General features: G+C 61.7%; 108 protein-coding genes, 1 tRNA gene and 1 riboswitch (1 of these 110 cut by a window edge). Of the genes, 58 read left to right on the top strand and 51 right to left on the bottom strand.

Going from position 1 to position 111,529, the window contains the following annotated elements:
- Both rpsE and rpmD read left to right on the top strand, forming a co-directional pair.
- Positions 1–104: the 3' end of a 30S ribosomal protein S5 gene (gene rpsE / locus ACTZWY_RS07665; protein WP_439561260.1), read on the top strand. 451 nt of this gene lie to the left of the window's left edge; the window shows 104 of its 555 coding nt (coding positions 452–555); the start codon falls outside the window, past its left edge; its stop codon occupies positions 102–104.
- 14 nt (positions 105–118) lie between these two features.
- Positions 119–307, top strand: a complete 189-nt coding sequence (rpmD, locus tag ACTZWY_RS07660; RefSeq protein WP_444790107.1) for a 50S ribosomal protein L30 — start codon at positions 119–121, stop codon at positions 305–307.
- An 88-nt stretch (positions 308–395) separates the two neighbouring features.
- On the opposite strand, the gene ACTZWY_RS07655 is transcribed toward rpmD, so the two are convergent.
- The 3 genes from ACTZWY_RS07655 to ACTZWY_RS07645 form a co-directional block, all read right to left on the bottom strand.
- Positions 396–929 (bottom strand): acyl-CoA thioesterase, encoded by a 534-nt coding sequence (locus tag ACTZWY_RS07655; RefSeq protein WP_444790106.1) that lies wholly within the window; start codon positions 927–929, stop codon positions 396–398.
- Positions 930–995: 66 nt separating this feature from the next.
- The gene (gene recQ, locus ACTZWY_RS07650; RefSeq protein ID WP_444790105.1) at positions 996–3,056 is read right to left on the bottom strand and encodes a DNA helicase RecQ; all 2,061 of its coding nucleotides are present in this window, start codon (positions 3,054–3,056) and stop codon (positions 996–998) included.
- Positions 3,057–3,061: 5 nt separating this feature from the next.
- A complete protein-coding gene (locus ACTZWY_RS07645) occupies positions 3,062–3,349 on the bottom strand; it encodes a YggT family protein (protein WP_444790104.1) in 288 nt (95 codons plus the stop codon).
- A gap of 135 nt (positions 3,350–3,484) precedes the next feature.
- Here ACTZWY_RS07645 and yaaA point away from each other — a divergent pair, with 135 nt between their 5' ends.
- A complete protein-coding gene (yaaA, locus tag ACTZWY_RS07640) occupies positions 3,485–4,258 on the top strand; it encodes a peroxide stress protein YaaA (RefSeq protein WP_444790103.1) in 774 nt (257 codons plus the stop codon).
- On the opposite strand, the gene ACTZWY_RS07635 is transcribed toward yaaA, so the two are convergent.
- A complete protein-coding gene (locus ACTZWY_RS07635) occupies positions 4,198–6,462 on the bottom strand; it encodes a response regulator (RefSeq protein WP_444790102.1) in 2,265 nt (754 codons plus the stop codon). The genes yaaA and ACTZWY_RS07635 overlap by 61 nt on opposite strands.
- A 166-nt stretch (positions 6,463–6,628) precedes the next feature.
- On the opposite strand from ACTZWY_RS07635, the gene ACTZWY_RS07630 reads away from it, so the two are divergent.
- The gene (locus ACTZWY_RS07630; RefSeq protein ID WP_444790101.1) at positions 6,629–7,759 is read left to right on the top strand and encodes an amidohydrolase; all 1,131 of its coding nucleotides are present in this window, start codon (positions 6,629–6,631) and stop codon (positions 7,757–7,759) included.
- 19 nt (positions 7,760–7,778) lie between these two features.
- Here ACTZWY_RS07630 and ACTZWY_RS07625 read toward each other — a convergent pair whose 3' ends face one another.
- Positions 7,779–8,738: an L-threonylcarbamoyladenylate synthase gene (locus tag ACTZWY_RS07625; protein WP_444790100.1), complete on the bottom strand. Its 960-nt coding sequence runs from the start codon at positions 8,736–8,738 to the stop codon at positions 7,779–7,781.
- Positions 8,739–8,867: 129 nt separating this feature from the next.
- Between ACTZWY_RS07625 and ACTZWY_RS07620 the strand changes: the two genes are divergently transcribed.
- The 4 genes from ACTZWY_RS07620 (at position 8,868) to ACTZWY_RS07605 (ending at position 12,524) form a co-directional block, all read left to right on the top strand.
- Positions 8,868–10,574 carry an acyl-CoA dehydrogenase gene (locus ACTZWY_RS07620; protein WP_444790099.1) on the top strand — a complete coding sequence of 569 codons (1,707 nt, stop codon included), beginning with the start codon at positions 8,868–8,870 and terminating at the stop codon, positions 10,572–10,574.
- Entirely contained in the window at positions 10,574–11,617 is a 1,044-nt protein-coding gene (locus ACTZWY_RS07615; RefSeq protein ID WP_444790098.1) for an MBL fold metallo-hydrolase, read from the top strand. The genes ACTZWY_RS07620 and ACTZWY_RS07615 overlap by 1 nt, the downstream gene beginning before the upstream one ends.
- A 91-nt stretch (positions 11,618–11,708) precedes the next feature.
- Positions 11,709–11,843, top strand: coding sequence for an aa3-type cytochrome c oxidase subunit IV (locus ACTZWY_RS07610; RefSeq protein WP_444790097.1), 135 nt, complete (start codon positions 11,709–11,711; stop codon positions 11,841–11,843).
- Positions 11,844–11,885: 42 nt separating this feature from the next.
- Positions 11,886–12,524, top strand: a complete 639-nt coding sequence (locus tag ACTZWY_RS07605) for a hypothetical protein (protein ID WP_444790096.1) — start codon at positions 11,886–11,888, stop codon at positions 12,522–12,524.
- On the opposite strand, the gene ACTZWY_RS07600 is transcribed toward ACTZWY_RS07605, so the two are convergent.
- Both ACTZWY_RS07600 and ribA read right to left on the bottom strand, forming a co-directional pair.
- Positions 12,519–13,037: a L,D-transpeptidase family protein gene (locus tag ACTZWY_RS07600; protein ID WP_444790095.1), complete on the bottom strand. Its 519-nt coding sequence runs from the start codon at positions 13,035–13,037 to the stop codon at positions 12,519–12,521. The two genes, ACTZWY_RS07605 and ACTZWY_RS07600, sit on opposite strands and share 6 nt — an antisense overlap.
- Positions 13,034–14,122 carry a GTP cyclohydrolase II gene (ribA, locus tag ACTZWY_RS07595; protein ID WP_444790094.1) on the bottom strand — a complete coding sequence of 363 codons (1,089 nt, stop codon included), beginning with the start codon at positions 14,120–14,122 and terminating at the stop codon, positions 13,034–13,036. Before ribA ends, ACTZWY_RS07600 begins: the two co-directional genes overlap by 4 nt.
- A 162-nt stretch (positions 14,123–14,284) precedes the next feature.
- On the opposite strand from ribA, the gene ACTZWY_RS07590 reads away from it, so the two are divergent.
- The 3 genes from ACTZWY_RS07590 (at position 14,285) to ACTZWY_RS07580 (ending at position 16,623) form a co-directional block, all read left to right on the top strand.
- Entirely contained in the window at positions 14,285–14,971 is a 687-nt protein-coding gene (locus tag ACTZWY_RS07590) for a response regulator transcription factor (RefSeq protein WP_444790093.1), read from the top strand.
- Between the two features lie 188 nt (positions 14,972–15,159).
- Positions 15,160–15,948: an exodeoxyribonuclease III gene (locus ACTZWY_RS07585; RefSeq protein WP_444790092.1), complete on the top strand. Its 789-nt coding sequence runs from the start codon at positions 15,160–15,162 to the stop codon at positions 15,946–15,948.
- A gap of 24 nt (positions 15,949–15,972) precedes the next feature.
- Entirely contained in the window at positions 15,973–16,623 is a 651-nt protein-coding gene (locus tag ACTZWY_RS07580) for an RluA family pseudouridine synthase (protein WP_444790091.1), read from the top strand.
- Between the two features lie 136 nt (positions 16,624–16,759).
- Here the strand turns inward: ACTZWY_RS07580 and ACTZWY_RS07575 are convergent, their stop codons facing one another.
- Entirely contained in the window at positions 16,760–18,097 is a 1,338-nt protein-coding gene (locus tag ACTZWY_RS07575) for a DEAD/DEAH box helicase (RefSeq protein WP_444790090.1), read from the bottom strand.
- 228 nt (positions 18,098–18,325) lie between these two features.
- Positions 18,326–18,682 carry a hypothetical protein gene (locus ACTZWY_RS07570; RefSeq protein WP_444790121.1) on the bottom strand — a complete coding sequence of 119 codons (357 nt, stop codon included), beginning with the start codon at positions 18,680–18,682 and terminating at the stop codon, positions 18,326–18,328.
- Positions 18,683–18,893: 211 nt separating this feature from the next.
- Between ACTZWY_RS07570 and ACTZWY_RS07565 the strand changes: the two genes are divergently transcribed.
- Entirely contained in the window at positions 18,894–19,100 is a 207-nt protein-coding gene (locus ACTZWY_RS07565; protein WP_439561241.1) for a cold-shock protein, read from the top strand.
- A gap of 44 nt (positions 19,101–19,144) precedes the next feature.
- On the opposite strand, the gene ACTZWY_RS07560 is transcribed toward ACTZWY_RS07565, so the two are convergent.
- The 3 genes from ACTZWY_RS07560 to ACTZWY_RS07550 all read right to left on the bottom strand — a co-directional run bounded on the left by ACTZWY_RS07560 (position 19,145) and on the right by ACTZWY_RS07550 (position 20,758).
- The gene (locus tag ACTZWY_RS07560) at positions 19,145–19,468 is read right to left on the bottom strand and encodes an arsenate reductase family protein (RefSeq protein ID WP_444790089.1); all 324 of its coding nucleotides are present in this window, start codon (positions 19,466–19,468) and stop codon (positions 19,145–19,147) included.
- Between the two features lie 61 nt (positions 19,469–19,529).
- Positions 19,530–20,465: an alpha/beta fold hydrolase gene (locus tag ACTZWY_RS07555; RefSeq protein WP_444790088.1), complete on the bottom strand. Its 936-nt coding sequence runs from the start codon at positions 20,463–20,465 to the stop codon at positions 19,530–19,532.
- A 5-nt stretch (positions 20,466–20,470) separates the two neighbouring features.
- Positions 20,471–20,758 (bottom strand): SCP2 sterol-binding domain-containing protein, encoded by a 288-nt coding sequence (locus ACTZWY_RS07550; protein WP_444790087.1) that lies wholly within the window; start codon positions 20,756–20,758, stop codon positions 20,471–20,473.
- A gap of 65 nt (positions 20,759–20,823) precedes the next feature.
- On the opposite strand from ACTZWY_RS07550, the gene ACTZWY_RS07545 reads away from it, so the two are divergent.
- From ACTZWY_RS07545 to ACTZWY_RS07520, 6 genes are all read left to right on the top strand, one after another.
- A complete protein-coding gene (locus tag ACTZWY_RS07545) occupies positions 20,824–21,381 on the top strand; it encodes a tetratricopeptide repeat protein (RefSeq protein ID WP_444790086.1) in 558 nt (185 codons plus the stop codon).
- A gap of 42 nt (positions 21,382–21,423) precedes the next feature.
- Positions 21,424–24,234: a helicase-related protein gene (locus ACTZWY_RS07540; RefSeq protein WP_444790085.1), complete on the top strand. Its 2,811-nt coding sequence runs from the start codon at positions 21,424–21,426 to the stop codon at positions 24,232–24,234.
- A gap of 6 nt (positions 24,235–24,240) precedes the next feature.
- Positions 24,241–24,624: an RNA-binding S4 domain-containing protein gene (locus tag ACTZWY_RS07535; protein WP_444790084.1), complete on the top strand. Its 384-nt coding sequence runs from the start codon at positions 24,241–24,243 to the stop codon at positions 24,622–24,624.
- A gap of 84 nt (positions 24,625–24,708) precedes the next feature.
- Complete coding sequence (fdxA, locus tag ACTZWY_RS07530) at positions 24,709–25,047, top strand: ferredoxin FdxA (RefSeq protein WP_444790083.1); 339 nt, start codon at positions 24,709–24,711, stop codon at positions 25,045–25,047.
- 228 nt (positions 25,048–25,275) lie between these two features.
- Complete coding sequence (locus ACTZWY_RS07525) at positions 25,276–25,785, top strand: CarD family transcriptional regulator (protein ID WP_444790082.1); 510 nt, start codon at positions 25,276–25,278, stop codon at positions 25,783–25,785.
- Positions 25,786–25,929: 144 nt separating this feature from the next.
- A complete protein-coding gene (locus tag ACTZWY_RS07520) occupies positions 25,930–26,670 on the top strand; it encodes a YebC/PmpR family DNA-binding transcriptional regulator (RefSeq protein ID WP_444790081.1) in 741 nt (246 codons plus the stop codon).
- Positions 26,671–26,672: 2 nt separating this feature from the next.
- On the opposite strand, the gene ACTZWY_RS07515 is transcribed toward ACTZWY_RS07520, so the two are convergent.
- The gene (locus tag ACTZWY_RS07515) at positions 26,673–27,587 is read right to left on the bottom strand and encodes a DMT family transporter (protein ID WP_444790080.1); all 915 of its coding nucleotides are present in this window, start codon (positions 27,585–27,587) and stop codon (positions 26,673–26,675) included.
- Positions 27,588–27,642: 55 nt separating this feature from the next.
- Complete coding sequence (locus ACTZWY_RS07510) at positions 27,643–29,310, bottom strand: cation:proton antiporter (RefSeq protein WP_444790079.1); 1,668 nt, start codon at positions 29,308–29,310, stop codon at positions 27,643–27,645.
- 229 nt (positions 29,311–29,539) lie between these two features.
- Here ACTZWY_RS07510 and ACTZWY_RS07505 point away from each other — a divergent pair, with 229 nt between their 5' ends.
- The 12 genes from ACTZWY_RS07505 (at position 29,540) to ACTZWY_RS07450 (ending at position 42,413) form a co-directional block, all read left to right on the top strand.
- Positions 29,540–30,367 carry an alpha/beta hydrolase gene (locus tag ACTZWY_RS07505; protein WP_444790078.1) on the top strand — a complete coding sequence of 276 codons (828 nt, stop codon included), beginning with the start codon at positions 29,540–29,542 and terminating at the stop codon, positions 30,365–30,367.
- Between the two features lie 122 nt (positions 30,368–30,489).
- Positions 30,490–31,632: an ABC transporter substrate-binding protein gene (locus tag ACTZWY_RS07500; RefSeq protein ID WP_444790077.1), complete on the top strand. Its 1,143-nt coding sequence runs from the start codon at positions 30,490–30,492 to the stop codon at positions 31,630–31,632.
- Between the two features lie 60 nt (positions 31,633–31,692).
- Positions 31,693–32,610 carry a branched-chain amino acid ABC transporter permease gene (locus tag ACTZWY_RS07495; protein WP_444790076.1) on the top strand — a complete coding sequence of 306 codons (918 nt, stop codon included), beginning with the start codon at positions 31,693–31,695 and terminating at the stop codon, positions 32,608–32,610.
- Positions 32,603–33,580: a branched-chain amino acid ABC transporter permease gene (locus ACTZWY_RS07490; RefSeq protein ID WP_444790075.1), complete on the top strand. Its 978-nt coding sequence runs from the start codon at positions 32,603–32,605 to the stop codon at positions 33,578–33,580. The genes ACTZWY_RS07495 and ACTZWY_RS07490 overlap by 8 nt, the downstream gene beginning before the upstream one ends.
- Positions 33,573–34,328, top strand: coding sequence for an ABC transporter ATP-binding protein (locus tag ACTZWY_RS07485; protein ID WP_444790074.1), 756 nt, complete (start codon positions 33,573–33,575; stop codon positions 34,326–34,328). The genes ACTZWY_RS07490 and ACTZWY_RS07485 overlap by 8 nt, the downstream gene beginning before the upstream one ends.
- Positions 34,325–35,014 (top strand): ABC transporter ATP-binding protein, encoded by a 690-nt coding sequence (locus ACTZWY_RS07480; protein ID WP_444790073.1) that lies wholly within the window; start codon positions 34,325–34,327, stop codon positions 35,012–35,014. Before ACTZWY_RS07485 ends, ACTZWY_RS07480 begins: the two co-directional genes overlap by 4 nt.
- 157 nt (positions 35,015–35,171) lie before the next feature.
- Entirely contained in the window at positions 35,172–36,698 is a 1,527-nt protein-coding gene (locus tag ACTZWY_RS07475) for an ABC transporter ATP-binding protein (RefSeq protein WP_444790072.1), read from the top strand.
- Positions 36,695–37,780, top strand: coding sequence for an ABC transporter permease (locus tag ACTZWY_RS07470; RefSeq protein ID WP_444790071.1), 1,086 nt, complete (start codon positions 36,695–36,697; stop codon positions 37,778–37,780). Before ACTZWY_RS07475 ends, ACTZWY_RS07470 begins: the two co-directional genes overlap by 4 nt.
- Positions 37,777–38,709 carry an ABC transporter permease gene (locus tag ACTZWY_RS07465; RefSeq protein WP_444790070.1) on the top strand — a complete coding sequence of 311 codons (933 nt, stop codon included), beginning with the start codon at positions 37,777–37,779 and terminating at the stop codon, positions 38,707–38,709. The genes ACTZWY_RS07470 and ACTZWY_RS07465 overlap by 4 nt, the downstream gene beginning before the upstream one ends.
- Before the next feature lie 36 nt (positions 38,710–38,745).
- Positions 38,746–39,810: a BMP family ABC transporter substrate-binding protein gene (locus ACTZWY_RS07460; RefSeq protein ID WP_444790069.1), complete on the top strand. Its 1,065-nt coding sequence runs from the start codon at positions 38,746–38,748 to the stop codon at positions 39,808–39,810.
- A gap of 222 nt (positions 39,811–40,032) precedes the next feature.
- Positions 40,033–40,800, top strand: a complete 768-nt coding sequence (locus ACTZWY_RS07455) for an SDR family NAD(P)-dependent oxidoreductase (RefSeq protein ID WP_444790068.1) — start codon at positions 40,033–40,035, stop codon at positions 40,798–40,800.
- 11 nt (positions 40,801–40,811) lie between these two features.
- A complete protein-coding gene (locus tag ACTZWY_RS07450) occupies positions 40,812–42,413 on the top strand; it encodes an acyl-CoA dehydrogenase family protein (RefSeq protein WP_444790067.1) in 1,602 nt (533 codons plus the stop codon).
- A gap of 7 nt (positions 42,414–42,420) precedes the next feature.
- Here ACTZWY_RS07450 and pcaQ read toward each other — a convergent pair whose 3' ends face one another.
- From pcaQ to sseA, 6 genes are all read right to left on the bottom strand, one after another.
- A complete protein-coding gene (gene pcaQ / locus ACTZWY_RS07445; protein ID WP_444790066.1) occupies positions 42,421–43,341 on the bottom strand; it encodes a pca operon transcription factor PcaQ in 921 nt (306 codons plus the stop codon).
- An 82-nt stretch (positions 43,342–43,423) separates the two neighbouring features.
- Positions 43,424–44,005 carry a ferric reductase-like transmembrane domain-containing protein gene (locus tag ACTZWY_RS07440; protein WP_444790065.1) on the bottom strand — a complete coding sequence of 194 codons (582 nt, stop codon included), beginning with the start codon at positions 44,003–44,005 and terminating at the stop codon, positions 43,424–43,426.
- A gap of 14 nt (positions 44,006–44,019) precedes the next feature.
- Positions 44,020–44,955, bottom strand: a complete 936-nt coding sequence (gene msrP, locus ACTZWY_RS07435; protein WP_444790064.1) for a protein-methionine-sulfoxide reductase catalytic subunit MsrP — start codon at positions 44,953–44,955, stop codon at positions 44,020–44,022.
- A gap of 179 nt (positions 44,956–45,134) precedes the next feature.
- A complete protein-coding gene (locus ACTZWY_RS07430; protein ID WP_444790063.1) occupies positions 45,135–46,316 on the bottom strand; it encodes an amino acid aminotransferase in 1,182 nt (393 codons plus the stop codon).
- A gap of 10 nt (positions 46,317–46,326) precedes the next feature.
- Complete coding sequence (locus ACTZWY_RS07425; RefSeq protein WP_444790062.1) at positions 46,327–46,887, bottom strand: GNAT family N-acetyltransferase; 561 nt, start codon at positions 46,885–46,887, stop codon at positions 46,327–46,329.
- A complete protein-coding gene (gene sseA, locus ACTZWY_RS07420) occupies positions 46,884–47,732 on the bottom strand; it encodes a 3-mercaptopyruvate sulfurtransferase (protein WP_444790061.1) in 849 nt (282 codons plus the stop codon). Before sseA ends, ACTZWY_RS07425 begins: the two co-directional genes overlap by 4 nt.
- Before the next feature lie 113 nt (positions 47,733–47,845).
- Here sseA and zapE point away from each other — a divergent pair, with 113 nt between their 5' ends.
- Positions 47,846–48,928, top strand: coding sequence for a cell division protein ZapE (gene zapE / locus ACTZWY_RS07415; RefSeq protein WP_444790060.1), 1,083 nt, complete (start codon positions 47,846–47,848; stop codon positions 48,926–48,928).
- A 57-nt stretch (positions 48,929–48,985) separates the two neighbouring features.
- Here the strand turns inward: zapE and queG are convergent, their stop codons facing one another.
- The 6 genes from queG to ACTZWY_RS07385 form a co-directional block, all read right to left on the bottom strand.
- Entirely contained in the window at positions 48,986–50,044 is a 1,059-nt protein-coding gene (gene queG / locus ACTZWY_RS07410; protein ID WP_444790059.1) for a tRNA epoxyqueuosine(34) reductase QueG, read from the bottom strand.
- A 24-nt stretch (positions 50,045–50,068) separates the two neighbouring features.
- Positions 50,069–50,734: an FtsZ-binding protein FzlA gene (gene fzlA / locus ACTZWY_RS07405; protein WP_444790058.1), complete on the bottom strand. Its 666-nt coding sequence runs from the start codon at positions 50,732–50,734 to the stop codon at positions 50,069–50,071.
- Positions 50,735–50,794: 60 nt separating this feature from the next.
- A complete protein-coding gene (gene mtgA, locus ACTZWY_RS07400) occupies positions 50,795–51,547 on the bottom strand; it encodes a monofunctional biosynthetic peptidoglycan transglycosylase (RefSeq protein WP_444790057.1) in 753 nt (250 codons plus the stop codon).
- A gap of 47 nt (positions 51,548–51,594) precedes the next feature.
- Positions 51,595–52,677 (bottom strand): phenylalanine--tRNA ligase subunit alpha, encoded by a 1,083-nt coding sequence (gene pheS, locus ACTZWY_RS07395; RefSeq protein ID WP_444790056.1) that lies wholly within the window; start codon positions 52,675–52,677, stop codon positions 51,595–51,597.
- 92 nt (positions 52,678–52,769) lie between these two features.
- On the bottom strand, positions 52,770–54,173 hold the full coding sequence (gene mgtE / locus ACTZWY_RS07390) for a magnesium transporter (protein ID WP_444790055.1): 1,404 nt from the start codon (positions 54,171–54,173) through the stop codon (positions 52,770–52,772).
- Between the two features lie 267 nt (positions 54,174–54,440).
- A complete protein-coding gene (locus ACTZWY_RS07385) occupies positions 54,441–55,919 on the bottom strand; it encodes an NAD-dependent succinate-semialdehyde dehydrogenase (RefSeq protein WP_444790054.1) in 1,479 nt (492 codons plus the stop codon).
- A gap of 159 nt (positions 55,920–56,078) precedes the next feature.
- On the opposite strand from ACTZWY_RS07385, the gene ACTZWY_RS07380 reads away from it, so the two are divergent.
- On the top strand, positions 56,079–57,527 hold the full coding sequence (locus ACTZWY_RS07380; RefSeq protein WP_444790053.1) for a sensor domain-containing diguanylate cyclase: 1,449 nt from the start codon (positions 56,079–56,081) through the stop codon (positions 57,525–57,527).
- 105 nt (positions 57,528–57,632) lie between these two features.
- Here ACTZWY_RS07380 and ACTZWY_RS07375 read toward each other — a convergent pair whose 3' ends face one another.
- The 4 genes from ACTZWY_RS07375 to ACTZWY_RS07360 form a co-directional block, all read right to left on the bottom strand.
- On the bottom strand, positions 57,633–58,280 hold the full coding sequence (locus tag ACTZWY_RS07375) for a YggS family pyridoxal phosphate-dependent enzyme (RefSeq protein ID WP_444790052.1): 648 nt from the start codon (positions 58,278–58,280) through the stop codon (positions 57,633–57,635).
- A 14-nt stretch (positions 58,281–58,294) separates the two neighbouring features.
- Positions 58,295–58,600: a porin gene (locus tag ACTZWY_RS07370; protein WP_444790051.1), complete on the bottom strand. Its 306-nt coding sequence runs from the start codon at positions 58,598–58,600 to the stop codon at positions 58,295–58,297.
- The gene (locus tag ACTZWY_RS07365) at positions 58,601–58,771 is read right to left on the bottom strand and encodes a hypothetical protein (RefSeq protein ID WP_444790050.1); all 171 of its coding nucleotides are present in this window, start codon (positions 58,769–58,771) and stop codon (positions 58,601–58,603) included.
- 134 nt (positions 58,772–58,905) lie between these two features.
- On the bottom strand, positions 58,906–59,979 hold the full coding sequence (locus ACTZWY_RS07360) for a porin (protein WP_444790049.1): 1,074 nt from the start codon (positions 59,977–59,979) through the stop codon (positions 58,906–58,908).
- 459 nt (positions 59,980–60,438) lie between these two features.
- Between ACTZWY_RS07360 and ccmI the strand changes: the two genes are divergently transcribed.
- The 3 genes from ccmI (at position 60,439) to ACTZWY_RS07345 (ending at position 62,493) form a co-directional block, all read left to right on the top strand.
- Complete coding sequence (gene ccmI / locus ACTZWY_RS07355) at positions 60,439–61,698, top strand: c-type cytochrome biogenesis protein CcmI (protein ID WP_444790048.1); 1,260 nt, start codon at positions 60,439–60,441, stop codon at positions 61,696–61,698.
- A complete protein-coding gene (ruvX, locus tag ACTZWY_RS07350; RefSeq protein ID WP_444790047.1) occupies positions 61,698–62,177 on the top strand; it encodes a Holliday junction resolvase RuvX in 480 nt (159 codons plus the stop codon). The genes ccmI and ruvX overlap by 1 nt, the downstream gene beginning before the upstream one ends.
- Positions 62,178–62,259: 82 nt before the next feature.
- Positions 62,260–62,493: a DUF1289 domain-containing protein gene (locus ACTZWY_RS07345; RefSeq protein ID WP_444790046.1), complete on the top strand. Its 234-nt coding sequence runs from the start codon at positions 62,260–62,262 to the stop codon at positions 62,491–62,493.
- 110 nt (positions 62,494–62,603) lie between these two features.
- On the opposite strand, the gene ACTZWY_RS07340 is transcribed toward ACTZWY_RS07345, so the two are convergent.
- Entirely contained in the window at positions 62,604–62,894 is a 291-nt protein-coding gene (locus tag ACTZWY_RS07340; protein WP_444790045.1) for an HU family DNA-binding protein, read from the bottom strand.
- 147 nt (positions 62,895–63,041) lie between these two features.
- Positions 63,042–64,517 (bottom strand): AMP nucleosidase, encoded by a 1,476-nt coding sequence (locus ACTZWY_RS07335; protein ID WP_444790044.1) that lies wholly within the window; start codon positions 64,515–64,517, stop codon positions 63,042–63,044.
- A 138-nt stretch (positions 64,518–64,655) separates the two neighbouring features.
- On the opposite strand from ACTZWY_RS07335, the gene ACTZWY_RS07330 reads away from it, so the two are divergent.
- The 6 genes from ACTZWY_RS07330 (at position 64,656) to ACTZWY_RS07305 (ending at position 69,799) form a co-directional block, all read left to right on the top strand.
- Positions 64,656–65,591, top strand: coding sequence for a histone deacetylase family protein (locus ACTZWY_RS07330; protein ID WP_444790043.1), 936 nt, complete (start codon positions 64,656–64,658; stop codon positions 65,589–65,591).
- Positions 65,588–65,827 (top strand): exodeoxyribonuclease VII small subunit, encoded by a 240-nt coding sequence (locus tag ACTZWY_RS07325; protein WP_444790042.1) that lies wholly within the window; start codon positions 65,588–65,590, stop codon positions 65,825–65,827. The genes ACTZWY_RS07330 and ACTZWY_RS07325 overlap by 4 nt, the downstream gene beginning before the upstream one ends.
- Positions 65,824–66,699, top strand: a complete 876-nt coding sequence (locus ACTZWY_RS07320; protein ID WP_444790041.1) for a polyprenyl synthetase family protein — start codon at positions 65,824–65,826, stop codon at positions 66,697–66,699. The genes ACTZWY_RS07325 and ACTZWY_RS07320 overlap by 4 nt, the downstream gene beginning before the upstream one ends.
- Before the next feature lie 18 nt (positions 66,700–66,717).
- Entirely contained in the window at positions 66,718–68,661 is a 1,944-nt protein-coding gene (dxs, locus tag ACTZWY_RS07315; protein ID WP_444790040.1) for a 1-deoxy-D-xylulose-5-phosphate synthase, read from the top strand.
- A 90-nt stretch (positions 68,662–68,751) separates the two neighbouring features.
- Positions 68,752–69,183: a hypothetical protein gene (locus tag ACTZWY_RS07310; RefSeq protein ID WP_444790039.1), complete on the top strand. Its 432-nt coding sequence runs from the start codon at positions 68,752–68,754 to the stop codon at positions 69,181–69,183.
- A gap of 145 nt (positions 69,184–69,328) precedes the next feature.
- Positions 69,329–69,799 carry a Dps family protein gene (locus ACTZWY_RS07305; protein ID WP_444790038.1) on the top strand — a complete coding sequence of 157 codons (471 nt, stop codon included), beginning with the start codon at positions 69,329–69,331 and terminating at the stop codon, positions 69,797–69,799.
- A 6-nt stretch (positions 69,800–69,805) separates the two neighbouring features.
- Here ACTZWY_RS07305 and ACTZWY_RS07300 read toward each other — a convergent pair whose 3' ends face one another.
- The 7 genes from ACTZWY_RS07300 to ACTZWY_RS07270 form a co-directional block, all read right to left on the bottom strand.
- On the bottom strand, positions 69,806–70,045 hold the full coding sequence (locus ACTZWY_RS07300; RefSeq protein ID WP_444790037.1) for a DUF1289 domain-containing protein: 240 nt from the start codon (positions 70,043–70,045) through the stop codon (positions 69,806–69,808).
- Between the two features lie 46 nt (positions 70,046–70,091).
- Positions 70,092–70,289, bottom strand: a complete 198-nt coding sequence (gene hemP, locus ACTZWY_RS07295) for a hemin uptake protein HemP (RefSeq protein ID WP_444790036.1) — start codon at positions 70,287–70,289, stop codon at positions 70,092–70,094.
- On the bottom strand, positions 70,286–70,480 hold the full coding sequence (locus ACTZWY_RS07290; RefSeq protein ID WP_444790035.1) for a hypothetical protein: 195 nt from the start codon (positions 70,478–70,480) through the stop codon (positions 70,286–70,288). The genes hemP and ACTZWY_RS07290 overlap by 4 nt, the downstream gene beginning before the upstream one ends.
- 106 nt (positions 70,481–70,586) lie before the next feature.
- Positions 70,587–71,735, bottom strand: a complete 1,149-nt coding sequence (locus ACTZWY_RS07285; protein ID WP_444790034.1) for a metal ABC transporter permease — start codon at positions 71,733–71,735, stop codon at positions 70,587–70,589.
- Complete coding sequence (locus ACTZWY_RS07280; RefSeq protein WP_444790033.1) at positions 71,728–72,873, bottom strand: metal ABC transporter permease; 1,146 nt, start codon at positions 72,871–72,873, stop codon at positions 71,728–71,730. Before ACTZWY_RS07280 ends, ACTZWY_RS07285 begins: the two co-directional genes overlap by 8 nt.
- Positions 72,870–73,637: a metal ABC transporter ATP-binding protein gene (locus ACTZWY_RS07275; protein WP_444790032.1), complete on the bottom strand. Its 768-nt coding sequence runs from the start codon at positions 73,635–73,637 to the stop codon at positions 72,870–72,872. Before ACTZWY_RS07275 ends, ACTZWY_RS07280 begins: the two co-directional genes overlap by 4 nt.
- Positions 73,638–73,710: 73 nt before the next feature.
- On the bottom strand, positions 73,711–74,691 hold the full coding sequence (locus tag ACTZWY_RS07270; protein ID WP_444790031.1) for a metal ABC transporter solute-binding protein, Zn/Mn family: 981 nt from the start codon (positions 74,689–74,691) through the stop codon (positions 73,711–73,713).
- A 182-nt stretch (positions 74,692–74,873) separates the two neighbouring features.
- Here ACTZWY_RS07270 and pcaD point away from each other — a divergent pair, with 182 nt between their 5' ends.
- The 6 genes from pcaD to ACTZWY_RS07240 all read left to right on the top strand — a co-directional run bounded on the left by pcaD (position 74,874) and on the right by ACTZWY_RS07240 (position 79,602).
- Positions 74,874–75,659 carry a 3-oxoadipate enol-lactonase gene (gene pcaD / locus ACTZWY_RS07265; protein WP_444790030.1) on the top strand — a complete coding sequence of 262 codons (786 nt, stop codon included), beginning with the start codon at positions 74,874–74,876 and terminating at the stop codon, positions 75,657–75,659.
- Positions 75,656–76,042, top strand: a complete 387-nt coding sequence (pcaC, locus tag ACTZWY_RS07260; RefSeq protein ID WP_444790029.1) for a 4-carboxymuconolactone decarboxylase — start codon at positions 75,656–75,658, stop codon at positions 76,040–76,042. Before pcaD ends, pcaC begins: the two co-directional genes overlap by 4 nt.
- A complete protein-coding gene (pcaH, locus tag ACTZWY_RS07255) occupies positions 76,035–76,760 on the top strand; it encodes a protocatechuate 3,4-dioxygenase subunit beta (RefSeq protein ID WP_444790028.1) in 726 nt (241 codons plus the stop codon). Before pcaC ends, pcaH begins: the two co-directional genes overlap by 8 nt.
- A gap of 2 nt (positions 76,761–76,762) precedes the next feature.
- On the top strand, positions 76,763–77,362 hold the full coding sequence (gene pcaG, locus ACTZWY_RS07250; RefSeq protein WP_444790027.1) for a protocatechuate 3,4-dioxygenase subunit alpha: 600 nt from the start codon (positions 76,763–76,765) through the stop codon (positions 77,360–77,362).
- An 81-nt stretch (positions 77,363–77,443) separates the two neighbouring features.
- Complete coding sequence (locus ACTZWY_RS07245) at positions 77,444–78,277, top strand: 3-keto-5-aminohexanoate cleavage protein (RefSeq protein ID WP_444790026.1); 834 nt, start codon at positions 77,444–77,446, stop codon at positions 78,275–78,277.
- Entirely contained in the window at positions 78,232–79,602 is a 1,371-nt protein-coding gene (locus ACTZWY_RS07240; RefSeq protein WP_444790025.1) for a lyase family protein, read from the top strand. Before ACTZWY_RS07245 ends, ACTZWY_RS07240 begins: the two co-directional genes overlap by 46 nt.
- A 40-nt stretch (positions 79,603–79,642) precedes the next feature.
- Here ACTZWY_RS07240 and thiQ read toward each other — a convergent pair whose 3' ends face one another.
- The 3 genes from thiQ to ACTZWY_RS07225 are packed head-to-tail and all read right to left on the bottom strand — an operon-like array spanning position 79,643 to position 82,867.
- Positions 79,643–80,335, bottom strand: coding sequence for a thiamine ABC transporter ATP-binding protein (gene thiQ / locus ACTZWY_RS07235; RefSeq protein WP_444790024.1), 693 nt, complete (start codon positions 80,333–80,335; stop codon positions 79,643–79,645).
- A complete protein-coding gene (locus tag ACTZWY_RS07230) occupies positions 80,322–81,893 on the bottom strand; it encodes a thiamine/thiamine pyrophosphate ABC transporter permease ThiP (protein ID WP_444790023.1) in 1,572 nt (523 codons plus the stop codon). Before ACTZWY_RS07230 ends, thiQ begins: the two co-directional genes overlap by 14 nt.
- On the bottom strand, positions 81,890–82,867 hold the full coding sequence (locus tag ACTZWY_RS07225; RefSeq protein ID WP_444790022.1) for a thiamine ABC transporter substrate-binding protein: 978 nt from the start codon (positions 82,865–82,867) through the stop codon (positions 81,890–81,892). The genes ACTZWY_RS07230 and ACTZWY_RS07225 overlap by 4 nt, the downstream gene beginning before the upstream one ends.
- A gap of 43 nt (positions 82,868–82,910) precedes the next feature.
- Positions 82,911–83,014, bottom strand: a riboswitch (TPP riboswitch).
- A gap of 90 nt (positions 83,015–83,104) precedes the next feature.
- Here ACTZWY_RS07225 and aroC point away from each other — a divergent pair.
- Positions 83,105–84,223 (top strand): chorismate synthase, encoded by a 1,119-nt coding sequence (gene aroC / locus ACTZWY_RS07220; protein WP_444790021.1) that lies wholly within the window; start codon positions 83,105–83,107, stop codon positions 84,221–84,223.
- 464 nt (positions 84,224–84,687) lie between these two features.
- On the opposite strand, the gene ACTZWY_RS07215 is transcribed toward aroC, so the two are convergent.
- The 4 genes from ACTZWY_RS07215 to ACTZWY_RS07200 all read right to left on the bottom strand — a co-directional run bounded on the left by ACTZWY_RS07215 (position 84,688) and on the right by ACTZWY_RS07200 (position 89,213).
- Positions 84,688–85,542: a hypothetical protein gene (locus ACTZWY_RS07215; RefSeq protein ID WP_444790020.1), complete on the bottom strand. Its 855-nt coding sequence runs from the start codon at positions 85,540–85,542 to the stop codon at positions 84,688–84,690.
- A gap of 68 nt (positions 85,543–85,610) precedes the next feature.
- Entirely contained in the window at positions 85,611–87,071 is a 1,461-nt protein-coding gene (gene der, locus ACTZWY_RS07210; RefSeq protein WP_444790019.1) for a ribosome biogenesis GTPase Der, read from the bottom strand.
- A gap of 105 nt (positions 87,072–87,176) precedes the next feature.
- Entirely contained in the window at positions 87,177–88,493 is a 1,317-nt protein-coding gene (locus ACTZWY_RS07205) for an outer membrane protein assembly factor BamB family protein (RefSeq protein WP_444790018.1), read from the bottom strand.
- A gap of 69 nt (positions 88,494–88,562) precedes the next feature.
- A complete protein-coding gene (locus ACTZWY_RS07200; protein WP_444790017.1) occupies positions 88,563–89,213 on the bottom strand; it encodes a hypothetical protein in 651 nt (216 codons plus the stop codon).
- 219 nt (positions 89,214–89,432) lie between these two features.
- On the opposite strand from ACTZWY_RS07200, the gene ACTZWY_RS07195 reads away from it, so the two are divergent.
- Both ACTZWY_RS07195 and ACTZWY_RS07190 read left to right on the top strand, forming a co-directional pair.
- Positions 89,433–90,530, top strand: coding sequence for an efflux RND transporter periplasmic adaptor subunit (locus ACTZWY_RS07195; RefSeq protein ID WP_444790016.1), 1,098 nt, complete (start codon positions 89,433–89,435; stop codon positions 90,528–90,530).
- Positions 90,527–94,234 (top strand): efflux RND transporter permease subunit, encoded by a 3,708-nt coding sequence (locus tag ACTZWY_RS07190; protein ID WP_444790015.1) that lies wholly within the window; start codon positions 90,527–90,529, stop codon positions 94,232–94,234. The genes ACTZWY_RS07195 and ACTZWY_RS07190 overlap by 4 nt, the downstream gene beginning before the upstream one ends.
- Before the next feature lie 75 nt (positions 94,235–94,309).
- Here ACTZWY_RS07190 and ACTZWY_RS07185 read toward each other — a convergent pair whose 3' ends face one another.
- Entirely contained in the window at positions 94,310–94,990 is a 681-nt protein-coding gene (locus tag ACTZWY_RS07185; protein WP_444790014.1) for a D-lyxose/D-mannose family sugar isomerase, read from the bottom strand.
- Positions 94,991–95,139: 149 nt separating this feature from the next.
- Between ACTZWY_RS07185 and ACTZWY_RS07180 the strand changes: the two genes are divergently transcribed.
- From ACTZWY_RS07180 to pbpC, 5 genes are all read left to right on the top strand, one after another.
- Complete coding sequence (locus tag ACTZWY_RS07180) at positions 95,140–96,333, top strand: MFS transporter (protein WP_444790013.1); 1,194 nt, start codon at positions 95,140–95,142, stop codon at positions 96,331–96,333.
- 45 nt (positions 96,334–96,378) lie between these two features.
- A tRNA-Gly gene (locus ACTZWY_RS07175) sits at positions 96,379–96,452 on the top strand.
- A 63-nt stretch (positions 96,453–96,515) separates the two neighbouring features.
- The gene (ppk2, locus tag ACTZWY_RS07170) at positions 96,516–97,415 is read left to right on the top strand and encodes a polyphosphate kinase 2 (RefSeq protein WP_444790012.1); all 900 of its coding nucleotides are present in this window, start codon (positions 96,516–96,518) and stop codon (positions 97,413–97,415) included.
- Positions 97,416–97,525: 110 nt separating this feature from the next.
- On the top strand, positions 97,526–102,970 hold the full coding sequence (locus ACTZWY_RS07165; RefSeq protein ID WP_444790011.1) for an alpha-2-macroglobulin family protein: 5,445 nt from the start codon (positions 97,526–97,528) through the stop codon (positions 102,968–102,970).
- Positions 102,967–104,988, top strand: coding sequence for a penicillin-binding protein 1C (gene pbpC / locus ACTZWY_RS07160; protein WP_444790010.1), 2,022 nt, complete (start codon positions 102,967–102,969; stop codon positions 104,986–104,988). Before ACTZWY_RS07165 ends, pbpC begins: the two co-directional genes overlap by 4 nt.
- Positions 104,989–105,181: 193 nt before the next feature.
- Here pbpC and ACTZWY_RS07155 read toward each other — a convergent pair whose 3' ends face one another.
- Positions 105,182–105,988 (bottom strand): ferredoxin--NADP reductase, encoded by an 807-nt coding sequence (locus ACTZWY_RS07155; RefSeq protein WP_444790120.1) that lies wholly within the window; start codon positions 105,986–105,988, stop codon positions 105,182–105,184.
- 211 nt (positions 105,989–106,199) lie between these two features.
- Between ACTZWY_RS07155 and ACTZWY_RS07150 the strand changes: the two genes are divergently transcribed.
- Positions 106,200–106,676, top strand: coding sequence for an Lrp/AsnC family transcriptional regulator (locus ACTZWY_RS07150; protein ID WP_444790009.1), 477 nt, complete (start codon positions 106,200–106,202; stop codon positions 106,674–106,676).
- Positions 106,677–106,712: 36 nt separating this feature from the next.
- Positions 106,713–107,330, top strand: coding sequence for a COG3650 family protein (locus ACTZWY_RS07145; RefSeq protein ID WP_444790008.1), 618 nt, complete (start codon positions 106,713–106,715; stop codon positions 107,328–107,330).
- Here the strand turns inward: ACTZWY_RS07145 and ACTZWY_RS07140 are convergent.
- Complete coding sequence (locus tag ACTZWY_RS07140; protein ID WP_444790007.1) at positions 107,320–107,784, bottom strand: DUF1499 domain-containing protein; 465 nt, start codon at positions 107,782–107,784, stop codon at positions 107,320–107,322. The two genes, ACTZWY_RS07145 and ACTZWY_RS07140, sit on opposite strands and share 11 nt — an antisense overlap.
- Positions 107,785–107,942: 158 nt before the next feature.
- Between ACTZWY_RS07140 and ACTZWY_RS07135 the strand changes: the two genes are divergently transcribed.
- On the top strand, positions 107,943–109,265 hold the full coding sequence (locus ACTZWY_RS07135) for an NAD(P)/FAD-dependent oxidoreductase (protein ID WP_444790006.1): 1,323 nt from the start codon (positions 107,943–107,945) through the stop codon (positions 109,263–109,265).
- A 6-nt stretch (positions 109,266–109,271) separates the two neighbouring features.
- On the opposite strand, the gene ACTZWY_RS07130 is transcribed toward ACTZWY_RS07135, so the two are convergent.
- Together ACTZWY_RS07130 and ACTZWY_RS07125 are read right to left on the bottom strand one after the other, a co-directional pair.
- Positions 109,272–110,666 (bottom strand): aspartate aminotransferase family protein, encoded by a 1,395-nt coding sequence (locus tag ACTZWY_RS07130; protein ID WP_444790005.1) that lies wholly within the window; start codon positions 110,664–110,666, stop codon positions 109,272–109,274.
- 69 nt (positions 110,667–110,735) lie between these two features.
- The gene (locus tag ACTZWY_RS07125) at positions 110,736–111,434 is read right to left on the bottom strand and encodes a GntR family transcriptional regulator (RefSeq protein ID WP_444790004.1); all 699 of its coding nucleotides are present in this window, start codon (positions 111,432–111,434) and stop codon (positions 110,736–110,738) included.
- Positions 111,435–111,529 lie beyond the last annotated feature (95 nt).

Here is a 111,529-nt window from a genome sequence, read left to right as displayed (position 1 = left end):
ACGCGCTGCGCAATTCAGCAAGCCCGCGTCAGGTGGCACAGCGTCGCGGCAAGAAAGTTGCCGAGATCCTGCGCAAGCCTGAAGCTGAAACAGCTGACGCTTAAGGGGAACAGTGGACATGTCAAAAACCATCGTGGTCAAACAGATCGGCTCTCCGATCCGCCGCCCCGCCATTCAGCGCGCTACCCTTAAGGGGTTGGGCCTGAACAAGATGCACCGTGTGCGCGAACTTGAAGATACACCCTCCGTGCGCGGTATGGTTGCGAAGGTTCCGCATCTGGTCGAGATCATCGAAGAGCGTGGCTAAGGGCGGTTACGCCTGGACACCGACTAAAAGCCGTCCCGCAAGTAGTTGCGGGGCGGCTTTATTTTAGGTCAAGCGCGTTTCGGGCGGTTTAATCGCGGGCAGGGGGCCACGGGCGTTCACTATCTGCCGCAACCCATGCCTGCACCCAAGCGGGCAGGGCGGGGCTGACCGTTTCAGCGCCCAGGTCCTGCACGACTTGGACAGGCGGAATAATGCCTTTTGCGCTGGTAAATGCAGACCGGATCAGGATGTGGTTGGCGCAAGTATTCCCCTTCCACATGCTTTGTTCAACATAGATGAACTTGTCATCCCAGCCCACACAGCGGCTGCGCAGTTCAAAGCGTTCAAAGGCCCGAACACGCTGGCGGTAGCGCGTGCTGTTCCCCGCCACCGTAATGCCCCATCCGTTGCGCCGCAGGACATGGGTTAACCCCGTGCGCATGGCCATGGGTATGCGTCCCAGATCATATAATGTCAGGGTGCGCCCGTTGTTCAGCTCGATCCACGGGTCAAGGTCCCATGGCCAGCAACGGTGATGGGACACATGTGTTTCCAGAAGGCCCAGCTTGGGCGCGTTGCGGTATTTCAGGGTTTCTTTGATAAAACGCAGGAAGGGATACATGGCTTGCGCTCCTTTTCGGTTCGGACCTGTCGCGCCACGGGGGCGGGGTCAAGCTGCGCCGTGGCGTCACAGGGTGTTTATTTGTGTGACGATTGCTTCGCCAAAGCGGGCCATGCGCGCGTCGTCCATCCCCTTTATGCGCGCCAGCGCGGCCAGCGTTTGGGGTTTTGCTTCCGCGATACAGCGCAATGTCGACGGCGAAAGCGTCAGCAACTTCTGGGTGCCATCCGCTCCGCGTTCGATGCTGCGCGCCAGTGCTTCAAGTTCATCGTAAACCGCGCCTGCGTCCCGGCCTGCCAGCTTGCGGCGTGCGGGGTGCACAGGGGCGGGCCGGTCACCCGTTATGACCTGCAAAAACGCCGCGCCGTAGCGGTCCAACTTGGTGGCGCCGACACCTGTAATGCGCGCCATGGCATCCATCGTGTCGGGGCGATTTTCCGCCAGCTCAATCAACGTGCGATCTGTGAAAATAACATAGGCTGGCACGCGCGCGGCTTCTGCGAGGCTGCGGCGTTTGGCCTTCAGGGCCGACAACAGCGGCGCATCTTCATCCGAGACCAATGTGCGTAGCGCGGGTCCGTCGCGTGCTGTCTTGATGCTGTCCTCGCGCAGTTCGATCCCGGCTTCGCCGCGCAGAATGGGGCGCGCGGCCTCGGTCATGCGCAATGCACCGTGGCGTTCTGGGTCAGGGCGCACAAGGTCCCGCCCCATCATCTGGCGAAATACCGCCTGCCACTTCGCGCGGCTTAGGTCCCGACCCACAGCAAATGTGGGCAATTGGTCATGCCCACGGTCCCGCACTTTTGGGGTGGCGGTTCCTGTCAGAATATCAACCAGATGCCCCACGCCGAAATTTTCGCCCGTGCGCAAGATTGCGGACAGTGCCTTTCGCACAGGCGTCGTTGCATCGAACAGTTTGGCAGGCGTGGTGCACAGGTCGCAATTGCCACAGGGTGGGGACACTTCACCGAAATAGGATAGCAGCATCTGGCGGCGGCATTGCGCAGCCTCGGCCAGCCCAAGAAGCGCGTTCAGGCGGGCATGGTCAGCGGCTTTGCGTTCCACCGGGGCAGGGCTTTCGTCGATTTGCGCGCGGCGCAGCCGAATATCATCCTGCCCGAATAGCGTCATTGTGTCGGCCGGCGCCCCGTCGCGCCCCGCGCGCCCGATTTCCTGATAATAGGATTCAATGGATTTGGGCAAATCGGCATGCGCCACCCATCTGATATCAGGCTTGTCCACCCCCATACCGAAGGCGATTGTTGCAACAACAATCAGGTCATCGTCACGTTGGAACAGGTCTTCGACCATGCGGCGGGTATGGGCATCCATGCCCCCATGATAGGCGCGTGCGTTATGGCCTGCATCGATCAGCGCTTGCGCAATGGATTCGGTGCGCGCGCGCGTGGCGCAATACACAATGCCGGACTGGCCCTGTCGCGCCTGCGCATAGGACAGAATTTGGTCACGGGGGCGGTTCTTGACAACAAATCGCAAGTGAATATTCGGTCGGTCAAACCCGCGCAGGAATATGCGTGGCGGTGTCGCCCCAAACAGCCGCTTGATAATCTCGGACCGGGTTTCGGCATCTGCGGTGGCGGTGAATGCGGCCAGCGGCACATCAAGCGCCCGGCGCAATTCGCCAATGCGCAAATAGTCTGGCCGGAAGTCATGGCCCCATTGGCTGACGCAATGTGCCTCGTCCACCGCAATCAGGCTGCATCCGGCGCGACGCAACATGTCGATTGTGCCGCCGGACGCCAGACGTTCGGGCGCGATATACAAAAGCTTCAGTGCGCCGCTTGACAGGGCGGTATAAACAGCGTCATTTTCGGCGTCTGTGTTGCCCGAGGTTAACGCGCCAGCGGCGACACCCACTTCCTGCAAGCCGCGCACCTGATCGCGCATCAGGGCAATCAAGGGCGAAATCACCAGCGTCAACCCGTCCCGGCACAGTGCTGGCAATTGGTAACACAAGGATTTGCCGCCGCCCGTGGGCATGATGGCTAGCGTGTCCTGTCCCTGACGCACCGCGTCAACTATTTCCGCCTGACCGGGCCGAAAATCGGCAAAGCCGAAGACGCGCGCCAGCAGGGTTTCAGGGGTGTCGGTGATGTCTGCGTGCATTTGCGTCAGACAAACATGCCCGCGTTGTTAATCAAGATAATGCGCAAGCCGTAAATGATAAGCAACGCGACAAGCGGCGCCAGGTCAATGCCGCCCAGATCCGGCAGGAATTGGCGAATGCGGGTATAGGCGGGTTCCAAAAGCCGGTTCAACCCGTCCCAGATGGACCCGACAATAGGCGAATTCAGGCTAAGCACCTGAAAATTGATCAGCCAGCTCAGGATGATATGCGCAAGGATCATGAATTGCGCCACGTTCAGAACAAGCAGAATTATCTGGATCAGGGACAGCATTTTTCGCCTCTTGCTTGGGGTTGTGCTGAAACTAGGGGTTGGGCGCGTGAAGGGCAACCATATATGGCAATGTTGTCTGGACAAATCCGCGCCATTGGCTAGGTAATCACGCGCAGCCATAAGATAGGGGTTCTCATGTTAGTTGTGTTGTCGCCAGCCAAAAAACTGGATTGGTCCGTATCTGGCGAAAATCGTGTGCTTGGCACACCGCAATTCCACGATAACGCCACCGAACTGGCCGGGCTTGCGCGGGGTCTTGGCGCTGATGGGTTGAAAAAGCTGATGCATATCAGCGATAATCTGGCTGCGCTGAACCTTGAACGGTTCCAAGCCTTTACCCCGACCCCCGCGCCAGAGGAAACGCGCGCCGCGATCTACGGCTTCGCGGGTGACACCTATACCGGCCTTGATGCGCGGTCGCTGGACACTGACGCGCTGGATTGGGCACAGGGCCATCTGCGCATATTGTCGGGGCTGTATGGTGTTCTGCGCCCGTTTGATGCGTTGCAACCCTACCGGCTGGAAATGGGCAGCCGCCTTGGGGGGGCGCATGGGAAAAACCTGTATGCGTATTGGGGCCGCAAGATTTCCGATGCGCTGAATGCCAGCGCCGCTGAAACCGGCGCGAAAGTGCTGGTAAACTGCGCGTCGCAGGAATATTTCGGCGCGGTGGATATGGCCGCGCTGAACATGCGCGTGATCACCCCCGCTTTCATGGAGTCCCGCGACGGGGCCGCGCCAAAGATCGTCAGTTTCTATGCGAAAAAGGCACGCGGTGCGATGGCGCGCTACATTCTGGAAAACCGGCTGCGTGACCCCGCAGCCTTGCTGGATTTCAACACAGCCGGTTATGAATTCGACCCCGCACTTTCCGCGCAGGACAAACCCGTATTCGTGCGATCGGTTTGAACAGGGCGCAGTGCGGGCCTGTGGCGTGACAATGCGTCAATCAGTTCCGCTTTGCGCAATGGCTTTGCCAATGTGGCGTTCATACCGGCGGACAGCATTTTTGCAGTTTCTTCCTGCAGGGCATGCGCTGTCAGGGCAATGATGGGAACAGTTTTGCCATTGCCGAATGCGCGGATATGTTGCGTTGCTTCACGCCCGTCCATTTCGGGCATGGACACATCCATGAAAATGATGTCCGGCGCGATCTCGACAAATTTTTCGACTGCTTCGCGCCCGTTGACAGCAAAATGAAGTTCCAGATCAAGCCCTTGCACCATTTTCGAAAACACCAATCGATTTGTGGCGTTGTCCTCGGCATACAGGACCTTCAGCGGGGCATGGTCAGTATGAACGGGGCCATCGGGCTGTGCAGCTGCGGTGGGCGTGGGCATGGGCGTTTGCGTTTCGGCCAAGGCGGCGCAGATTGACAGCGCGACATCGCGCCATAGCAGCGGTTTGGGCAAGGCGTGCCGTATCACGCCGGTCGTGGCCAGGTTTGAATGTTCCGCCATCGCTGAACACATCATGATGGATGGGCAACCGGGGGCCTCTTTTTCGATCATGCGGGCAATTTGCGCGGCATCATCGGATGACAGGTCTTGGTCAATCAACACCAGATCGACTGTTTGCTGGCCCAAAAGACGCAATGCAGGTATGGCTTGCGTCGCTGTCAGTGTTCGCACGCGCGCTGACTGGAAATGCCGTTCCAGTATGCCCCGGCTGATCAGGTGGTCGCTGATCAGCAAAACCTGTTGCAGCCGCTGGGGCAAGGGGGGTGGGAAGCTGTGATTTGCGTCTGCAGTAGTGGCAATTTCCAGATTGAGGGAACACCCGAAACACGACCCGATGCCAGGCTCGGATTCCAGCCAAATGGAACCGCCCATAAGTTCGATGATCCGTTTGGAAATTGCAAGCCCAAGGCCGGTCCCTTCGAAACGGCGGTTGGTCGCGTCTTCTACTTGCTGAAATTCCGAGAAGACGTGCTCGCTATGTTCCGGGGCAATTCCAATGCCGGTATCTTCGACGGTGATATGCACAAGCTGACCTTCGTCAGATTTGTTCACACCCACAGCGCGCACCAGAACATAGCCAGTTTCAGTAAATTTGACGGCATTTCCTATCAGGTTTGTCAGCACCTGACGCACGCGACCGGGGTCTGCCTTGAAATGACGCGGCAGGAAAATGTCGTAATCCAGAATCAGTTCTATGGATTTGCCGCGCGCGGCAGGGGCCAGCAAGGTCAGAACTTCATGGATGGTTTTCTCCAGATCAAAATCTTCGGGATACAGGTCCATTTTGCCCGCATCCATCTTGGAGAAGTCCAGAATGTCATTGATGATGGTGACCAGCGCCTGCCCACTGTTGCGGATGGTTTCGGCGTAAATGCGTTGTTCGCTGTCCAGTTTGGTTTCCGCCAGCAGGTCCGCCATGCCGACAACCCCGTTCATGGGGGTGCGTATTTCATGGCTCATATTCGCCAGAAACGCAGATTTTGTTTGCGCGGCAGCTTCTGCCTGAGTTTGGGCTTCGATAAGTTGTGCCTGATATTTCAGGCTGCGCGTAATATTGCGCACAAGGCTGACGTAGTCGCCATTGGGCACGCGCCGGTCCATCAGCCGCACGCTGACACCGTTTAGGAAATGCATTGCAAGCGGTGTGATCTGGGGCTTGGACCAGCGGTCCAGCATGGCCTGCACCCAATCCCCCGGCGCGGTGCCTTGCAGGTCCACAAGCCCTTCATAGGCGCATATTTCAAGAATGCGGTTATACCCTATGCCTTGTGTAACCTCTGGGAACCCGTCAAATACGCTAAGATAAGCCTGATTGGCAAGCACCAGCTTCTGGTCGCTGTCAAAAACGGCGAATCCGTCTGTTATGGTCTCGACAGCTTCGCGCAACCGCAGATCTGCCAGATTCGCGACAGAATGCGCGATCTGCAATTCCTGTGATGTTTGCGTGTTCACGCCTTCAAGCTGTTCGGCAATGCTGCGCATGCCCTGCAGTTCAGCGCGTTGTTCAATAATCTGGTCGGACAAATTGAAGGCATGCGCTTTCAGCCGGTCATTGGCTGCGGTCAATTCCATGCGCGCGTGTTCCAGCAAACGCTCCGCGCGCAAGCGCGCGCGGCGTTCCCGCATGATCTGGTCTGGAAACCCTTTGGACATTTTACTGATGCGAACCAAGCTGAGTGATATTGTGCATTACTATCATGACCACCCGTGAACATGGGCTTAACATGGATTGTTTTCATGGCCGGGGCCTTTGGGTCCTGGCTGGACAGCGGGGTTCATTTGCGTGAAACAGGCGTGATCCCATTTGAAAGTGCGCCCCATGACCGACCCGCTTGTTGCCCTGCGCCATGATTTGCACCGTCACCCTGACCTGTCCGGGGACGAAGGGCCAACTGCAAGCCGAATTGCCGCTTTCCTGAAGCAGGGCGCGCCAGACCACATCATGGATGATCTGGGCGGGCATGGTGTCGCTGCCATCTATCACGGGGCGCAGGACGGGCCGACGGTCATGTTCCGCGCGGAGCTGGACGCCTTGCCGATACAGGAACGCAGCTTTGTCGCGCACCGGTCGGGCAGGGCGGGTGTGGCGCATCTTTGCGGGCATGACGGGCATATGGCCATTTTGGCGGGGCTGGGGCGCAGCCTGTCCGAAAGCCCCTTGTCCAAGGGCCGCGTGATCTTGTTGTTCCAACCCGCCGAGGAAACCGGCGAAGGCGCGCGCGCCGTGCTGGCCGACCCGCGTTTTACTGCGCTGCGCCCCGATTGGGCATTTGCGCTGCATAACATGCCGGGGGTGGCGCTTGGGCAAGTGGCGGTTGCGGCGGGGCCAGCGGCCTGCGCATCAGTTGGGGTGCGCGTGCGCCTGCAAGGCCGAGAGGCCCATGCCGCCCAACCCGAAACCGGCCTGTCACCTGCGCCGGTGGTTCAGCGGTTGCTGGCATGGGTGCAGCAGTTTCAGGACCTGCAGGCAGGGCCGGACTGGCGCCTTGCCACGGCGTGCCATGTGCATATGGGCCAGCCTGCCTTCGGGATTTCGCCTGCGCAGGCCGATATCTGGATCACGCTGCGCACCATCACCGACCCCGCGCTGGGGGCGTTTGAACAGGAGCTGCGCCAGCTGGTCGAAACGCAGGCCCTGCAATGCGGGCTTGATGCGCAGATCAGCCGCCACGACCATTTCAACGCCAGTATCAACGACCCCGCCGCTGCCGCAATTGTGGCGCGGGCCGCAGCCCGGCTGGACATGCCAAAAGGCGAATTCGCCTTGCCCATGCGCGCCTCTGAAGATTTTGGCGCGTTCGGTGGTGCATCGCGTATGGCGCTGTTTTTCCTTGGCGCAGGGGAAGGCGTGCCAAGCCTGCATAACCCCGACTATGATTTCCCTGATGCATTGATCGCGCCTGCGGTGCGCCTGTTTCGTGCCATCTTGCAAGAGTGTCTGCAGGTCTGAAGGGCAGCCCTGTCAGCCGTCAACGCGGCGCGGCGGCACGGCGCAAGCGGTCATTGATGGCCAGCCCCAGCCCGTATTCGGGCACAGGGGCCACTGCTATGGGGCGGCCTGTGGCATCCGCTTTGTGCAGAATTGCGAATAGCTGCGCTGCAGCTTCGGCCAGATCGCCGTTTTCGGACAGCGTGAAATCCGCGCCCGCGCAGTCCGGGCCGAACCCTATCCAGACTTCTTGCCCGTCGCGCGTGCGGGCATTCAGCCGCACAGATGCGCGCGGCGCGTAATGGGACGCCATCTGGCCCGGTGCGGTGATGGTGGCGCTTTTGGTGGGCACAGGCAGGTAGCCCAGAACTGCGGCCATCATTTCCGGGCTTATGCCGCCTGCGCGCAGCACGACGGCACGGCCCGTGTCATCGGTGCCAATGATGGTGGATTCCACGCCAACCGGACAGGCCCCGCCATCCAGCACCGCGGCAATGCGCCCCGACAGGCCCGCCATGACATGCGCTGCGGTTGTCGGGCTTATTTGGCCTGACGGATTGGCCGATGGCGCAGCAACCGGCCCGCCAAATTCCGCCAGAAGCGCGCGCGCGGCAGGATGCGCCGGCAGTCGCAGCGCAACAGTGTCCAGCCCCGCCGTGACCGCAGGGGCCAAGCCGTGCCCGTCGCGCAAGGGGGCCACCAGCGTCAACGCACCGGGCCAGAAATGCTGCGCCAATGTGCGGGCGGTGTCGTCCAGCCGGGCCAGTTCGGTTGCGGTGTCCAGATCAGCCACATGAACAATCAGCGGGTTATGCACGGGCCGCCCCTTGGCCGCGAAAATGGCCTTCACTGCGGCGGGGTTGCGTGCATCGCCCCCCAGCCCGTAGACTGTTTCCGTGGGTATGGCGACCAGCCCGCCACGGCGCAAAATGGTGCTGGCGCGCGAAATGCCCGCAGGTGTTTGGTCCAGTATCTGCGTCTGGTCGTGTTGGGCTGTCATGTTGTGACGTGGCGTCCTTGTTTGGGTTTCCGTCTAGGCGGGCTAGAACCCTGTTCATAGGGTGCGTGGCATGTCTTGCCAAGCGTCGCGCGCCCACGACAAACTATCTACACCTTTTCAGGAGGCCCCATGCCCTACCGCGCCCCGCTTCAGGATTTCGGCTTTTTGCTGGACCATATCGTTGCCTTTGATCAGGTGCGCCAGACGGAACGCTTTGCCGAAGCAACCCGCGAAACAACAACCGCGATTTTGGCAGAAGCCGCGCGCCTGTGTGAAGATGTGCTGGCGCCGCTGCAGCGGCAGGGGGATCTGCAGCCCGCGCGGCTGGAAAACGGGGTTGTGCGCACGTCACCGGGCTATGCGGGGGGCTTTCACGCTATTGCACAGGGGGGCTGGCTGGGCATTGCCGCAGACCCCGCATATGGCGGAATGGGGTTGCCGCAGACATTGGCGGTGGTGCTCAATGACATGATGTCGTCGGCCTGTTTGTCGCTGGAACTGTGCCCGCTGATGTCACAGGGCCAGATCGAAGCGCTGGAGCATCACGCCGATGACCAGATGAAAGCGCTATATCTGCCGAAACTGATTTCGGGCGAATGGACAGGCACCATGAACCTGACCGAACCGCAGGCGGGCAGTGACGTGGGCGCGTTGCGCACCAAGGCCGAACCGCAAGCTGATGGCAGTTTCCGTATTACAGGGCAGAAAATCTATATCAGTTGGGGGGATCACGATATGGCAGAAAATATCTGCCATCTGGTGCTGGCCCGCCTGCCCGACGCCCCGCAAGGCACCAAGGGGATAAGCCTGTTCATGGTCCCGAAATACCTGCCTGATGCCGATGGCGGTATTGGTGCGCAAAACAGCCTGCGTGTGGTGTCGCTGGAACACAAGATGGGGTTGCACGGATCGCCCACTGCGGTCATGGAATATGACAATGCCACAGGCTGGATGGTGGGTGCGCCCAACAAGGGCATGGCCGCAATGTTCACGATGATGAACAATGCCCGCGTGGGGGTGGGCGTGCAGGGGATCGGGGCCGCCGAAGGTGCGTTCCAGCACGCGCTGGCCTATGCCCGCGACCGCAAACAGGGGCGCACGCCCGTGAATGCCACCGGGACGATTATTGAACATGCGGACGTGCGGCGCATGCTGGCGATGATGAAGGCCGAGATATTCGCCGTTCGCGCCATTGCGCTGGCCAATAGTGTGGCAATCGACATGGCCCGCGCCACCGGGTCCGATGAATGGGCGGCGCGCGCGGCGCTTCTGACCCCCATCACCAAGGCGCAGGGCACCGATGCCGGGATCGAGGTTGCAAGCACCGGCATTCAGGTTCATGGTGGCATGGGTTTCATCGAGGAAACGGGCGCAGCGCAGTATTTGCGCGATGTGCGCGTTACCGCGATTTACGAAGGGACGAACGGAATTCAGGCCATGGACCTTGTCGGGCGCAAGATGATGGATGGCGGCGAAGCGGCATTCCGCCTGTTGCAGGAAGTCGAGGATTTTGCCGAATCGGCCCGCGGCCCGTTGCCGGACCTTGCGGAAGATGTCTGGCAGGCTGCCGAAACCCTGCGCGAAACAACTGAATGGCTGATCACGCAGGACATGACCGAGCGTGCCGCCGGTGCTGTGCCCTATCTGCGTGCTTTCGCAAGGGTGTTGGGGGCGCATTACCATTTGCAGGCCGCTATCAAGGGCACAAGTGCGCGTCAGGCCCTTGCGCGTATCTTCATCACGCGTCTGTTGCCGGAACATGCGGGGTTATTGGTGCAGGTGCGTGCGGGTGCGGCAGGGCTTTATGCCCTGTCCGATGATGAACTGGCGGTCTGATGGACGGGGGACCCACATCATCCGGTCTGCGCTACCCGTTTGCAGCGCCCCCTCAACCCGGCACGGCAATCGCCGTCGCAGATGGCGTGTTCTGGGTCCGGCTGGCGCTGCCCATGGCGCTGGACCATGTCAATGCTTTCGTGTTGGATGATGGGGACGGCTGGACAGTGTTCGACACCGGCTTTGACACGGCGACCACGCGCGATGCGTGGGGGCAACTGCTGGCCGGTCCGTTTCGGGGAAAACCTGTCAGGCGGGTTATCGCCAGCCACCACCACCCCGACCATATCGGCCTGGCTGGCTGGTTTCAGGCGCAGGGGGCGGAATTATGGACCACCAGAACCGCATGGCTGACGGCACGGATGTTGGTTCTGGATGAACAGGACCGCCCGCATGACGAAACGCTGGATTTCTGGCGCCGTGCCGGTATGGACCCCAGAATTCTGGCGCAACGCGCGCAGGAACGGCCCTTCAACTTCTGCGATTGTGTGGCCCCGCTGCCGCTGGGGTTTCATCGGCTGGTGGAAGGTTGCGTCTTGCAGGCGGCCGGACGCGATTGGGCGGTGCGGCTGGGTCAGGGCCATGCCCCTGACCAGATTACCCTGTGGTCGCAAAGCTGCAATCTGGTGCTGGGGGCTGATCAGTTGCTGCCGTCAATTTCCGCCAATCTGGGGGTTTACGCAACCGAACCGGATGCGGACCCGGTGGCGGAATGGCTGGCATCCTGCGAAAGGCTGAAAGAATTTGCGCAGGCCGATCATCTGGTGTTGCCGGGCCACAAGCTGCCCTACACAGGGTTGCCCCTGCGCTTGCATCAGATGATCGAGAACCATCATGGCGCGTTGAAGCGCCTTCAGGCGCATCTGGGCACCCCCCGCAAGGCGGCAGAGTGTTTTGCCCCGCTGTTCAAGCGCGAGATTACGGACGCGGTCTATGGTCTGGCGCTGGTCGAATCCATCGCCCATCTGAACCATTTGACGGCTGCGGGCGGCGCGCGTCGGTGTTTGAACGAAGATGGCGTTTATCTTTGGCAGGCAATCTGACCCGCGCTTTGCGAATTGGCGTTCAAGCAGGGGTGACACAGCGCGCGCGATATTATATCGAAAATCAAAATCCAACGAACAGGAGCGTCCGATGGCCAAACATGAGCACGGCAAAATGGATATCAGGGAACAGGAAAAAACCTTCGCGGGATTTATCCGGTATTCGGTCTGGGGTGCTGCGGTGTCTATCGCTGTGCTGATTTTCATGGCACTGGCGAATTCCTGACGCCGCCTTGTCCGTGCTGATGTGTCTGTAAAAAGGTTGGTTATGGCGGTAAATGCAATGCCCTTGCGCGGTATTCGGGGCATCGTTCCCGCTGGCCTGCTTCTGGCCGTGTTTTTGTTTCTTACGGCCTGTGCCGGGCAGCAGATATGGGCCAGTGACGACGCAATTGCCGCCGCGCGCCATGTGCATGGCGGGGCACCTGAACTGACGCTGGTAACCATCATGCACCACACATCAGGCAACGGGCATCATACGGCGCTGTTTATCAACGGTGCGGAACGTGTGTTGTTTGACCCCGCAGGAAGCTGGCATCTGGACACGATACCTGAACGCAATGATGTGCATTATGGTATGACATCCGCTGCGGGGGCGTCTTTCTATCTTAGCCATGTGCGGGAATCGCATTATGCGGTTGTCCAGCGTTTGCGGGTCACCCCTGATGTCGCCGCGCAGGCCATGGCGCTTGCGCAGCAGGGCGGGCCGGTCGGGCCTGCGCGCTGCGCGATTTCCACATCTGGTTTGCTGCAACAATTGCCCGGTCTGGGCGACATATCCCGCAACTGGCACCCGCACCGCCTGATGCAGGATTTTGCGCAGCTTCCCGGTGTTGTCACAGTTGAATTGCACCATGATGACCCTGATTTGCTGCGCAAGGCGTATCAAGCCCAGGAACCGCTATAGCGCTTCGTCGGCCAGGGTCTCGGGCACAATCAGGCGCGTTTCATATCGTATCAGGGGGGCAATCTGTTGCAAGCTGCTGCGCGACAGGCCGATGCACCCCGCCGTGGGAAACCCCGGCCTGCGCCATTGATGCAGGAAAATGGCTGATCCCCGTCCGCGTTCCGCGCGCGGCCAGTTCCACCCTGTCAGGATAACCAGATCATACAGCGGATCTGCCCGCCGCAATGTTTCATGACTGAACGGGTAGGGCGCGCGCACCATCAGGTTGTAATCTTCGTGTTTGGGGTCATCCGACCACAGGTCACGTGGCCCTATGGGCACAGCCCAATCCGCGGGCCGCGCCATCCTGTCGGGCCGGTACAACATACCGATCAGCTTGTGCGTGCCGGTGGGCGTGGCGCCGTCGCCTTCGCGCTTGTCGCGGCGCACGCCGCCGCGCCCGATGCTGCAGGGCCAGACCTGCCCCATGAAACGCAGGCCCTGCCGCGTCAAAACCATGTCGAAGCGCGTCATAGCAAATGCCCTGACTTCGCGGCCTTGGTTGCCAGATAGGCGCGGTTTTCCGTTGTCTGGCCCACCCGAAGGGGCACACGTTCCACAACAGTCAGACCATGCGCATTCAGCATGTCAACCTTGCGCGGGTTATTTGTCATCAGCCGCACCTGATGAAACCCCATCTTGCGCAGCAAGGCCGCGCCGATGCGGAAATCGCGTTCATCATCCTCGAACCCCAGCCGGTGGTTTGCCTCAACTGTGTCAAACCCCTGATCCTGCAGCGAATAGGCACGCATCTTGTTGGCAAGCCCGATCCCCCGCCCTTCCTGATTCAGGTATAGCAAAACGCCTGCCCCCTCGTGGCCCATCTGGGCAAGGGCTGCTTGCAGTTGTGGGCCACAATCGCATTTCAGACTGCCCAGCACATCACCGGTGAAGCACGCAGAATGCAGCCGCGCCAATACAGGGGCGCTGCGGTCCGGCTGGCCAATCTCGATTGCGTAATGCTCGACCCCACCATCAGGGGGGCGGAAAATATGCACGCGCCCGGCCTGTGCGGCGGCCATGGGCAAACGTGCACTGATCACCGGCGAGAGCACGGTTTCGCGCGCCAGTTCCCTGTTCAGGTCGGCGATGGGCAGGTGCGTCAGTCCGGCCTTTTCCAGCCCGGCGGCATTGTCCAGCACCAACACCAGGGCCGCAGGCAATAGCTGCGCCGATTTCGTCAAGGCCAGCGCCGCGCGGTGTATATCGGCGGTGCCGTCGCGTTGTGTGTGTAGCGGTCCCTTCATGGGATGACGCAGATCATCTGCAGGGTCGGCCAGCGCGCGCACCCAAGCGACCGGCGCCCCGGCCGGAACGATAACGCGCGCCAGATCGCCATCATAGGGCCGCGCCTTCAGGGTATCCGCGCGGTGCCGCGTCAGGGCCAGCACCAGCGACGGCCCCAATGCCTGCAATTCCGCCAGCCGTTCGGGCGTTGCCATTTCGGCGGCCAGAACCACGGCCGTTTCCGGCCCGTGTTGCATGATGACGGGAACGCCCAGCCGCAAATCGGCGCGGGCGCGGTTTATCAATTCTACTGGTGTCAGGCCAAGTATCATGCGCAAATCCCGCTTTGCTCTCGCCCTTGACATAGACCGATGGCACGGAAATTGAAACATATTGCCCACATCCGACACGACCGCGTGAGGCTTTTGTAGCAAATCTTGTTCTGTGCGCCTGCCTTTCACATTTATATGACATAAAGAACAGGAGTGTTTTCAATGCCCAAGCTGAACAAGGTTCTGTTGGTTGACGACGATGATGACCTGCGCGAAGCGCTGTCTGAACAACTGGTCATGACCGATGAATTCGACGTGTTCGAGGCCGCAAACGGGGCCGACGCCATGGAGAAGGTGCGCGCGGGCCAGTTTGATCTGGCCATTCTTGACGTGGGCCTGCCCGACACGGACGGGCGCGAATTGTGCAAGCGGATGCGCAAGGCGGGCTTCAAGTCGCCGGTTATCATGCTGACGGGCCACGATTCGGATGCAGACACCATTCTGGGGCTGGATTCAGGGGCGAATGATTACATCACCAAACCCTTCAAGCTGCCGGTGTTGCTGGCGCGTTTGCGCGCGCAGTTGCGCCAGCATGAACAATCTGAAAATGCGGTTTTCCAGCTTGGCCCCTATCTGTTCAAACCGGCGCAGAAAATGCTGATTGACGAAAATGACCGCAAGATCAGACTGACCGAGAAGGAAACCAATATTCTGAAATTTCTGTATCGTGCGCCCGAAGGCGTGGTGCCGCGCGACGTGCTGCTGCATGAAGTGTGGGGGTATAATGCTGGTGTCACCACCCATACGCTGGAAACCCATATCTACCGCCTGCGCCAGAAGATTGAACCGGACCCGTCAAATGCAAGCCTGCTGGTAACCGAATCGGGCGGCTACCGTCTGGCCGCGTGACTGCCGCGAACTGGCCCTATTGTTGCCTGTATTGGCGGCAATAGTTCCCAGAAGGTGTGATTGTTTTTCCCTCCCCCTTCCTCCGTTCAAACTGGCCCGGACATGATGTTCGGGCCTTTTCTTTGACGATCAGGGTTGTCGCGCGGTCGCGCACTGTGCATGTAGGGGCGACCCAGCCGGAGTTTGCCATGCCTTTTACCCTTGCCACCTGGAATATCAATTCTGTTCGCCTGCGCGCGGAACTGGTCCTGAGATTGCTGCGCGAAGAAGCCCCCGATATCTTGTGTTTGCAGGAATGCAAAAGTCCGGTGGACAGCATCCCGTTCGATCTGTTCGCCAATGCCGGTTACGGGTTCTGGGCGGCGCGCGGGCAGAAGGGGTATAACGGGGTCGCTATTCTGTCACGTCTGCCGCTTCAGGATGCAGGGCATATTGACTGGTGCGGGCGCGGCGATGCGCGCCATGTGGCCGCGCGCCTGGAAAACGGGGTTACGATTCACAATTGCTATATTCCCGCCGGGGGCGATGTGCCGGACCGCAGCGTGAATGAAAAATTCGGCCACAAACTGGATTATCTGACCGAATTGCGCGACCATTTCGGCGCGAACCGGCCCGAAAAATCCATTCTGGTGGGGGATCTGAACATTGCCCCGCGCGAAGATGATGTGTGGTCGCATAAACAACTGTTGAAGGTTGTCAGTCACACCCCCATCGAAGTGGAGCATCTGGCCAATGCCCAAGACGCGGGCGCATGGGTGGACGTGACCCGCGCCGATATTCCCGAAGGGCAGTTGTATTCATGGTGGTCTTACCGCGCCCGCGACTGGGACGCCGCCGACAAGGGGCGCAGGCTGGACCATATCTGGGCCAGCCGCGATATTGCCGCTTCGGGGCATGGCTCGCGTGTTTTGCGCGCGGCGCGGGGGTGGCAACAGCCATCAGACCACGCGCCTGTTTTCGCCAGTTTTGACCTGTAGCCTTGTGGCCGCGCGGTTGCTTGTATGATCGGTTTTACCTATTCCCCGCCCGATGCGGCGCCGGTCATCCTGTATGAAGACCATGATCTGGTGTTCGTGGACAAACCGTCGGGCTTGTTGTCAGTGCCCGGGCGCGGGCCGGAAAAAACAGATTGCATGATTGCCCGTCTGGCGCGGTTATATCCTGATATTTTGCTGGTGCACAGGCTTGATCTGGACACATCTGGCGTGATGGTTTTTGCGCGCACCCCTGCTGCGCAGCGCCATCTTGGCCAACAATTCGAAACCCGCAAAACACGCAAACACTACATCGCGCGGGTTGCGGGCCATGTCGACGGCACCGAGGGGCGCGTGGATCTACCCCTGATCGTGGACTGGCCCAACCGTCCGTTGCAAAAGGTTTGCCACGACACCGGGCGCCCTGCGCAGACAGACTGGAAACTGATCCGCCACGAAGACGGCGCATCGCGGCTGCGGCTGATGCCCGTGACAGGTCGCAGCCATCAGTTGCGCGTCCATATGCTGGCCATGGGGCATGTCATTCTGGGCGACCCGCTCTATGCCACAGGGGACGCGCTGGCCTATCCGCGCTTGATGCTGCACGCGCAATCGCTGCGGTTGAACCACCCTGAAACCGGGCATGGCATGACCATCAACGCGCCCGTTCCCTTCTGACCGAAGACAGACGCCGGATATGAAAAAAGGGGCGCAGGACGCACCCCTTTTTTTAATTTATGTTGCGGTTATAAGCATTCACGCGACCCACACTAGCGTTATGGTGTCGCATGAATGCGAATGAACGCGACACGCTCTAGGCTGACCGGCGGTGGCGATCCTTGCCGCCGGAATGCCCTGCAGGTTTGCCCGCGCCTGTCCGCTTGCCAAAGGTTTTCTGGCGCGGGTTGCGGTTTTGCCCTTCGTCCCCATCGCGGGATGGGCCAGACCGTTGCTGCGGACGACCGCCGCCGCGCTGCGGGCCGCGTTTGCGCGCGGCAGCCCGTGCCGGGCCTGCCAGATCATCGCCCCATGGCGCGCCACCGGCCACGGCCAGTTCAATGCGCATCAGTTTTTCAATCGCGCGCAGGTCGCCCATTTCGGCGGGTGCGCAAAATGCAATTGCACGGCCTGTCGCGCCTGCACGGGCTGTGCGGCCAATGCGGTGAACGTAGTTTTCAGGCACTTCGGGCAGGTCGTAGTTATAGACATGGCGCATGTCGGGAATGTCGATGCCGCGTGCGGCCACATCCGTTGCGACCAGCACCTTGACCTTGCCTTCGCGGAACCCCTGCAAGGTGCGTTCGCGCTGGCCCTGGCTTTTATTGCCATGAATGGACCCGGCCGGAATGCCCCAGTCGTTCAGCAGTTTCATAAGCTTTTCGGCCCCGTGCTTGGTGCGCGAAAACACCAGCGCCAGTTCTTCAGGATGGGCTTTCAGATACCCTTCCAGCACGCGCGCCTTGTCGCCTTGCGGGACAAAATGCACGGCTTGGTCGATCTTGTCAGCAGGGCGGCCCGGTGCAGACACTTGAATACGCTCTGGCCGGTCCAGATAGGCATCTGCGATTTCGTTCATCTGCTTGTTCATCGTCGCCGAGAACATCAGCGTCTGGCGTTCCTTCGGCAGCAGGGACGCAATTTTGCGCAGCGCATGGATGAAGCCCAGATCAAGCATCTGGTCGGCCTCGTCCAGAACCAGCATTTGCGTTGCATTCAAGGTCAGCGCGCGCCGGTCCAGCAGGTCCAGCAGACGCCCGGGTGTTGCCACCAGAATATCGCAGCCCTTGGCCAGTTTCTGGATTTGCGGGTTCAGCCCCGCGCCGCCAACAACGCGCTGCACTTTCAGCGGTGTCTTGCGGGCAAAGTTGTCAAGCGTTGTTGCGATCTGGGTGACCAGTTCGCGTGTGGGCGCAAGGATCAGCGCACTTGTGGTTTTCGGCGCGGGCCGCTCGCCACTCAGCAGGGCATGCATGACGGGCAGGCCAAAGGCCAGCGTCTTGCCGGTGCCGGTTTGCGCAAGTCCCAGAATATCGCGGCCTTGCATGATCATCGGGATCGCGCGGGCCTGAATCGGGGTGGGGGTGCCAAAGCCTTGGGTTTCAAGGCCGGTCATCAGCACCGGGCGCAGCCCGAACATGGTGAAATCAGTCAAAATAAGTCCTCTCACGGCCTGTCCGCACAGGCGTAGTGCCCCTGACAGGGCAGGGGCGGGTTTGGGGGCGCATGTCGGATGCGCCGCCCCCCACGCGTGATGTCGGGAAGCAATGGTCGGGCCGAATGCCCTGCCCACAACGGATCAAGTGCTCACGCGGCACGTTGTAGGTGACTTGCACATGGGGGGCATGGGCCTGAAAGTCAAGACATTATGCCAGGGTGGGGGTCAATGGGGGTCCGGTTGGCGCGCAGCAAGGGCGAGAGCGCCCGCCAACGCACACATGGAAATGGGAAACATGGTGAACACACCGAAGCCGAATGTGGCATACATGCCCAGCCCGGACGCCAGCAGCAACGCGCCGCCAACCACGTTCGCAGATCGCGCCATCGCGCCCCCCGCGATGGCCAGCACGGGGGCAACAAGGCTCATGACGCGGATCAGGCCCATATTGGCAACACCGCCGGTCACCTCCGCCAGTTCAGGATAGCGAATCAGCAAATCTGTATACCCGAAGCTGAAAAAGCCGATCAGCATGCCCCAAAGCCCACCGATAAGCCCCAACACCAAAGCCGCATTGCGCATGATCAGGCTTCCTTCTGAAAAAATGGTCATTTGGCCACCCAGCCTGTCACATATACGCAAAACTCTTGCGTTTTAACCCGCATATGGCAGGATCGGTTCGGGATGACAGACTTTCTACGACCGCCTCTGTTTTCGCAGCCGGCACTAGAAGACCTGGCTGAACGACCCTTCGGCAATACCGCCTTGGGGACAGAAAACGCGGAGTGAACAGATGCCCACAGGCACAGTCAAATGGTTCAACACCACCAAAGGATTCGGATTCATCGCACCTGATGGCGGCGGAAAAGATGTGTTCGTGCATATTTCCGCAGTGGAACGCGCGGGCCTTACAGGTTTGGCTGACAATCAGAAGATTGCATATGAACTAAGCGCCGGGCGCGACGGGCGTGAATCAGCAGGCGATCTGAAACTGCTGTAGCGCAAGCGCGTGTCGCGCCTGCCGCCACAGCGCGTCAGGCGCGATCAGTCCACCCCAAGGGCGGCGCGCACATCAGGCTTCCAGCCCAGCAGGACCGTATCGCCCGTGTCGATGACGGGGCGTTTCATTAGTGTCGGGTTTTCGGCCAGAAGGACTGCGGGGGCGCGCGCCTTGTCTGCGTCAGACAGGGCGCGCCATGTGGTTGATGATGTGTTGACCAGTGCATCCCCGAACAGGTCCAGAAAGCGTGCGATCGTCGCGCCGTCCAGCGGGGTTTCGCGTATGTCGTGGAATGCCGCATTGGGCAGGGCCTTTCGGGCCTTGCGGCAAGTGTCACAGGTTTTAATGCCATAGATTGTCAGTGACATGTCGTTCCCTTTCGCTGGTGATGTGGCGATATAGGTGCAGCGCCCCTTGTGCGGCAAGATGTCAGCGCGGGGCCGCGTCGAACAGGTCACATGTGCGGTTCAGGAAATCCGCGCGGGTTTTTGGCTGTTCCATCAGCAGTTCATGCAAGGCCCCTTCAAACATGTCCAACCGGCCATTCGGCCACGCGGACATGCGCGTTTCAATAGCGTCGCCCGACACAATGCGTTCGCGTGTGCCCAACCCGCAATAGGCGGCAATCGCGGGTGCAGGCAACGTGGCAAGCGCCGTGGTTTCGACCAGTGCCGCCAGCAACCACCGCAGGGACGGCGCCCCCAGCCGCAGGACGGGGCATGACTGAACCTGATGTTGCATCCAGTCATAAGTGGCGCGGTCACTGGTCAGGTCGTTGTTGTCAAACGGGTTTTCCCACAGGCGGAATTCAATGCCCGCGCCGGGAACTTCGCGCAGGTCCAGCCGTGACAACCCCAGCGCGGGGCGCAAGGCAGTGATGGTGCGCCGCAAGGCACCCGTCAACGGCAGGCCCCACATGGGCGCACTGAACGACACGGCGCGTGCCGCAAACCCGTTCAGCAGGGCGCGCAACGCTATGCACCCGCCCATGGAATGCGCCAGCACAAAGCGCGGGGCGTCGGGCGCGTGTGTGTCCAGCAGATCGCGCAAAACGGCGACATCGCGCTGAAAATGTGCGAAATCCGGAATATCGCCCAAAAGTGGCGTGCCCGCCATTCGGTCGGACAACCCTTGGCCACGCCAGTCGATGACCGCCGCCCCATAGCCCCGCGCGGCAAGGTCGGAAATGACGCGGCCGTATTTTTCGACCATTTCGGTGCGGCCGGGGAATATGGCCACCATGCCGCGCGGGCCGGGTGGCCACAGCGCCAGCCGCAGGCGCGTTCCATCTTCCGCATGACCCCAGACCACGCGCCCCCCTGCGGGGGCATCGGCAATGTTGCTGTAGAACGGGGCGGCCTTCATGCCCCTTAACTAAGCGCTGCGCCCAGTTTCATGGCCATGCCCATGTTGCCCTCTATCTTCAGCTTGCCCGACATGAAGGCCATGGTCGGATTTACGTCCCCTTCCATGATACCCTGAAAGGTTTCCGCACTGGCAATCATGGTGACGTCGGTTTCGTCGTCACCTTCGCGCACGCCTGATTCGTCAATGATGATGCTGCCTTCCCCATTGATCTGAAACTTTGCGCTGCCTTCAAACCCGTCCCCTATTCTTTCTGACAATGCTGCAATTGCGTGGGTCAGGATATCGCTCATCTTATGCTCCGATTTGTGATCATTGGGCAGTGGAAATACTGCTAGGATGCGTTACATTTAGCACTATGACCACTTGGCGCTCCATTCTCAATCCTGTCGTTGCGGCATTTTTGCTGCTGGCGCATCCGGTGCTGGCGCAAACACCAGACGCGGAGGTTACAGAGCTGCTGGATCAATTGCGCAACCCGGATCTGGAAAACTGGCAGCGTGTGGAACGGCAATTGTTCCGCGAATGGTCGCAATCGGGGTCGGCCAGCGCTGATTTGCTGTTGCAACGGGGGCGCGCAGCATTGGAACGCGGCGACACCTCGGCGGCGATAGATCATTTTTCGGCCTTGATAGATCATGCCCCCGATTTTGCCGAAGGCTGGAACGCGCGTGCTACAGCGTGGTTCATGGCGCGCAATTATGGCTTGGCCCTGAATGATATCCGCGAAACCCTTGCGCGCAACCCGGACCATTTTGCCGCCCTTATCGGGCTTGGCCGTATTCTGGAAGACCTTGAACGCTATGATGACGCGCGCCGCGCATGGGATGCAGCGGCGGCTATACATCCGCATCGCCGTGACGTAAAAGCAGCGCTGGAGCGCCTTGACCGAAGGCTGCAGGGCACCTCTCTTTGATCGGGATGCGACTCCCGGGGGATGCAAACAAGGGGTTGGCGGATGAATATTCGCGCAGATTCGCGCACGGTTGCCGTGCTTGGCCCCACCAATACCGGCAAGACACATTACGCCATTGAACGCATGCTGGCGCATCGCACGGGGGTTATCGGCCTGCCGTTGCGCTTGTTGGCGCGCGAAGTTTATGACCGGATCGTGGCGTTGCGCGGCCCTGATTGTGTGGCCTTGGTGACAGGGGAAGAACGCATCGTTCCCGACCGCACCCAATACTGGGTCTGCACCGTCGAGGCGATGCCCGTCGAGATTGGCGCTGATTTCGTGGCCGTCGATGAAATCCAGCTGTGCGCCGACCCGGACCGCGGGCATGTGTTCACTGACCGTCTTTTGCACGCGCGCGGGTTGCATGAAACGCTGTTCATGGGGTCCGACACAATGCGCTCTGCCATTGCCGCGCTGGTGCCGGGGGTGCAGTTCCAGCGCCGCGAACGCCTGTCGCAGCTGACCTATACAGGGTCCAAGAAAATAAGCCGCATGCCGCCGCGAAGTGCGATTGTGGGGTTCAGCGTTGAAAATGTCTATGCGATTGCAGAACTGATTCGCCGCCAGAAGGGGGGCTGCGCGGTTGTCATGGGCGCATTGTCGCCCCGCACCCGCAATGCGCAGGTGGCGCTTTATCAAAATGGCGATGTGGATTTTCTGGTGGCAACTGATGCCATTGGTATGGGCCTGAATCTGGACATCAAGCATGTGGCATTTTCGGCCACGCATAAATTTGACGGGCGGCGCATGCGCCCGTTAAACCCCGACGAACTGGCCCAGATTGCAGGCCGCGCGGGGCGCTACCAGACCAGTGGCAGTTTCGGCGTCACAGGCGAAGCGCGCCCCCTGCCTGATGAAGTGATTGCCGCCATCGAAAACCACGAATTTTTGCCTGTGCGAAAACTGCAATGGCGCAATGCCCGTTTGGAATTTGGCACAGCCGCACGGCTGATTTCATCCCTGGAAGGGCAGACGCAAAACGACTGGCTGACGCGCGCGCGCGATGCAGATGACCTGACAGCGCTGAAAACGCTTGTGGCGCTGCCTGAAACGCTGGACCGCCTGACTGGCCCGCGCGATGTGCGCCTGTTGTGGGATGTGTGCCGCATTCCGGATTTTCGCGGCATTTCAGCGGCAGAACATGCGGGCCTGTTGGGGGATGTGTTCGCCTTCTTGCAGGGGGCGGGGCGCATTGAGTCCGACTGGCTGGCGCGCAACATTCAGCGCATTGACCGCACGGACGGAGATATTGATGCATTGTCGCGCCGACTGGCGTATATTCGCACTTGGACCTATATTGCGCAGCGCAAGGGCTGGGTTGATGACGAAAAGCATTGGCGCGGCGCGACGCGCGCTGTAGAAGACCGCTTGTCGGATGCATTGCATGACCGGCTGACGCAGCGATTTGTTGACCGGCGCACTTCAGTGTTGATGCGGCGGTTGAAGCAGAAGGAGAGCCTTGTGGCTGACGTGAACGACAAGGGCGAAGTGACTGTAGAAGGCGAACTGATCGGACGGCTGGAAGGCTTCCGTTTCCGTCAGGACAAGACCGACAGCCCCGATGAGGCCAAGACACTGCGCCAAGCGTCGATTTCCGCGCTGGTGCCGCTGTTCCATCTGCGTGCAGATAAATTCTACAATGCCCCCGATACTGAATTCGATTTCACCGAACAGGGCGGGCTGATGTGGGGCGACACTGCGGTCGGCAAGCTGGTCAAGGGCGACGATGCCATGCGCCCGCAAATTGCCGCCTTCGTCGATGATGAGGCAGGCCATGACGTTGCCGAAAAAGTGCGCCGCCGCTTGCAACATTTCATGGATCGCAAGATTGCAGCACTGTTTGAACCGCTGCTGAACATGTCGCGCGATGACACCTTGTCAGGCCTTGCGCGCGGTGTCGCGTTCCAACTGGTCGAGGCGATGGGCGTTATCCCGCGCGAACAGATCGCACAGGACATCAAGGCGCTGGATCAGGATGCGCGCAGCATGTTGCGCAAGCACGGCGTGCGCTTTGGCCAGTATACGATTTTCCTGCCCTTGCTGCTGAAGCCTGCGCCCACGCGGTTGCGGCTGGTGCTGAAATCCCTTGCGGACGGGCTGGATGAATTCCCCGAAAGCCCGCCTGCCGGTCTGGTGACCATTCCGCATTTGTCGGAAATACCGACAGCGCATTACACCATGTCGGGCTACCACCCTGCCGGTGCGCGTGCGATTCGTATCGATATGCTGGAACGGCTGGCTGATTTGCTGCGCGGCTGCGACAGCCGCGCCGGGTTTGAAGCAACGCCTGACATGCTGTCCATCACCGGCACCACGCTGGAACAGTTTGCGGATATGATGCAGGGGTTGGGCTATGCCGCCGAGAAGGGCGAACGCGCCAAGGTGAAGCCCGAAGCGGCGCCGCAAGCCGCTGACAGCGCCGCTGATGTTTCTGAAGGCCGTGGTGACGACGCCCCCGCCACATCCCCTGACGAACCCGCCGCCCAAAGTGACACGCCTGCACCGTCTGACAATGGTGCGGCCCCTGAACCGCACGCGACAGACAAGCCTGACACCCAGATAGAACTGTTCTATACCTTCACTTGGGCACCACGCCCGCGCCGCGATGCGCGCCCCGCCCGCAAACCCCAACAGGACACGCCCCGTAGCGATCAGCGCAGGCCACAGGGGCAAAAGCCCAAAACCGGCAAGCCCAAGGGCAAGAAACCCGAAAACAAACCCCGCGATTACAGCGCCGGACCGCGCAAATCGGACCGGATCGACCCCGACAACCCCTTCGCAGCCGCGCTTATGGGGCTGAAAACCAAAGGGTAAGCGCATATGCCCGATGCCACGTCCCGCGAAACCATTCGGCTGGACAAATGGCTGTGGCATGCGCGGTTTGTCAAAACCCGGTCCCTGGCCGCCAAGCTGGTGTCGGGGCCGGGGGTGCGTATCAATACGCTGTCAGTGTCAAAACCCGCCGCGCAGGTCGGCGCGGGCGATGTGCTGACTTTTGCGCTGGGCGCGCGGGTCGTGGTGGTCCGGGTGCTGGCATGCGGCCAGCGCCGCGGCCCCGCCCCCGAAGCGCAAACCCTGTATGAAGACCTGTCGCCGCCGCCACCCCCCAAGGACCTGTCGCGCCCCGTTCCGGTGGCTGGCGGGCGGCCTGACAAGCGCGACCGCCGCCGATTTGCCGCATCTGCGCCAGATCGGCTTGATTGATCCTTATGGCTGGATTATGTCCCCTTCGAAACCCCGCGAAACAATGGTGACCGGGGTGCCGTTCAGACAGAAGGACCGGACCTGATGACATATGTGGTGATCGACAACTGCATTGCGTGCAAATACACTGACTGCGTGGAAGTGTGCCCTGTCGATTGCTTCTATGAAGGGGAGAATATGCTGGTTATTCACCCCGATGAATGCATTGATTGCGGCGTTTGCGAACCCGAATGCCCGGCAGATGCCATTCGTCCTGACACCGAACCGGATATGGAAGACTGGGTTGAGTTCAACCGCAAATATTCGGAAATGTGGCCTGTCATCATCACCAAGAAAGACCCTTTGCCCGAAGCGGAAGACCGCGACGGCGAACCTGACAAGCGCAACAAGTATTTTTCGGAAAATCCCGGCGAGGGCGGCTGACAGCGCCCAAATGTGTCGCGGTGATTTTACCTGATATTCACGAGTTTCCGATCAAGCAGCTTTGATTCGGGGCAAATTTGTGGTATAGAATCAAATCAAGATGAAACCGTCCCGAACCGGCAGGGCTGTCACCTGCCGTTTTTTTGTCCGTAAGTTGAAGATGCCTCAGGATAATTTTCCTGACGTATATCTTTTTGCGCGCATCCGGGGCCTGAAGGGGAACGCTGAATGTCCAAAGCCAAAAAGTCCGAGTTTCGCCCGAATGACTATGTTGTCTACCCCGCCCACGGGGTTGGGCAAATCGTTTCGATTGAGGAACAGGAAATTGCCGGTCTGAAACTGGAACTTTTCGTCATTTCCTTTGAAAAGGAAAAGATGACCTTGCGCGTGCCAACACACAAGGCCGCGACAGTGGGCATGCGGTCGCTTTCCTCGCCGGAAATCGTGGACAAGGCGCTGGCAACCCTGAAGGGCAAGGCGCGCGTCAAGCGGGCCATGTGGTCGCGTCGTGCGCAGGAATATGAGCAGAAAATCAATTCCGGTGACCTGCTGGCCATTGCAGAAGTGGTGCGTGACCTGCACCGCAATGACGATCAGCGCGAACAATCCTATTCTGAACGTCAGTTGTATGAAGCCGCGTTGGAACGCCTGACCCGCGAAGTTGCCGCCGTTGCCGGTGGTGACGAAGCGATTGCGCAAAAGCAGGTCAGCGATGTTTTGGTGTCGCGCGCCGCATAAAGGCGGGCAAATGTTATGAAAGCGCCCGCATTCGCGGGCGTTTTTATGTGACCGGCCCGTGTCCATTGCCTGCGCGGGGCTTGCCTAGCCCCTGCGCCCTGGACTATGAAACCCCGACAACCAGCATAATACCGGAGTTCACAGATGGCAGGCCATTCCAAATGGGCCAATATCCAGCATCGCAAGGGCCGTCAGGATGCGGTGCGCGCGAAGCTATTTTCCAAACTGTCCAAGGAAATTACCGTGGCCGCCAAGATGGGTGACCCGGACCCCGACAAGAACCCGCGCCTGCGCCTTGCGGTAAAAGAAGCCAAGGCCGTGTCCATGCCCAAGGACAATATCGAACGCGCGATCAAGAAGTCGCAAGGCGGCGATGCTGAAAACTATGACGAAATCCGCTATGAAGGCTATGGGCCGGGCGGGGTCGCGGTTATTGTCGAGGCGATGACCGACAACCGCAATCGCACTGCGTCAAACGTGCGGTCCACGTTTTCCAAACATGGCGGCAACCTGGGGGAAACCGGGTCGGTTGCCTTCATGTTCGACCGCAAGGGCCAGATTGTCTATCCCGCCAGTGTGGGCGATGGCGATACGGTGTTGCTGGCCGCAATCGATGCTGGCGCTGAAGATGTCGAAAGCGGTGATGACGGGCATGTGGTCTGGTGCGCTGATACCGATCTTGCGGCCGTGTCTTCCGCGCTGGAAGAGGCTTTGGGCGAATCCGACAGCACCAAACTGGTCTGGAAGCCGCAAACCACAACGGAACTTGATCTGGACGGCGCGCGGTCGCTGATGAAGCTGATTGATGCGCTGGAAGATGATGACGATGTCCAGAACGTGACCGCGAATTTCGAAGTCTCGGACGAGGTTATGGCCGAATTGTAGGACTATTGCGCGCCCGTCCCGGAATCGGCGGGCGCGCGTTTGGCATGCTGGCGCAGTTGTGCCTCGCGCAGGGTGATGAACACCACAGACCCCATGATGACCGCGCCCCCAAGCACAACAAACAGGTCAACCGCCTCGCCAAAGGCCAGCGCCCCCAACAGCACCGCCCAGACAAGCTGCAGGAATGTGACCGGCTGCGTCACGGTTATGGGCGCCGCCGCGAAGGCCAGCGTCATGGCAAAATGCCCGCCAGTGGCAAAGGCCGCGACCCAGAACAGCCAGAATATTTGTGTCCATGTCGGCGGCACCCAGACGGCCCATGCGAAGGGGGCCAGAAAAACCGTGACCGTAATGGACAACATGCCCACCACCACCGAAGCGTTGACCTGCCCTGACATGCGCTTGGCCATCAGGTAGGACGCGGCGAATAAAACGGCTGTTCCGATCATGGCAATATGCCCGCTGGATATTTCGCGCAGGCCGGGGCGCAGGATAATCAATGCGCCAATAAACGCCACCAGAACAGCCAGAATGCGGCGGATGGCCAGCTTCTCGCCCAGAAACAAGGCCGCGCCCAGCGTCACATAGATGGGTGACAGGTAGTTCATGGCCGTGACTTCGGCCAATGGAATGCGCGTCATGGCATAGAACCACAAGATTACCCCCAACGCATGCAGAAACCCGCGTAGGGTGAATGCCGTCACATTTTGCCGGGTATAGCTTAGCGCGCGCAAGGAGGGCAGCATGGGCACCAAAAACAACAGCCCCAGCGCATAGCGCAGGAACCCTGATTGCGCGGCTGGCATGTCATCGCCCAGATACTTGACCAGCGCTGTGACCGCGACAAAGCACACGCCTGTCACCAGCATCCAGAAAATGCCAAGCAGCGGGCGCGATGGGGCAGGGGTATTTATCATGTGCAGTATTTTGCATGACCTGCCACCGCAGGCAAGCAAAATGCCCCTGCCCGTGTCACCCTTCAGTCAATTGCCGCACCGCGTAATCGGCCGCATCATCAAAGGGTTTCAGAATGACACTTGCCCCGCGTTTGAGCAGATCATCAGCTTCCGCCATTTGCTGGACTGACAAGAACACCTTGCCGGAATAATTCGCGGATTTCAGGCCATGCAACAGTGCAAGCTGGGGGTCCGCTTCCGTCAGGCTGCCGCGTTCGCGCGGAACCGCCGACACAACCGCCTTGACCGCGCCCAGTTCCAGATGCGCCACAAATTCGGGGTCGGTCGCATCACCGAAGGCCGCACTCAGCCCCATCTTGCGCCAATGTGCCAGCGCTTCGGGGTCAAAATCTATGCCCAGAACCTTGAACCCCTTTTCCTGCAGGCGCTGGCCAATGCGGCACCCATACCGCCCAAGGCCGAAAATCACGAAATCATAGTTCCGCTCCAGCGCATCGGCGGCGGTGTCTTCATTTTCGCGGTGGGCATTGCGCCGCTCGAACAAACCCAGCCAGGGTTCACAAATCTCGTATAATCTATGCGACCATGTGATCATATAGACCGACAAGGCGATGGTCACCAACCCCACAAGGGTGACAAGCCCCATTGCCTCCTGCCCGACATGGCCAATGGTAATACCCATCGCCATGAAGATAAGCGAGAATTCGGAAATTTGCGCAACAGTCAGACCCGCAAGAAAGCCCGTGCGCTTGCGGTAGCCCATATACCCCATGATCGCCAGAACAATCAGTGGGTTCCCGACCAGCACGAACAGCGACAACACAATTGCCGGGCCGATCTGGTCACCCAGCGTTGACAGGTCCAGCGACGCGCCAAGGTTGATGAAGAAAAACAGCAGCAGAAAGTCACGCAAACTGGCCAGACGCGAACTTATCGCTTCGCGGTATTGTGTCGACGCCAGCGACACCCCCGCCAGCAAACCGCCCAGTTCCTTGCCAAAGCCCAGCGCATCGCCTGCCGCCGCCAGACTGGCCGCCCAGCCCACGGCAAAAATGACCATCAATTCGGGGGAACGTGAAATCATGTTCAGCAGGGGTTCGGCCGCATAGCGAATGAAGAATATGACAAACGCCACCATGCCCGCCCCGCCCGCAAATACGCGCGCAATCTCCATGATCGACCCGGCCTCGTCGCCCATGCCGACGCCCAGCGCGGACAAGGTGACCATGGCCAGCACAACGAAAATATCCTGAACAATAAGGAACCCCAACGCGATTTTCCCGTGCAACGCGCCGATTTCCTGTTTGTCCGACAGCAGTTTGACGATGATGATCGTCGATGAGAATGTCAGCGCGATTGCAATGTAAAGCGACGTTACCGCATTCAGGCCCAGCGCAAGGCAGATCAGAAAGCCGAAGAATGCCGTAAACGTCACTTGCCCCAACCCCGTCGCCACTGCGACCTTGCCCAGATTGCGCACAAGGCTAAGGTCCAGTTTCAAACCGACAAGAAACAGCAACACAGCGATGGATATCTGGCTAAGCGTTTCAATAAAATCGGTGGAGGAGACCAGCCCCAACGCATCCGGCCCCGCCAATACCCCCACCGCAATAAACGCCACAACCAGCGGCTGGCGGGCCAGCAAGCCGAAAAAACCGACGACAGCGGCAAGCAACACAAGCAGCGCTATTTCATAAAAGATCGAGGCAAAGCTTGTATCCATCAGCAAAAAATCCTGTGCGGCTGGGGGTGGTGACGGCTGGCGGGGTGACGAATGACATATGAACGTCGCGCGGCCCTTTGTTAAGGGAGCGCTAGCTGACGATAGCGATACATCCCACGGCATTCAACACATCAGCGCGCAGTGCGCCTTGCGCTGTTTGGATGGAACGGGATACCTTGCTGCCCGAACCCTTGCCGGGCGCAGGGTCATTCACGCAGCAGGAGGGGGCATGCCACACAGCACGGGCATAGATTGGGACGACGCATTTGCAAACCGTCCCTATATTGAAGATGGCGACAGTTTCCCCGACAGATGGGCGCAGCAGGCGCAGGTCTTTCGCGCATCCCATGCGGCTGCGCAGCTTGACCTGCCCTATGGCCCCGCCCCAAGGGAGGTGTTCGATCTCTTTCTTCCCATGGCTGCGCAGCCTGCGGGGGGCGTTGTGTTTGTGCATGGGGGGTATTGGATGGCGTTTGACAAATCCCGCTGGTCCCATCTGGCGCAAGGGGCGCTGGCGCAGGGGTGGGCCGTTGCCGTGCCGCAATACACGTTGGCCCCCGATGCCCGCATTGACCAGATGACCGGCCAGATGGGCCGCGCGATTGCCGAAATCGCCCGACATGTGGCCGGGCCTATTGTGCTGACAGGCCATTCGGCAGGGGGCCATCTTGTTACGCGGATGGCCTGCGCGGGCGCGCCGCTGGACCCGTCGGTGCAGGCCCGAATACGCCATGTCCTGTCAATTTCCGGCCTGCATGACCTGCGCCCGCTGCAAATGACGGCCATGAATGAAACGCTTGGACTGACAGACCAGATGGCAGTTGACGAAAGCCCCGCCTTGTTGCGCCCGCTGGACGGGGTGGGCGTGACAGCGTGGGTGGGCGGGCATGAACGGCCGGAATTCCTGCGTCAGGCCGCGCTGTTGCGTGAAGCGTGGTCGCGCCATGGAACGCCTGTGCGGTTGATGGTGCAAGAAGGGCTGCATCATTTCAATGTCATTGAGGGGCTGGCCAGCGCCGAAAGCACCCTGACCCGCGCGTTGCTGCAATTGCCCTGAACCCGACGGCACTTGGTCTGGGGTGCATCAATTTGCACCAAGGCCGCGCGGGAACTTTACTTTTCCTGCCGCCTTGCGCAAGACTGTCACCAAAGACCAGATAATCAGGGAGATGGGGACAGATGAAGGTTTTGAAACATGCGGCCTTGGCCGCAACACTGGCTGTAGGGGCCGGGTCCGTCGCGCAGGCCGAAACCGTCAGCGTGGGCATGATCACAACGCTTTCAGGCGGCGGCGCAGGGCTGGGCGTCGATGTGCGCGACGGGTTTCAACTGGCGCTGGACCTGGCCGAGGGCCACAATATCCGCCTTGTGGTGGAAGATGACGCGCAGCGCCCCGAACTGGCCGTGCAGATTGCCGAACGCATGATCCAGTCGGAACGCGTGGATATTCTGACTGGCATCATCTGGTCCAATCTGGCCATGGCGGTGGTGCCGTCGGCAGTCGCGCAGGATATTTTGTATCTGTCGCCCAATGCTGGCCCGTCCGCGCTGGCAGGGGCGAATTGCCACCCTAATTATTTCAATGTAGCATGGCAAAATGATATGCTGCACGAAGGGGCGGGTGCCTATGCCAATGAGTTGGGCTATGAAAACACCTTCATTATGGCCCCGAATTACCCCGCCGGAACTGACGCGCTGAACGGGTTCAAACGCTATTATGACGGGGAACTGGCGGGCGAGTTGTTTACGCAGGTGGGCCAAACCGATTATGCAGCGGAAATCGCGCAAATTCGGGCCTCCGGGGCGGATTCCATCTTCATTTTCCTGCCCGGTGGCATGGGCATCAGCTTCATGCGGCAATACGAACAATCAGGGCTGGATTTGCCGATTGTTTCGGCGGCGTTTACATTCAGTCAGGATATGTTGCCTGCGGTCGGGACTGCTGCGCTGGGCGTGTTCAACGCAAGCCAATGGTCGCCCGATCTGGACAATGCCGCCAATCAGGACTTCGTTGCAGCGTTTCGCGCGGAATTCGGGCGTATTCCGTCGCTCTATGCCAGTCAGGGGTTTGATACGGCAAACCTGATTCTGTCTGCGGCGGCCAAGGCCGATGTCAGTGACCGCGCCGCGTTCCGTCAGGCCCTGCTGGAGGCCGATTTCGCGTCCGTGCGTGGTGATTTCGCTTGGGGACCGAACCAGCACCCCGTCCAGCGTGTCTATATCCGCGAAGTGGTCGAGGTGGACGGCGAAATTACCAACCGCATCATCGGCACCGCGTTTGAAGCGCATGCTGATGTGCATGGCGAAAACTGTAACCTGTAATACGCGCAATCAGACCCCGGTGTTCATCGGGGTTTTTTGCCCCATCGCAAAAGGCTGTTCATGACACTCGCGCTGATGCTCGAGCAACTTCTCAACGGTGTGCAATTCGGGTTGATGCTGTTTCTGATGTCGGCGGGCCTGACGCTGGTCTTTGGCGTCATGGGACTTATCAATCTGGCGCATGGGTCGCTGTATATGATCGGCGCGTTTCTGTGCGCAGCTGTGGCGGGTGTGACGGGCAATTTCTGGCTGGGGCTTGTGGCGGGAATTGCCGCCGCGGCGGCTGCCGGCGCGTTGATCGAAATTGTTGTCATCCGCAGGCTGTATGACCGGGATCATCTGGATCAGGTTCTGGCAACATTCGCGCTTATCCTGATTCTGTCTGAAGGGGTGCGCATGGTGTTCGGGCCGTTTCCGCTGTATCTGAATGTGCCCGACATGTTCCGTGGTACAGTCAATCTGGGAATTGTGGATTATTCGGTGTATCGCCTGGCGCTGATCGGGTTTGGCGTGGCCGTGGCGCTGGGCCTGTGGGTGCTGATTGCGAAAACCCGACTGGGCATTCGCATTCGCGCAGGTGAATCCGACCGCGAAATGATTGCCGCGCTGGGGGTTAATATCCGCGCGCTGTATACTGTGGTTTTTGCGCTGGGTGCCGCGCTGGCGGGGCTTGCGGGCGCGTTGGTGGGGGCCATCCAGTCGGTTCAGGTGGGGATGGGGGAACCTGTGCTTATCCTTGCGTTTGTGGTCATTGTGATTGGTGGCATCGGGTCCATCAAGGGGGCGATGGTGGGCGCGTTGTTGGTGGGTGTGATTGACACGATGGGGCGGTTCCTGCTGCCGCGCATCTTTGCGCTGTTTCTGGACACATCGCAGGCGATGGGGGTTGGCGCGGCGCTGGCGTCGATGCTGATTTACCTGTTGATGGCGCTGGTCCTGATATTCCGGCCCAAAGGACTGTTTCCCGCCCATGGATAACGCGCGCAGGGAATGGGCCTTGAATGCCGTGCTGGCGCTGGCGCTGTTTGCCGTGCCGCTTTGGGCATGGCTGGCAAATGAGCCGTTCATCATCACCCTTGCCACGCGCGTGGCCATTCTGGCGATTGCTGCAGTGGGGCTGAATATCGCGCTGGGGCTGGGGGGTATGGTCAGCTTTGGCCATGCGCTGTATCTGGGTGTCGGCGGCTATGTGGCGGGAATTGCCGCGCATCATGCATTCAACGGCACGCCCGTTCTGGGGCTGGCTGGTACCAACCAGATGCTGCCCATCTGGGCCATTGCCATGCTGGCATCCGGCGCGGTTGCGGCGGTGGTGGGGGCGCTGTCGTTGCGCACATCGGGTATTTTCTTTATCATGATCACGCTGGCTTTTGCGCAGATGGGGTTTTTCTTCGCGCTGTCATGGCCTGCCTATGGCGGCGAGGATGGCTTGCCCATTTTCATGCGCAACCAGTTTCCCGGCCTGAACACCAGCCGCCCGTGGGATTTGTTCGTTATCGCCTATGGCGTGCTGATGCTGGCGCTGATGCTGTTTGCGCTGCTGCGCGCGGCACGGTTTGGCGCGGCGCTGATGGCCATTCGCCAGAACCCAGACCGCGCCGCAGCAATTGGTATTTCGCCCTTCGGCATCAAGTTGGTGGCGTTTGTTCTGTCGGGCATGCTGACGGGGCTTGCGGGGGCCATGATGGCGGATCTGACGCGCTTTGTCAGTCCGGCGATGATGGCCTGGACCATGTCAGGCGAATTGATCGTCATCATCATTCTGGGCGGGGTGGGGCGGTTGTTTGGCCCCGTTGCGGGGGCGGCCATTCTGGTGGGGTTCGAGGTGTTTTTTGGTGGCCTGACCGAGCATTGGAAACTGTGGCTGGGCCTTGTGTTGCTGGCGGTGGTGCTGTTTGCGCGTGGCGGGTTGATAGGGTTGGTTGCGGGGCGGGCGCGGCATGGCTGATGTGGTGCTGGAATTGCGCGGCCTGTGCCGCAGCTTCGGGGCGCTGAAGGCCACCGATGATGTCAGCCTGACACTGCGCCGCGCCGAGGTTCATGCCCTGATTGGCCCCAATGGCGCAGGGAAATCCACCCTGATGGGGCTGATTTCCGGCAAGATTGCCGCTGATGCGGGCACTGTGCGGCTGGCGGGACAGGACATTACCGGCCTGTCGGTGGCCCAACGGGCGCGGTTGGGACTGGCGCGCAGTTTTCAGGTGTCGTCGCTGATCGCGGAATATTCGGCACTTCGCAATGTGATGCTGGCGCTTCAGGCGCGGCAGGGACATAGTTATCGCTTCTTGCGTCCAGTGGCGCTGGACCGTGGTTTGCAAACGCAAGCGCGCGACATTCTGGGCCGCGTGGGGCTTGGCACGCGCGCGTCGGTCGAGGCCGCGTTCCTAAGCCACGGGGAACGGCGCTTGTTGGAAATCGCCATGGCGCTGGCCTTGTCGCCGCAGTGTTTCTTGCTGGATGAACCCATGGCCGGGCTTGGGGTCGAAGGCACGGCGCAGTTGGTCACCTTCCTGCAAACCCTGAAACACGAAGCGCCCATTTTGCTGGTTGAACATGACATGGATGCAGTATTCCGTCTGGCAGACCGTATTTCCGTGTTGGTGTATGGGCGCATCATTGCCACTGGAACAGTTGACGAAATCCGCGCCAACCCCGCCGTGCGCACTGCCTATCTGGGCGAGGAGGCCGCGCAATGACCGCGCTTTTGCAGCTAGAGGATTTGCATGTCTTCTACGGGGCATCGCAGGCGCTGGACGGGGTGTCGTTGCAGGTTGCAGAAGGGCAGGCCGTGGCGCTGATGGGCCGCAACGGCATGGGCAAAACGACGACAATTTCAACCGCCTGCCGCATGTTGCCCTTGCGCAAGGGGCGGGTGGTTTTCGCGGGGCAGGATATCAGCGGCTGGCCATCCTTTCGCGCGGCGCGGCTGGGCATCGGGCTGGTCCCCGAAGGGCGGCGGTGCTTTCCCAACCTTACAGTGGTCGAAAACCTGATTGCGGCGTCCCGGCCGGGATATTGGGATTTGGCGCAGGTGCACCGCGTCTTTCCCCGCCTGCAGGAACGCGCGGGCCAATATGCCGCCAGCCTGTCGGGCGGGGAACAGCAAATGCTGGCCATTGGCCGCGCGCTGATGACCAACCCGCGATTGTTGATTTTGGATGAAGCGACCGAAGGGTTGGCCCCTGTCATTCGTCGTGAAATATGGGCGGCTATCGCACAGTTGCGCAGCGACGGGCTGTCCATTCTGCTGGTGGACAAAACATTGTCCGAAATCCTGCCTTTTGCGGATGCATGCGTTATTCTTGACCGGGGGCGCGTGGTCTGGCAAGGGCCGCCCACGGGGCTGACACCGGACGTGCAGCAGGCGCATCTGGGGGTGTGATATGCCTCACTGGAGCGCTGATTATATATGTAGCATTGAAGCAGTTTCCACAGATATGGCATAGTTTGCGCTTGCTACATCAGGGACTTGCAGCTTTGCTTTCACCACGGAAAACGCGGGAACACGCGTTCCGCCAACACGGGAAGGAGACATGCCAATGCGCGCGCCTTTGCTGCGGCTTGAAGGGCTAACCAAGGCATATCCCGGTGTGGTCGCCAATGACGACGTGTCTTTTGACATTGGCGAAGGGCAGATGCACGCGCTTCTGGGCGAAAACGGTGCGGGCAAATCCACCTTGGTCAAGATGATCTATGGCCTTGTCAAGCCCGACAAGGGGCAGATGACCTTGCGCGGACAGCCCTTTGCGCCGTCCCAACCATCGCAGGCGCGGCGCAGTGGCGTTGCAATGGTGTTCCAGCATTTCAGCCTGTTCGATGCGCTTGATGTCGCCGAAAACGTGGCGCTGGGCATGGAAAACCCGCCGCCCTTGCGGGATCTGGCGCGGCGCATCCGCGATGTGTCCGAAGAATACGGCCTACCACTGGACCCCGCGCGACTGGTGGGGGAATTGTCCGCGGGCGAACGGCAACGCGTGGAAATTGTGCGCTGCCTGCTGCAGGACCCCAAATTGCTGATCATGGACGAACCGACATCGGTTCTGACCCCGCAGGAAGTGGACATCCTGTTCCTGACCCTGCGCAAGCTTTCGGCGGAAGGGACGGCAATTCTGTATATCTCGCATAAGCTGGAAGAAATCCGTGCGTTATGTGATGAAGCCACCATTTTGCGCGGGGGGCGTAAAGTTGCCACATGCGACCCGCGCGAAAAATCCGCGCGGGAACTGGCGGAGCTGATGGTCGGGCAGGTTCTGACCCCACCTGAACGCGCGGACAAGCCGAAGGGCGATGTGGTGTTGCAGGTCGACAACCTGTCGCTGGCGTCCAACAACCCGTTCGGCACATCATTGAAAAATATCAGCTTCACCCTGCGCAAGGGCGAGGTGTTGGGGATTGCGGGTGTTGCGGGCAATGGTCAGGATGAATTGCTGCTGATGCTGTCGGGCGAATTGCTGGCCCCCGCTGCGCAGGTCCGGCTGAAGGGCGCGCCTGTCGGGCATCTGGGGCCGAACGGGCGGCGCGCGCGCGGGCTTGTGGCCGCGCCCGAAGAACGCCTTGGCCACGCGGCCGCCCCGGACATGAGCCTGACGGAAAACGCCCTGCTGTCCGCCGCGCGGCGCAAGATGCTGACGAAACACGGGTTCATTGACTGGCGCAGGACGGAACGCTTCGCAGATGACATCATCGGGCGGTTTGACGTGCGCACACCGGGGCCGCATGTGCTGGCGCGGGCATTGTCGGGGGGGAATTTGCAGAAATTCGTCATTGGCCGCGAAATTGAACTTGATCCTGATGTCATCATCGTGAACCAGCCCACCTGGGGCGTGGATGCGGCGGCGGCGGCGACAATCCGGCAGGCGCTGCTTGATCTGGCCGCCAAGGGGGCAGGGGTGTTGGTTATCAGTCAGGATCTGGATGAATTGCTGGAAATCTCCGACAGCTTCGCGGCCCTGAACGAAGGGCGGCTGTCCGACACGCGCCCCGCCAGGGGCCTGAGTGTGGAAGATATCGGCCTGATGATGGGCGGCGCAGGCGATATGCATGTTGCACATGAGGCAAGCGCATGATCCGGCTGGAAAAACGTAAGGAACCGTCAAAATTCTGGCGTATTGCCAACCCGTTTCTGGCGGTTGTGCTGACCATGCTTGCGGGTGCGGTCATGTTTGCAATGCTGGGTAAGGACCCGGTGGTGGCAATCCGGCTTATTTTCTTTGACCCTATTTTTTCTGACACATTCGGCAGCTATTCGCGCCCGCAATTGCTGATAAAATCCGCACCCCTGATCCTGATTGCCGTGGGGCTGGCCATCGGGTTCAAGGCCAATATCTGGAATATTGGTGCCGAAGGCCAGTATATCATGGGCGCGCTGTTCGGGGCTGGTGTTGCGCTGGCGTTCTTTCCTGCGCCGCGGTGGTATATTTTCCCGCTAATGGTGGTGGCGGGGGCTTTTGGCGGGTTTTTATGGGCCATGATTCCGGCCATTCTGAAAACCCGCTTCAACACGAATGAAATCCTTGTGTCGCTTTTGCTGGTCTATGTGGCCGAGCGTATTCTGGCAGCCATGGCGCTGGGCCTTATGCGCAACCCTGACATTGCGGGGTTTCCCGGTTCGCGCGATTTGCGCCGCTATGACGCTGCGCATAACGCGGAATTGTTCGCCAATACCGGCATTCACTGGGGGGTGGTGGCAGCGCTGATCGCTGTCATTTTCGCCTATGTCATGATGACGCGGCACATGCTGGGTTTTCATGTCCAGCTTGCCGGTCAGGCACCCAGGGCCGCGCGGTTTGCGGGCGTGGTGCCTGCGCGACTGGTGGTGATTTGCCTTGGCATTTCGGGCGCGCTGGCGGGGCTTGCGGGCATGTTCGAAGTGTCTGGTCCGGGCGGGCAGGTGCGCATTGAATTTGCCACTGGCTACGGGTTCACCGCCATTATCGTGGCCTTTCTGGGGCGGCTGAACCCCATTGGCATTGTGCTGGCGGGGTTGCTGCTGGGGCTGACCTATATTGGTGGCGAACTGGGCCAGATGATGCTGCAATTGCCCGGCGCAGCCATTCAGGTGTTTCAGGGCATGCTGCTGTTTTTCCTGCTGGCGCTGGATTTTCAGACAAATTACCGGTTGCGGCTGACAGGGGGGGCGCGCGCATGATTTTGGGGTCAATCAATCCCGCAGTTCTGTTTGCCGCCCTGATGGTGGCGGCCACCCCCATTCTGCTGGCGGCCATCGGCGAATTGGTGGTCGAGAAGGCGGGCGTGCTGAATCTGGGCGTTGAGGGGATGATGATCATCGGCGCGGTGACGGGGTTCATCATTGCCGTGAATTCCGGCAGTCCGTTCCTTGGGTTTATTGGCGCAGCGCTGGGCGGGATGGCGTTATCGTTGCTGTTTGCGCTGCTGACACAGGCATTGATGACCAATCAGGTGGCGTCCGGCCTTGCGCTGACCTTGTTCGGGCTGGGTCTGTCGGCGCTGATTGGCCAGAAATATGTCGGCATCACCCCGCCGCGCACGCCCAAGCTGGATCTTGGCCCGCTATCGGATATTCCATTTCTGGGGCGCGCGGTGTTTTCGCATGACATCATGGTTTACCTGACCATCGCCCTTGTCGCCGCGGTCTGGTGGTTCCTGAAATACAGCCGCGCGGGCATGATTTTACGCGCGGTCGGCGAAAACCACGATGCGGCGCATGCGCTGGGGTATCATGTCAAGCGTGTGCGGGTGCTGGCAATCATGTTCGGCGGTGCCTGTGCGGGGCTTGGGGGGGCGTATCTGTCGTTGATCCGTGTTCCGCAATGGACCGAAGGCATGACCGTGGGCGCAGGCTGGATTGCGCTGGCGCTGGTGGTGTTTGCAAGCTGGCGTCCATGGCGTGCCATGGCGGGCGCATATCTGTTTGGCGGCGTGGTCGTCCTGCAGTTGAATTTGCAAGCCGCAGGCGTGCGAATTCCTGTGGAGTACTTGTCAATGTCGCCCTACCTGATAACCATCGCGGTGCTGGTTATCATTTCCTCCGGCAAGGCACGCGGGAGCTTGAACGCACCCGGATCGCTGAACCGGCCTTTCCATGCCTCTGGTTGAGGTTATACCTTCGCTGCCAACAGGGAGATTACGAGAATGAAAAAACTGCTGACTGCCACTGTGCTGGGCGCTGTCCTTGCCGTGCCGGCATTTGCTGACACAACCAAAGTGGGGTTTGTCTATATTGGTCCGGTGGGCGACCATGGCTGGACCTATACGCATGATATGGCGCGCCTTGCGCTGGAAGAAGAACTTGGCGACGCGATTGAAACCACCTATGTGGAAAACGTCGCCTATGGCGCGGATGCAGAACGCGTCATGACACAGATGGCGCTGTCGGGCACAGACCTGATTTTTGCAACCTCCTTCGGCTATGGGCCGGACATGAACACGGTTGCCGCACGTTTCCCGAATGTGAAATTCGAACATGCGACGGGCTATATTCAGGAAACTGAAAATGTCGGCCTGTATAATGCCCGCTTCTATGAAGGGCGCGCTGTTATCGGGCATATCGCAGGCAAGATGACCCAGACCAACAAGGTCGGGTATATCGCGTCCTTCCCCATTCCTGAAGTGATCATGGGTATCAACTCTGCCTATCTGCATGCCAAGGCCGTGAACCCCGACGTGGAATTCAATGTGGTCTGGGCCTATAGCTGGTATGATCCCGCACAAGAAGCCGCCGCCGCCGAAGCGCTGATTGAACAGGGCGCTGACATTATCATGCAGCACACGGATTCAACTGCCCCGCTGACAGTGGCACAGGATGCGGGCATTTTTGCCTTTGGTCAGGCGTCGGACATGTCCGCCTTCGCACCGCAGGCGCATCTGACCGGCATTACCGATGTCTGGGCGCCCTATTACATTGAACGTGTGCAGGCGGTGATTGACGGCACATGGGAAGCGGGCAATGTCTGGCACGGCATCAATGAAGGCATGGTGGGCTTTGCCCCGATGAGTGACCTGATCCCCGAAGACATCCGCGCCGAGGCCGAGGGCATGATCGCGGCAATAGCTGCGGGCGACTACCACCCCTTCACTGGCCCGATCAACCGTCAGGACGGCACACCCTGGCTGGCAGAAGGCGAAGTTGCATCTGATGGCGATTTGCTGACGATGGATTTCTATGTCGAAGGCATCACGTCGGAAATTCCGAACTAAGCTTGCGACAGCTGCGCGTGCTCCGGCCCCTCGGCACCATGCCGGGGGGCCTTTGCATTTGGGGGCGGGCTTCGTGCCTGCGGGATTGGGTGTTGCAAGGACCAAACCTGGCTGATAGTTACTTCTGATAACAGTTTACTTACTTTCGGGCTTTTGCCCGGCGGTATCGGGTGCCTGCACAGGTTTTGCCTGGTCTGGACCCCCGGTTTTAATGAGGGCGCGATGGACATCTTGAACATGATTGCCTTGGTGACAGGGGGGGGCAGCGGACTGGGCGCGGCAACTGCGCGCAGGCTTGCGGCTGCGGGCGCGACGGTTGCTGTGCTTGATCGCAGCATGGATGCCGCCCAAACTGTGGCCACAGAAATTGGCGGTCTGGCCGTCGCTGCAGATGTGTCCGATACCGCCAGCGTGGCCGCAGCGTTTGCAGTGACGCAAACTGCGTTCGGCGCGGCCCCGCGCATCGTGGTGAATTGCGCTGGTATTGGCACTGCGTCGCGTATTCTGCCGCGCGATGGCGATTTGCCGATTGACCTGTTTGAACGCACCTTGCGCGTCAATCTTCTGGGCACCTATATCGTGCTGTCCCATGCCGCCAAGGGCATGGCGGCCATGGACCCGGTGGATAGTGACGGCGCACGCGGCGTGATTGTAAACACCACATCTGTGGCATGGCAGGACGGGCAAATCGGGCAGGCGGCCTATGCTGCGTCCAAAGGGGGCGTGGCGTCCCTGACCCTGCCTGCCGCGCGCGAACTGGCGCGGGTGGGCATTCGCGTCATGGCCGTGGCACCGGGTTTGTTCGAGACAGGGATGAGCGCGGGACTGACCCCTGAAATCCGCGCGTCGCTGGAAGCCAGCCTGCCGTTTCCGTCGCGCCTTGGGCATCCGGACGAATTTGCCATGCTGGTGCAACAGATCGTGGAAAACCCGATCCTGAATGGCGAAGTCATCCGCCTTGATAGCGCTGTTCGCTTGGCGCCCAAATAAGGACACCGGAAATGACGCCGTTTACTGCCCCTGTTGATGACATTCTGTGGTCGCTTGAATTCGCGGGTGCCGCTGCAACCCCGGACTGGGACGGCGAGCTGACCGCCGAAATTGTCCAGCATTTCGCGGCATTTGCCGAAGGCCGCATTGCGCCCCTTGATGAAGCGGGCGACAGGCAGGGGTGCCGCATGCAAAATGGGCGCGTGGTCATGCCTGACGGGTTTGATGCAGTGTTTCGGGACTTGGCGGCCGATGGCTGGCAGGGCCTGACCGCGCCCGAAGCGTTTGGTGGCCAGGGGGTGGGCGGCGCGGTTCACGCTGCTGTGTCGGAAATATTCTCGGGCGCATGCCATTCCCTGCAAATGGTGGCAGGGCTTGTGCCCGGTGCAATCCGCCTGCTTTTGCAATTCGGCACTGCCGACCAGCAGGCCCGCTTCATTGCGCCGCTGGCTGCGGGGGACTGGCTGGCGACCATGTGCCTGACCGAACCGGGCGCAGGGTCGGACTTGTCGGGCGTGCGCACCAAGGCGGAAAACACCGCACAGGGCTGGCGCATTTCGGGTGAGAAGATTTTCATTTCCGGCGGGGACCAGAACCTGAGTGACAATATCCTGCATCTGGTTCTGGCCCGCACTGGCCCCGAGGGCATCCGGGGGCTTAGCCTGTTCGCCTGTCCGGCAGTGCTGGCAGACGGGGCGCGCAATTCTGTGACGGTCACCCGGATTGAGGAAAAGATGGGCCTGCATGCCTCGCCCACCTGCCAGATGGCGTTTGACGGCGCGCAGGGGGAATTGATTGGTGCCCCCGGTCAGGGGTTGGCGGCGATGTTTACCTTGATGAACCATGCGCGCCTTGATGTCGCCTTGCAGGGCGTGGCCCATGCGGCGCGCGCGCATCATGTCGCCGCCACCTATGCTGCGCAGCGTGTTCAGGGGCGCGGCCCGGATGGTGGGCCGGTCACACTTGACCGCCACGCCGATGTGCGCCGCATGATCGACAGCGCCGATGCGCTGGCGGTGTCCGCGCGCGCGCTGACGCATTCCGCGCTGGTCGCACTGGAAACCGGAAATCACGCGCTGGCTGATTTTCTGACACCTGTTGCCAAGGTGTGCGGGTCCGATGCGGGAACGCAGGCGGCCGAACTGGCGGTGCAGGTGCTGGGGGGCTATGGCTACCTGCATGAATACCGCGTCGAACAAACCTACCGCGATGCGCGCATCTGCGCGATTTATGAAGGCGCGAACGGCATTCATGCCGCAACACTTGCCACGCGCGGCCTGAACCATGACGGGGGCGCGCAGGCTGACGCCTTCGCGGCATGGATTGGCCAGATTGCCGATAGCCTGAGGTCACAGCCGCTGCGCGACAGTCTGCACGCATGGACTGGCCTGCGTGCCGCTGTCGCTGCACGCCCGCGCGAACTGGCCACCGACTTCATGCAGGTGACGATCGCGCTTGCTGATCTGGCGTTCTGGCTGCGCGCGCAGGCAGATGACGGCACACCCGCCCGCATTCAGGCCCTTGCCAGATCGCGCTGTCTGTTGCTGCCGGGGCAGATTGCCCATCTTGCCAATCAGGCGCATATCCTTGGCTGGGTGGACGCCGCGCAGTAACGCGCGTTCACATGTCCTTGGTGGCGGGCGCGGAAAACAAACCCTGCAATGCCGCCACCATGGCGATGCTTTCGGGGTTTGGGGGCGTGTCGGCGCGGGTGCAAATGCCCACCGGACCGGCCATAAGGCTGGTTCCCAGATCAAGCGCGCGCAAGCTGCCCTGCCGAATTTCGTCCCCGACAACCCCGGCGGAAATGAACCAGACCGCATCGGACTGCTGCACCACCTTGCGCCCGAAGGCCAGCGACACGCTTTCAAACGCGGCCGGGGCATGTTGTAACCCGATGCTAAGCAAATAGGACTGCACCGCCGGTGCAATGACCGCCCCGCTTGGTGGCAGCACCAAAGGAAATTTGCCCAGATTTTCCGCCACCGCGCCCGTGCGGATCAGCGGGTGGTCCGGGCGCACCACCAGCACAACCTGTTCCGAATAAAGCTGTTGAAAGGCAAGGCCCGTCATCTGTCCGGGATTGGGCATGCGCCCCACTGTCAGGTCAAGCGCGCCTTCGCGCAGTTGCGACAGCAACAACCAGTTCGGCCCTGTTGACACGCGCAAGGTGCAATTGGGCATATGCTGATGAAAGGCAAGTGCGGCGCGGGGAAACACGTCTGTTGCCACTGTGGGCAAAATGCCGACAACCAGTTTCGTAACGCGTTCAGGGGCATCGCGCGCAAGGGTTTGGGCGCGTTCCAACGCCAGCATGGCCCCGCCTGCATGTTGCTGGAACAGCTTGCCTGACGGGGTCAGCACCAGTCTGCGGCCCGTGCGGTCAAACAGGGGGACGCCCAGAATATCTTCCAGCTCGCGGATGGTTTTGGACGCCGCCGGTTGGGACACATGCAACGCGGTTGCAGCCGCACTCAGGCTTTCCAGCCGCGCGGTTTCCAGAAAACAGCGCAGATGACGCAGGCGCAGGCGTGGGTCCATGGGGTGCCCTTGGGGTTAGGATGTGGCGTTGCTATTTATCTAGCGTGATTTCAGGCGCTTTGCAAAACGCATCCGCCCGCGCCTAGCGCCCGTGCCGGATGCGGGCATATATCCTGCTGGCCATGAAAAACACGCTAAGCCCCGCCAGCGTCAGAACCAGCGGGTTTTCAAACCGCGATACCACCCATGCATGCATGATGGCAATGAACGCCGTGGGCCAGACCAGCAAATGCAGTTTCTTCCAGACAGGAAAGCCCAGAATGCGCGGGGCCGCGTCCACCGATGTCAGCGCAAGGGGCAGCATCAGCAAAAGGGCAGCAAGCCCAAGCTGAAGATGCAGCATCTTGCGCATCTCATCAGCGGCGAATTCTATGAACCCGCCCTGGTCCAGAAGCAGCCATATGCTGGCATGCGCCAGCGCATACAGAAATGTCCAAACGCCCAGCGGACGACGCGCAGCGAATAACGCGCGCCAGTTCGTCAGGAAATGCGCAAACCCCAGCGCAAGGGTGGCCATCAGCATCAGCAATGCAAACCGCCCGGTTTGGTGCAGCACCACCTCGGCGGGCACAACGCCCAAGGTGCCGCCCTGCCATCGCCAATACAGCCACACGCCCGGCACCGCCCCCACCGCCCAGGTGGCCCAGCGTATCACATGCGTCATTGTGCCTGCCAGTTTCAATAATTCTGTTCCAGATCCATGCCTGCATACAAATCGGAAACAAGCGCGCCATAGCCATTGAACATTTCGGTTCGAATGCGGGTTCCGTCATGCAGGCGTCTTTCTGTGGCCTGATGCCAGCGGGGATGACGCACCGACGGGTTCACATTCGCGTAAAACCCGTATTCGCGCGGCGATTTGGCGTGCCATGTGGGCATGGGCTGATCCGCCAGAAGGGAAATGCGCTTGATGGATTTGATGGATTTGAACCCGTATTTCCACGGCACCACCAGCCGGATGGGCGCGCCGTTCTGGTTTGGCATCATCTCGCCATACATGCCCACGGCCAAAAAGGTCAGTGGATGCAGCGCCTCGTCCAGGCGCAGCGCTTCGGTATAGGGCCAGTCCAGCAGCGCCCGCCCCTGTTGCGGCATTATCGATACATCGTCAAAGGACTCGAACTGCACATAGCGCGCCCCCGATTGCACGCCCACATGCGCCAGCAGGTCGGCCAGCGGAAACCCGATCCACGGAATGACCATTGACCACGCTTCCACACAGCGCAGGCGGTAAATGCGTTCCTGCAACGGGAACCGGCGCAGCAGGTCATCCATATCCATGGGGCCGGGGGTGTCGGTCAGCCCGTCGATGACCACAGACCACGGGTCAGTTTGCAGCCGGTGGGCGTGTTGGGCAGGATCATCCTTGGCCGGGCCAAATTCGAAGAAGTTGCAATAGCCGGTTGCCACGTCTTTTGTCGTCAGGGCTTCATCGGTGGAATAGGGGCCGGGGGTGACACCCGGCAAGACATCCGCGCGTGCGGCCATGGGCAACCCCGTCAGACCAAGCGCCGCCCCCGCCCCAAGCCCCGCGATAACGGCGCGCCTGTTCAAGAAGGCCGCTTTCGGGGTGATTTCGGTTGCGCGGGGTATGGGGTAGGTGAATTTTGGCATTGTCACTGTTCTTGGTTGCAAGGCGGCTAAACTCGCGCTGTCCGGGCGACATGATCATGCGCGCGGGGGCAGGTTTGGCACCCGACCCCGTGGAAGTGTCCCATAAATTCGCCCCGCGATGTTTGATCTGGGTCAAGCCCGCGCCCATAAGCCCCGACCGGCCCCGTGCGTTCGCGTGATCAAGCCACAACTTTTGCGATGGCCTGGGCCAGAACCGGGATTGTCTGGCTGTTCAGCCCCGCCATGTTGGTGCGCCCGTCCCACAGCATATAGACCCCGTGATCCGCGCGCAGGCATTCGACCTGTGCCCCACTCAGCGGCAGAAGCGAAAACATGCCCTGTTGGTGTTCAATCGCGTCAAACCTGTTCGTGCCAGTTTCTGCACGCAGCGCCGCAGCAAGGGTGCGGCGGTTTTGGGCGACACGGGTGCGCATGTCTTCCAACTCGGTCTGCCAGACATGTTTCAGCGCGGTGTCATTCAGAATGGTGCTGACCACGCGCCCGCCATGATCGGGCGGGAAGGCGAAATTCTGACGGTTCAGGCTGGCCAACGCGCCCGCCAGCCGGGCCTTGTGCGCTTCGGGCACAATGGCCATCGCCACGCCCACGCGTTCGCGGTATAGCCCGAAATTCTTGGAACAACTGGCGGCAACCAGCACTTCCGGCAGCCGTGCGGCCAGATGGCGCAGCCCGCCCGCATCGGCGTTCACCCCTTCGCCGAACCCCTGATAGGCCATATCCACGAAAGGCACAGCGCCCGTGCGGTCCAGCAAGGCGGCCATTTCGGCCCAGTCCTGCACGCTTAGGTCAAGGCCGGTCGGGTTGTGGCAGCAGCCATGCAGCAGCACCACATCCCCCGCCGCCGCGCCCGCCAGATCTGCGAACATGCCGTCGCGGTCCAGCATCGCGCCTGCGCCATCCTGATAGCGGTAAGGGCGCGATTTCAGGCCCGCCGCAGCAATCAGCGGCGCGTGGTTTGGCCATGTCTGCGCGCTTGTCCAGATTGTGGCGTCGGCCCGCACAAGGCGGACCAGTTCGGCAATCTGGCGCACTGCCGCAGTGCCGCCCGGTGTGCCCACCGCGGCCACCCGCGCGCGCGGCACCGCGCCGCCCAGCAGCAACCCTTCCATGGTGTCCAGAAACGCCACGTCACCGGCAAGGGACAGGTAGGTTTTGCTTTCCTGCGTGGCGACTATATGCGCTTCGGCCTGTTTTACGGCTTGCATGACAGGGGTGCGCCCGGCCTCGTCGCGGTAGACCCCTACGCCCAGATCGATCTTGCCCATGCGCGGATCAGCCGCAAAGGCCTGCATCAGGGCAATGATCCCGTCAAGTTTGGGGTCGGGCAGGGTTTCGAACATCTTGGGCACCTTAGCTGGTGGCAGGGGTCCAGTCACGAACCAGAACGCGCGCGCGTTCTTCCTGCCGGACAGGGGTAAAGCCGTATTTCTGATATTGAACCAGCGCACGCGGATGGTCCAGCGTGCAGGTGTTCACTGTCAGCTTTTGCACCCCTTCGCGGTCCCATGCGGTCAGAATGGCGGTGCGCAGCATCCATGCGCCCAGACCACGCCCCACGCTTTCGGGCACCAGCCCGAAATAGCACAGCTCGCAGCTGGTCTGCTCTCGCCAGTCCAGCAGGAAAAAACCCTGCGGCCAGCCCTTGTCGATCAGCGAATACAGCGCAACTTCGGGGGAATTCAGCCAATCGGCAATCTGCGCGTCTTCGCTGGCGTGAATGTCCGTCCAGGCGTAATCCTGCCCGACCGCATCATACAGTGCGCGAAAATACCACACAGGCGGGGTGTCGGCCTTCAGCAGGGCGCCGGACATACCGTTTGGCGTGTGCGGCCAGCCATAACCGGGCCGTTGTGTCATTTCCAGAAAGGTGACTGTATAGGGCACAGTCTGGCCCGCGCGAAAGCCTGTCATCCGGTTTCTACCTTCAGGTCGGGGAACATGCCCCATTCCGCCCATGACCCGTCATAAAGCGCATGGTTGCGATGGCCCAGTATTTCCAGCCCAAGGCTAAGCACCGCCGCTGTAATGCCCGACCCGCAAGTGGTAATAACCGGGCGTTCCAGATCAACGCCGGCATCCTTGAACGCCGCGCGCAAATCATCAGCATGTTTCAGCGTGCCGTCGGGGTTCAGCAAGCCCGAGAATGGCAGGTTCAACGCGCCGGGCATGTGACCCGCGCGAAGCCCTTCGCGGGGTTCGGGCACATCACCCCTGAAGCGTTCGGGCGACCGCGCATCGACAATCTGCCAATCGCCCAGCTTCACGGCGGCGGCCACTTGTGACACATCCTTGACAAGATGGGCCTGACGCTGGACCGTCATGTGGCGTTCGCGCAGCAGTGGGGCCATGTCCTCGACCTGGCGGCCTTCGGCTTGCCATTTCGGAAAACCGCCATCCAGCACCGCCACATCGGTTTTCCCCATCAGGCGAAACAGCCACCACACGCGCGCGGCAGAAAACAACCCGGCCCCGTCATAGATGACCACCTGATGGCCGTCGCCCACCCCCATGGCACGCAGGCGCGACATGAATTTTTCCACCGGCGGGGCCATATGCGGCAATGCGGAGCGATGGTCGCTGATATCGTCAATGTCGAAAAAACGGGCACCGGGAATATGGCCAGCGTCATATTCGGCGCGCGCATCGCGGTTCTGCGCGGGCATATACCAGCTTGCGTCCAGAATGCGCAGGTCAGGGTCAGTCAGATGCGCGGCAAGCCAGTCGGTTGACACACGCGTTTTCGGATCATCGACCATGAAATCCCCCAAGCCGGAAAAGCAGATACCTAACACCTACCCAGCACGCGGGCGCGTTGCAAGCATGCAGGCGGGGCTTTTCCCCGGCTGCGCCATTGGGTATGCAGTTTCGCATGAGTGACAGTCTGATAGAAGTCTATGACCGCAAGGTTGAACAGGGCCTGCTGCGCCCCGATGCCGCACAGCGTGGCGCGCTGCCCTGTTTTGACGATGTGCTGGCCTATTTGCGCAAACCTGCCCCCAAGGCGGGGTTGATGGGATTGCTGGCGCGGCGCAAACCCGAACCGCCGCCGGGGGTGTATTTATGGGGGGGCGTGGGGCGCGGGAAATCCATGTTGATGGATCTTTTCGTCGAGCATGTGGCCGATGTGCCCAAACGGCGCGTTCATTTTCACGCCTTCATGCAGGAAATCCATGAAGGCATGCATGCTGCCCGCAAAACCGGCACATCTGATGCGCTGGCCCCGGTTGCCGACCAAGTGGCGCGGCAGGTGCGGTTGCTGGCATTTGACGAAATGCAGATCACCGACATCACCGATGCCATGATCGTGGGCCGCTTGTTTGAACGGCTGATGGCGGCGGGCGTGGCGATTGTGACAACATCGAACAGGGTGCCGGATGACCTGTATAAAAACGGGTTGAACCGTGCGCTGTTCGTGCCGTTCATCGATATGATCAAGACCAACATGATTGTGCATGAACTGGTGTCGGAAACTGATTACCGCCAGCACCGTCTGGCCGGCGCACAGGTGTATTTCAGCCCCGCCGATGCGCAGGCGCGCAGCGCCATGGCGGGCATCTGGGACGAATTGACCGGACATGACGCAGGCCAGCCCCTGACGCTGGCGGTCAAGGGGCGCGAAGTGGTGATTGCGCAGGCGCATAACGGGGTGGGCCGGGCCAGCTTCTGGGATTTATGCGGAAAACCATTGGGCGCGGCAGATTATCTGGCGATTGCGGGCGCGTTGCGGGTGCTTATGATGGATGACATCCCGTATTTGTCAGCCACGAATTACAATGAGGCCAAACGCTTTGTCACCTTGATAGATGCGCTGTATGAAGCGCGCGTGCGGCTGATTGCATCAGCCGCAGCCCAGCCGGAACAGCTATACCGTGAAGGCACCGGCGCGTTCGAGTTTGAACGCACTGCCAGTCGCCTGCGCGAAATGCAAGGCGCGGATTGGGCCGCGGACTGACCTGTCAGGGGGAACGATCCCGCCCCCCATCGAGGGGGGCAGGATCGTGGGCGCGCCTTACGCGCCCGGCCCCGCCGCAGAGGGTGTGCGCAGCCGCCCCACCGCCCAGCGCGCGGCATCGGCCACTGTGGCGTCAGGGTCATCGCATAGCGCCAAAGCTGCGGGCAGCAAGCGCGGTGTGGCGGAATTGCCGATCGCATACAGCACATTGCGCACGAACCTGTTGCGCCCGATCCGCTTGACGGGAGAGCCGGAGAACATGGCCCGAAACCCCGTGTCGTCCAAACCCGCCAATGTGCCCAGATCCGGCGCAACCAGCCCGTCGCGCGCGGCATATTTCGCCTCGGATGCGGATTGCGCGAATTTGTTCCATGGGCATACGGCAAGGCAATCATCGCAGCCATAAATGCGGTTGCCCAGTTTTTCGCGCAGCTCCAGCGGGACGGGGCCGTGATGTTCAATTGTCAGGTAGGAAATGCAGCGCCGGGCATCCAGTTGGAAGGGGGCGGGGAAGGCGTTTGTGGGGCAAATGTCCAGACAGGCGCGGCAGGACCCGCAATTTTCGCGCGCGGGTGTATCGGGGGGCAGGACCAGTGTGGTGAAAACGGCCCCCAGAAAGAACCAGTTTCCCAATTCGCGCGACAAAAGATTGGTATGTTTGCCCTGCCAGCCCAGCCCTGCCGCCGCTGCCAGCGGTTTTTCCATGACAGGGGCCGTGTCGACAAATACCTTGATTTCCCCGCCTGCGTGGTCAATCAGCCAGCGGCCCAGCCGTTTCAGGCGCTTCTTGACGACATCATGATAGTCGCGCCCCAGCGCATAGGCCGAAATCACCCCCCGGTCGTGCAGGTCCAGCAGGTCCAGCGGGTTATGCGCGGGCGTATAGGTTTCGGCCAGCATGATGACAGACCGTGCCGCAGGCCAGAGCGCGGCAGGATTTCCGCGCCATTCCATCCGCTCGGCCATCCAGCCCATCTGGCCATGGTGCCCCTGATCCACGAAATCCGCCAGCCGCGCGGGGGCGGCGGGGATGGCCGCGGGCGTTGTGACGGCGCAGGCAGAAAAGCCCATCTGCTGCGCCATTTGCCGAATGTCGGATTTCAGTGTTTCGCTCATATGCCCCAGATGGGCCAAACCACCCTAAAAATCCAGATCTGTGTAATGCGCAGGCGGTGGAAAGCCGGGCAACTGGTCGGCCAGAAGCGTGCGGAAAGCCGGGCGCGATTTCAGCTTCGCATACCATTCATGCACCAGGGCCGAACGCTGCCAGTCCACATCATTGATATAATCCAGACAAGACAGATGCGCCGCAGCGGTAAAGTCTGCCAGCGTCATGTCATTTCCCGCCAGCCAGCGGCGCTGGCCAAGCAGCCAGTCCATATAATCCAGATGAAACTTGATTTTGGCTGACCCCGTCTTGATGGCCTGCGAATCCGGGTAGCCGCGTTTCATGATCTTCTTGTTGACGCGCTCATACAGCAGATTCGCCGTCACCTCGGAATGGAACTTGTCGTCAAACCATGTGCACAGGCGGCGCACCTCATAGCGGGCCTCGGGGGATTTGGGCAGCAAGGGGGGCAGCGGCACCATATCTTCGATATATTCGCAAATGGCGTGGCTTTCGGTCAGCAGCTTTCCATCATAGCGCAGCACCGGCACCTTGCCCGCTGGGTTGCGGCGCATAAACTCGGCGCTGGGTTCCCAGAAGCGTTCCTCAATCAATTCCACATCGATACGCTTTTCTGCCAGTGTCAGGCGCAATTTCCGGCAAAAGGGCGACAGGGGGACGTGATACAGGCGTGCCATGGGGGGGTATAGGCTTTCTTCCGGGGTTTGCCCTTCTGTAGCCGTGGTGGCGGCTGGAATTCAACCGCTTATGCAATCGGCGCGGCCATCGCGGGCAATGGTTGCGGCCCCGTCCATGATGGATGCAGTGCGCCTGCGCAGAAAATCGCTGGGATTGGCGGCATTGCGGGCCTTGGGGGCGGGCAGGACTGCTGCAAGGCGCGCGGCCTGTGTGGCGGTCAGATCGGCGGCACCGACACGGAAATAATGCCGCGCGGCTGCTTCAACCCCAAACACACCTTCGTCGAATTCGGCCATGTTCAGATAGATTTCCAGAATGCGCACCTTCGGCCACAGCCCTTCAATCAACAGGGTAAACCCTGATTCCAGCGCCTTGCGCGACCAGTCCCGGCCATGCCACAAAAACACGTTCTTGGCGGTTTGCTGCGACAGGGTGGACGCGCCGCGCGTGCTGCCTGCGGCAATGACCTTGCGGATTTCGGTCATGTCGAACCCCCAATGCAGGCAGAAATTCGCATCCTCGGCGGCAATGACAGACCGCGCCATGACAGGCGCGATACGGTCCATCGGCACCCATTGGCGCTGAATTTCGCCAAGGCGGCGATGTTCCTGAAAGATATAGATGCCGCCGGGCGGGGGGATGATGCGATACAGCAGCACCCACAGCACCGAAACCGCAAGCAAAACCGCCAGCGCGCGCAGCAGCCACCAGCGCACGCGGCGCAGCAGATGCGCCGCGCCCATAAGCACCCCGTTCGCGGCATTGCGCGGCGGGGCCTTGTGTTTGGTTTTGCTGGCAGGTTTGCGGGCCATGGTGTCAGCTATTCACGACTCGCCGGGCCGGTCAATCCCACGCATGATTAACGCGACAGCCCCGCCGCCAGTGACGGTTGGTCAAGGGATGCAAAGCCGTAATGGCGCAGCCAGCGCAGGTCGGATTCGAAAAATGCGCGCAAGTCCGGGATGCCGTATTTCAACATGGCAATCCGGTCGATCCCAAGGCCAAAGGCGAAGCCCTGCCATTCATTGGGGTCAATCCCGCCCGCCTGCAATACCTTGGGGTGGACCATGCCAGACCCCAGAATTTCCAGCCAGTCCTTGCCTTCGCCAATCTTCAACTGGCCGCCTTCCCATGAACAGCGAATATCGACTTCGGCAGAGGGTTCCGTGAAGGGGAAATGCGACGCACGGAAACGCAACTCGACCTCATCCACCTCGAAAAAGGCGCGGCAGAATTCTTCCAATGTCCATTTCAGTTGCGCCATGGAAATGTCGCGGTCAATGGCCAGCCCTTCGACCTGATGGAACATGGGCGTATGGGTCTGGTCCATGTCCATGCGGTAAACGCGCCCCGGCGCGATGACGCGGATGGGGGCGCCCTGATCCTGCATCGCGCGGATCTGCACAGGGCTGGTATGGGTGCGCAGCACATGGGGCGGGCGGGTGTCGCCGTCAGCGCGGTGCATGAAGAACGTGTCATGTTCCTGCCGCGCGGGGTGTTCGGGCGCAATATTCAGCGCGTCGAAATTATACCAATCCGATTCGATTTGCGGCCCTTCGGCCACCGAAAACCCCATATCGGCGAAAATCGCGGTCAATTCGTCCATGACCTGGCTGATAGGGTGGATGGTGCCCATGGGGCGCGGGCGACCGGGCAGCGTGACATCCAGCCATTCCGATTTCAGGCGCGCATCAAGGGCAGCATCTTCCAACGCGGCTTTGCGCGCCTTTAGCGCTGCATCCACTTCGGTTTTCAGCGCGTTCAGCGCGGGGCCGGCGCTCTGGCGTTCCTCGGCGCTCATCTGGCCCAGTTCGCGCATTTTCAGGCTGATTTCGCCCTTCTTGCCCAAGGCGGCCAGACGCACGTTCTCCAGCGCGTCCGCATCAGGGGCTGCGCCGATCTGTTCCAGATATTTGCCGCGAAGCGTTGCGATTGCGTCCATGACATGCCCTTTTGCGCCGTTATGCGTTGCGTGTGGGCATAGTGCGCCACGCGCGCGAATGCAAGACGGGCACGCGCGCGCGGGGTATGGCGTTACAGTTCCAGCAACTTGGCGGCGATTGTAAAATAGATCACCACCCCCAGCACATCGGCAATCGATGTCACCAGCGGGCCGGACGCTGCGGCGGGGTCGCGGTCGATCTTGGCGAAGATGAAGGGCAGGCACATCCCGATCAGGGCGCCCATCATCACGATGGTAATCATGGCCGACGCGACAACCAGCGCAATTCCCGGCCCGCCGCGCCACACGCCAATGATGGACACCGCGAACGCCATTGTCAGGCCAAGGGCCAGCGCAATAAGCGTTTCCCGCGCCAGCAGACGCCCGAAATCGGCAGGGCGCACGTCGCCCGTGGCCAGCGCGCGCACCATCAGCGTGGCCGATTGCGTGCCCGCATTCCCGCCCGATGCAATCAGCAAGGGCAGAAAGAACAGAAGCGACAGATGCGCCGCAATCGTTTCTTCGAAATAGGCAATGCCCGCCCCCGAAAAGATGTTCCCGAAAACCAGCAACACCAGCCAGAAAATACGCGCCCGATACAGCGTGGCAATCGTGGCTTCGGCAACCGACATATCCAGCGGTTGCACGATTGACCCTTTATGAAAATCTTCGGTAACTTCTTCTTCCGACACGTCCATGGCGTCATCTGCGGTCACAATGCCCACCAGGCGGTCGTTGTCATCCAGCACAGGCAGCGCCAGCAGGTCATAGCGCGCAATCAGGCGGGCAGCTTCTTCCTGTTCTTCGTTGACGCGCACGAAAACGGGTTCGGTATCCATGATTTCCGAAACACGCTGGCGGGGGCGCGCGGTCAGAATGTCGCGCAGACTGACCACCCCCAGCAATTCGCGGGATGTGCCAATGATATAGGCAGAATAGATGGTTTCGGCGTCGAAGGCTTGGGTGCGCAGTGCCTCGATGGCCTGACTGGACGTCATGTCGGGGGTCACAACGGCGTAATCCGATGTCATGACTGACCCCACGGTCCATTCCTCGTAGGACGCCAGACGGCGCAAATCCTCTCGTTCGGCCTTGGACAGGGCAGGCAGGATGGCTTCTTGCGCTTCTTCGTCCAGTTGCTTGAACAAATCCGCGCGTTCATCATGGCTCATGGCGGTCATCAGCGCAACAAGATCGCCTTTGCGGCTGCGCGTTGCCACGCTGACCTGTGACGAGGGGCGCAGATAGCCGATAAGTTCTGCCTGATCATGCAGCGTCAGCAACTGCAGGACCGCCAGATCGCTTGTTTCGTCCAACTCCTCGATCAAGGCGGCAATATCTGCCAGTTCCAATGTCTCCATGAACTGGCGTATTTCGTCTGTCCTGCCTTCTTTCAACAGGCGTGCAACTTCGATTGCAATCAAGGCTGCATCTATGCCTGCGCTTTGCGATGCAGCATCGAAGCGATATTCTGAAAGTGGTGTCTGAAGTGTCATTGCCGACCCCCTTGCGTGCCATACACGGCAGGGGCGGCGTGCCGGATCAGCCCGGAATGGCAGCCCGCGCCATGCGCGGTAATATGTCAGCCATAAGGCTGGTTTCTGGTTTAGGGCGCATGATCTGCGCCCGCCTAGAACTGCCGTCCATTTTGGTCCCGATTGGTTGCGTCAGCGAATGCCGCTGACAGGGGGGATTTACGGTCAAGTGGCGCTGTTGTCAAACCCGGACAGCGTGCGGCGCTGCCCGGGTGGGTTTGTTTTTGATCATATACTCAGGCAGATATACTTCATTTCAAGGAAATCATCGATACCGTGGCGTGACCCTTCGCGCCCCAGTCCCGATTGTTTGACCCCGCCAAAGGGCGCAAGTTCTGTTGAGATAATGCCAGTATTGACGCCCACAATCCCGTATTCCAGCGCTTCTTGCACCCGTGTGATGCGGCCCATGTCGCGGGCATAGAAATAGCACGCCAGCCCGAATATCGTGTCATTGGCAAGGGCGACGGCCTCATCCTCGGTGTCGAATTTGAACAGCGGCGCAAGCGGCCCGAAGGTTTCTTCCTGCGCCACCTTCATGGATTGGGTAACGCCAGTGGCAACTGTTGGCTGAAAGAATGTGCCGCCCAGCTTATGGCGCTGCCCGCCTGCGATAATGTCGCCGCCATGCTCCAGCACATCGCGGATGTGGTCTTCAACCTTCTCGACCGCGCTTTCATTGATCAGCGGCCCAGCAGAGACCCCATCTTCCAGCCCATCGCCCACTTTCAGCTGTGACACGGCTTGGGCCAGTTTCCGCGCGAAGGCATCGTAAACGCCCGCCTGCACATAGATGCGGTTCGCGCACACGCAGGTCTGGCCGTTATTGCGGAATTTGGACGTCATCGCCCCCTCTACCGCCTTGTCCAGATCAGCGTCATCAAACACGATGAAGGGTGCATTGCCGCCCAGTTCCATGGAACATTTCATCACCTGATCGGCCGCTTGGCGCAGCAAAATGCGCCCCACCTCGGTGGAGCCAGTAAAGGTCAGTTTGCGCACGGCGGGGTTTTCGCAAAACTCCTTGCCAATATCCGATGCGCGGCTGGACGGAATGACCGACAGCACCCCCTTGGGCACGCCTGCGCGTTCGGCCAGCACAGCCATGGCCAGCGCCGAAAGCGGTGTTTCCGCGGCTGGCCGCGCAACAAACCCGCAGCCCACCGCCAGCGCCGGCGCAACCTTGCGTGCAATCATCGCGTTGGGAAAATTCCATGGCGTAATCGACGCGGCAACCCCGATGGGCTGGCGCAACACTGTGATGCGCTTGTCGGGCTGGTGGCCGGGAATTGTTTCGCCATACACGCGCTTGGCTTCTTCGCCGAACCATTCCACGAAGCTGGCCCCATAGGCGATTTCGCCGCGCGCTTCAGCCAGCGGTTTGCCCATTTCAGCCGTCAGAATCAGCGCCAGATCTTCTTGATTGTCCATCATCAGGTCGAACCATTTGCGCAGCACCCCGGCGCGGTCCTTGCCGGTGCGCGCGGCCCAGCCATGGCGCGCTGTGTCTGCGGCGGCAATCGCGCGCGCGGTTTCTGCGCGCCCCAGATCCGCGACCTGCGCAATCACATCGCCGCGCGCGGGGTTGCGCACATCGAAACGCGCGCCATCATCTGCGTCCACCCATTCGCCACCCACGAAGGCGCGGGTTTCCAGAAGGGACGGATCGCGCAACAGGGTCAGAAGGTTTGTGGGGGTATGTGTCATTCTGTCTTAACCTTTCTGGTGGTCACGTGTTGTTTTCGCCGGACTATCTGCCCGCATGGTAATGATCTTTTAAACAGATTGCGACACCCTGTCGGGAAGTGTTGCCTGCATCCGGCCGTCTTGTGGCGGATGCGGGACCTAAGGCGGGTGTGGTGGGTCATGTGTCCAAAAGATAACTCCGATACGGCAAGTGGCGCTGGTGCAGAACGCGCCTACGCGGAAATGGTTGCGCGCCATGCCCCTGACGGGGTGATCATCAGCGGGCCGGACCGGCTGGCGCTATGGGTGAACCCGGCCTTCACCGCGCAAACCGGCTATGGCATTGACGACCTGCGCGGCAAGCCTTTTGTGGATGTGCTGCGCGGTGCGGAAACCGACAGGAAGTGCCTGCAAAATGTGGACATCGCCTGCACCCAGCGCCGCGAAATTCAAACGGAACTTCAATTATATGCACGCGATGGCCGTGTGTTCTGGGTGGAACTGAAAATTACCCCGGTTTTCGACGCACTTGGTGTGCACACGCATTTCATCGCGCATATGCGCGACATCACAGAACGCAAGAAGCTGGAACACCAGAATGACGAAATGCGACAGGCCGAAGAACTGCGCCAGTCCGAACGCCAGCTTCTGGCGCTGACCAGCGAATGGCTGTATTCTGCGAAATCCTTTGATGAATTGCTGATGGTGGTGCAACGCGCCATGCACACGCTGATTCCAGAAGCGGACGGGGCGCTGTATATCTATGGCACGTCGCGCAGCACCTTGGACCTTGCCACCAGTTGGGGCACCATTCCTGAATTTCCCCCCCATATTCTGCCGGATGATTGCTGGGCGCTGCGGCGGGGGCGGGCCTATGCCTATGGGCTGAAGCCCATCCAGTTCACCTGCGACCATGTCACCAAACCGGGCACACCCTATTTCTGCCTGCCGATTATCGCGCATGGCGAAACCATCGGGCTGTTGCACATCATCTTTGACGGGTTCGAAGAAGACGGACTTATGCGCCATATGCGCGAGGATGTGTTGCGCAACCGCTGGGATGTGTCGCTGATCTGCGCCGAACAGATCAGCCTTGCTATTGCGAATGTCCGGCTGCGGCAGGAACTGCATGACAAATCCATGCGCGATGCGCTGACGGGGCTGTGGAACCGGCGCTGGTTCATGGACCGCGCCTTGCGCGATTTTTCCTTGGCCGAGCGTGAGGGGCGCGAAATTGGCCTTATCATGCTGGATGTTGACCATTTCAAGGCGTTCAACGACCGCTTCGGGCATGATGCGGGCGATCTGGTCCTGCGCGAGGTGGGCGATATACTGGCCGGTGCCGCGACAGGCCAAAGCCATCCCTGCCGCCTTGGCGGGGAGGAATTTGTGATGCTGTGCCCCGACATGCCCGCCGCCGAAGCGGCGGCGCTGGCGGACCGTATTCGCACGGCCCTTCAGGCATTGCGCCTGTCAAATGCAGGTGTCGACCTGCCAGAGGTGACGGTTTCCGCAGGCGTGGCCACGTTCCCCGCACAGGGGCGCAGCTTGGAAGATGTGTTGAAAGCGGCCGATCAGGCGCTGTATCTGGCCAAGGACAAGGGGCGCAATTGCACCGTCATCGCCTGACACAAACTGCGTGGGGCCAGTAGCGGGACGCGGGTTTTGCGTCGGGGCACAATGCGCTATGGGGGCAGCAGCACAGGCGTTGATCTGCCGCGGGCCTGCGCGCCGCTACTTGCGCGCGCCGAATATGGCGGACCCCACACGCACATGGGTGGCCCCATGCGCGATGGCGGTTTCAAAATCGTCGCTCATACCCATGGACAGGCTTTCCAGACCGTTGCGCGCGGCCATTTGCGCCAGTGCGTCAAAATGCGCTGCCGGGTCTTCGTCCACGGGGGGGATGCACATCAACCCCACCACCGGCAGGTCCAGCGCGCGGCATTGCGCGATGAAATCATCGGCATCGTCTGGCAAAACACCGGCCTTCTGGGGTTCGGCGCCGGTGTTGACCTGCACGAACAGGTCAGGACAAGTGCCCATGTCCTGCGCCAGCCGCGCCAGGGTTTGCGCCAGTTTGGGGCGGTCCAGTGAATGAATGGCCTGAAACAGCTCCATCGCGGCGCGGGCCTTGTTGCTTTGCAGCGGGCCCAGCAAATGCACGTCCAGCGGCCCGAATTCCGCGCGCCAGTCAGGCCATTTTCCCGCCGCTTCCTGCACCCGGTTTTCCCCGAACAGGCGGTGACCGGCACGCAGCACGGGCAAAACGCGGTCAGCGGGTTGTTCCTTGGACACGGCAATCAGCCGGATTGCGGCCGCGTCACGGCCATGGGCGCGGGCGGCGCGGGAAATGCGGGTGGTGATTTCATCAAGGGACATGGGCCGCGCCTGTGCTAATTGCCAAAGAAAACATGGTGCCCACGCGGGCGTTTGTCGGGGGCGTCCGCATCAAACCCGAAGCCGAAGCGCGTGCCGCCATCAGTTTGCGCGCTGAACCGGAACTTGACCCTTGCGCGGCTGACAAATTGCGCGCGGCTGGTATTGGGGGTGTCGGGGCGGTCGGTCCAGATAACGCCCATGCGGGCATCACCGGAAATCTGCAAGCCGGGGTTTTCGCGCCAGTCGCGCTGTTGCGCCATGGCGGGGGTGGCCAATGCGGCGCCCAACAGGGCCAGCGTTATGACAGCCCGCGCGCGCATTCAGCGGCCGCTGACGCGGCGCACATCATGGCCTGCGCCCATGAAAACCCCGCCAATGCCGTCAAACACCGCAGATGTGGTTTCGCACCCTGCCAGAAGGACCACGCCCAAAAGGGCAGCGGCCAGTGCGGAACGGGGGGTGTGGAAAATTCTGTGGACGTGCCCTGTCATGCTGCGCTGCCTTTATGCGGTTTTTCTTGCGCGAAGTATACCAGAGATAGCGGGGGAAATTGAACAGCAAAGCGGTAAAAAAGAAAAGAGCGGGCAAATGCCCGCTCTTTCCCGTAAGCTGTGATCGATTAAGATCAGAAGCTGAAGTTCAGACCCATGTCTGCGCGTGTGCGGTTGTCAGTACCGGTGGTGGTGTTCGAACCACGACGGCTGATGCCGCCAACCAGCGATGCGCCGCCGCCCAGATCGTAGCTTGCGCCAATACCGTAGTTGGTGGTTTCGAAGTTACGGTTGATGAACGCGGTGACGGTGGTTGCGTCGAAGTCACCCGAAACCGACAGACCATACTGGTTGCGACGCAGACCAGCTGTGTTTGCCAGTGTGGTGCCCAGATCGCCACCAACGCGGCCAGCGATTGCTTTGACCTTGAAGTTGTCCATCGCGTATTCAGCACCGATGATGATGTGGTTTGCATCAGCTTTGGCGTTGTTTGCAGGTGTGACGGTGTCTTTGAATTCAGCCTTCGCCATTTCATAACCAGCCGAAATGGTGAACCCGTCGATGGTGTATTTCACACCAATTGCAGCCAGTTCGTCGGTGATGCGCTGACCTGCGCCCAATGTGCCTGGGAACAGTGCAGTGCCAGGACGAACGGCTGTTTCATCCAGACGACGCTGTTGACCCAGCGACGCATAGAAGGTGAAGGAATCAACGTTGTATTGATACAGAACTGCGGTGCGACGGTTGATACCTGTGCCAGCGCCAACGGACTGGCGACGGTCCAGATAGGCCATCTCGTTCAGGTCGCCGATGCCGGTCAGACCAACGCCATACAGGTCACCAACAGCAGCGCGTGCAGCACCTGCAGTGTCACCGAATGTCAGACGGCCAAAAGCGCCATCGATGAACACGGTACCACCGGTCATGGACTCGTTACCAGCGTTGCCTGCAGCGAATTGGTCGCCGCGGATGCTTGCACCGAATGCCAGACCGGAATCGGTTTCGCCGGACATGGAGAAGGTCACGCGGATACGGCTGGTGAACTGCAGTTTCGCCGTGTTCTGGTTTGCGGTACCAGCTGCGTTGCGCGCTTCGATGCCATTGTCATATGCAATACCCATGCGGGCAGCACCGGACATGTTGACTTGTGCAGCGGCTGCGCCTGCTGTCATGACCAGAGCGGTCGAAGCAAGAAGAAGCTTTTTCATTTGTTTTTCCCTCGTTGTCTAAGGAGTTCCTCGCCTTACCACTCAGGCAAGGTCTGAGCCTGTTTCTGACTTTTGCCCCTGCAATTCAAGCCAAAGCGCATGCCCCCCCCGCCATGCCCCGAAAAATGGTGCAGTTTTGCCACGCCTTGGGGGGTGCGGCGGGAATTCGCCGAAGGGCGGGCAGGGCGTGCGGGGGCGGTAACCTTGTTTTAATACACTATAAACTGTCCCGCCGTGGCCCTTTGTGCGCGGTGGTTGCAAGCGGGCGCAGGGCGGGGGGGGGCAGCGACGCTGCGCCTGTTGTGGCGGGCACCCCGAATCGTGCAGGGGCCGGAATTTGCGACCAAGTGCCGCGATTCCGGGCTTTGGGGGCCTATGGGGCGGGTTTGGCCCTTTTTCCGCAGCGGTGTTGTGGTTATGACGGGGCAGCGCGCATGTGCAGTTACCAAAGGGGGCCTTATGGCAAGCATCGGCCAGATCGCGGGATTCGTCGTCATAGTGGTTATGGTGGGGGCGGTGTTGTTGCGCGCGGTGTCGCGGGCGCGCATGGGGGATGCGGCAGATGGCACAGAACGCGCGATGCGGGTCTACCGCGACCAGTTGCGCGAAGTGGACCGCGACCTGACGCGCGGCACATTGGCCCCGACCGAGGCCGAGCGCCTGCGGCTGGAAATCCAGCGCCGCGTTCTGGACCTGGACAAGGGCGGGCGCAGCGTGGGTGTTGCGTCATCGAGGGCGGCGCGCTGGGTCATGGTGGGTGTGATTGCTGCGCTATTGGGGGGCGCGGGGGCGTTGTATCTGCATTTGGGCGCGGTGGATTACCCCGACCAGCCCTTGGCGCAGCGCCACGCGGATGCGGCCAATGCCCGTGCCACACGCCCCGCACAGGCGCAGTTGGAAGCGGAGTTCGCGCAGCTGCAGCCCGACGCGCCGGAATTTGACGACCGCGCCGAGCTGGAACCCATGGTCGCGCAATTGCGCGCCGCACTGGCCAGCCGCCCTGATGATTTGCGCGGGCATATCCTGCTGGCGCAAAACGAATCGCGTCTGGGCAATTTTTCGGCGGCGGCAGTGGCCCAGTCGCGGGTGGTCGCGTTGCGCGGCGACGAGGCCGAGGTGCAGGACCATGCGTTTTTGCTGGACCTGATGGTGCTGGCGGCGGGCGGCATGGTGTCCCCCGAGGCAGAGGGCGTGATTGAACAGATTTTGCGGCGCGACCCGACCAATGGTGTGGCGCTGTATTATACAGGCCGGATGTATATGCAGACGGGCCGCCCCGACCTGACCTTCCGGGTGTGGCGCAGGCTGCATGACCAAAGCGCAGGCGATGCGCCCTGGATGCCGGAAATTCGCGCCGCCCTGCCGGAACTGGCGCAGATATCGGGCGAGCCACGCTATCAACTGCCGCCGCGCCCCGCACCCGCATCAGCAAGCGGCCCAAGTGCTGCCGATATTGACGCCGCCATGGAGATGAGCGGCGAGGACCGCGCCGCGATGATCGAAGACATGGTCGCATCCCTGTCGGCGCGGCTGGCCAATGACGGGGGCACCGCAGAAGACTGGGCGCAACTGGTGCGCGCGCTGGCGGTGCTGGACCGGCGCGAGCAGGCGACCGCCATCTTGCAAGAAGCGCGCACTGTGTTTGCCGCCCGGGCCGAAGATCTGGCGCTGATCAACCGGGTTGCGGCAGATATTGGCCTGTCGACAGGGGCGCCGTAATGGCCGTGTTCAGCGATTTTGATGCCTTCGTGGCCGCATTGCCCGCGCGTCAGGCCGTGGCGGGGCTGGATCTGGGGGAAAAAACCATCGGGGTTGCGGTGTCCGACCGCATGCTGTCGGTGGCAAGCCCGCTGCAGACCATCCGGCGGCGCAAATTCGGGCTGGACGCGCAAGCGCTGCTGGACATTGCGGCGGGGCGCGACTTGGGCGGTCTGGTGCTGGGACTGCCGCGCAATATGGACGGGTCCGAGGGGCCGCGCTGCCAGTCCACCCGCGCGTTTGCCCGCAACCTGTCGGCCCTGACGGACCTGCCCATCGGGTTCTGGGATGAACGGCTGTCCACAGTTGCGGCAGAACGCGCGCTGCTGGAAGCCGACACATCGCGCCGTCGCCGCGCCGAGGTGATTGACCATGTGGCGGCTGGCGTCATCTTGCAAGGGGCGCTGGACCGGCTGGCCGTGCTGCGGCGGGCCATATGACACACAGGCATGCGCGCACTGGTCCGCGCCTGTCGCGCGATTATCTTGCGCCAGATAGTGGTTCCCCCAAAGGCACATTCACATGAACGACACTGTCTGGACGCGCAACGAGATTGAAAGCCCCTGCATCAACATATGCGTCATTCATCCTGAAGCGCGTTTGTGCACTGGATGTTTGCGGTCCATTGATGAAATTACAATGTGGTCCCGGATGGAACCGCAGGCGCGTCAGGCCATTATGACGGACCTGCCGTCGCGCAAGGCGCTGATAGCCAAGCGGCGCGGCGGGCGCGCTGGTCGTTTGAACCGAAGCTGAATCGGGGGGGCGGGTTTGCACGCTGCCCTGTCAGGGGCGGTGCTGGTCATATGTCGCCTATCCGGGCCGGGGTGCCCGCCCGGATAGGGGCAATCTTCAAGCGCCGGGCGTCAGCCGTTGACAGCGTCTTTCAGGGCTTTTGCCACTGTGACCTTCACGGCCTTGTCGGCGGGTTTGGTCATGGTTTCGCCAGTTGCCGGGTTGCGGACCTGACGTTCAGGGCGCGCACGGCACATGATTTTGCCAATCCCTGGCAGCGTAACTGCACCACCTGCCGCGACCTCCCGCAGGACAACTGCAGATACAGCATCAATGGCTGCCGATGCAGTTTTCTTGTCGGCGCCCATTTCTTCTGCAAGTGCGGCGACGAGCTGGGTTTTGGTCATCGGTTTGGTTGTCATCTTACTCTCCTGATATTGAGTGCGTGGCGCGGATGGTCCGAACGCTTGGTATTTTCGCTGCGCATCTAGCCCGAGATTGCGCCTGCTGACAATCACCAAAGGGCAATAAAAAACGGCCTTTCATGCGGAATGGCCTAAATTCGCCGGTCAGAGAAAGGCCGTTTCGTTGAAACTGCGCAATTTGCGGCTGTGAATTCGTTCCAGTGGCATGTCGCGCAACGACTCCATGGCGCGGATGCCAATGCGCAAATGTCGCGCCACCTGCGTCTTGTAGAAGTCCGACGCCATGCCCGGCAGCTTCAGTTCCCCATGCAATGGTTTGTCTGATACACATAGCAAGGTTCCGTATGGCACCCGAAAGCGAAAGCCATTGGCGGCGATGGTCGCGCTTTCCATGTCCAGTCCGATTGCGCGCGATTGTGACAGGCGCTGGACCGGGCCGGACTGGTCGCGCAATTCCCAGTTGCGGTTGTCGATTGTGGCCACTGTGCCGGTGCGCATGATCTGCTTCAGCGCATAGCCGTCCAGTTGCGTAATCTCTGCCACAGCGTCTTGCAGCGCGATCTGGATTTCGGCCAGCGCGGGAATGGGCACCCAGACGGGCAAATCGGCGTCAAGCACGTTGTCTTCGCGCAAATAGGCATGTGCCAGCACAAAATCCCCCAGCGCCTGCGAATTGCGCAGGCCCGCGCAATGGCCCACCATAAGCCATGCATGCGGGCGCAAAACGGCAATATGGTCGGTCGCGGTTTTCGCATTCGACGGGCCAACCCCGATATTGACCAGCGTGATGCCCGCGCCATGCTTGCGTTTCAGGTGGTAGGTGGGCATTTGCGGCAGCCGCGCCAAAGCGGGTATGTCGCTGTCAGGGTCGGTCAGTTCCACATTGCCGGGCGCAATGAAGGCAGTGTAGCCGCTGTCGGGGTCGCGCAATTGCGCGCGGGCAAAGGCTTCGAATTCATCGACATAGAATTGGTAGTTGGTAAACAGGATATGGTTCTGGAAATGTTCGGGCGCCGTGGCCGTGTAATGCGCAAGGCGCGCCAGTGAATAATCCACGCGCTGGGCGGTAAACAAGGCCAGCGGGTGTGACCCGTCGGCATTGGCAACGCGGTCGCCATTCACAATGTCATCATTGGTGGTCGACAGGTCCGGCACGTCAAACATATCGCGCAATGAAAGTGTCATTTCGCCGTTTTCCGGCAGCACCACATCCCCGCGCCCTGCCATGGCGAAATGCAGCGGAATGGGGGTGTCTGACGGGCCAATACTGACGGGCACATTGTGGTTGCGCATCAGCAAGCCGATTTGCTGTTTCAGGTAATGGCGGAACAGGTCGGGGCGGGTCACTGTTGTGGAATAGGTGCCGGGTTCGGCGACATGGCCAAAACTCAGGCGGGAATCGATGCGGTCAAAGCGCGTGGTCACCAGCCGGATTTCAGGGTAGAAGGCGCGATATCTGCGGTCACTGCCTTGGCCGCGGGCCGTTTGGTTGAACCCTTGCACCAGAAAATCAAGCGCTTCGCCATAAAGTGCCTCAAGGCAGGCCACGGCCTGTTCGGGGTCGGTGAAGCTGCGGTGTGCATGCTGCGGGGGCGTCAGGATGCCGGGGGTGTCTGTCATTGCCTGCGATCTGCCTTCCTGTAGTTAGCCCGTGGGCGCGGTTTCCCCCAAGGTGCCACTGACACGCAGGCGGGACAAGCGCTGTTGCAGTGCAAAATCACTCTTTCCCCTTGGCGGGCAATCGTCTAGCTTTCGCCCATGACGACAGCATATATCACCCATCCTGATGCGCAACTGCACCAGACACCCGCCGGTCACCCTGAACAGGTGGCGCGCATGGCCGCGATTGAAGCCGCACTTGCCGGCGCAGACTTTGCGGCGCTTGTGCGCCATGACGCGCCGCTGGCCAGCGATGCGCAGGTGCTGCGCTGCCACCCCGAAGCCTATCTGGACCGTATCCGCCGCGCCATTCCTGCGGCGGGCATATACCAGCTGGACGCTGACACGCATGTGTCGAACGGGTCGCTGAACGCGGCATTGCGCGCAGCGGGCGGGGCCTGTGCGGGCGTGGACATGGTGCTGCGCGGCGATGTGCGCAATGCGTTTGTGGGTATGCGCCCACCTGGCCACCACGCAGAAACCGCCACGCCAATGGGGTTTTGCCTGTTCGGCACTGTTGCCATAGCCGCGCGTCATGCGATGGAACAGCACGGCCTGTCGCGTGTCGCGGTCGTGGATTTCGATGTGCATCACGGCAATGGCACACAAGACCTGTTATGGGACGACTCCCGCGCGCTGTTCATTTCCAGCCACCAGATGCCGCTTTGGCCCGGCACTGGGGCCTCGGATGAACGCGGTGCGCATGGCAACGTCATCAATGTGCCGCTGGCGCCGGGCACGGATGGCGCGACCTTCCGGCGGGTTTACGAAGATATCGTGCTGCCGCAGCTTGACCGTTTCGCGCCCGAACTTGTGCTGATCTCGGCGGGGTTTGATGCCCATCGGGATGACCCGCTGGCGCAACTTGCGTTGCAGGAACAGGATTTTGCGTGGGTCACCGGGGCGCTGTGTGACATTGCCGCGCGCCATTGCGATGGGCGGGTGGTGTCGGTGCTGGAGGGGGGGTATGATCTGCCCGCGCTGTCCGCGTCAGTCGCGGCGCATGTGGCAGTCTTGATGGAGCAGCAGGCATGACCGATAAACCCGTTTCCGAAATGAGCTTTGAAGAAGCCCTGCGCGCGCTGGAAGATATTGTCACGCGGCTGGAACGCGGTGACGTGCCGCTGGAGCAGTCAATCACCCTGTATGAAACTGGCGCCAAGCTGAAGAAGCAATGCGAAGAACGCCTGAACGCCGCGCAAATGCGTGTTGAGGCGATCCGCTTGTCCGAAAACGGCACCCCTGAGGGGACGGAGTCCTTTTCCGCATGACAGGCTTTGCCGTCCGGTTGGCCGATGCTGCCAGCATGACCGAGGCACGCTTGCAGGCCGAAATAGCCGCCCAACCTGCCAGCACAATCCGCGACGCCATGGCCTATGCCGCGCAGGGTGGAAAGAAGCTGCGCGCGTTTCTGGTGCTGGAAAGCGCGGCCTTGCACGGGGTGGGGGCGGATATGGCCGTTCAGGCCGCCGCCGCAATCGAGGCAGTGCATGCCTATTCGCTGGTGCATGATGATTTGCCCGCAATGGATGATGACAGCCTGCGCCGGGGCCAGCCCACAGTGCATGTGAAATGGGACGACGCCACGGCCATTCTGGTGGGCGATGCGTTGCAGGCATTGGCGTTTGGGTTGCTGGCCCGCGATGACGCGGCACCGACGCCGAAAGCGCGGCTGGATTTGCTGGCCACTCTCGCCCATGCGGCGGGCGCATCGGGTATGGTTCTGGGGCAGGCACTGGACATTGCCGCCGAAACCGCTGCCACGCCCCTGACGCTGAACCAGATCACGCAGTTGCAGGCCGGCAAGACGGGGGCCTTGATCACATGGTCCGCCTGCGCAGGTGCGCGCATGGCGCGGGCCGATACAGGTCCGCTTGCTGCCTATGCGGGGGCGTTGGGTCTGGCCTTCCAGATTGCCGATGACATTCTGGATGTCGAGGGCGACCCCGCCCTTGCAGGAAAGCGCCTGCAAAAGGACGAAGCGGCGGGCAAGGCCACTTTTGTGTCCCTGCTGGGGCTGGGCGGGGCAAGGGCGCGCGCGCGCGATCTTGTCGCGCAGGCGCAAGCGGCCCTTGACCCCTATGGCGCACAGGCTGATATGTTGCGACAGGCCGCGCAATTCGCTATCGCTCGGCAAACCTGAAGGCCGCGCCTTGGGGAAATGCGCCGCGCAGGAAAAGGAACCGCCATGCCGCTGACACCGCTTCTGGATAAAGTGACCTCTCCCGCTGACCTGAAGGGCATGAGCGACCGTGACCTGCGCCAGCTTGCTGATGAGCTGCGCGCAGAAACCATTGCAGTCGTGTCTGAAACCGGCGGGCACTTGGGCGCGGGGCTTGGCGTTGTGGAATTGACCGTGGCCCTGCACGCAGTGTTCGACACCCCCCGCGACCGCCTGATCTGGGATGTGTCGCATCAATGCTACCCGCATAAAATTCTGACCGGGCGGCGCGACCGCATGCGCAGCCTGCGCCAGAAAGACGGGCTGTCGGGCTTCACCAAACGCTCCGAATCGCCCTATGACCCGTTCGGGGCCGCGCATAGTTCAACCAGCATTTCAGCAGCACTTGGCTTTACCATGGCGCGCGAACTGGGCGGCGCGCCTGATCCCGCGCTGGGCGATGCGATTGCCGTTATCGGGGATGGGTCCATCAGTGCGGGCATGGCGTTTGAAGCGCTGAACAACGCAGGCCATCTGGGGCGGCGCATGTTTGTCATCCTGAACGACAATGAAATGTCGATTGCCCCCCCCACTGGCGCGATGTCCAGCTACCTGTCGCGGCTGTATGCTGAAAAGCCGGTGCAGGACATCAAGCACGCGATGAAAAACGCCTTCAGCCTGCTGCCGGGGCCGTTTCAGGAAGGGGCGCGGCGCGCCAAGGATCTGCTGAAACACATGACTGTTGGCGGCACCCTGTTCGAGGAGTTGGGCTTCAACTACCTTGGCCCGATTGATGGCCATGATCTGGATCAGTTGCTGTGGGTGCTGCGCACATTGCGCGAGCGTGCGGATGAACCGATGCTGATTCATGTTCTGACCAAGAAGGGCAAGGGCTATGCCCCTGCCGAAGCGGCCGCTGATCGTGGACATGCGCGTGCCAAGTTCGATGTGGTAACCGGCAAGCAGCACAAGCCCGCGTCAAATGCGCCAAGCTACACCAAGGTGTTTGCCGAAGCCCTGATTGCCGAAGCCCGCCGCGATGACCGGATTGTTGCAATTACTGCCGCAATGCCTGACGGCACCGGGCTGGACCTGTTTGCGCAGCGCTTCCCGAACCGCATGTTCGATGTGGCCATTGCCGAACAGCATGGCGTAACCTTTTGCGCGGGGCTGGCGGCAGGGGGCATGAAACCGTTTTGCGCGATGTATTCCACATTCCTGCAGCGCGGTTATGATCAGGTGGTCCATGATGTGGCCATCCAGCGCCTGCCGGTGCGGTTTGCCATTGACCGCGCGGGGCTGGTGGGCGCCGACGGCGCGACCCATGCAGGCAGTTTTGACGTGGCGTTTCTGGCCAACCTGCCCGGCATGGTGGTCATGGCCGCCGCGGATGAGGCCGAACTGGTGCATATGGTCGCCACTGCCGCCGCCCATGATGACGGGCCAATCGCGTTCCGTTTTCCGCGCGGCGAAGGAACCGGCGTGGAGATGCCCGAACGCGGACAGGTGCTGGAAATCGGCAAGGGCCGGATCATCCGCGAGGGGGCGCGCGTAGCGATCCTGTCCTTTGGCACCCGCTTGTCGGAAGTTTTGCTGGCCTGCGAAGCGCTGGCCGCGAAGGGGGTGACCCCTACTGTTGCAGATGCGCGTTTCGCCAAACCGCTGGACCGCGACCTGATTTTGCGCCTTGCGGCAGACCATGAAGCGCTGATCACCATCGAAGAAGGGGCCATTGGCGGTTTTGGCAGCCATGTCGCGCAATTGCTGGCCGAAGAAGGCGTGTTCGATACAGGCTTGAAATATCGTTCCATGGTGTTGCCCGACATCTTCATTGATCAGGCCAATCCCCATGACATGTATGCGGCAGCCGCCATGAATGCGCCCGATATTGAAGCGCGGGTTCTGTCGGTTCTGGGTGTGGCGCAGCTTGGCCGCCGCGCCTGAAGGTGCTGTTTTCTGAATGGGTGATGCGCGACCCCTCTGGTCAGGCGGGGCATTCCATACTATATCAGTCGGGAATGAAGGGGGGCATTGATGGGTTTGCAAAAGCACATACCGGCACAGCCTGCACCAGACCATGGCGTGCAGCACGAAAAACACCATGCGGCATTGACGCTGCTGCGCGTGTTGATGCGCCAATGCCGTGCGAAAGCGCGCCTTGAACCCTTTGAAGCCTGCGCGCTGTTGCAAAACGCCCCGCATGAAGGCGCGCAACCCTATGCAGACGCCTTGTTGCGGGTTCTGGTGCAGGGCCTGTCGCATGGGCCGGTTATCCACCGCGTTGGCGCACCGGAACGGTCCTTCGATGAAAGCTGGCTTCTGGCGCTGATGGATGCCATTTCCCGTGATGACCGCGCCAGCACGGCGTTTTTGCTGCGTGCACGGCTGCCTTTGCACCTGCGCCGTCATGTCGGGTGGCTGGCCGCCCAGATGATGCAGCGCTTGGCCGGGCCCAAACCCGATTAAACCTCTAAGTCTTAGAATCTTTCTAAAAAGTCTTGAAACCTGCCAATGCCTCGCTTATCTTCAGATCAAGCGGGTAGCCAGCAGGGTCGCAAGCCAGTCCCGTGTTGCATAATCCATGATTTGTAAAATGACAGGAGGGTTCCTTATGACCCAGACAGCACAGCAATTGACCCCAACTGCACAAGAAGCCATTTGCGAGGCATTGAACCAATGCGTGGCCGAAACCGCCGTAACAACCATGCTTGCGCAGAATTTCCACTGGAATGTGACCGGCATGGCCTTTGGTCCGCTGCATGACATGTTCCAGAAAATCTATGAGGACCATTTCACCGCGCAGGATGATCTGGCCGAACGCGTAAAAGCCCTTGGTGGCCATGCCGAAGGGCAGCTTGCCATCATGCTGAAGCGGTCCAAAGTGGCCGAACATGACGGCCATGCGCCAGCCGAGGCGATGATCGACACAATGGCCAAGGCACAGGACACACTGGCCGCCACCCTTGCAGGGGCCGCTGCGATTGCCGAAGAACATGGTGACCTGATAACGCAGGATCTGGCCATCGGGCGCGGGCAGGTGCATGAAAAATTCGCATGGCTTCTGCGCGCCCATCTGGGCTGAAGGCTGCTATAGCGGGGGTTTGACGCCCTTCTTCGCGCAGCGTTTGCGGTAGGCGTCGGGCCAATGGCGGTATTTGCCAAGATCGTTTTGTTGATGCATCAGAAGGTCCACAAAGGCCATCTGGTGCGTTTCCTTTTTCAGCTTCTTGAACATGGATTTCTGTGTCTTGGTCATCGAACACCCGATGCAATGACCTTCGCGTTTGAATTTGCATACGCCAATACACGGGGATGGAATCTTGCTCATGTTCGGGGTCCTGACTGGTGCCCTGTATAGGGGCAACTGGCTGGGGTTACTTGGTTAGAATAAGCTTTCGGGTGCGCGTGATACGCAGGGTATAGATTTGTCCATCAAGGGCGATATGCGCTGTGGTGCCCCCATTTGTCAGGGCGGCGGCATCATGGCATGGCAGGTCTGTATCGGTTGCGCTAGTGCCCGCATCCGGGGCGCGGCAAATATGCAGGGCGTCGGGCATGGTCCTGTCTGTCATTGGGTTTGCGTGCAAGCTGCGCTTTGGAACAGCAGCCAGTCCGTCAGCGGGGCATGTTCGGCCAGACAGGTGCAGGGTGCGTCACAAAACAGGTTCAGCACATCATCGCGGCACCGCGCAGCGCAACTGGCGCGATTGCCTGCAATCTGCTGCAGCGTGTCCTTGGACATCTGTGATGCGGCAATGGTCATATCTAGCGCCCGAAACAGGTCGGCAGGGTGTGCCGAAATTTGCTTTATACCGGGCTGACCTGCTGGCTGGCTTGGCGTCACATAAAGACTTATCAAAAAGGTCGGATTAGTCAAGCCTCAACTGTGGCCGGTCATGGCGCGCGAATATACTTTCTGCCACGGCCTGCCCTTTGGGGCGCAACGCCAGCAACCCGTCACGCCGTTCAATCAGGTCGCGGTCCAGCGCGCGCAGAATTGCAGCGCGGGCGCGGCTTTCGGGCCAGCGCAAATTCTCGGTCAAGGCCCGGCGGGTGTTTTCTTCGGGCATGTCGGGGCTGTTCTGGTGGGTGTACAGATGGGCCACCAGCGTGCGGCAATCATGGTCCAGCCGTTCTGACGACCGGTGCAGCGCCTGTGACACCACCCCACGGCCCGGCGCCAGCAGCAACGCCAGCACAAACCAAAGCCCGGTCATCGCGGCCATCATGCCCCCGATGGACACATTCCACGCCACGGCCAGACCATACCCTGACACGCATGACAGCACTGAAAACGCGACTGCCAGCACGACCATAAGCCATAACCGACGCGTCAGCAGATAGGCAGTAGCCGGGGGCACAATCACAAAGGCGATGAACAACACCGCGCCCACCGCATCAAACGCGGCCACAGCGGTAACACTGGTCAGGGTCAGAATCGCATAATGCAGCACCCCCGGAAACAGCCCCAGCGCGGCGGCCAGTCCGGCATCGAATGTGGTCAGTTTCAGTTCCTTCCAGAACGCCAGCACGAAGGCCAGATTGACCGCAAAAACCGCCCCCAGTGTTGCCACAGCGACGGGAACCTGCAGCCCCCCCACTGACAGTGTGTGCAACCAGACAAAGCCGATTTCCCCCAGAAGCACTGTGTCCACATCAATATGAACATTGCGCGCATTCAGGGAAATCAAGATCACGCCTGTGGCAAACAATGCGGGAAAGATCAGCCCGATGGCGGCATCCATTCTGACCAGCCCCGACCGTGCCAGCGCTTCTGACAGGGCCACAGTCACCAGTCCCGTGACCGCAGCGCCAAGGATTTGCAAAGGGCCGGTCAAATGGCCTGTCAGCAGCCACACAAGGATAATTCCCAAAACAATGGAATGGCTTATGGCGTCGGTCAGCATGGAATTGCCGCGTAGCACAAGGAAACTGCCCAGCAGTGCGCCGGACGCCCCCACCAGAATGCCGGTTGTCAGAATCATGGCGGGGATGGACGCGAAATAGGCGTCAATCATGACAGGTCCCGTCCTTGTCGGCCGCGCGGCCTGACAGGGCGCGCGCTTCTGCATGGCCGGCCCTTGTCAGTTCCCAATGCGGGGTTGTTTCGGGCGGGTGGGTCACTTGCTGGATCAGGCCGCGCCGTTCCAGTGCCTGTATCCGCATGGTGTGGGGCGCAGCCCCCAAAGCGGTGTTCAGCATGCCGCGTTCTGCCTTGTAGGCAGCGTCGCCATGGGCGTGGGCCAACCCTTGCAGGGCGGTCAGTACGCGCCCTTCGCTGATGCGCGCGCGCATGGCGCGTGCGGCCAGCGCCTGCCAGACCAAGCCCCGCCGTGGGGCCGCCAGCATGGAAAACAGCACAAAAGCCGTGGCAATCAGCACGACAACCGGCCCCGTTGCCAGCCCGCGCGCCGATGCACTGATCAGCGCGCCCAATGCGCCCGACAGCGCCCCCAGCGTGGCCGACAGAACCACCATGGGGCCAAGCGCGTTGGTCCATTGCCGTGCCGCTGCGGCAGGGGCAATCAGCAACGCGACCATCAGCACCACGCCCACCAATTGCAGCCCGATGACAATTGCAAAGGCCACCATGACCGTCAGCGCCCCTTCGATCCATGCCACGGGCAGCCCTTGGGCACGGGCAAAATTCGCATCGAAACTGACCAGCTTGAATTCCTTCCACAAGGCCAGCACCAGCGCCAGCGCGGCCAAACCGCCTGCGCCCATGATCCACAGATCGCTGCGCAGGATGGCGGCGGCCTGCCCGAACAGGAAGGTCATCAACCCCGATGATGCCGCCCCGCCTTGCCCCTGAATATAGGTCAGCGCCACAACGCCCACCGCGAAAAAGACGCTTAGCACAATGCCCAACGCCGCATCGGTTTTCAGCGTGGTGCGGCGCACGATCACTTGCAGGGCCAGGGCCGCCAGCGCGCCCGTGAAAAACGCGCCTGCCAGTATGCTGCCCAGATCGCGCCCGCCCGCCACAAGGAACCCAAGGCAGACACCGGGCAGGGCGGCATGGCTTAGTGCATCGCCCAACAGGCTTTGCTGGCGCAACACGGCAAACGCACCCAGCATGCCACTGATGGCCCCCAGAAGCGCTGCGCCCACAAGCACGGTCTGCACGATGCTGCTTGCCAGAAGCGCGCTCATTCCTGTGCCCCTGTCTGTGCAATCATGGCAAGTTGCCGGCCATAGGTGGCGCGCAGGTTTTCGGGGGTATAGGTTTCTGCCACAGGCCCTTGGGCAATGATGCGCACATGCATCATAACCAGCCAGTCAAAATAGCTTTGCACGGTGGTCAGGTCATGATGGACCACGATGATGGTGCGCCCTTGGGCGCGCAGACGGTGCAGCAGGTCGATGATCACGGCCTCGGTTGCGGCGTCGACGCCTGCCATGGGTTCATCAAGGATCAGGATCGGGGCATCCTGCACCAGCGCGCGGGCGATGAACACGCGCTGTTGTTGACCGCCCGAAAGCTGGCTGATCTGGCGGTCGGCGTAATCCTGCATGCCCAATTCGCGCAATGCATCTATGGCGCGGGCGCGGTCGGCGGCCTTGGGGCGGCGGAACCAGCCAATCTTGCGGTATAGCCCCATTTCCACGACATCGCGCGCGGTTGTCGGAAAATCCCAGTCAACGCTGTGGCGTTGAGGGACATAGCCGATTTTGCCGCGCATCTGGTCAACCGGGCGGCCCAGAAACCGCACATGCCCCGCCACAGGCCGCACCAGCCCCAGCGCGGTTTTCAGCAATGTGGATTTGCCCGACCCGTTCGGCCCGACGATGGCTGCCATCACCCCCGGCGGAATATCAAGATCAATATCCCACAGTGCCGGGTTTGCCCCGTAGCTGACAGTCAGATCCTCGACATGCAGGGCAAATTGGGGTTCGTGCAGGCTGTCGTCGCGCATTGCGTGTCTTTCCTAAGGCGGCGTGTTGCAGCCCGGTGTGGCCTGCAACGCCATTGCACATAGCACAGGCACATCACTGTGCCATATCCCATGTTTCGGCCCAATCGCGCAACAGGTCCGGCAGCGGGGGCACTGTGCCGCCAAGGGCGTGCGCGATGGTGGCCGTGTTGTGTCGGATCATCCCGATATAAGTGCCTTCGGCTGTGCCGACGTCGCCCATCGCGTCGGAATACAGCGCCCCCCCAAGGGTGACATCATGGCCCAGCGACTGCGCCTCTGCAATCAGGGCGTCAATGGTGCGCGGGTTCAGCGTGGTTTCCACAAACACCGCAGGCACGCTGTTTTCCACCACAAATGCCGCGACATTCCGAATGTCGCCTATGCTGGCCTCGGATGTGGTGCTTAGCCCTTCGATGGCTTCTGATGCTTCAATCCCGTAAGCATTGGAATAATAGGCGAAGGCGTCATGTGCCGTGACCAGCATGCGCTGTTGCACTGGTATGGTCGCAATGGTTTCTTCAACCCAGTCATGCAAGGCGTCCAGCTGGGCTGTATATTGCGCAAGATTGTCCTGAATGCCCTGTTGGCAGGCGGGCCGCAAACGGGTGATTTCATCTGCGATAACCGGGGCAATCTTCATCCAGCGGCTGACATCCATCCATAGATGGGGGTCCAGCGTTCCGGGCGCGTCGGGGTCCGCCAGAAGGTCGGCGCTGTCGAATGTGGCTGCGACCAGCCCGATGGTGGGCGTGCGGTCCGCGAAATTCTGCAGCACGCCTGCAAGCCGTTCTTCCAGCGCGGCATCCACATAGAAGATAAGTTCCGCGCTTGCCAGCGCCTGCACATCGCGCGGGGTGGCTGAATAATCATGCGGGTCGGTGCCTGCACCGATCAGCGTGGACACTGTGGCGCAAGGGCCTGCAACATTTTGCGCCACATCAGCGATCATTCCAATGGTGGCCAGAACGTTCAAGGGGGCATCTTCTGCCATTGCGCGCGGCCCAAGGCCCAAGGCCAGTGCAAGGGTGGTGGCAAAAGCAACGGGGCGGTGCATGTGGTAATCCTGATTGGTTTCGGTATGCCTGCAGTATATGTAAATGATAATCATTCGCAATAAAAATCTTCAAGTAGCGGCTCGGCATGTTGGTCTTGGTTTGATACATAAATAACCCAAGGGTTATGAATTATGCCAAAAATTATAATTTTATCCGACGCGCAGATGTGTAAAATGAGCGCATGAAAACGGTTACTCACAATAACATCACCCTGCATGTCCATGATGATGGTCCCCGCGATGCTTTGCCCGTGGTGTTTGCCAATTCATTGGGCACGGATTTACGGGTGTGGGATGCTGTCGTGCCGCTGTTGCCTGACGGGCTGCGCCTGATCCGCTATGACAAGCGCGGGCATGGCTTGTCAGACGCGCCGCCCGCCCCCTATGCCATGGAGGATCTGGTGGCCGATGCCGCCGCAATTCTGGATCAGTTGGGCGTTGCCAACGCGGTTGTCATCGGCCTGTCCATTGGCGGGATGATTGCGCAGGGGCTGGCCCATGCGCGCCCTGATCTGGTGCGCGCGATTGTGCTGATGGACACTGCCGCGCGGATTGGCCCCGCGCAAATGTGGCAAGACCGCATTCAGGCCGTGCAGGAAAACGGCATTGCGCCCCTTGCTGACGGGGTCATGGCGCGCTGGTTCGCGCCCGCCTTTCACCGCGACAAACCCGCAGAACTGGCGCTGTGGCGCAATATGCTGTGCCGAACCACGCAAGCGGGATACGCGGGGTGTTGCGCGGCCATCGCAGGGGCGGACCTGACCGAAACTACCCGCGCGCTGGACCTGCCCGCCCTGGCCATGGCTGGCAGCCAGGACGGCGCAACCCCGCCGGACCTGGTTCATGCCACCGCCGCGCTGATGGACGCGCCCTTCCACCTGATTGACGGGGCAGGGCACCTGCCCTGTGTGGAATCGCCCGCGCAGGTGGCCGCATTGATCACAGCCTTCCTGAAGGAGATAGCATGACAAACCGTTATGAGGCCGGAATGGCCGTGCGCCGCAGTGTTTTGGGGGATGCCCATGTCGACCGCGCCGAAGCGGCCCGCACGGAACTGGACACGCCCTTCCAGACGCTGATTACCGAAGGCGCATGGGGCACTGTCTGGGCGTCCGATGCAATAACCCGCCGCGAACGGTCCATGCTGACATTGGCATTGCTGGCCGCGACTGGCAATTTTGAAGAAATACCGATGCATATCCGCGCCACTGCGCAAACCGGCGCAACCGCGCGCGATGTGATGGAAGCGTTCCAGCATGTGGCAATCTATGCGGGCGTTCCGCGTGCAAACCATGCGATAAAACTGGCGAAAGCCACCTTTGCCGAAATGGAGGCGGCAGACAATGCTTGATGGACCATTGATTCCGCGCAACCGCGCAATACACCCCGACCCCTATGATCCGGACTACAAGACCAGCGTGGCGCGGTCCCCCAACCTGCCGCTTTTGTCGCTGGATTCAACCCCGTCGGAAGAAACCGGCCCAGCTTTCGGGCATGGGCGGTTTGGCGCGCTGGACAACAACCTGATCCTGAACTGGACGCGCGGCGCGGCCCCGGCTGTGGGCGAACGTATCCTGATGTATGGGCGGGTTCTGGACGAACACGGGCGTGCCGTGCCCAACACGCTTGTCGAAATCTGGCAAGCCAACGCGGGCGGGCGCTACCGCCACAAAAAAGACGGCTATCTGGCCCCGCTGGACCCCAATTTTGGCGGTTGCGGACGCACCCTGACCGATGAGCAGGGGCGCTACCAGTTCCTGACCATCCGCCCCGGTGCCTATCCCTGGCCCAATCGTGGGAATGATTGGCGGCCGATGCATATTCACATTTCGGTTTTCGGCCACAGCTTTGGCCAGCGCCTGATCACCCAGATGTATTTCGAGGGGGACCCGCTGATCCCGCTTTGCCCGATTGCCGCCACCATCAAGAACCGTGCGCAACTGGACCGGTTGGTGGCCCCGCTGGATATGGCAGCGTCCAAGCCGCTGGATTATCTGGCCTATAAATTCGACATTGTGCTGCGTGGCCGCCGCCAAAGCATGTTCGAGAACAAACCGGAGGGGATGTAATCATGGTTCAGAAACTTGACATGCTGCAGGAAACCCCGTCGCAGACCGCTGGCCCCTATGTGCATATCGGCATGATGCCCACCTATGCGGGCAACGCTGAAACCTTCGACGAGGAATTTGGTACAAGCCCCATTGCGGACGGCGCACAAGGCGAGGTGATCGAGATTACCGGCTCCGTCTATGATGGGACAGGCTGGGCCATGCGCGACGCGCTGATCGAAAGCTGGCAGGCAGACGCACAGGGGAAATTCGCAGGTCAGGCCGGTGCCGACCCCAATGTGTCGGGGTTTTGCAGGTTCGCGGCAGATGCGGAAACTGGTGAATTCTGTCTGCGGACAGTCAAACCCGGCCCTGTTGCCACCCGTGACGGAACCCTGCAAGCGCCCCATATCGCGCTGTGGATTGTTGCGCGCGGTATCAATATCGGGCTGCAAACCCGCATCTATTTCGAAGATGAGGATAACGCCAAAGACCCCATTCTGGCGCGCATTGAACAGCGCCCCCGTGTGGACACGCTGATTGCCAAAAAGACCGGGCCGGGGCAATATCGGTTTGATATCCGCTTGCAGGGCGCAGGCGAAACCGTGTTTCTGGACATGTGATGAAACACGCCCCCCGCCCGTGTCCTGCTGGGCCGCGGGCGGGGGGCAAGACTGCCGCATGCGAAAAGGACAATAGCCGCCATGACAAACCCTTGCATCATCGCTGTGGCCATCACCGGCTCGGTGCCCACCAAGGCCGCCAACCCTGCGGTGCCTGTGACGATTTCCGAACAGGTCGAAAGCACGCAAGAAGCGTTTGAAGCGGGTGCGACCATCGCGCATTGCCATGTGCGCAACGATGATGAAACCCCGTCATCAGACCCCGAAAAATTCGCACGCCTGAAAGAAGGGCTGGAAAAGCACTGCCCGGGCATGATTATCCAGTTGTCCACGGGCGGGCGTTCGGGGGCGGGGCAGGCGCGCGGCGGCATGTTGCCCCTGCGCCCCGACATGGCGTCGCTGTCCGTTGGGTCGAACAATTTTCCCACGCGTGTGTATGAAAACCCGCCCGATCTGGTGGATTGGCTGGCGTCTGAAATGCTGAAATATGACGTCATGCCCGAGATTGAGGCATTTGACCTGTCACATATCATTCAGGCCGCGAAAATGGCAGGCGACGGGCGGTTGAAGCATCCGCTCTATGTTCAATTCGTTATGGGTGTGAAAAACGCCATGATCGCGGATGAACGTATTCTGGACATCTATATCGAAACGCTGAAACGCTTTGCGCCCGATGCGCTGTGGTGTGCGGCGGGCATTGGTCCCAACCAGATTGTGGTCAATGAATGGGCCATTGCGCGCGGTGGCCATACCCGCACCGGACTGGAAGACAACGTTCGGCTGGACCGAAACCGCCTTGCCCCGTCCAATGCGGCGCTGGTGTCGCGGACTGCGGCGTTATGCGCGAAATATGATCGTCCGGTGGCCACATGGCAACAGGCGCGCGACATCCTGAACCTGCCCTTGCGCACATGACCCCCAGCCCGTTTGACAGCGCAGTTCTTGGCCCCTTGATGGGCGACGCGCAGGCCGCAGACATCCTGTCAGAGGCGCGCTTTGTCGCACATATGGTCACGGTGGAAGCCGCGCTTGCGCGTGCTTGCGGTGCGGTCGGGCTTATCCCGCCGGACGTGGCCGCGCGGCTGTCGGACGCGTTGGCGCACACCCATGTCGACCCGTGCATATTGGGCATGGGCACTGCGGCAGCCGGTGTGCCGGTGCCCGCACTGGTCAAGCAGTTGCAGGCAGGGCTGGGGCCGGACGGGCAGTTCTTGCACTGGGGTGCGACCAGTCAGGATATTGTCGATTGCGCGCATGTGCTGCAATGGCGCGACATGCTGGACATGCTGGCCGCGCGGGTTGGGCAACTGCTGGACGCGCTGCGCCAGGCCAGTGATGCCCATTCTGATACGCTGATGGCGGGGCGCACGCGCAGTCAGGTGGCGACACCTATCAGTTTTGGACTGCGTATCGCCACTTGGGCGCAACCGTTGATGGCGCTGGAAGCGGCCTTGCCGGACATGCGCGCGCGGCTGCTGCGTGTGCAGTTCGGCGGCGCATCAGGGTCTGCCAGCGCTGTGGGCACGCATGGCGCGGCGCTGTCTGCGGAACTGGCGCGCGAACTGGGTCTGGCAGATGCGCCTTGCTGGCATACGGACCGCATGGCCATCATGGGGCTTGGGGGCTGGCTGGCGGGCGTTTCGGCCGCGCTGGCAAAAGCGGCGCGCGATCTGGTCACCCTTGGCCGGTCCGAAATAGCGGAAGCCCGCGCAGGCACTGGCGGCGGATCATCCACCATGCCGCAAAAGTCCAACCCTGTCGGGGCCGAAGCCATCATCACCCTGGCCGGTTGGACGGCCTGTTTGCAACCGGCCCTGACCGGCGCGGCCAGCCCGCTGGAAGAACGCGACGGGGCAGCCTGGGCGCTGGAATGGCTGGCCTTGCCGCAAATGGGCGTTGCCACTGCAGCAGCGTTGCGCCACGCGCTGGACCTGATCACCAGCCTGACGGCAGACCCCGCGCGCATGGCTGCGCAGCTTGACGCCGGGCATGGTGCCGCATTGGCCGAAGCCGCAAGTTTCGCACTGGCCGCCCATATGCCCCGCCCTGATGCGCAAAATCTGGTCAAGGACGCGCTTGCGCGTGCGAAGGCCTACGACATCACATTGCCGCAGGCGCTGGACCGGATGGACGGATCGCGGGATTTGGCCAACTGGTCTGTGGACCTTTCGGCGCAGGCCCAGCTTGCCGCGTCCGAAACAATGCGCCAGCGCATTTTTGCACAACGCGGGAAAATCTAGCCACAGGCCCGCGCGCGCGCCCCGCGATGGTCTGGCGCGACTATCCCAGATAGGCGCGCAGTGCCGGTGGCGGGTTGTCCAGCAGGTCCGCTGTGGGAAAAGGGCCGTTGGCCTGCCCGTCGGCCACCAGAATGGTCTGTTCGGCAATGGCCCGCGCATCGCCCACGTCATGGGTGACCATCAACAGCGTGGCGTTGGTTTGCGCGCATATATCGGCGACAAGCGCCAGCATTTCGGCCTTCAGGGCGGGGCCAAGCGCGGCAAAGGGTTCGTCCAGCACCAAAAGCGGGCGCGCGCGCAGCAGAACCCGCGCCAGCGCCACGCGCCCTTGTTGCCCGCCCGACAGTTGCGCAGGCTTGCGCGCCCCAAAGCCCGCCAAGCCCACACGCGCCAGCACTGCGTTAATTTGTTCCTGTTCGCGCGCGCTGACCCGCAGTGACGGCTTCAGCCCCAGCGCGACATTGGCAAACACAGTCAGATGCGCAAACAGGTTGTTATCCTGAAACAACGTCGAGATGGGCCTGCGCGACGGGGCGTGCGCGGTCATGTCCTGCCCATTCCATGTGACCCGCCCCGATGCGATGGGCACAAACCCCGCGATGGCCCCCAGCAAGGTAGATTTCCCCGCCCCCGAAGGGCCAATCACGGCGGTTCGCGTGCCTGCATCAAGGCGCAGATCGGCCGTCAGCGTGAAATCGTCTTGTCGCACTGTCACGGTGTCAAGTGCCAGCATGGCGGCGCCCCCATGTGTCAAAAACCCAAAACAACGCAAGGCTGGCCCCCAGCAAGACCAGCGCGGCGCCTGCGGCGTCATCCAGGCGGTAGGCACTCATCAAGCGATACAGCTGCATGGGCAGGGTCGCGCCTTCGCGTTCGGCAAACAGCATGATGACGCCCAGATCCCCCATCGAAAGTGCCGCCGTCAACCCTGCTGCAAACCCCAACGGGCGGCGCAGGCGGGGCAGGGTGACAATACGCAACCGCGCCACGCCATGCAGCCCCAGCGCATCGCACAGCCTGCCATGCGTTGCCACTGTGTCGCGCAGCGCGGGCAGAATCAGCCGCAACGCGAAGGGCATTGCCATTCCCGCATTCACCAGCATCGTGACCAGAAGCGCGAAATCGCGCGGGTTGGCCAAGGGCTGGATCAGCAAGAACAACCCCGTTCCGATGACCAGCGGCGATGCGGCCAGCGCGGCCAGCCCCAACCATTCCAGCACTGCGCCCGCGCGCAGGGCAACCACCGCATGCGCCAAGGCCAGCGTCATGGCCAATGTCACGCCCGTGGCCCCCAGCGCCACACTCAGCGACCGGCCCGCCGCGTGCCATATTTCGGGGGGCAGGCCCGCGACATACGGCACCCCCCGCAAGCTGATCATGCCAAGCGGCACCAGCAAAAACAGCGCCCCCGCCCCAATCAGTGCGCTGTCCCACAGCCGCAACCCTGCGCTGCCGGTGTCAAACCGTTGCACTGGCCTGTCCAGCCCCCCGCCCAGTGCCTGCGGCAGGGCCACGCGCCACGCCACCACCCCCGCCACAGCGCAAATTGCGAATTGCACCAGCGCCAGCATTGCCGCGCGCCCCATGTCATAGTCAAACCGGAACGCCTGATAGATTGCCAGTTCCACAGTCGTGGCGCGTGGCCCTCCGCCCATGGTCAGGGCCACTGAAAAACTGGTCAGGCAGATCAGGAAAATAACCAGCGCCGCGCCGGGCAAAAGCGCGCGCAGCATGGGGGCTTCAAGGTGGAGGAACGTGTCGCGGGGTGTGAAACCCAGGCTTGCGGCCAGCCGGAACCGTTCGGCGGGAATGGCGGCCCAGCCCTGCAACAGAATGCGCGTGGCCAGCGGCAGGTTATAGAACACATGCGCCAGCACAACGCCATGCAGCCCGAAAATGTTGAACCGCGCCAGCCCTGCCCAGTCCAGCCCCTGATTGATGATCCCGGACCGGCCAAACACCGCCAGCAACCCCAGCACCGCCACCAATGTGGGCAGAATGAACGGTGCCCCCATCAGCGTGATCAACACGCCCCGCCCCCTGAACTGCCGCCGCGCCAGCGCGCGCGCAATGGGCACGGCCAGCCCCACCGACAGGGCCGCCGATAATACCGCCTGAACCAGCGTGAACCGCACCGCTGCCCAGTCTGCGCCGCGCAAGGCGCTGAACCCTTCGGCACGCAGGGCAACTGCCCCCAGGGCCCCGAAATTCAGCACCAGCAGCCACGCGGCCACGGCCCCACCCGCAAGCAAGGTGACCAGTCGCGCGGACCGGGCGGCGTCGCGGGTCACCGCGTCATGCCATCCAGCCAATGCGCAAGGGCGGGGGCGCGGCGGTCATCGGCCATGTCCTCGGTCAGGAAAATGGCCTGTTCGGGCAGCGGCAAATCGCGGAACACCTGCGGCCAGTCATCGCGCGCCAAGGCCGACGGGTAGGACCAGTTTGCCAGCGCAATCATCGACTGGAAGTCCCGCGACAGGATGTAGTCCATGAACTGCCGCGCCAGGTCGGGCTGTGCCGCGCCTGCCAGAACGCCCGCCGCTTCGGCAATGAAATAATGCCCTTCGTCGAAAATGGCGGCGGCTTTGGTGTCGTCATCTTCTTCGGCAATATGATAGGCGGGGGATGTGGTGTAGCTGAGCACCATGTCGGCCTCGCCATCAGTGAACATGCCATAAGCCTCGGACCAGCCGGCGGTGACGGTGACTGTCTTGGCGGCCAGGTTCTGCCAGATCGCGCGCGCCTCATCGCCATACAGATGGTCCACCCACAACATCAGCGCAAGCCCCGCCCCCGACGACCGCGGGTCTTGCCAGATGACCGAAATATCATCACGTTCAATCAGTTCGGCAAAACTGGATGGCGGGTTCTCCAGCCGTGTGCGGTCATAGACGAAGGCCGCATAGGACCAGTTGAAGGGGATGAATATGTCATCGCTCCAGTCAACAGGCACGGTCAGCGGGGCCAGATCCTGCCCATGGGGGGCAAACAGCCCCGATTGGCGCGCGCGCAGCACTTCATCCGTGCCAAGGCCCATGACGACATCGGCTTGCAGGCGTGCCCCTTCCAGCATCAGGCGGGGCAGAACGTCGCCTGTGCGATATTCCAGCGTACAATCACAGCGGGCCTCGAACCCTTGCTTGATGGCAGGCCCCGGTCCCCAGCTGGACCCGAAATAGTCAGGCGCCAGAACAGTCAATGTGTCGGCCTGCGCGGGGGCTGTCATGGCCAGAACAGCAACTGCCGCGAAATGGAAACGTGCCATTCGTTCACTCTCCTGTTGTCACGACGGGCGAGGATTGAAACGGGGGGCAAACCCGCACCTTCCCTCCGCCGGTGTTAACCGGTTCAGGTTCAACGGGTCCGCGCATGTCGCATCTCAGCTTGCAAGCAAGCCCCCCGAGGTATGACATCACTTAGGGGTTTTCGCCCCATCGGGCAAGGGCAGTGCTTGAGCCTTGCGCGCCTTCCCGCTAAGGGTTTCCCCAAAGGAGTGCCGCCCATGAGCTATAACAGTTTTGGCCATCTGTTCCGTGTGACAACCTGGGGCGAAAGCCATGGTCCCGCCCTTGGGGCCACTGTGGACGGCTGCCCCCCCGGCGTGGCGCTGGATGCCGCCATGTTGCAGCACTGGCTGGACAAACGCAAACCCGGCCAAAGCCGCCACACAACGCAGCGGCGCGAACCTGATGAGGTGGAGATTCTTTCAGGCGTCTATGACGGGCACACCACCGGCACGCCCATTCAACTGATGATCCGCAATGTGGACCAGCGGTCCAAGGATTACGGCAATATCCTTGACACTTTCCGCCCCGGCCATGCCGATATCACCTATTTCCAGAAATATGGGCTGCGCGACCCGCGCGGGGGCGGGCGGTCCTCGGCGCGCGAAACGGCAGCGCGGGTGGCGGCGGGCGGTGTGGCGCGGGCCGCGCTGGCGGCATTGGTGCCGGGGCTGACCATTGCGGGATATATGGTGCAGATGGGGCCGCATGTGATTGACCGCGCGCGGTTCGATCTGGCTGAAATTGCGCGCAACCCCTTCTGGGTGCCCGACGCGCAGGCCGCGCAGGACTGGGCGCAGGCGCTGGACCAGATCCGTAAGGACGGCAATTCTGTGGGCGCAGTCGTGGAAGTGGTGGCCACAGGGGCACCGGCAGGGCTGGGCGCGCCGATCTATGCCAAGCTGGACACTGAACTGGCGGCAGCGATGATGTCCATCAACGCGGTCAAGGGCGTGGAAATCGGCGCAGGCATGGGGGCCGCCACCTTGACCGGCGTTGAAAATGCCGATGAAATCGAAATGGGGCCAGACGGGCCGCGCTACCGGTCCAACAAGGCGGGTGGCATTCTGGGCGGAATATCGACCGGGCAGGATATTGTCGTGCGATTTGCGGTGAAGCCCACATCGTCCATCCACACGCCGCGCGCATCTGTCACGCGCACGGGCGACCCCACAGATGTGGTCACCAAGGGGCGTCATGACCCTTGTGTGGGCATTCGCGCCGTCCCTGTGGGTGAGGCGATGATGGCATGCGTTTTGCTGGACCATCTGCTGATGCAGCGTGCGCAGACCGGGGCGCTTGGCCCCGTTGGGCAGATTGGTCCGGCGGGGCAGTAGCTTTTGCCAATGGCCTGGGGGGCAAACACGCCTTTGGCAGACGGAACTGTCCTTTTGCGGACATTGGGAATGCCCCGGCGCGGAATCAAGGCCGCAGGCCGCCGCGCCATCGGCGGGCCGTCCCGCGGCCTGCCGATGACCTGAAGGCGTGCCAAGCGTTTGATGTCAGGAATATGCCGCGTGGATAAAGTGCGTCCCCTATAACGCCGGATCGGCAAACCCCGGCCCGCCGATAGCGCGTGCTATGTCCAAGTGCGAAGGGCAGCTTCAGGCCATAACGCCGCCATCAATGACGCTGTTTAACGTGTGTCCGCGTTCATTGGCATTCACGCGACTCACACAACCCGTTGGTGGCCGCGTATTCTTGCGCGCAAAGCCGGGTCCCACTTTTGCGCGTCACGTTCCAATCCCGATATGGTCAGCTTTGCGACAGTTTATGCCCCGTGCCCTGTCTTGCACCGTGGTTACCCCCCAGCGGGCTTTGCTTCCGGGGCCTGCGCCAGCACATCTGCAACAAGCTGTTGCAGCCAGCGCGCCAGTTCCGGTTCGGGCGTGGGCGTGCGTCCCAAACCTGGCGGCACGTCCAGCGGACTGCGGCCGTAAATAACCGCATAATGCGCCAAGGCCATGACATAGGCCCCAAGATCATTGACATGAATATCATCCCGAAACAGCGCATCCATGCTGGCCAGTCCGGGCGCAGTGCCCGCCGCAATGGCGTCATAGAGCGCTGTCATCAGGCGCGGGCCGGGAATCATGACCATTTCGGGCATGCCATCTGGGCGGTGGCGGTTCACATGGTCGCGGATTTCCAGCCAGCGCGCCTGTTCCACCTGCAGCCGGTCACGAAACGGAATATGCCCCTCCGAAGTGTCATCGCCTGACCCCGGCCCTGTGTCGCGCGTGACCCAGGTTGCATATAGCACTGTGCGCGCGCCGTTTTCCCATGCATGGCGCGCCCATTTCAGCGCTTCATCCGCTGAATTGTGATACCCCATGGTGTTCAGCAACGGCACGCGTTCGGTCAGCACCAGCAGGTCGTAATTTCCCATCGCGCTGCGGGCATCCACGGGTTGGGCAGTGTTGTTCCAGCGCCAGTCCATCGGGCTGCCGGGAATGGTGGAGCGGTCAATGACCGCCCCGCGCCCGCCAGTGGCTTGGACCATGGGGCGCAGCATGTCGGGGATGGGGTCGGTCAGTGAATGGCCCGACATGACAACGCGCGCATCAAGCGCCATATCCGCAAATGCGGGACCCTGCGCGATGGACAGCCAAAGCGCGACCAGCCCGACACCCAGTTTTCGCATCACAGCCTTCATTCCCGATGCCCCTTTATGAACAGGCTGAGCATGCCCCATATTGGTTAAGAAGCCAATAACCCTGCGGGTCAGTCTGCCTTGCGCCCCTGCAAGTGTTTGCGCAGCTTGGATGGTGGCGCTTTCTTGCGGCCCTTATACGGGTTTTTGTCAGATTGCGACCGCATGAACATACGAATGGGCGTGCCCGGCATGTCGAAACTGTCGCGCAGGCCATTGACCAGATAGCGGCTGTAGCTTGCGGGCAGGTCTTCGGGGTTGGAACACATCACCACAAATCCCGGTGGGCGGGTTTTGGCCTGTGTCATATAGCGCAGTTTGATGCGCCGCCCGCCCGGTGCGGGGGGCGGGTGGGCCTCGACCATGGCGGCCAGCCAAAGGTTCAACCGGGCAGTGGGCACACGGCGGTTCCACACTTCATGTGCGCGCAGCACGGCCGCGTGCAGGCGGTCCAGCCCCTTGCCTGTCTTGGCGGAAATGGTGACCAGCGGTGCGCCTTTCAGTTGGGGAAGCAGCTTTTCAAACCCCGTGCGCAGGGCTTTCAGCTTATCTTGCTTGTCATCTTCCAGATCCCATTTATTGACCGCGACAACCACCGCCCGCCCTTCGGTTTCCGCGAAATCGGCAATGCGCAAATCCTGTTGTTCAAACGGAATCGCGGCGTCCAGAAGCACCACCACCACTTCGGCAAACCGCACAGCGCGCAACCCGTCCGCGACGGACAGCTTTTCAACCTTGTCCACCACGCGCGCCTTCTTGCGCATGCCTGCCGTGTCGAAAATGCGCGTGGGTGTGCCCAGCCATGTCATCGACAGGGAAATCGAATCGCGGGTAATGCCCGCTTCGGGACCTGTCAGCAGGCGGTCTTCGCCCAGGATCTTGTTGATCAGCGTCGACTTGCCCGCATTGGGCCGCCCGATGACAGCAACCTGCAAGGGGCGTTTGGCGCTTGGGGTGAAATCTTCGGGGGTGTCGGTGTCATCATCTGCAACATCAAGGTCGGTTTCGGGCGCGTCTTCTTCTGCGCGTTCCTCAAAGGCGTCTGATAGCGGGCGCAGCATGTGGTAAAGTTCGTCCATCCCTTCGCCATGTTCGGCAGACAGGCGCACGGGTTCCCCCAGCCCAAGGCTGTAGGCGTCCAGCACACCGCCATCAGTGGCCCGTCCTTCGGCCTTGTTGGCCGCCAGAATGACATGGCTGGAGCGTTTGCGCAGGATGTCTGCAAACATTTCGTCAGTGGGCGTAATCCCGGTGCGGGCATCCACCATGAACAGGCAGATATCGGCCATGTCCACTGCGCGTTCGGTCAGGCGGCGCATGCGGCCCTGAAGGCTGTCATCGGTGACTTCCTCCAGACCGGCGGTGTCGATCACGGTAAAGCGCAAATCGCCCAGTTTGGCGGCCCCTTCGCGCAGGTCACGGGTCACACCCGGCTGGTCATCGACCAAGGCCAGACGTTTGCCCACCAGGCGGTTGAACAGGGTCGATTTGCCAACATTCGGCCTGCCGACAATAGCAAGAGTGAAGCTCATATGCCCCTCCGGGGAAAGCGTGATGGCCCCGCACAGGGGCCATCAGGAAAACGGGACGCCATGGCCTGCAGGAGTGTCCCGCAGGGCTGGCGGTGTTGTTCGGGTCTAGCGATAGGCGTGCAGCTGCCCGTCGCGCGACACGACATACAGCGTGCCGCCCACCACGATGGGGCTGATGGCCGCGCCGCCGCGCAATTCAATTTCGCCGCTCATGGCCCCGGATGCGGGGTCAAACAAGCGGATGCGCCCGTCACTGGACGCAACGACAAGGCGCCCGCCTGCCAGAAGCGGGCCGTAATGGGCGTAAATTTCCGCGCGGCGGCGTTCGCGAGTTTCTGTATGCAGGGGCAGCGGCTGCGCCCAGATGAAGTCCCCTGTGCGGCTGTCCAGCCGGATCAGGCGGTTGCGGTCCGACATCAGGAACACGGACCCGCCAACTGGCCATACCGGACCATAGGCCGCTTCATCCGCGGTCCAGGTGCGGCTGCCGTCGCGGGTGTTCAGGGCCATGACGCGGCCCGACTGGTTGCCCACGAAAACCTGATCGCCCTGAACAACCGGGTCGCCCGTCACATCTGTGACCTTGGCATAGGCCACCCCGACGCGCGTGCCCGCAATTACCGTGCGCCACATGGTCTGGCCTGTGTCGCGGCGCGCGGCAATAAGTTCGCCTGCAGGTGTGGGAAACAGGACCAGATTGCCCGCAATGGCCGGGGCGGCACCGCCCACCATGCTGGCCGGGGATGGCGTGCCGGTCAGGTGCCAGTCGGTCTGGCCAGTGGCTGCATCAATAGACCATGCCGTGCTGTCGGATGCCACGACATACACGCGGTCCCCGGCAACTGTGGGCGCCCCTGACAAGGGCGCGTCAAATGTCTTGGTCCAGGCCACCGCGCCGCTGCGCAGGTCCAGCGCCGCCAGAACCCCGAAGGCCGACGTGACATAAAGCTGGCCGTTCGCCACGGCCAGCCCCCCGCCAGACGCCGCATCCCCGTCGCGCGTGAATGAGGGCGTCAGGTCGCGTGTCCAGGCAATTTCGCCCTGCGTGGTCACGGCAGTGACCCGCGCGTGGCTGTCCAGCGTGTAAATCAGGCCGCCGCTGGCCACGGGTTCAGCAGTGATTCTCTGGCGCCGCCCTTCGCCCTGACCGATGGGCACCGACCAGACAGGTTGCAGGCTACCGCCAAGGGCAGGATGGGCAATGCGTGTGCTGGGCGTTCCCAGACGGTGGGTCCATTCGCTGTTGCTGGCGGTGGCAGGCAGGCTGATAGGGTCCGCCCGGTTGACCGGGGCTTCACCCGCGCCTTCCGCAAAAGGCGCGCGCAAGGGGAAGCGTTCCCCTTCAAGGATGAACCCGCGATCACAAGCGGCAACTAGGGTGCCAAGGGCAAGGATGCTCGCGTATGTCCAGAGTTTCACCATGCGCTCCTATAAATCTGGTCCGAAAGGCCGGTTTGGAATGAATGCCCGCGGGGGCGGCAGGCCCTTTTATCAGTTTGCGGTGGGATCACCACCCAAGGCAATGATTAGTTGCGACGCCCGGCGTGCAAGCGCATCCGACACGTCAGATTGTGACAACAAGTCCGTCAGAATTTCAATGCTTCTTTCCGAATTGCCCTGTTCCAACTGCAAAAGCGCCGTCTGTTCCAGTGCAAGTGGCCGGAAGGGGCGGCCAGGCTGTGACAGGCCCGCCAAGATTGCCTCACGTTCTGCGGCGGGAACATCGCTGCCCGCTGCAATAACGTATTTCAACGCGGCCAGTTGGCGATAGGCATCTGTCAATGCGCTATCTTCCGATGCGGCGCGCAGCGCGGCAAGTGCCGCGGGGCGGTCACTTTCAAACAGCTCGCCCGCGCCAAGCAGGCTGACGACGCCGTTTTGCGGGCCGGTGGTGTCAATTTGCCCCAACGCCTGTATCCGGTCGGCGGGCGCGTCATTTTCCAGCGCGGCAAGAACCGCATCCCCGAATGCCTGCGCCGATGCGCGGTCGCTGGCCTTGCGCCATTCGTTCCACGCGGCCCCCCCGACAATCAGCACGACCGCAAGAACGGCGATCCAGCCATATCGCCGCAGGTAGCCCGTCATGCGGTCCCGGCGCAGTTCTTCGGTGACTTCATCAATGAAACTGTCAGGATTGCTCACGCAGCACCTCGTTGGACAAAAACTGTGCATTCATACCGCGAAGCGGGGGGAATTGCCAAGCCCTGCGCAACACTGCGCCGCAAGTGTTGAAATCTTCTGTGCGCTGTGTATGTTAATCAAATAAACATCACTTGTGCTTTGTCGTTGCGATGTTTAATCTGAACCCTGTAGTTCAGCGTATATTCACAAGTGTGTTTTCTACGGATCGGAGTGATCGGCATGCGTCTGTTTCCACTGCTCACCGCGCTGTTGGTGATGACGGTTATTTATCTGGCTGTGATGGAACGCGACGCGCTGCTGGGCTATGCGGGGGTCGTGACGGAAGACACGGTTCAAGACGACGCTGACACCCCTGTGCAAGGGCGCATCCGTGTGGTTGTCCAGACATCGCAGGCGCGTGAAATCGAAAATACGGTTGTGCTGCGCGGGCGCACCGAAGCGGCGCGTCAGGTTGATGTGCGCGCCGAAACATCCGGTCTGGTCACGTCCGAACCCCTGCGGCGCGGCGCGCAGGTCGCGGCCGGTGCCCCCTTGTGCGAAGTTGCGCCCGGCGTGCGCAATGCCGCCCTTGATGAAGCGCGCGCCCGCCTGACCGAAGCCGAGATCAACTTTCGCGCGGCATCTGGCCTGTCCGAAAGCGGCTTTGCATCTGACACGCGGCTGGCCAATGCGCGCGCGGCGCTGCAATCGGCGCAGGCAGGCGTTGACCGCGCCGTAGAGGAGATGGCCCGCCTTGTCATGTATGCGCCCTTCGATGGCATATTGGAAAGCGACACTGCAGAACTGGGCAGTCTGCTTCAGCCCGGCGCACTATGTGCAACGCTGATCCAGCTGGACCCCATCCGCCTTGTGGGGTTTGCCACCGAAACCCAGATTGACCGTCTGGTTTCCGGCGCCCCCGCACAGGCGCAACTGGCTTCCGGTCATCAGGTTGCGGGGGCGGTCAGTTTTCTGTCACGCGCCGCGGACCCGCAAACGCGCACCTTCCGTGTCGAAGTGACCGTGCCCAACGCGGATATGCTGATACGGGACGGCCAAAGTGCCGATATCATGGTGAATTCGCGCCCGGAGATGGGCCATCTGCTGCCCGGCTCGGCCCTGACGCTGAATGACAGCGGCGAATTGGGCCTGCGCGTGGTGGATGATGCGGGGCTGGTCAGTTTCGCGCCCGCCACTGTGCTGCGCGACACGGAGTCGGGCGTTTGGCTGACGGGTTTGCCTGAGGTTGTCACCGCGATCATCCTGGGCCAGGAATTCACGCGCGAAGGGGCTTATGTGGACGCCGTGGAGCAGACGACCCAAAGGGCTGAACCATGATCGGGCTTGTTTCATGGGCGGCCAGCCATGCGCGCATGGTCATGGCCTTGGTGGTCATGACCCTGTTTGCGGGAACGGTGACCTATTTCAACCTGCCCAAAGAAGGCGAGCCGGATATCGAGGTTCCGGCGGTCATCATTTCAGTCCCCTTTCCCGGCATTTCGGCGGTGGATGGCGAAACCATGCTGGTGCGCCCCATGGAAACCGAACTGTCCGATCTGGACGGGCTGAAAATGCTAAGCGCGTTTTCCGCTGACGGCTTCGCCGCTGCCGTTTTGGAATTTGAATTCGGGTGGGACAAAACCGCCACGCTGGCCGATGTGCGCGATGCGATGGGCCGCGCCGAAGGCAAATTTCCCAGTGGTGCGCAAAATTATTCAATTACCGAGATTAACTTTTCCGAATTCCCCATGATTATTGTCGCCGTGTCTGGCGATGTGTCTGAACGCATGCTGTTGCGCGCTACCCGCGATTTGCAAAGCAGAATCGAAGGTCTGGACTCCGTTCTGGAAGCGGAAATTGCCGGCGCGCGCGATGAGATGGTTGAGGTGCTGATCAACCCGTTGCGGCTGGAAGCCTATAACGTGACTGCAGGCGAATTGATTAATGTGGTGACGCAGAACAACCAGCTTGTCGCCGCCGGCGAGGTGGAAACATCGGCCGGGGCATTCGGGGTGACTGTTCCCGCCAGTTTTGCCGGGCCGGAAGATATTTACCGCCTGCCGGTCAAGGTGAATGGCGATTCGGTTGTCCGGCTGGGCGATCTGGCGGAAATTCGCATGACATTTGCGGACCGCGCGGGCACGGCGCGGTTCAATGGGGAAACAAACCTTGCCATTCAGGTGGTCAAGCGCAAGGGCTTCAACGCGATCGACACTGCCGAACAGGTGCGCGCAGCCATTGCCGCAGAACGTGCCAGCTGGCCGGAAGAACTGCAGACGGCCATTCGCATAACCCCCGCGATGGATACATCCGTGCAGGTGGATGAAATGGTCGGGCAACTGGAAGGGTCGGTTCTGACGGCAATTGCCCTTGTCATGATCGTGGTGCTGGCCGCGCTGGGCGCACGGTCTGCCATGCTTGTGGGGTTTGCCATTCCCGCGTCGTTCCTGCTGTGCTTTATCTTGTTGGGCATCATGGGTGTTGCAGTGTCCAATATTGTCATGTTCGGCCTGATCCTTGCAGTGGGGGTGCTGGTGGACGGCGCGGTGGTCGTGACCGAATACGCCGACAAACGATTGCAGGAAGGCGACGGGCCGATGCAGGCCTATGTCAAGGCCGCCCAGCGCATGTTCTGGCCCATCACCGCATCCACCGCGACCACGCTATGCGCGTTTTTGCCCATGCTGTTCTGGCCGGGGGTGGCGGGCGAATTCATGGGCATGTTGCCTGTCACGCTGATTTTCGTGTTGACTGCATCGCTGATTGTCGCGCTGATTTTCCTGCCGGTTCTGGGCGGGCTTAGTGGCCGCGCGGCGCGCGTTCTGGACCATGCCACACAGGGGCTGCGCCGCCTGCCATGGCTGGCGCGCCTGCCTTTTGCCGTGCTGGCGGCAGCGGCCATGTGGCTGGGGGCCATGCTGTTGCTGAACCCCGGCTATTTGCAGGGGGGCACGCAGGCCGCGCAATCAGCGGTGCAGCTTTTGCCCGGTGCCGTGTTGATGATGCTGGCCGCGATGGGCATTTCCATCAGCTTTGCGGCCATCAAACCCCAGCCAAAACCCCGCCGCATCGAGGCGCGCCGCCGCTATTCGCCCACTGGCCATGTGATGCGGTTGTTTGTGGGCAATCCTGTCATGCCGGTGGTGTTGATTGTGGCTGTTGCGGCCTTCGTTGTTGCCACCTTCCAGTATTATGGCGAAAACAATCGCGGGGTGGAATTCTTCGTCGAAACCGAACCGGAACGCGGCATCATCTATGTGCGGGCACGGGGCAATTTCTCGATCACGGAAAAGGACGCGCTGGTGCGCCAGATCGAAGAAATCACCCTTGCCGAAGACGGGATCGACGCGGTGTTCGCCTTCGCGGGGGATGGTGGGCTGAACACCAATACTGCAGGCGCAGGCCCCCCGCGCGATGCAATAGGCCAGATCCAGTTTGAACTGACCCATTGGCAAACCCGCATCGGCGACCCGCAAATGCGCGGCGCCACCATTCTGGAACGGCTGGAACAGAAATTCGCGCAAGTGCCCGGCCTGCAGACGGAATTTCTGATGCAAAGCGGCGGGCCAGCGGGCCAGAAGCCCGTGCACCTGCGGCTGAAGGGTCAGGATTTCGACGTGCTGGAAGGGGCTGTGGAAACGGTGCTGGCGCGGTTTCGTGACACCCCCGGCCTGTTTGATCTGGAAGACAGCCGCCCCATTCCCGGCATTGACTGGCAAATAGATGTCGACACCGCCATGGCGGGGCGTTTCGGCGCTGATGTGGCCACCATTGGCGGCATGGTGCAACTGGTCACGCGCGGGCTGTTGCTGGACACAATGCGTGTCGACAGCTCGGATGAGGAAATCGACATCCGCGTGCGCTTGCCCGACGGGGACAGGCTGCTGTCAACGCTGGAAACCCTGCGCGTGCAGACAAGTTTCGGCATGGTCCCTTTGTCGAATTTCATCACCACCCGGCCTGTGGCGCGGCGCGGCCAGATCGACAGGGTGGACCAGCAACGCTATTTCGACGTCAAGGCCGATGTGCGCGGCAGTCTGGTCCGGCTGGTGGATGCATCGGGCCAGACCATGCGCGTTGTGCCGCGGTCCCAGACCATCCCGCGCGAGAATACGCCGGGCAGCGATGCCTATGACCGCGCCCAAGCCACCCTGTCCGAGATTGAGCGCAACGGCTGGCGGATGGTGCCCATCACGGCGACCGAGCGCATTGAAACCCTGACGCAATGGTTGACCGCAGAAAACCCGTTGCCCGACGGCGTGGCTTGGGAATGGACCGGTGAGCAGCAGGATCAGGAAGAAAGCACACAGTTCCTGACTGTTGCCTTCAGTGCCGCGCTGGGCCTGATGTTCGTCATCTTGCTGACGCAGTTCAACAGTTTCTATAACTCGGTGCTGGTGTTGCTGGCGGTCGTTCTGTCCTCGGCCGGGGTGTTGATTGGCATGATTGTCATGGATCAGACCTTCTCGGTCATCATGACGGGGACAGGGATTGTCGCGCTGGCGGGGATTGTTGTGAATAACAACATTGTTCTGATCGATACCTATCAGAATTATGCGGCCATCATGCCCCGGATCGAAGCGATCATCCGCACTGTTGAAGCGCGCATCCGCCCTGTTTTGATGACCACGACCACCACAATGGCGGGCCTGACGCCCATGATGCTGGGCATCAGCATAGATTTTGCCAATGGCGGCTATGCGATCGACAACCCCACCTCGCTTTGGTGGAAGCAGTTGGGCACTGCGGTGGTGTTTGGTCTGGGGGTTGCCACGATCCTGACATTGATGTTGACGCCCGCCATGCTGGCGCTGCGGGTCTGGATTGAAAAAGGGGCCTATCGCGGGGCTTTGGGCCTGCGCTGGGTGCTGTCGCGGCGCGGATCAGCTGCGCGGCGCGACAATGCGCTGGAGCGCAAGCTGCGCGGGATCAGCGGGACAGAGCTTATCTGGCATGTGCCGCCCGCCCCGCTGGAAGAACAATTGCCCCTTCAGCTTGAAAACCCGCTGCCGCCGCAGGTTCCCTTGCGCGCCGCCGAATAGGCGTGTCGGGCCGTAGCGAGAAAAAGGGGCTGCCGCCCCGACCGGCCCTGACGGGCCGGTCCCCCCGCGAGTATTTCAGGCAAGATGAAGGCGGTAGTCGCTGACCAGCAGCCGCCATGGGGCCGTATCTTCGTCAATGGTGGCGAAGCGCGGCAGGGGGGGATCAAAGATATTGTCGGTTTCGTCATCATTGACGGTGCTGACTTCGCCAATCAGGCAATCCGCGCCTTCGGCCCAGAAGGCATGCCAGTCCCCGGGCCTTAGGGTCACGCTTTCGCCCGGGGCAAGCTGCAGTTTGCCGCCTGCGGGCAAGGTGCGGGCAATGCCGTCGCACATGACCGTCACTGGCGCGGAAGTGTCGCGCTGCCCGTCAGGCGATGAGGCGTAGAGTTCCACCACCAATGTGCCGCCGCCCCGGTTGATGATATCTTCGGATTTGATGATATGGGTGTGCATGGGGCTAAGTTGATGGACGCGTGAAATCAGCAGCTTTTCGGCATAGACCATGCCGCGCCCCTGTTGCAGGTCCGCCAAGGTGCCATTGCGCAAGGTAAACAGCGCCAGTCCCATGCGCGTGAAATCGCCGCCGCCATAATCGGTGATGTCCCAGCCCAGCCGCCGTTCCCTGATATGGCCATGATCGCTTTCGCGCAGGGCGTCGGGCGACAGGTGCGCAAAAGGGGGCAGGGCGAAGCGGAAGCTGGCGATAAATTCGTCGGCGGCGTGCAATATCTGATTGATCGCAGATCGTTTCATGTGCGACTCCTGTTTGCGCTACCGGCCCTTTGTGGCACGCACCCGGATGGTGTGAAAGTGCGAACGCGGTCCCTACTTGCATTTTCGCGCGGTGCTGCGCATGTTGCCCGCCTTGGCCCCCCCCCCTTGCTTTCGAAAGGCGCGATGTCATGGTCGCCACGTCAGATACCCCCGCCGCAACGACAACATGGATTGTGCTGGTCGGCATCAGCCTTTGTCATATGATCAATGATGTGATGCAATCGCTGCTGGCGGCATTGTATCCGTTGCTGGCGCAGGAGTTTTCGCTAAGCTTCTGGCAGATCGGTCTGATGACATTTGCGTTTCAGGTCACTGCGTCGCTGATGCAGCCGCTTGTGGGGTTGGTGACGGACCGTCGGCCCATGCCGCAATCGCTGCCGGTGGGCATGGGGTCAACGCTGATCGGGCTGGTGTTGCTGGCCAGCGCGCAAAGCTATGGTGGCCTGCTTGCGGGGGCGATGCTGATTGGCGTGGGGTCGGCGGTGTTTCACCCCGAAGCCAGCCGCGTGGCAAGGCTGGCGTCAGGCGGGCGGTTTGGCACAGCGCAGTCACTGTTTCAGGTGGGCGGCAATTTCGGGTCTGCGCTGGGGCCGTTGCTGGCGGCGTTCATCGTGCTGCCCTTGGGGCGGCCAAGTGTGGCGTGGTTTGCGATTCTGGCCCTGATCGGAATGGTTTTGCTGAACCGTGTGGGGGCATGGTATGGGGCAATCAACCGCGCCAATGCCGCGCGCGGGCGTCCCAGCCGCGAGAGTGGCCTGCCACGCGGGCGGGTTGTCCGGGCGGTTGTCATTCTGGCCATTCTGACCTTCAGCAAGAACGCCTATACCGCCAGCATCAGCAGTTACTACACGTTTTTCCTGATTGACCGTTTCGACATGGGCATCGGGGTTGCGCAACAAATGCTGTTCCTGTTTCTGGCCGCGGCGGCGGCCGGTGTCATGCTGGGCGGGCTGATCGGCGACAGGTTCGGACCGTTGGTGGTGATCTGGGTGTCCATTCTGGGGGTTTTGCCCTTTACGTTGCTGTTGCCGCATGTCGGCCCTGTGGCCACGGGTGTCTTGTCGGTGATCATTGGCGTGGTCATCGCGTCGGCCTTTCCGGCCATTGTGGTCTATGCGCAGGAATTGCTGCCCGGTCGCGTGGGGCTTGTGGCGGGAATATTTTTCGGGCTGGCCTTCGGCTTTGGCGGGATTGCGGCGGCGCTTCTGGGGGTTATGGCGGATTATCGCGGCATTGCATGGGTGTATCAGGCCTGTGCGTGGTTGCCGGCGTTGGGGGTCATCACGGTATTTTTGCCCCGCAGGCCCCTGATGCGGGCCTAGCCAGCGCTTGACCCTGCCATGACCTTGCGCTAATCCGTGACCAGCGCGGGCATGGTGAAATGGTATCACATGAGCCTTCCAAGCTCTTGGTGCGGGTTCGATTCCCGCTGCCCGCTCCAACCTTCACTTGCATCAGACCGAATTTCCGCCTTTGCTGGCCAGACTAGCATAAGGAATAAGGTATGAGTGAGATCCCGATGCCCCTTGACGGGCTGGTGACTGCGTTTTTGAATGACACCGCGCCAGACGCGCTGCGCCAGACGGTGCTTGATGCCCGCAAGCGTGACACGTTGGCGGGGAATTACCCCTATCCGCGCTGGATGAAGAAATCCGATTACGAAGATGACCTGAAGCCGCTGCAATTTGAACTGGTCAAGTTGCAACATTGGGTGGCCGAGACAGGCCAGCGCGTGGTTATCATCTTTGAGGGGCGCGACACTGCTGGCAAATCCGGGGCCATCAACCGCATCACCGAAGTGACGAATCACCGCACTGTCCGCGTCGAGGCCCTGCCGCGCCCCACGGACCGGCAATTGCGCGAATGGTATTTTCAGCGCTATGTGGCGCGCCTGCCTGCGGGCGGGGAAATGGTGCTGTTTGACCGCAGCTGGTATAACCGCGCGGTCATTGAACATGTGTTCGGGTTTTGCACCCCCGGCCAGCGCGCCCGTTTTTTCCAGCAAGTGCCGGAATTTGAACGCATGCTGGTGGATGATGGCGTTCATCTGGTCAAGATATGGCTGAATGTCAGCCGCGCGGAACAGTTGCGCCGCCTGTTGGCGCGCGAATCAGACCCGATGAAGCACTGGAAACTGTCGCGGATCGATGTTGACGGGCTGGCAAAATGGGACAGCTACACCCATGCCATCGCAGACACATTCCAGCGCAGTCATGTTGATTTTGCGCCATGGTGCGTTATCCGGTCCGAGGATAAATACCGCGCGCGGCTGGCCGTTCTGCGTCATATTCTGGGCCAGTTGCCCTATGACCACAAGGACCACGCCGCCCTGACCCCGCCCGACCCGCAGATATGCACATCCCCCGCTGGCTGGCAGATGGAGTTGTGGGGGGACGGCAGCTAACATTATGGTAGCGCGCGGCGCAAAAATATACGCAACGCTGTGAAGCTGCGTGCTAGGGTAAATGCGGGCGTGACCCTGCGCGCCTGTTCCCGTCCAAGCCGGAGGTTTCCATGCCTGTTCTGTCCCACCCCCGACATTCGGTGCGCGCCAAGCTGATGCGTGCTGGCCGGAAGGCCGCGCTGCTGCTGGTGCTGGCGTTGCCCGTCGGGGTTCATGCGCAATCCACCCCCGCCATCCCGGACCGTTTCGCCACGACCATGGCAAATACCGATTTCCCCGGTGGCGACCTGACGCCTGTGTTTGACACAACGCTGGCGCAATGCCACGCAACCTGCCTGCGCATGGCAGATTGCGCGGGGTTCACCTTCAACCAGCGCAATGGCGCGTGTTTTCCCAAATCCCGGATCGGGGCACCCGGCGCGTATGAAGGGGCTGTTTCGGGCGTGATCCAGCAGGTGGCGCAGGCCAGTCTGACGCGGGCGCAGGCGCTGCGCGCCAATCTGGATTTTCTGGAAAGCTTCGATATGACCGCCGCGCGCGACATGGCGCAGACCATGGCCGACAGGCATTTTGCCAATGGCATGAGCGAAGCCGCGCTTTTGGACGGGGCGCGCAGCCGGTCTGGCAATGATGCTGTTGTCTGGACGGGGGCGGCGGTGACTGTGGCCGATAGCGCGCGGGCATGGCTTGCCCATGCGCAGGCGCTGGGGGCCTATGCCGCCGAAGCAGCGAATAACCGCTTTGACCTGAACCAGCGCGCCGCCGGTGCCGCCATAAATGCCGCGTTGCGCGCGCCGGACACTGGCGCGCAGGTGCAGGCCCTGCTTCAGTTGGCGGGGGCGCTGGAAGGGGTGTTTCGCGGCCAGGACGCCTTGCAGGCGCTGCGCGCCGCTGACCGCCTAAGCCCCGGTGCCGCAGGGGATGACCTGATGCGCTTGCGCGAAGAATACGGGTTCCGCCTGTTGTCGCATGATGTGGATGCGCTGACAGCATCGCCGCGGATATGCGCCAGCTTTTCAGACGGGCTGTCGCCATCGCGTGATTATGCGCCCTTCGTGCACAGCGCGGCGCAGGGACTGGCCCTTGAGGTCGAGGGGCAACAGCTTTGCCTGTCCGGCATCAGCTATGGCGAAAGCTACAGCCTGACGTTTCGGGCGGGTCTGCCCTCGGTTTCGGGCGATACCTTGGCGGGGGATGTGCCGCTGGATGTGTATGTGCGCGACCGCGCCCCAGTGGTGCGTTTTGCAGGGCGGGGATATGTGCTGCCTGCATCCGGCCCGCGCGCCCTGCCTGTGGAAACCGTGAACGCCGACAGGCTGGATTTGCGGTTGCTGCGGGTTTCGGACCGCAACCTTGTTGCGGCCATCCGGCAGGGCAATTTTGCCCGCACCCTAAGCCAATGGGAAGGGGACCGCGTTGAGCAGCTTCTGGCCGAACCTGTCTGGCAGGGCGTGGCTGAAATTGACAGCGCCCTGAACCGCACAACCACAACGCGCCTGCCACTGCAGGAGGCTGGCGTGCTGCAAGCCGGGGTCTATGTGCTGCGCGCGTCCGTCCCCGATACCGACCCCTATGATGTGCCCCCCGCGATGCAATGGTTCATGGTGTCCGATCTGGGGGTAAGCAGCTATCAGGGCAGTGATGGCCTGCATGTGGTTGTCCAGCACCTGTCCGATGGCACCCCCGCTGACGGGGCGCAGGTGTCGCTTCTGGCGCAGTCCAACCGCGTTCTTGCCCAAGGCCGCGCCGATGCGCAGGGCCATATCCGTTTTGCCGCCGAACTGGTGCAGGGGCGTGACAGCAGCGCGGCGGCCATGGTGCTGGTGGAAACCACAGATGAGGATATGGCGGTTCTGTCGCTGTCCGATCCCGAATTCGATTTGTCTGATCGCGGCGTCGAAGGGCGCGCGGCCCCCGGCCCGGTGGATGTGTTCCTGACCACCGATCGCGGTGCCTATCGCGCGGCCGAGGTGATCCATGTCACCGCCCTTGTGCGCGACCAGTCCGCGCGCGCCATCCACGGCATGCCGCTGGGCGCGCGCCTGTTGCGCCCTGATGGTGTGGAATATGCGCGCCACCAAAGCACGCGCGAAGTTGCGGGTGGCCATGTTTTCGCGCTGCCGTTGGGCGGGGATGTGCCGCGTGGTCTGTGGCGGGTGGAACTGCGCGCCGACCCGGACGCGCCCGCGCTGGCCAGTCAATCCGTGCTGGTCGAGGATTTCTTGCCTGAACGCGTAGATTTCGACCTGCGCCTGTCGCAAGATGGCCCGATTGACCCTGCCGCCCCGCCCGAATTGGACATTACCGCGCGCCATCTGTTTGGTGCCCCTGCGGCTGGGCTCGCCCTGGCGGGCACAGTGACCCTGCGCCCCGTGGCAGAGTTGGAGGGCTGGGCGGGCTACCAATTCGGGCGGCATGACCAACGCCTTGATCCCCAGCGCCGCAGTTTTGAACGCGGCCTGCAGACTGATGCGGCGGGGCAGTTGTCCCTTGCCCTGCCGCTGGACGGGGTTCAGCTGGAAAACCGGCCCTATGGCGCGACCATGACCGCCACCTTGCTGGACGGGGCGTCACGCCCTGTCGAACGCAGCCTGACGCGCGCCTTGCGGCCCGTCGGGCCAGTGCTGGGCATTCGTCCCGCATTTGACGGACCCTTGCCTGAAAACGCACAGGCGCGTTTTGATCTGGTGCTTGTCGGTCCTGACGGGGCGGCGCAGTCTGGCGCAGTGCGCTGGCAGCTCGACAAGGTTGAAACACGCTATCAGTGGTTCAGTCTGGACGGGCGCTGGAACTGGGAACCCGTGACAAACCGCAGCCGCGTCGCGCAAGGTGATGTCACATTGCAAGATGGCCCGCACAGTATTTCGGTGCCCGTCGACTGGGGCAATCACGAATTGCGCGTCACGCATGAAGGTTCGGATTTCGCCAGTGCCTCGGTCGGGTTTGCGGCGGGGTGGTATGCCGCCGACACGGCCCGCGATACGCCTGACATGCTGGCGCTGGCGCTGGACCGGCCCGCCTATGCGCCCGGTGACGTGGCGCGGTTGCGTATCGTCCCCGATGGCGCGGGTATGGCGCAGGTCATGGTTCTGGCAGACCGCGTGATTGACATGCGGCTGGTGCCGGTGTCCGGCGAAACCGTGGTGGAATTGCCGGTAACCGGTGACTGGGGCACAGGGGTCTATGTCACCGCCAGCCTGATACGCCCGTCAGACAGTGCCGCGCAGATGCCGGCCCGCGCATTGGGGCTGGCGCATGCCGCCGTGCAACCGGGGCCGCGCGCGCTGGACGTGACGCTTGACGCCCCGCAACAGGCCGACCCGCGCGGCCCCTTGGCGGTTGTCATGACGCTGGAAAATGACCCTGATGGCCCCGTTGATGGCCCGGTCTATGCCACAGTTGCGGCCATTGATCTGGGTGTGCTGACCCTGACAGGGTTTGCCCCGCCCGACCCGGTGGCGCATTTCTTCGGGCAGCGCCGCCTTGGTGTGGCGATCCGTGACATCTATGGCCGGCTGATCGATGCGCGGCATGGTGCCATGGGGCAGGTGCGTTCGGGCGGCGATGCGCAAACCGCCGCGCGTTCCGGCCCCGCCCCGTCCGAAGAATTGCTGTCGCTGTTTTCAGGGCCCGTCAGCTTTGTGAACGGCCGGGCGGAACTTGCGTTTGACCTGCCCGCCTTCAATGGCACCGTCAGGGTCATGGCGGTGGTCTGGTCTGACGATGCCGTGGGGCAGGCCAGCGCAGATGTTCTGGTGCGTGATCCGGTTGTCATTCAGCCCAGCCTGCCGCGCTTCATGGCCCCGGGTGATGCCAGCCGTTTGCGGCTGGAGCTGACGCATGCAACAGGTGCCACCGGCGATATGGCCTTGCACCTCAGTGGCCATGGCCTTGGCGATGTGCCCGCATATGTCACCCTTGGCGCGGGCGAAACTGTGGCGCTGGATGTGCCCCTGCGCCCGACTGCGCCGGGGGACCACAGCTACCAGATTGCGCTGACCCTGCCAGACGGGCGTATCCTGACGCGTCAGGTGGCGCTGACGGTGCAATATACCGACCCCGAAATCGCGCGTTCGTCGCAATTTGTTCTGGAACCGGGGCAGGTGTTTGACTTCGGGGCCGATGCGCTGGACGGGCTGCGCGCGGGAACAGGCCGCGCCACGCTGATGGCAGGCGGGGCGGCGGGGCTGGACATGGCGGGGCTGATCCGGCGGTTAAGCGCGTATCCCTACGGGTGCACCGAACAGATTGCGTCTGGCCTGCAGCCGCTTTTGCTGGCATCCGATACGGTGCTGGACATGGGGCTTATGACGCAGACGCAGCTGCGCCAGCAGGTCCAGACCGCCATTGACGCGATTCTGACACGGCAGGACCGGCGCGGCAGTTTTGGCCTGTGGGGGGCGGGCGGGTCCGACCTGTGGCTTGATGCCTATGCCACCGATGTGGTGTTGCGCGCGCAGGGGCAGGGGGCCAATGTCGCCCCCGCCGCGCTGCGCATGGCGCTGGACAATCTGCGCAATCAGGTCGCGCAGGCGGGCGGATTGTATGATGGCGCGGGCGGCTATGCCTATGCGTTCGAGGTTCTGGCCCGAGCAGGCGAGGCCGCAATCGGGGATCTGCGCTATTACGCGGACACGCTTGCGGACCGGTTCGACACGCCAATTGCCGCCGCCCAACTGGGTGCGGCGCTGGCCGCGTATGGCGAACAAAAGCGCGCGGATGCCATGTTCACCCGCGCGCGCGATATGGCGTTGGCTGATCAGGCCCCGTCTGGCTGGCGCAACGATTACGGGACAGCGCTGCGCGACACTGCCGCAGTGCTGGCGCTGGCCCTTGACGCGGGCAGCGCTGTTGTGGACGGCCCGCAATTTGCCGCCGCCCTGTCATCGCGCCCGTCGTTTGACCAGTTATCCCCACAAGAAGCGGCGTGGTCCTTGCGGGCGGCGGTGGCGTTGCGGTCCGGCGCACAGGGGCTGACACTGAATGGCCAGCCGGTTGCGGGCCATATGGTGCATTTGCTGGATGGCCAGCCCGCGCGCGTTGGCAATGACGGCGCGCAGCCGGTCACCGTGACCCTGACGGCCTTTGGCGTGCCCGAAACGCCCCCTGACGCGGGCGGGACGGGGTACACGATTGCGCGCAGCTATTTCGCCATGGACGGGCAACCCGCTGACATGGACGCGCTGCGCGCCGGTGACCGGCTGGTGACCGTGCTGGACATTCGCCCCGATCGCGGCAGCGGCGACGGGCGGCTGATGGTGGATGACGCCTTGCCTGCGGGGTTTGAAATCGACAATGCGAATTTGCTGCGCGATGGCGATATTCGTGCCTTGGACTGGCTGAACACCCATGACGGGGCTGAAATGACCCAAGCGCGCGCTGACAGGTTCCTTGCGGCAGTGGATTGGCGCAGCGATGCGCCCTTGCGGCTGGCCTATATCGTGCGGGTGGTGTCGCCCGGCGTGTTCCACCACCCTGCCGCCAAGGTTGAGGACATGTACCGCCCGACCCGCCGTGCGACGACTGGCACAGGGCGCGTGACGATTGCGCCATGAACGCGCGCACGTTGCTGGGCGCGGTGGGTCTGGCGGTGGTGCTATGGGCGGGGTTCGACCGCTGGGTGGCCATGACGCCCATGCCCGCCGACCTGCGCCCTGCCACCGCAACCGAAGTGCTGGCCCATGACGGGCAGCTGTTGCGCGCCTTTATGGTGGATGACGGGCGCTGGCGGCTGGCGGTTGACCCGGACCGCGTGGACCCTGCCTACCTGAACATGCTGATCGCCTATGAGGACCGTCGGTTTTACCGCCATTCCGGCGTGGATGTCGCGGCCTTGTTGCGGGCAGTGGGGCAGGTGGTGGTCAACGGGCGGGTGGTGTCGGGCGGGTCCACGCTGACCATGCAGGTGGCCCGCCTGATTGAAGACGGTCCAACCGGGACATGGGCGGGAAAATGGCGCCAGATCCGGCTGGCCCTGGCGCTTGAACGCAGGCTGGACAAGGCCGCGATCCTGTCACTGTATCTGCATCATGCGCCCATGGGCGGCAATCTGGAAGGGGTGCGTGCAGGGAGTATCGCATGGTTCGGGCGTGACCCTGCGCGCCTGACGCCCGCACAGGCGGCGCTGCTGGTCGCGCTGCCGCAAGCGCCTGCGCTGCGCAGCCCTGACCGCCACCCGGCCCGCGCGCAGGCCGCGCGCGCGCGCGTGCTGGCGCGTGCGCACCGTGCTGGCGTCCTTGCTGCCGATCAGGCTGCCGCTGCGCTGCGCGAACCCCTGCCCGTGCAGCGCCGCGCCTTTCGTGCGCATGCGCCGCATCTGGCGGACAGGCTGCGTGGTGCCGCACCTGATGCCCGCGTGCACCTGACCACGCTTGATGCGGACCTGCAGGCCGCGCTGGAAGAACTGGCCGCGCGCGCGCTGCCAGCGCTGCCCGCGCAGGCCACTGTTGCGTTTGTGGTGGCCGATCACGAAAGCGGGGCCATTCGTGCGCTGGTGGGGTCGGGCGATTATACATCAGTGGCGCGGCGCGGATTTGTGGATATGACCCAGGCGCCGCGTTCGCCGGGGTCCACGCTGAAACCGTTGGTCTATGGATTGGCGTTTTCCGACGGGCTGGCCCATCCTGAAACAGTGCTGAACGACCGCCCGACCAGTTTTGGCGGCTATGCGCCCCAGAATTTCGACCGCAGCTTTCGTGGTCCGGTCACGGCGCGCGAAGCGCTGCACCTGTCGCTGAACCTGCCGGTGGTGGAAGTGACACAAGCGCTGGGACCGGCGCGCGTGATGGCGGCGTTGCGGCAGGCGGGCATTGCGGCCGATATTCCCGGCGATATGGCGGGGCTGGCTGTCAGTCTGGGCGGGTTGGGGGTCACGCTGGAAGGGATGGTGCAGTTTTATGCGGCCATCGCGCGCGGGGGCGAAGGGGTGGCGCTGTCGGTCACGCCTGCACCACCCGCCCCGCGCCGGCGTGTTCTGACACCACAGGCCGCGTGGCATGTGGGCGACATTCTGGCCGCAACCCCGCGCGCGCCGGTGCTGCCGGACTGGCCGCTGGCATTCAAAACGGGCACGTCCTACGGGCACCGTGACGCGCTGGCCATCGGGTTTGACGGGCGGCATGTGGCCGGTGTGTGGGTCGGGCGTGCGGATGGGGTGCCGGTTCCGGGCATGTATGGCGGCGATGTTGCCGCGCCGCTTCTGTTCGATGTGTTTGCCCGGCTGGGGCCGCGCCCTGTGCCGCTGGCACCCGCCCCGCCTGATGCGCTGGTGCTGACCCATGCGGAATTGCCCGCGCCGCTGCGCCATTTCGGCCAGCGCGCCGGACAGCCGCGCGATGCGCCCGAACTGGCCTTTCCGCCTGATGGGGCCGTGATGATGGCGGGCGCGGGCGGGATGGTGGCGCGTGTGGATCGCGGGCGCGCGCCGTTTAGCTGGTTTGCCAACGGGGTGCCGGTGGTGCTGCGCAGCCATGACCGCAGCGCCGTGTTGCCCCTGCACGGTCCGGGCTTTTTTAGCTTGTCGGTGGTGGATGCGGACGGGCTGGCCGCGCGCGCGCAGATCGAACTGCAATAGCGCCTGTCGCAGTTATGGGCGGTGCACATTTGGGCAGGTTGCGCAAAAGGCGGAACCGGTTTTGAGCTTCTCGAACCTGCGAAATCAATAAGTCGGCGTATGTGGCGTGAATGCGAATGAACGCCACATCCCCTAAAACGCGGCTGAAGGCCGGGTTGCCAGTGTTGAACACGACGCCCCGGCGCTGTCAGGGTCAGTCCACAAAAGCCTTTTCAACCACATATTCGGCAGGGGCGCTGTTGGCCCCTTCGGTCAGGCCCGCATCTTCCAGAACCTTCTTGATGTCCAGATTGAACGCCAGTGACCCGCAGACCATGGCGCGGTCGCTGGCAGGGTCAAGCGGGGGGATGCCCAGATCGGCAAACACTTTGCCCGAAGACAGGTTGTCAGTCACCCGGCCCGTATACTGCCCGGCTTCGCGTGTTGTGGACGGGTAATACAGCAGCTTGTCGCCCACCAACTCGCCGATCAGCGGGTCATCGGGCAGCGCTTCGACCAGATTGCGCCCATAGGTCAGTTCTGCCTGTTCGCGGCAGGTGTGCATGACAATGACCTGCTCATATTTTTCCCATGTATCGGGATCGCGCAGCAAGGATGCGAAAGGGGCAATTCCGGTGCCTGTGGCCAGCATCCACAACCGTTTGCCCGGCAGCAGCGCATCCAGAACAAGGGTTCCCACGGGTTTGGGGCGCAAGATGATCTTGTCGCCGGGCTGGATATGCTGCAGGCGCGATGTCAGCGGACCGTCCGGAACCTTGATCGAATAAAATTCCAGTTCTTCATCCCATGACGGGGACGCGATGGAATAGGCGCGCAACAAGGGTTTGCCATTGTCGCCCAACAGCCCGATCATGACAAACTCGCCCGACCGGAAGCGCAGGCTAAGCGGGCGCGTGCAGCGAAAGGCGAACAGGCGGTCGGTGTAATGCGTCACCGATGTGACAGTCTGTGCATCCGGCAAGGTTGGCGTGGCTTTTGCGGCGGGTGCGATTTGATCCATCATGCGTTCTTTCCTGTCTGCCTGCGGGGGCTGGCCCCAATATCGCGTATCCCTTGACCCAAGGGTATACCTTGATGCCGATCAATATCAATCGGAGCGAATTGCCGCAGCACATAACCTGTTGCAGAAGATATTTCCATTTCATAGGATGCTAAAACGTGAATTTGGGAAACTGTCCCATCATTTTGCGCATTGTGGAGAAAATGGACCAATGGCAAACAATCTGGATGATCTGGACAGGCGTATTCTGCGTGAATTGCAGGACGATGCAAGCCAGTCGCTGGACGAAATCGCGCGCAAGGTCGGGTCCAGCAAGACGCCCGTATGGAACCGCGTGCGCAAATTGCGGGCTGCAGGCGTCATCACGCGCCAGACTGTGCTTCTGGACCCCGAATCGCTGGGGCTGGAAGCGTGCTTTTTTGTTCTGGTGCGCACTGCCGCCCATGAGGCCGATTGGCAAAACCGTTTCCTGCACGCCGTGCGCGCCCGCCCCGAGGTGATGGAGGCCCACCGCCTTGCTGGGGATATCGACTATATTCTGAAGGTGCGCGTGCCCAATGCCCGCGCCTATGACCGGTTCTATCAGGCGCTGATTTCCGAAGTCAGCATCCATAACGTAACGGCCCTGTTGTCGATGGAGGAAATCAAGGCGACCACGATCTTTTCGATGGATGAAGACGCCATGTGACCCGCGCCGCGCATGGCAGACAAACAGGAGGGACGGATGTTGCGTATTCTGAAATGCGTTGTCGTGGCGGCGGGGGTGCTGGTGGCTGTGCCACTTTCGGCGCAGGAGTATCCGCAACTGTTTGATCTGGTGGATGTGTCCGCAGGGGATGTCCTGAACATCCGGCGTGAACCGTCCGGCAGTGGCGATATTATGGGCAGTTTTCCCCCCGATGCCACGGGTATAGAAGTGGTGACCCTGAATTCAACCCAGCGCTGGGGGCTGGTGAACACGGGCGAAGGGACAGGGTGGGTGTTCATGCGGTATCTGCGCGCGCAAGGCCAGCCGATAGACCATTTCAACATGCCTGTGGGCTTGCGGTGTTTCGGCACCGAACCGTTCTGGTCCATTCGCAATGATGGCGGTGTGTGGCACTATGACAGCCTGAATGGCGATGGGGGTGAACTGACCATCGAGATTGCGCAGGATAGCGGCATTGCGCAGGATTTTCGGCGCATGGTGCGCCTGACGGGGCCGGACGGGCCTGCAACGGCGTTTATCTACCCCGAAATGTGCAATGACGGGATGAGTGATCGCGCCTATGGGCTGTCCATCGGGTTTATGGCTGGCCCGTCTGCGCCATTGTTCAGCGGATGCTGCAGCCTTAGTCCCTGACGGGCAGGGCCTGCAATGCGGCAATCCACGCCTGCAGCCTTGCGCGGTTATTGCCCATATCCGAATGCCCGAAACGCGCGCGCGCGAAGGCCAGCAGCGCGGCCCCGTCCCCGGCGGGTTCAATCATGACAGTCGTATAATCGGGGAAACCCATGACGGGGGTGCGGGTAAGATAGGTCATATGGCCCTGTGCCACGGACCCCGCCAGCAGCTGCGCCCCGCCGCGGCGGGCAATCTCATCAACCTGCGCGGCAAGCGCTGCAGGCGACATCTGGAAAATGGGGGGCATGGCATCGCCGCCCACCATGCGGATCAGGTGGAAATTCGGTGTTTTCGGGCGCGCAACCAGTCTGGGGTCTTCGTGCCATGTTGCGGGGTCGGACGGGGCCAGCCGGATATAGGCCGCCACGGCCACGGCCAGAACCACAAGAACAATCAATCCCAGTTTCACCATGACCCTATGTTCCCCGATAGTGGCAAATGACGGCAGATCACCTTGATTACTACAGCGGTCCGGCATTTGCCATGGCTATGGATCATGTGTAGGGCAACGGCCATTCCCCTTTCGGGGGCTGTCATGTAGCTTTTGGCATGATCGCATGCGGGGGGCATATGCTGTATGAATTTGCCGGATATGACACGGCGCAGTGGCCCGACAGTTATTGGTGGGCATCTGGTCCGGCGCTGGCCAGTTATGACGCTGTTCAGGGCTGTGTTGCGGCGGATGTGGCGGTCATCGGGGCGGGGTATGCGGGGCTGAACGCGGCGCTGGAACTGGTGGAACGCTACGGCCTGCGGGTGGCCGTGCTGGACGCCGCGCAGCCCGGCTGGGGGGCGTCGGGGCGCAATGGCGGGTTTTGCTGCCTGGGCGGCACCAGGCTGGACGCCCCTGCCATTGTGCGCCGCACAGGGGCAGATGGCGCGCGCGACTGGCAGGATTTCGAACTGGCCGCGATTGAACGGGTGCGCGACAATTTGCAACGCTATGACATTGACGCCCACACCACCGAAGCGGGTGAGGTGCTTCTGGCGCATTCGCGCAAGGCCTGGGCCAGACTGCAGCGCGACGCCGCGCAGGACAAGGCCGCTATTCTGTGGGACAGGGCGGCATTGCGCGATCAGGGGCTGAACACAGCCGCCTATCATGGCGGGGTCTATGTGCCCCATGGGTTTGGCCTGCATCCGCTGGCCTATGCCGCAGGACTTGCGCGCGCCGCAGCGGCGGCAGGTGTGCGCATTTTCGGCAATAGCCGTGTCACCGCGCTGCACCCCACGGGCGGCGGCTGGGTTCTGGACACTGCCACGGGGCGGGTTCATGCAAAACAGGTGCTGATTGCGACCAATGGCTACAGTGACGAACGCCTGCCCCGCTGGATTGCGCGGCGCATTCTGCCCGCGCTGTCAAATGTCATGGTCACGCGCCCGCTGTCGCGCGGGGAACTGGCCGCACAAGGCTGGACGCGCCAGCTGATGGCCTATGATGCGCGGATCATGCTGCATTATTTCCGGCTGCTGCCCGATGGGCGGTTTCTGTTCGGCGCGCGCGGCGGGCTGTCCTTCGCGCCCGCTGCTGTGGCGCGCTTCGCCGCGCGGGCGCGTGCGGAATTCGAGGTGATCTTTCCTGCCTTCGCGCAGGCCGAAACGCAATATTGCTGGAATGGTCTGGTGTGTCTGACAGGATCGCTGGCGCCCTATATCGGCCCGGTGCCCGGCGCGGGCGGGCTGTGGCTGGCGCTGGGCTGGCATGGCAATGGCGTGGCCGCCGCATCCGAAGGGGGCAGGCGGGTGGCCCGCGCGCTTATGGGCGAAGCCTCGGCCCCGCCCACCCTGTCGCGCCGTCCCCCGTCGCGGTTCATGGTCCCGCGCAAGGCCGCGCTGCGCGGGGTCATGATGGCGGCGGCGCTGCGCGACGGTCCGGTGCGCCCGGTCCGGTAAGGGGCGTCAGGCCGCGGCCTGAAACAGCCCTTCGCGGTGCAGGTGGTCCAGCGTCTGGTCCAGCGTCTTGCGCGCGCGCGCCACCAGTTCGTCAATATCGGCGGGCGTAATCACCAGCGGCGGCGCAATGATCATACGGTCCCCCACATGGCGCATGACCAGGTTGTTGCCAAAGGAATATTCGCGGCAGATATACCCCACTGTGCCCGCATCGGCCGCAAAGCGTGCGCGCCGCGCCTTGTCCGGTGTCAGCGCAAGGCTGGCCATCATGCCGCGCGACACGGCCTCGCCCACCAGCGGGTGATCGGCCAGACCGCCCCAGGCCTGCGCCAGATGGGGCGCTGTATGGGTGCGCACGCGCTCAATGATGGCTTCTTCATGCAGGATGCGCAGGTTTTCCAGCGCAACGGCAGCGGCCACCGGATGGCCGGAATAGGTATAGCCGTGGTTGAACTCATCCTGCCCGATGGTCTGCGCCACCTCATCGCAGACAATGGACCCGCCAATAGGCTGGTAGCCCGAACTCAGCCCCTTGGCGATGGTCATGATATGGGGCCGGATGCCATAGCTTTGCGACCCGAACCAATACCCGGTGCGCCCAAAACCCGTGATCACCTCGTCTGCGATCAGCAAAATGCCGTATTTGTCCACGATGCGCTGAATTTCGGGCCAGTAGCTTTCGGGCGGAATAATCACCCCGCCCGCCCCCTGCACAGGTTCAGCAATAAAGGCTGCAACGTTTTCCACGCCCAGTTCAAGTATCTTTTCTTCCAACTGGCGCGCGCGGGCAAGGCCGAAATCATCGGGGGTCATGTCGCCCCCTTCGCCATACCAATAGGGCTGGTCAATATGCACGATGCCGGGAATGGGCAGACCGCCTTGCGCATGCATCCCCGCCATCCCCCCCAGTGACCCGCCCCCCATGGTGGACCCATGATAGCCATTATGGCGCGCAATGATGGTGCGCCGCGCGGGCTGGCCCTTCAGGGCCCAATACTGGCGCACCATGCGGATGTTGGTGTCATTTGCCTCGGACCCGGAACTGGCGAAAAACACATGGTTCAAATCGCCGGGGGCCAGTTCGGCCAGTTTTGCCGCCAGTTGCAGCGCGGGCACATGGGTGGTCTGGAAAAACGTGTTGTAATAGGGCAATTCGCGCATCTGGCGGGCGGCGGCCTCGGCCAGTTCCGCGCGGCCATAACCTATGTTGACGCACCACAACCCGGCCATGCCGTCAATCAGTTCCTGTCCGTCACTGTCGGTCAGCCGCACCCCTTCGGCACGCGTGATGACACGCGCGCCTTTTTGCCCAAGGGCGGTATTGGCGGTGAACGGGTGCATGTGATGGGCGGCATCCAGGGCCTGCAACTCGGCGGTGGGCGGGGTATTGCGCAATGTCATCTGCAAGCTCCAGAATTCGGGGTCACCGCCAAGGATACGCAGGGGCAGGGGGGCGTCAAGGGAATTTGATCAAATTTTGGCGGGTGGTCCGAACACGCCCCCCCGCAGCCCCGCGCGGATATTGGCAACACCTTGGGCAATATCATCACGGATGGCGGTTTTCAGCGCGGCATTGTCGGCTGTTTCCAGGGCGGCAAGGGCACGTTTGTGATGATCGGGCATATGCAGCATGTCACCATCCGCCCCGCGCGCGCCCGCGCCCGCCGGCCCGTGACACACGACCCGCAAGGACGGGCCGAACCGCAACCACAGGGATGCGGCCAGGGCCTGCAGAACATCGGACCCCGCGCAGGCATACAATTCAAAATGAAACTCATGATTCGCCCGCAGATAGGCGGGTATGTCCCCTGTAGCAATCGCGCCGTCCAAACGCGCGTCGATCGCGCGCAGCCTGTCTATCACTGCTGCGTCGCAACGGCTGGCACCCTGTTCGGCCAGCCGGGTTTCAACGGCTTCGCGGGCATAGCCCAGATCGTCCAATGCAGGTTCGCCCAGACGGGGCACACAAACCCGCCGGTTGCCCTGCAATTGCAACGCCCCTTCGGCAATCAGGCGGCGAATGGCCTCGCGCACAGGGGTCATGCCCAGCCCCAGGCGCGTCACCAGCCCTTCAATGGTTACCGCATCGCCCGGCGCCAGTTCCCCGAATAAAACCATATCCCGAAGTGCTATATACGCAAGCTGATGGGCGGGCAGACGGTCGGGCATGGGGCTGTCTTTCAACGGGGGGCGGGCAGGTGCCACGGGCATAGTTCATCTTGCCCCAAATACTCAAAAAAACGCCGGGCGTCAGCCCGGCGTTT

Origin of the sequence: Roseinatronobacter sp. NSM (genome assembly GCF_052379845.1) — a bacterium.
Taxonomy (GTDB): Bacteria; Pseudomonadota; Alphaproteobacteria; order Rhodobacterales; family Rhodobacteraceae; genus Roseinatronobacter.
The sequence above is the reverse complement of the archived record's forward strand: the minus strand, read 5'-3'. Positions and strand labels throughout refer to the sequence as shown.

Coding starts and splice junctions, on each gene's coding strand:
- rpmD (WP_444790107.1), top strand. CDS start 119: ATGTCAAAAACCATCGTGGTCAAACAGATCGGCTCTCCGATCCGCCGC.
- ACTZWY_RS07655 (WP_444790106.1), bottom strand. CDS start 929: ATGTATCCCTTCCTGCGTTTTATCAAAGAAACCCTGAAATACCGCAAC.
- recQ (WP_444790105.1), bottom strand. CDS start 3,056: ATGCACGCAGACATCACCGACACCCCTGAAACCCTGCTGGCGCGCGTC.
- ACTZWY_RS07645 (WP_444790104.1), bottom strand. CDS start 3,349: ATGCTGTCCCTGATCCAGATAATTCTGCTTGTTCTGAACGTGGCGCAA.
- yaaA (WP_444790103.1), top strand. CDS start 3,485: ATGTTAGTTGTGTTGTCGCCAGCCAAAAAACTGGATTGGTCCGTATCT.
- ACTZWY_RS07635 (WP_444790102.1), bottom strand. CDS start 6,462: ATGTCCAAAGGGTTTCCAGACCAGATCATGCGGGAACGCCGCGCGCGC.
- ACTZWY_RS07630 (WP_444790101.1), top strand. CDS start 6,629: ATGACCGACCCGCTTGTTGCCCTGCGCCATGATTTGCACCGTCACCCT.
- ACTZWY_RS07625 (WP_444790100.1), bottom strand. CDS start 8,738: ATGACAGCCCAACACGACCAGACGCAGATACTGGACCAAACACCTGCG.
- ACTZWY_RS07620 (WP_444790099.1), top strand. CDS start 8,868: ATGCCCTACCGCGCCCCGCTTCAGGATTTCGGCTTTTTGCTGGACCAT.
- ACTZWY_RS07615 (WP_444790098.1), top strand. CDS start 10,574: ATGGACGGGGGACCCACATCATCCGGTCTGCGCTACCCGTTTGCAGCG.
- ACTZWY_RS07610 (WP_444790097.1), top strand. CDS start 11,709: ATGGCCAAACATGAGCACGGCAAAATGGATATCAGGGAACAGGAAAAA.
- ACTZWY_RS07605 (WP_444790096.1), top strand. CDS start 11,886: ATGGCGGTAAATGCAATGCCCTTGCGCGGTATTCGGGGCATCGTTCCC.
- ACTZWY_RS07600 (WP_444790095.1), bottom strand. CDS start 13,037: ATGACGCGCTTCGACATGGTTTTGACGCGGCAGGGCCTGCGTTTCATG.
- ribA (WP_444790094.1), bottom strand. CDS start 14,122: ATGATACTTGGCCTGACACCAGTAGAATTGATAAACCGCGCCCGCGCC.
- ACTZWY_RS07590 (WP_444790093.1), top strand. CDS start 14,285: ATGCCCAAGCTGAACAAGGTTCTGTTGGTTGACGACGATGATGACCTG.
- ACTZWY_RS07585 (WP_444790092.1), top strand. CDS start 15,160: ATGCCTTTTACCCTTGCCACCTGGAATATCAATTCTGTTCGCCTGCGC.
- ACTZWY_RS07580 (WP_444790091.1), top strand. CDS start 15,973: ATGATCGGTTTTACCTATTCCCCGCCCGATGCGGCGCCGGTCATCCTG.
- ACTZWY_RS07570 (WP_444790121.1), bottom strand. CDS start 18,682: ATGCGCAATGCGGCTTTGGTGTTGGGGCTTATCGGTGGGCTTTGGGGC.
- ACTZWY_RS07565 (WP_439561241.1), top strand. CDS start 18,894: ATGCCCACAGGCACAGTCAAATGGTTCAACACCACCAAAGGATTCGGA.
- ACTZWY_RS07560 (WP_444790089.1), bottom strand. CDS start 19,468: ATGTCACTGACAATCTATGGCATTAAAACCTGTGACACTTGCCGCAAG.
- ACTZWY_RS07555 (WP_444790088.1), bottom strand. CDS start 20,465: ATGAAGGCCGCCCCGTTCTACAGCAACATTGCCGATGCCCCCGCAGGG.
- ACTZWY_RS07550 (WP_444790087.1), bottom strand. CDS start 20,758: ATGAGCGATATCCTGACCCACGCAATTGCAGCATTGTCAGAAAGAATA.
- ACTZWY_RS07545 (WP_444790086.1), top strand. CDS start 20,824: ATGACCACTTGGCGCTCCATTCTCAATCCTGTCGTTGCGGCATTTTTG.
- ACTZWY_RS07540 (WP_444790085.1), top strand. CDS start 21,424: ATGAATATTCGCGCAGATTCGCGCACGGTTGCCGTGCTTGGCCCCACC.
- ACTZWY_RS07535 (WP_444790084.1), top strand. CDS start 24,241: ATGCCCGATGCCACGTCCCGCGAAACCATTCGGCTGGACAAATGGCTG.
- fdxA (WP_444790083.1), top strand. CDS start 24,709: ATGACATATGTGGTGATCGACAACTGCATTGCGTGCAAATACACTGAC.
- ACTZWY_RS07525 (WP_444790082.1), top strand. CDS start 25,276: ATGTCCAAAGCCAAAAAGTCCGAGTTTCGCCCGAATGACTATGTTGTC.
- ACTZWY_RS07520 (WP_444790081.1), top strand. CDS start 25,930: ATGGCAGGCCATTCCAAATGGGCCAATATCCAGCATCGCAAGGGCCGT.
- ACTZWY_RS07515 (WP_444790080.1), bottom strand. CDS start 27,587: ATGATAAATACCCCTGCCCCATCGCGCCCGCTGCTTGGCATTTTCTGG.
- ACTZWY_RS07510 (WP_444790079.1), bottom strand. CDS start 29,310: ATGGATACAAGCTTTGCCTCGATCTTTTATGAAATAGCGCTGCTTGTG.
- ACTZWY_RS07505 (WP_444790078.1), top strand. CDS start 29,540: ATGCCACACAGCACGGGCATAGATTGGGACGACGCATTTGCAAACCGT.
- ACTZWY_RS07500 (WP_444790077.1), top strand. CDS start 30,490: ATGAAGGTTTTGAAACATGCGGCCTTGGCCGCAACACTGGCTGTAGGG.
- ACTZWY_RS07495 (WP_444790076.1), top strand. CDS start 31,693: ATGACACTCGCGCTGATGCTCGAGCAACTTCTCAACGGTGTGCAATTC.
- ACTZWY_RS07490 (WP_444790075.1), top strand. CDS start 32,603: ATGGATAACGCGCGCAGGGAATGGGCCTTGAATGCCGTGCTGGCGCTG.
- ACTZWY_RS07485 (WP_444790074.1), top strand. CDS start 33,573: ATGGCTGATGTGGTGCTGGAATTGCGCGGCCTGTGCCGCAGCTTCGGG.
- ACTZWY_RS07480 (WP_444790073.1), top strand. CDS start 34,325: ATGACCGCGCTTTTGCAGCTAGAGGATTTGCATGTCTTCTACGGGGCA.
- ACTZWY_RS07475 (WP_444790072.1), top strand. CDS start 35,172: ATGCGCGCGCCTTTGCTGCGGCTTGAAGGGCTAACCAAGGCATATCCC.
- ACTZWY_RS07470 (WP_444790071.1), top strand. CDS start 36,695: ATGATCCGGCTGGAAAAACGTAAGGAACCGTCAAAATTCTGGCGTATT.
- ACTZWY_RS07465 (WP_444790070.1), top strand. CDS start 37,777: ATGATTTTGGGGTCAATCAATCCCGCAGTTCTGTTTGCCGCCCTGATG.
- ACTZWY_RS07460 (WP_444790069.1), top strand. CDS start 38,746: ATGAAAAAACTGCTGACTGCCACTGTGCTGGGCGCTGTCCTTGCCGTG.
- ACTZWY_RS07455 (WP_444790068.1), top strand. CDS start 40,033: ATGGACATCTTGAACATGATTGCCTTGGTGACAGGGGGGGGCAGCGGA.
- ACTZWY_RS07450 (WP_444790067.1), top strand. CDS start 40,812: ATGACGCCGTTTACTGCCCCTGTTGATGACATTCTGTGGTCGCTTGAA.
- pcaQ (WP_444790066.1), bottom strand. CDS start 43,341: ATGGACCCACGCCTGCGCCTGCGTCATCTGCGCTGTTTTCTGGAAACC.
- ACTZWY_RS07440 (WP_444790065.1), bottom strand. CDS start 44,005: ATGACGCATGTGATACGCTGGGCCACCTGGGCGGTGGGGGCGGTGCCG.
- msrP (WP_444790064.1), bottom strand. CDS start 44,955: ATGCCAAAATTCACCTACCCCATACCCCGCGCAACCGAAATCACCCCG.
- ACTZWY_RS07430 (WP_444790063.1), bottom strand. CDS start 46,316: ATGTTCGAAACCCTGCCCGACCCCAAACTTGACGGGATCATTGCCCTG.
- ACTZWY_RS07425 (WP_444790062.1), bottom strand. CDS start 46,887: ATGACAGGCTTTCGCGCGGGCCAGACTGTGCCCTATACAGTCACCTTT.
- sseA (WP_444790061.1), bottom strand. CDS start 47,732: ATGGTCGATGATCCGAAAACGCGTGTGTCAACCGACTGGCTTGCCGCG.
- zapE (WP_444790060.1), top strand. CDS start 47,846: ATGAGTGACAGTCTGATAGAAGTCTATGACCGCAAGGTTGAACAGGGC.
- queG (WP_444790059.1), bottom strand. CDS start 50,044: ATGAGCGAAACACTGAAATCCGACATTCGGCAAATGGCGCAGCAGATG.
- fzlA (WP_444790058.1), bottom strand. CDS start 50,734: ATGGCACGCCTGTATCACGTCCCCCTGTCGCCCTTTTGCCGGAAATTG.
- mtgA (WP_444790057.1), bottom strand. CDS start 51,547: ATGGCCCGCAAACCTGCCAGCAAAACCAAACACAAGGCCCCGCCGCGC.
- pheS (WP_444790056.1), bottom strand. CDS start 52,677: ATGGACGCAATCGCAACGCTTCGCGGCAAATATCTGGAACAGATCGGC.
- mgtE (WP_444790055.1), bottom strand. CDS start 54,173: ATGACACTTCAGACACCACTTTCAGAATATCGCTTCGATGCTGCATCG.
- ACTZWY_RS07385 (WP_444790054.1), bottom strand. CDS start 55,919: ATGACACATACCCCCACAAACCTTCTGACCCTGTTGCGCGATCCGTCC.
- ACTZWY_RS07380 (WP_444790053.1), top strand. CDS start 56,079: ATGTGTCCAAAAGATAACTCCGATACGGCAAGTGGCGCTGGTGCAGAA.
- ACTZWY_RS07375 (WP_444790052.1), bottom strand. CDS start 58,280: ATGTCCCTTGATGAAATCACCACCCGCATTTCCCGCGCCGCCCGCGCC.
- ACTZWY_RS07370 (WP_444790051.1), bottom strand. CDS start 58,600: ATGCGCGCGCGGGCTGTCATAACGCTGGCCCTGTTGGGCGCCGCATTG.
- ACTZWY_RS07365 (WP_444790050.1), bottom strand. CDS start 58,771: ATGACAGGGCACGTCCACAGAATTTTCCACACCCCCCGTTCCGCACTG.
- ACTZWY_RS07360 (WP_444790049.1), bottom strand. CDS start 59,979: ATGAAAAAGCTTCTTCTTGCTTCGACCGCTCTGGTCATGACAGCAGGC.
- ccmI (WP_444790048.1), top strand. CDS start 60,439: ATGGCAAGCATCGGCCAGATCGCGGGATTCGTCGTCATAGTGGTTATG.
- ruvX (WP_444790047.1), top strand. CDS start 61,698: ATGGCCGTGTTCAGCGATTTTGATGCCTTCGTGGCCGCATTGCCCGCG.
- ACTZWY_RS07345 (WP_444790046.1), top strand. CDS start 62,260: ATGAACGACACTGTCTGGACGCGCAACGAGATTGAAAGCCCCTGCATC.
- ACTZWY_RS07340 (WP_444790045.1), bottom strand. CDS start 62,894: ATGACAACCAAACCGATGACCAAAACCCAGCTCGTCGCCGCACTTGCA.
- ACTZWY_RS07335 (WP_444790044.1), bottom strand. CDS start 64,517: ATGACAGACACCCCCGGCATCCTGACGCCCCCGCAGCATGCACACCGC.
- ACTZWY_RS07330 (WP_444790043.1), top strand. CDS start 64,656: ATGACGACAGCATATATCACCCATCCTGATGCGCAACTGCACCAGACA.
- ACTZWY_RS07325 (WP_444790042.1), top strand. CDS start 65,588: ATGACCGATAAACCCGTTTCCGAAATGAGCTTTGAAGAAGCCCTGCGC.
- ACTZWY_RS07320 (WP_444790041.1), top strand. CDS start 65,824: ATGACAGGCTTTGCCGTCCGGTTGGCCGATGCTGCCAGCATGACCGAG.
- dxs (WP_444790040.1), top strand. CDS start 66,718: ATGCGCCGCGCAGGAAAAGGAACCGCCATGCCGCTGACACCGCTTCTG.
- ACTZWY_RS07310 (WP_444790039.1), top strand. CDS start 68,752: ATGGGTTTGCAAAAGCACATACCGGCACAGCCTGCACCAGACCATGGC.
- ACTZWY_RS07305 (WP_444790038.1), top strand. CDS start 69,329: ATGACCCAGACAGCACAGCAATTGACCCCAACTGCACAAGAAGCCATT.
- ACTZWY_RS07300 (WP_444790037.1), bottom strand. CDS start 70,045: ATGAGCAAGATTCCATCCCCGTGTATTGGCGTATGCAAATTCAAACGC.
- hemP (WP_444790036.1), bottom strand. CDS start 70,289: ATGACAGACAGGACCATGCCCGACGCCCTGCATATTTGCCGCGCCCCG.
- ACTZWY_RS07290 (WP_444790035.1), bottom strand. CDS start 70,480: ATGACCATTGCCGCATCACAGATGTCCAAGGACACGCTGCAGCAGATT.
- ACTZWY_RS07285 (WP_444790034.1), bottom strand. CDS start 71,735: ATGATTGACGCCTATTTCGCGTCCATCCCCGCCATGATTCTGACAACC.
- ACTZWY_RS07280 (WP_444790033.1), bottom strand. CDS start 72,873: ATGAGCGCGCTTCTGGCAAGCAGCATCGTGCAGACCGTGCTTGTGGGC.
- ACTZWY_RS07275 (WP_444790032.1), bottom strand. CDS start 73,637: ATGCGCGACGACAGCCTGCACGAACCCCAATTTGCCCTGCATGTCGAG.
- ACTZWY_RS07270 (WP_444790031.1), bottom strand. CDS start 74,691: ATGCACCGCCCCGTTGCTTTTGCCACCACCCTTGCACTGGCCTTGGGC.
- pcaD (WP_444790030.1), top strand. CDS start 74,874: ATGAAAACGGTTACTCACAATAACATCACCCTGCATGTCCATGATGAT.
- pcaC (WP_444790029.1), top strand. CDS start 75,656: ATGACAAACCGTTATGAGGCCGGAATGGCCGTGCGCCGCAGTGTTTTG.
- pcaH (WP_444790028.1), top strand. CDS start 76,035: ATGCTTGATGGACCATTGATTCCGCGCAACCGCGCAATACACCCCGAC.
- pcaG (WP_444790027.1), top strand. CDS start 76,763: ATGGTTCAGAAACTTGACATGCTGCAGGAAACCCCGTCGCAGACCGCT.
- ACTZWY_RS07245 (WP_444790026.1), top strand. CDS start 77,444: ATGACAAACCCTTGCATCATCGCTGTGGCCATCACCGGCTCGGTGCCC.
- ACTZWY_RS07240 (WP_444790025.1), top strand. CDS start 78,232: ATGGCAACAGGCGCGCGACATCCTGAACCTGCCCTTGCGCACATGACC.
- thiQ (WP_444790024.1), bottom strand. CDS start 80,335: ATGCTGGCACTTGACACCGTGACAGTGCGACAAGACGATTTCACGCTG.
- ACTZWY_RS07225 (WP_444790022.1), bottom strand. CDS start 82,867: ATGGCACGTTTCCATTTCGCGGCAGTTGCTGTTCTGGCCATGACAGCC.
- aroC (WP_444790021.1), top strand. CDS start 83,105: ATGAGCTATAACAGTTTTGGCCATCTGTTCCGTGTGACAACCTGGGGC.
- ACTZWY_RS07215 (WP_444790020.1), bottom strand. CDS start 85,542: ATGAAGGCTGTGATGCGAAAACTGGGTGTCGGGCTGGTCGCGCTTTGG.
- der (WP_444790019.1), bottom strand. CDS start 87,071: ATGAGCTTCACTCTTGCTATTGTCGGCAGGCCGAATGTTGGCAAATCG.
- ACTZWY_RS07205 (WP_444790018.1), bottom strand. CDS start 88,493: ATGGTGAAACTCTGGACATACGCGAGCATCCTTGCCCTTGGCACCCTA.
- ACTZWY_RS07195 (WP_444790016.1), top strand. CDS start 89,433: ATGCGTCTGTTTCCACTGCTCACCGCGCTGTTGGTGATGACGGTTATT.
- ACTZWY_RS07190 (WP_444790015.1), top strand. CDS start 90,527: ATGATCGGGCTTGTTTCATGGGCGGCCAGCCATGCGCGCATGGTCATG.
- ACTZWY_RS07185 (WP_444790014.1), bottom strand. CDS start 94,990: ATGAAACGATCTGCGATCAATCAGATATTGCACGCCGCCGACGAATTT.
- ACTZWY_RS07180 (WP_444790013.1), top strand. CDS start 95,140: ATGGTCGCCACGTCAGATACCCCCGCCGCAACGACAACATGGATTGTG.
- ppk2 (WP_444790012.1), top strand. CDS start 96,516: ATGAGTGAGATCCCGATGCCCCTTGACGGGCTGGTGACTGCGTTTTTG.
- ACTZWY_RS07165 (WP_444790011.1), top strand. CDS start 97,526: ATGCCTGTTCTGTCCCACCCCCGACATTCGGTGCGCGCCAAGCTGATG.
- pbpC (WP_444790010.1), top strand. CDS start 102,967: ATGAACGCGCGCACGTTGCTGGGCGCGGTGGGTCTGGCGGTGGTGCTA.
- ACTZWY_RS07155 (WP_444790120.1), bottom strand. CDS start 105,988: ATGGATCAAATCGCACCCGCCGCAAAAGCCACGCCAACCTTGCCGGAT.
- ACTZWY_RS07150 (WP_444790009.1), top strand. CDS start 106,200: ATGGCAAACAATCTGGATGATCTGGACAGGCGTATTCTGCGTGAATTG.
- ACTZWY_RS07145 (WP_444790008.1), top strand. CDS start 106,713: ATGTTGCGTATTCTGAAATGCGTTGTCGTGGCGGCGGGGGTGCTGGTG.
- ACTZWY_RS07140 (WP_444790007.1), bottom strand. CDS start 107,784: ATGGTGAAACTGGGATTGATTGTTCTTGTGGTTCTGGCCGTGGCCGTG.
- ACTZWY_RS07135 (WP_444790006.1), top strand. CDS start 107,943: ATGCTGTATGAATTTGCCGGATATGACACGGCGCAGTGGCCCGACAGT.
- ACTZWY_RS07130 (WP_444790005.1), bottom strand. CDS start 110,666: ATGACATTGCGCAATACCCCGCCCACCGCCGAGTTGCAGGCCCTGGAT.
- ACTZWY_RS07125 (WP_444790004.1), bottom strand. CDS start 111,434: ATGCCCGACCGTCTGCCCGCCCATCAGCTTGCGTATATAGCACTTCGG.